This window comes from Wolbachia endosymbiont (group A) of Colletes cunicularius (assembly GCF_964264715.1).
Lineage (GTDB): Bacteria > Pseudomonadota > Alphaproteobacteria > Rickettsiales > Anaplasmataceae > Wolbachia.
Map to the genome: position 1 here is coordinate 801,962 of NZ_OZ183471.1, position 115,343 is coordinate 917,304.

Here is a 115,343-nt window from a genome sequence, read left to right on the forward strand (position 1 = left end):
ACGACCAAATTCCGATTACAAGCCGAGTGAATACAAGCAAAATGAAACAGAACAAAAAAATAAGCACGAAAGTTCTGACAACGATATAAAAGATGAACTAATCGACGATGAAATACCATTTTAACAATTTAAATTGAAATTTACATTTTTATGGACTGCTTGTGTTACTCCTTTTAATTGCAATGGGGATGGCATAGATTACCGCAGTTTGCAGCGTTTACTTACAATACAAGCTGAAGCTGAAAATGGCGTAGTGTTACTGGGTAGCACAGGTGAAGGCCTATCGCTTACTGATTCTGAAAAGCGTACATTAGTTGAATTTTTATGTAAGCTAAAATTAAATACGAAAATTATAATTGGTGTACCAGGAGTGAATCTGTATCAAACTCTTGAATGGCTTGATTTTTGCAAGGGTATGCCTATTCATGGCTATCTAATGACAACTCCCATTTATGCAAAGCCTGGAATCATGGGGCAAACTTTATGGTTTGAAAAGCTGCTTGAAAAAGCACATGTACCGGCTATGCTTTACAATATTCCATCAAGAGCGGGAATAAATCTTCATCCTGAAACTGTACATAACTTATCTGACCATGAAAAACTTTGGGCTATCAAAGATTCCAGTGGCACCGTTGGTACTTTAGCTCAGTATAAGAAAGTTGCACCAAATATTGAGGTCTTTTGTGGAGATGATAATATGATATCCGATATGGCCGCTTATGGTGCGGCTGGCCTGGTTTCTGTTGCTTCTAATGTTTGGCCACGCATAGCGCGTGAATACGTTAAGCAGTGCTTAAGTGGCAAGAACTTTCAGGCAGATAGTTGGCAACAAGCTTGCAAAGCTCTATTTATTGCCAGCAACCCAATACCCACTAAAGCACTTTTGCATGATATTGGTCTTATAGAACATCAAACTGTCCGCCTACCACTCAGCACAGAAGACTTGCCTTCTGTTGAAGTATTAAGGCAAGCTAATGAGATGGTTCTTGAGTGGGAAGAATTGGCTAATTACTAAGACAAGGACTACGTTTCGTAACACCATCAAATTTCAAACTTCTTATTTCTTCTAGATCGGATTTTGCCTTTTCTAATAACGTTTTTTCTCCTAAAAGGCTATGATAATCCTTTAAAACCTGTTCCCTATCTATAGACGCGAATTCTGGATTAAGGAAGGAAGAAAGTATAGGAAATAGAAGGCTTTGTGGATTTGATGGAATAGAAAAAATGAGAGTAGAAAAGATATGAACCAAAAAATTAACAGGGGATCTATGGCGAGTGTGTTCAATTTCTAGTCTATTTTTTAGGTAACCAAAAACAGTCTCAATGATAGACCTTTTTCTCAGTAAAATCTTCTCATTTAACGAAATCAATGTATTTTTCATACCTTTTTTCACCTTGGTAACAAGTTTCAAACCTCGGTCAAACAGCTTCTGAAAAAGCTCTTTTGCAATATAACCTTTGTCACCAAACAAAAGACCGATTAATTTTTCCGTCAGATTTGGCACAGGTATCCTATCATCAACATTGCCTTTTGTTAGCGTAAGTGCATGAATTTCAACATTTTCATTGATTACCATATGTAATTTGAAACCAAAAAACCAGCCGTAAGTGCTCTTGCTTAATTTTGCAATTCCAGCAAAAACTTTGTTTTTGGATATTCTTTTTGCATGACAAACTGCAATGGGAGTTGTGTCTATATATGAAATTCCAGTGTTTTCTGACTGTCCACAAAGCCAATGCAACAACATTGCTAAATGCCACAAAACCCTAGGCTTTAGAGCAACAAACCTGGTATATGAAGGTAACTTTGGAAACTCTGATTTGTAGAGCAACGTTAGGTAATGTAGATAGAAAGTTTTACACGGAGATTGTTGATATAGCAGGATTATTGTCATGATTTCGGAGTGCTCAATTTCCGTTGTTCTTGTGGGGTTTTTACCATTTGGCAGTAGTTTATCTGCAAAATTTTTCTCTATATCTCTGCAAAAATCATCGACCAAACAAAACAGTTTTGTTATATCTTCCATGGGTAACCTCATCTATTTTTTTATCACTGCTGAGTTTACCCTGTTTTCTTGCCTCTTCTATTCTCCTTTAATCCAGAATTCACGTTTGAAGTTTAGCTCCTTGGATTTCTCCCTTATCATCGTAACGACAGGTTCCCGTAGTTCTACACAATAGCCAAAAATAGATTCGCGCCACCTCTATGCCGGACACTACCTATCCAGTAAACAAGCTCCCGATAGATTTATCCTAAGTGTGTAGAAAGCACTTAGTTTTAATGTCGTTCATGGAAATTTCGACACTTCTTCAGTGGTTCATTTTCATTCGCCTTCCTATTTCATACATGACGCATAATTGCGCCTTTTCCATAACGCTCACTACCTTGACTCTTGACCAAAGCAGCTTATGGTAGTTTGAAGCCTGCTCTTGTAAACCGGCTCCGAGGGGCCCTCCCTCATCTATTGCGTAGCTTTTGCACTAGCTTGTTCTATACAAACATCCTTTGCATCTCTACGGCACACTTCCACACTATCAATTTCAATTTGTAAACTGTCCTTTATAAATTCATTAGCCTGTCCTATGTTCATTAAAACTCTACATTTATTGGAATTTGGCATAAACTTTTTATAACAGCTCTACTTTTCAATAAACTCCATTTGCATTTCTTGTATATTACTTTCTATTTGCTCTATTTGTTCTATCAACCTTTCCTCTAAGTCAAGATTACCGCTCAGCCTCGCTTCGGTTCTTTCTTTTCGTAACGCATTTAATTCTTTTAGTAACACTATATTATTCCACACAATTTCTGCAGATTTTCTCTCGTTCAGCTGGCTATTTAGTACACTAGTTTTTTCAAATACATACTTTATAACGTCAAACTGTTTCAATTCTTGTAACAAAGCCTCTTTACCAAGTTTGCTTTTGTTACTTATTACATCAATTACACGCTGTTGTAATCTTTTCATCTCATTAGTAAATTCAAAATGAGAAAATTGCTCAAAAAATATAGGACGGTTCAAGATTTCAGGAAATTCTACGGCTATACGCAAAATTATGGCCTGATTTTGCTCTGCCTCAATTAGCTCTGGAGATTTGTTATGAAGATACTCACCTTTTGTTGCTCTAGTTTTACTATTAAAAATCTGTTTTTTGAAGCTACTTCTTAGATCCTGTCTTCAAACTCAAGAATGAGCTAATTTGTGAAGCATAATAGTGATCATATTAAAGAAGATGTTGTTTTTTGAAGTGAGAGGAGAATGCTCATAATCCTTACTCATACGTCTATAGCCAACCGAAGTAAGATTTCCCCGAGAGCTGAAAGACAAAATCAATAGCCGAATTAATATTGGGCCAAAAGCTTGGCAGCACTTTTCTTATGGCATGCTTAATGGCAAACCAGAACTTCTCAATCGGATTTAAATCCGGTGAGTATGGCGGCGAGAACAAAATTTTACACCCAACATTTTCTATCAAATTTTTCGTTCTTGCAGATTTATGAAAGCTTGCATTATCGAGAACAATAGTCTGTCCAGGTTTTAATATAGGAACAAGTATATTTTCTACATAAGCATCAAAAATCTCGCTGTTGCAGTAGCCCTCAATTACCCAGGAAGCTTTAACTTTTCCCTCATTTAGTGCTCCTATTATGCTTACCCTCTTTCTTTTAAACCCTGGTTTATCGGCAAATAACCTCTTGCCTTTTTGAGACCACCCATATTCATAAAATCTGTTGTCTTCTACTCCAGAGTCATCTATGAATATCAAGTTTTCTTTTTCTATTCCTTCTATTTTTTTTATGAACTCCTTGCGTTTCTCTTCATTCCTTTCCTGATAAAGAAAAGTTTTTTTTATATGTATAGTTTACTTTTTTAAGATAATTGTAGACTGTGCCTTTGCACATGTTGCCAAATTTTTCAATTATTTTTTCAACCGTAATATCTCGGTTTTCATCCAGAAATTTGACAAAGCCATCTAAGTATTTAATTTTATGACTATGTCCCTTTTGGTAGCCTGAAGACGGTTTTATACTTCCTGTTTCTTCTCTTCTTTTCCTCCACCAGTATATAGTTTTTCTATCAATTTTGAACATCTTGCTTACTTCTTCCATAGTCATTTTTTTCTCGTCAACCACTTTTAAAACTCGTTCCCTCAGGTCCTCACTATATGGCTTTGCCATCATTCTACCTTAATTAAAGCAGTATTATACCTTTTTACACTCCTTTGAGGAAACCTTATTTCGGTTAGCTATAAAATTGGAGAGCCAAGCAAAGGTTCTCTCAACAATCCAACGTTTGGGAATAACCTGAAATCCTGTATCAACTATTTTCTTGGTAATCGTCAATAAACATCCAGTTTCCAATAAGCAGAGGTTTTGCAATTTACCTGTGTATCCTTGATCAGCAAAAAACTTATGTAATGTTGGAGCTTTGCATTTGGCTTGAACAAAAAGATTTAGTGCACCATCAAGATCCTGAATGCTTGCACTTTGTACTTCAGCAGCAATTACAAGACCTACAGTATCTACAACGATGTGGCGCTTTCTACCCTTTACTTTCTTGCCAGCATCATATCCTCTGGATCCCCTTTTTGAGTAGTTTTTACTGATTGGCTATCTATTATTCCCACTGATGGAGTTTCATTCTTACCAATTATCTCTCTTACTTTTTTAACTAGAAAATCATGAATCTCTTGCCATATTCCACTTTTTTTCAATCGCTAATTACAACTATACACTGTTTTCCATGGTGGAAAATCTTTAGGCAGTTGTCTCCATTGACATCCTGTTCTCATCACATAGCGAATTGCGTTAATAATTGTTCTAATACTATGTTTTCTTGGTCTACCGGTCTTTTTAGGTTCAAAATATAGCTCTATTATCTTCCATTCTTTGTCACTTATATCGCTTGGGTACATTTAAAATATATCTTATAACACACTTCTTAACTCCTTTCTACTTAGTTTGAAGACAGGCTCTTAGTATTGCTCACCGAAAAAGATGGGGTTTTTTCGTTATGAAATGGACAGAGCCCAACAAAACTATCTCCTCTTTTTATTAGCCTGACTTTTTTAACGTGAATTCTGGATTAAAGGAGAATAGAAGAGGCAAGAAAACAGGGTAAACTCAGCAGTGATAAAAAAATAGATGAGGTTACCCATGGAAGATATAACAAAACTGTTTTGTTTGGTCGATGATTTTTGCAGAGATATAGAGAAAAATTTTGCAGATAAACTACTGCCAAATGGTAAAAACCCCACAAGAACAACGGAAATTGAGCACTCCGAAATCATGACAATAATCCTGCTATATCAACAATCTCCGTGTAAAACTTTCTATCTACATTACCTAACGTTGCTCTACAAATCAGAGTTTCCAAAGTTACCTTCATATACCAGGTTTGTTGCTCTAAAGCCTAGGGTTTTGTGGCATTTAGCAATGTTGTTGCATTGGCTTTGTGGACAGTCAGAAAACACTGGAATTTCATATATAGACACAACTCCCATTGCAGTTTGTCATGCAAAAAGAATATCCAAAAACAAAGTTTTTGCTGGAATTGCAAAATTAAGCAAGAGCACTTACGGCTGGTTTTTTGGTTTCAAATTACATATGGTAATCAATGAAAATGTTGAAATTCATGCACTTACGCTAACAAAAGGCAATGTTGATGATAGGATACCTGTGCCAAATCTGACGGAAAAATTAATCGGTCTTTTGTTTGGTGACAAAGGTTATATTGCAAAAGAGCTTTTTCAGAAGCTGTTTGACCGAGGTTTGAAACTTGTTACCAAGGTGAAAAAAGGTATGAAAAATACATTGATTTCGCTAAATGAGAAGATTTTACTGAGAAAAAGGTCTATCATTGAGACTGTTTTTGGTTACCTAAAAAATAGACTAGAAATTGAACACACTCGCCATAGATCCCCTGTTAATTTTTTGGTTCATATCTTTTCTACTCTCATTTCCTACTCCATCAAATCCACAAAGCCTTCTATTTCCTATACTTTCTTCCTTCCTTAATCCAGAATTCGCGTTTATTGGAAACTGGATGTTTATTGACGATTACCAAGAAAATAGTTGATACAGGATTTCAGGTTATTCCCAAACGTTGGATTGTTGAGAGAACCTTTGCTTGGCTCTCCAATTTTAGACGTATGAGTAAGGATTATGAGCATTCTCCTCTCACTTCAAAAAACAACATCTTCTTTAATATGATCACTATTATGCTTCACAAATTAGCTCATTCTTGAGTTTGAAGACAGGCTCTTAGATATAGCAAAAAAACAAGGAAATAAAGAGTTTTTGGAGTTTATGTCATCTTTAGGCTATTCGGCAACTGTAGACTATATATCAAGCAATTTAAGCAAGAATAATACTGCTCCGCAAAATACAAAGGGGTATGTCATAGCTGCTTCTGCGCTAGCACTAGCTGGAGTTGCTTCGGGAGCGGCTATTGTAGTTTGCCTAGAGATGTTAGCAGTGGGGATAGCAGTTGGAGCTTGTTGTCTTATTGTAGCTATAGTTACCTACTGCTATAGGCCTAAAACCTTAATTGAAAACGATAAGGTCGAAAAGGTTGATGATATGCAAAAAAGTACACCTTGCTGTAGCTGACGATGAATAAATATAGTAGTCTATGTTTAATAATTTATTATAATTATGTTAATTATTAGCGAATAAAAACTTGGTAAACTACGAAGAAATATTCTTAAATAAAATCAAAGATATAAAAGAGGAGGGGCGCTACCGTGAATTTACGCACTTTGCGTCATTGCCAGGTAGGCTCCCCCACATTATGGACTATGAAAGAAATAGGGAAGTAATCGTCTGGTGCAGTAATAACTATTTGGGAATGTCACAGAATGAGAGTGTTATTGCTGCTATTCAAAATTCATCTGTTGGCGCTGGAGGAACAAGAAATATATCTGGTACAACAAAAGAGGTTGTCGAACTGGAAAAATCCCTAGCTTGTTTACATAAAAAAGAGGCTGCTTTAACTTTTGCTTGTGGCTACCTTGCTAACCAGACTACACTTAGCACTTTATCGTCTATTATCCCAAATGTAGTAATTTTTTCAGACGAGAAGAACCATTCTTCAATGATAGAAGGCATAAAATCAGGAAAAAGACCAAAACATATATTTAGACATAATGATGTTGATCACTTAGAGCAGTTGTTAAAGTCCGTAGACACAAAAACACCAAAGATAATAGCGCTTGAATCCGTATATTCAATGGATGGCGATATAGCGCCGCTTGAGGCGATATGCGATCTTGCAGATCAACATAATGCAATTACCTATTTGGATGAGGTGCACGCAGTTGGCATGTATGGTTCACATGGTGGCGGAATTGCAGAAAGAGAAGGCCTGATGGATAGAATAACCGTTATTCAAGGTACACTATCGAAGGCTTTTGGAGTGATGGGTGGGTATATAGCGTCTTCAAAGAGCTTGGTAGATGTAATAAGAAGTTCCGCTCCAGGATTTATTTTCACCACTGCTATGTCGCCTGTTTTAGCAGCGGCAGCAAAGGCAAGCGTTGAACACCTAAAATCGAGCAACATTGAAAGGGAAAAGCAAAAGCAAGTCGTTGAAAAAGTAAAAAACTCACTGAGAAATGCAGGAATTAATTTCATTCCAACAGAAACTCATATAATTCCAATAATAATTGGCGACCCAGAGTTATCCAAAAAAGCATCAAAATTATTATTTGATGAGTATGGAATATACGTTCAACATATAAATTATCCAACGGTGCCAAGAGGAACTGAGCGTTTCCGTATTACTCCTACACCTTATCATACAGATGAAATGATAAAGCATTTGACAGAATCTCTTGTAAAAATTTTCGAAAAGTTGTCTATCTCTGTAGCCTGTTTATCCTAATTTAATATCGCCAGCGATAATCAATCCGTTGTCTTCCGTTAGCCTTCCACCGCTTTCTTGTAGAAAAAGTCTACCGAGCAAGGTTTTATATTTGTTAACTCTAGAGTAAACTATTCCACTGTGCCTTCCTGCCGCAAAGTATGCAAAGCCTAAAATTATTGAACCGATGGAGCGTACATTACTATTACCAGGCAGCAATTTATTTAATAAATTACCACTTACATCTATCAGACCCCCTTCACGGCTTTTCACCCGCATTTTTATATGACGAGATCTAAAATCCTCAAGAAAAGCACCTTTCTTTTCTTCTGCCCAAAAAGTTTCTCTAAGAGCAGGAGCATCAATTACAGCTGCCACAACTTTATTTTTATGAATGAGACAGACTGATACTGCAAAATAAACCATGCAACTAGAAAAGTTCTCCCTTCCCTCTATAGGCATAATAAACCAAGTGTAACCGTTATCTTTTATTTCTTGGTCAGTATCATCTTCGGAAATAAACTCATAGTCTTGTTTGTAGTCGTGCAAGCAATCGTATATGGTTTGCTTGGATTTTGAATAAGTTTTATTAATAAAGTCTGCTGACTTAACATTAGAAATTTGCAATTCATTAAAATCGCGCATAAGCTGCCTGGAAGCACTACGCACAGAATCAAGCATCACATTAATTCGTGGTGATGAAATGGACATTCTTCCTTTTACTCTTTCACTCTTTCATAATAGCTGTCATCTGGAGTATATACTACAATTTTATCCTCTTCTTTTATAAACTGAGGCACGTTAACGCGCATTCCGTTTTCTAAAATTGCAGGCTTATAAGAAGCAGTAGCAGTTTGTCCTTTAATAACAGACTCTGTTTCTTTCACAGCAAGTGTAACATAATCAGGCACATGCGCAGAAATTATTTTGTCTTGATAAGTTACTATTTTAACTTTCATATTATCCTGTAGATAAATCTTTTTTTCTCCCAATAAGTCCAAATTTATAGTGATTTGCTCGTAATTACTTGGATGCATAAGATTTACAATGTTTCCTTCAGTGAAAAGGTAAACATACTCCTCTTCATCTAAAATTGCCCTTCTGATTGTTGCATCAGAGCGAAATCTTTCATAGTGTTTTGCTCCGGTTTTAATGTTTTTCATTTCGGCTTGTATGTATGCACCACCTTTACCAGGTTGAGTATGCATAATACCTACAACCAAAAATAATCCGCCGTTATGTTCCAACACCTGACCTGGTCTGATATCATTAGCTCTTTCTGCCATAATTACATTTTCAACTTGATCTTATAATTATAAATAGCTTTATATAAATATCAAAGTCTTTATTAGTCAATAAATTCTGGCATATTTAATACTATATACCTCCCCCTTATATTTATATGTGGAAATATCTCTTTAGTGAAAGATAGCATAATGCGTTTTTTTGTGCTGATAACCAAAATTTCTAATATATCCCCTGAGCCGAAATTATACACAGATTTTACATTGCCATATAATTCATTACTTTCCAGCCTTACTTCCATATCTACAAGGTCACTTTGATAAAATTCATTCTCATCATTTAGCTTCAGTAGCTTGCTTCTTTCTATATACAGCTTCTTATTCCTTAAAAGCTCTGCTTCATTACGGGAATTTACTCCGCTGATTGTAGCTATTACTAGATTATCACCTATGACGGATACTAAGTCTATTTTATAATTCTCATCACCACTTATTAGCTCACCATATAAGGAGATATTTTCAGGTTTTTCGGTAAAAGTTTTTAATTTAACAGCTCCTTTAATTCCGTGAGGAGAAGTAATCATTCCGAGGCATACCAGATTGTCGTTCATATTAAGATGATAACTAATGTTGGATTTTTTGTCTATAAGGCATAAAATACCTAAAAACGTGAATTATGGATTAAAGGAGAATAGAAGAGGCAAGAAAACAGGGTAAACTCAGCAGTGATAAAAAAATAGATGAGGTTACCCATGGAAGATATAACAAAACTGTTTTGTTTGGTCGATGATTTTTGCAGAGATATAGAGAAAAATTTTGCAGATAAACTACTGCCAAATGGTAAAAACCCCACAAGAACAACGGAAATTGAGCACTCCGAAATCATGACAATAATCCTGCTATATCAACAATCTCCGTGTAAAACTTTCTATCTACATTACCTAACGTTGCTCTACAAATCAGAGTTTCCAAAGTTACCTTCATATACCAGGTTTGTTGCTCTAAAGCCTAGGGTTTTGTGGCATTTAGCAATGTTGTTGCATTGGCTTTGTGGACAGTCAGAAAACACTGGAATTTCATATATAGACACAACTCCCATTGCAGTTTGTCATGCAAAAAGAATATCCAAAAACAAAGTTTTTGCTGGAATTGCAAAATTAAGCAAGAGCACTTACGGCTGGTTTTTTGGTTTCAAATTACATATGGTAATCAATGAAAATGTTGAAATTCATGCACTTACGCTAACAAAAGGCAATGTTGATGATAGGATACCTGTGCCAAATCTGACGGAAAAATTAATCGGTCTTTTGTTTGGTGACAAAGGTTATATTGCAAAAGAGCTTTTTCAGAAGCTGTATTAAATAGGACTTGATCTGACACTTTAAAAAAGTAAGTTAAGAATAATAAAAATAAGGAGTGTTAGAAATGAGTACAATACAAACAAAAATACTAAAACCAAAACTAGGATTACTAGAGCTAGCAAAACAATTAGGAAATGTGTCTCAAGCGTGCAAAGTGATGGGATACTCAAGAGATACATTTTATCGATTCAAGGAGTTATATGAAAATGGGGGAGAAGAAGCATTACATGAAATAAGTAAGAAAAAACCGCTATTAGCAAACAGAGTTTCGGAAGATATAGAAAGAGCAATAATTGGCATAGCTACAGAATTTCCTGCATATGGACAAGAAAGAGCTGCAAATGAGCTGAGAAAAAGAGGTATAATAATTTCCCAAGGAGGAGTAAGATCTGTATGGCTAAGAAATGACCTTGAAACTTTGAAAAAGAGACTTAAAGCACTGGAGGCAAAAGTAGCTCAAGACGGAATCATTTTAACTGAAGAACAACTTGCAGCTTTAGAAAAAGTGAAAGAACAAAGGGAAGCTCATGGTGAAATTGAGACGCAACATCCAGGTTATTTGGGTTCTCAAGATACCTATTATGTGGGCAATATCAAAGGCATAGGGCACATTTATCAGCAAACTTTTGTTGATACTTATTCCAGAGTTGCAATGGTTAAACTTTACACGGACAGAACAGCTATTACAGCTGCAGATCTTCTTAACGATAGAGTTATCCCATTTTTTGATGAGCAGAGAATTCCATTATTACGCATTCTAACTGATAGGGGTACGGAGTATTGTGGCAAGCCCGAAAATCACGCTTATCAGCTATATTTAGGAATCGAAAATATCGATCATTCTAGAACCAAAGCCAACTCTCCACAAACTGATGGCATATGTGAAAGATTCCATAGAACTATGCAAGATGAGTGTTACAATATTATCTTTAGAAAGAAAATCTACTATTCTTTGGAGGATCTACAGATCGATGTTGATCATTGGTTGCGTTCTTACAATGAGACAAGGCCTCACTCAGGCAAATACTGCTATGGCAAAACACCTATGCAAACGTTTTTTGACAGTAAACATATTGCTTTTCAGAAAAATATTAGTAGCATTAAACAACAGCCTGATATTAGTTTTGACTACGTCAATTCTTCTGTCAGTTAATTCTTGTCTGTCAGATTAAATCTTGTCTTTTACAAATCTATACTCACTGTACATTTTCCGTTTTCAGTTTCAAGTACTGCTGGCTAAAGAGATAATTTTACTATCTTTTTTAGCTTGCAGAAGGTACCAGTTAATCGTTATACATGACCTAAACGTGTTATCGAAGCTCAGTTATTTTTAATTGATTCAATAATTAGGTCAAGTTAAAATTCATAGTAGTCGATAAAAATTTGTATTGGAGTAGGCGTTATGGGTAGAAAAAATAAGCAAAGGAAAAATCTCACACCATTACCTTTGGCAAACAAGGTACAACCTGGTCCTCGAAGATCAGGTGGTGTTTGTGAACCTGATCAGATGAAAGGGAAAGATAAGAGTAAGAACAGGAGTTTGGAACAGGAATTTGGTATACCTAACACGGGTAGTCTTCATGAATTAGTTGGTACACCTGGTAGTACTCGTAGTTTTTGTATTTCAATTGGCACACCTGATGAAGTAAGGATGGATGAGCTTCAGTGGGATAATTACTCCCTAGGCTCTACTAATGTAAATCAAGATCTAAAGTTGGGTCAGAAAAATCAAAAAGAGATCTCAACAACTTTCTCCCAGATTAATGAGAGTACTGGCTTGAACATAGTGCAAGAGACATCGGCACCATTAGAGAGTAAAAAAGGTGCTACAATAAATGTACAGTTAGATGGACAAAACAACAATAAAATTTTAGTAGTATCAGATGAGTGGGTAAAAGATTACAAAGAGAACAGTAACAGTCCATTAGGTAGTAATAAAACACCATTATCAGAAGATAAAAGTGATACTTCTAGTAGTATTCAAGAAACCACGTTTGCTAGAGAAAATCATAATGCTACAATAACGCTAAGTAAAGAAGATCTAAACCTGAGTATCAGTAACAATTTTGATATTAATAACTTTAATTCCCTCCACCAGAACAAGAAAAGTGGTAATAATTCAGATACCGAATTTATTGATAGTGATGGTTCAGGTCAGAAAAAAGTTAATAATGGAGCTGAAATATTTTTAGTATCAAAAGAAAATGCATCAAGTCCTATTTTAAGCAAAGAAAGTTTTGTTACTGCTGAAGATGAAAGCGAAACATATAAAAGTTCTGATAATAGTATCTTAACAGATTCAGATGGTATTCGGTTTAATGCAAGTAAAGGTAGTATTTATACGCACGATGATCAGCAAGATGTTTCATTACAAAATGGACAGAGTAGTAGCAAAGAAGTTTCAACAGGAACTTTAGTAAAATTGGATGAAGAAAATAAAAGTATTGAAATAACTAACACAAATACCCCAGGAGCATCGCAGCACAATGAAGATGATAGTAATCAATTATTAAATAGCAGTGAACTACTGATTTCAGCGAGTAGCGTTCCAGGCAATTCACCAAAAGAGGTAAGTAGGGAGAGTATAGATAGTAAATCATCAAGAATTCTTCAAAAAATCTGTTTTAGTGCTATAGATACAAGTGAAGGTGAAGAATTAGTCTACAAAACTTCAAGCTATAATCAATCGCAGAAAAATTCTAAAGGAAAGAAGGTCTCTTTATGTCTTACAGCATTGTCATGTGCTGTTTTTTTTGGATCACTGACTTCTTCATTTTTAGGAAAGCCTCTTATCTCTGATCAGAAAGGTAATCTCATATTATTGGCAGTTTTGGGTGCCGCTTTTGTCATTTTAGGTTCTATTACCCTAGTTCTATATTGTTGTCCTCAAGCTAAAGAAAACAAGCCACTTGATACATTAGATCAAGTTAGCATAGATGATGCTAAAATCAAGATATTGTCATCATAAATTTGTGTAACCATTCACCGAAATACAAGGAGTATTTGTTGATTCATTCTTTGATGATGATATGCGTGATCAAGGAATTGTTCAGTTTGCAGCAATAGTAAACAAGGAACTGATATTGCCAATAAACGTGGAAATCATTGATGTTGAAAGAGGTAAAGAACCTTATTTGTTGCCATATGAACTTGAACCGGTATTGGAACAGCTTTTACAGACCAGTGAGGTAAGAATTAATCCTTATCAAGCTTTCGATCCAGTACCGGCAAAAGTTACAATCACCAAGAACATCGATCACTGGACGGAGGTTACCACGAATTGGAAAAGTCTAGTAACCAGAGTATTTAATACTAGAGAAACAATAGAGCTGCTGTCAAGTACCTCATACGAAGCTGAATTTATGAGAGAAGCAGTACAGAATTTTGAAATTGAAGGTTTTGAGCCAGGTAAAAAGCTTAAGGAAGTAAAATTTGATGGCCTTAGAGCCTGTCTTCAAACTAAGTAGAAAGGAGTTAAGAAGTGTGTTATAAGATATATTTTAAATGTACCCAAGCGATATAAGTGACAAAGAATGGAAGATAATAGAGCTATATTTTGAACCTAAAAAGACCGGCAGACCAAGAAAACATAGTATTAGAACAATTATTAACGCAATCCGCTATATGATGAGAACAGGATGTCAATGGAGACAACTGCCTAAAGATTTTCCACCATGGAAAACAGTGTATAGTTGTAATTAGCGATTGAAAAAAAGTGGAATATGGCAAGAGATTCATGATTTTCTAGTTAAAAAAGTAAGAGAGATAATTGGTAAGAATGAAACTCCATCAGTGGGAATAATAGATAGCCAATCAGTAAAAACTACTCAAAAAGGGGATCCAGAGGATATGATGCTGGCAAGAAAGTAAAGGGTAGAAAGCGCCACATCGTTGTAGATACTGTAGGTCTTGTAATTGCTGCTGAAGTACAAAGTGCAAGCATTCAGGATCGTGATGGTGCACCAAATCTTTTTGTTCAAGCCAAATGCAAAGCTCCAACATTACATAAGTTTTTTGCTGATCAAGGATACACAGGTAAATTGCAAAACCTCTGCTTATTGGAAACTGGATGTTTATTGACGATTACCAAGAAAATAGTTGATACAGGATTTCAGGTTATTCCCAAACGTTGGATTGTTGAGAGAACCTTTGCTTGGCTCTCCAATTTTAGACGTATGAGTAAGGATTATGAGCATTCTCCTCTCACTTCAAAAAACAACATCTTCTTTAATATGATCACTATTATGCTTCACAAATTAGCTCATTCTTGAGTTTGAAGACAGGCTCTAAGGTAGTCAAAACCCTTATTATAAATGGAGCGGATGTTAATGCAAAAATGGATAAAAATGCTACGCCTTTGCACTTAGGGGCACAAATTGGTAATTTAGATATAGTTAGTTCTCTGCTTATGAGCGGAGCATACTTTAATGCTAGAGCTGAAGGAGGTAGATATGTTTTACCATTACACTTTGCAGAAAGAAGAGGAAACCCAGAAGTCATAAAATTACTAAAATTGGTTGAGAAGTTATTTAAAGCTATAGAAGATAATAATTATTTAGAAATTGAGAGTTCCATTAGAGATGGAGCAATCATTGATTCAAAAAACGTGGATGGAAGAACACCATTACATTATGCTGTTAATAATGGGCACATAAAAGTTGTAAATATCTTGCTAGCAAATGGAGCTGATGCTACTAAAGTTACTAATAAAGGTAATACACCATTACACACTGCTGCTTCCAAAGGTCATAAAGAAATTATTGAAGCTTTGTTACAACGTGTAAGCCACAATGAATTGAGTGACTTTGTTAATGCTAAAACAGTAGTTAAAGGCACAACATCGTTGCATGTTGCTACTGAAAATAGCTTTTTTGAAGCTGTAAAATCTTTGTTGAAACATGGTGCAATTTATAACATCAAGAATAAGGAAGGTAAAACACCACTTGATTTTTCTCGAGACCAGAATATTACTAACCTATTGAAATTAGTAGAAGAGCTGTTTGAGAATGCAAAAAATGGTAATGTTGAAATTATCAGTAAGCTGAAAGCAATAAAACCTGATGAGCGCGTAGCTGTAACAAATGCTCGTGATGATCAAGGCAAGTCATTAGTCCAGGTTGCAGTAATCAATAAACACTCAAACCTTGCAAGTAGATTATTAGAAATATTAAAAAGTCCAGATCAGAGTTTACAAGATGTCAGCGTAAAAAATCGAGTAAAGAGTTTGAAGTTATAGCTCTCTTAAATGAAACTCTAATGAGGGTGCCAAGATCTAGATCATTTAGAAAATTACAGTGGGCTTTACATCTTACTAATTATGAATTAACTTACTACCTAATCAATTCCTGAGTCATGTATGAGTAACATTTTGATAATATTAGCAGCAGGAAAGAGCAGTAGAATGAATTCTGAATATTCAAAAGCGTTGCATCAAGTGGGAAATCTTACTCTTTTAGAGCATATAATTTCTAATGCAAAATCGCTGAGTCTAAAAATCTTATCAATTGTTGTTAACAACTCCCTTCTAAAAGATTTAGAAAGGTTTGATACCCTAAAAAGTATAATCGATCAATACAATATAAAACTAATAATTCAAGAAGATATTACAGGTACTGGCACTGCAGTTAAAATTGCTCTAGAAAATCTGGAGGAGTTATCTGATCAAGACATAGTTTTAATACAGTATGGAGACACTCCCTTTATATCTAGTGATACAATTATGAAAATGACTGATTGTTTAAAGTATAATAATTTAGTTCTTCTTGGATTCAATAGTCAAGATGAACAATATGGAAGATTAGTAATTGATAATTACGGCAATGTTCAAAAAATCCTAAAAAATGGAGATAAAATGCTTCTTGCAAACTCTGGAATAATGGTTTCATATGCTAAAGATCTTTTTACCTTAGTAAAAGAAATAAAATTTAATAATTCGACCAATGAGTATTGTCTTAATGATATCATACCCATTGCAGCAAACAATAACTTGAGTGTAGGTTATGTAGTTTCTGATGAAAGAGAAGCAATGGGAGTAAATAATAAAGAGGATTTGATTAAAGCCGAACACTATTTTCAAGAAAGAAGGCAGTCAACTCTTCTTTCATAACTACATTTTTTTATTCATTAATTTAAGTTGACATTTGTTTTATACTGGTTTTATAATACCTTTTGATTCTTACTTGTAAGATAATTGGTACGACAAATTTTCCTAGTTGTAGTGAGAGGGTATACATGGGGATATTAATAACAGGTGCTGCAGGTTTGATAGGGTCGACCTTGGTGGAAAGGTTAGAAAACCAGTGCCATGAAGTAATAAGCTGCGATATTAGGTTTCGCGGCAATCCACTCAGTTTTTTTTCAGAAGATATAGTACCACTACTTGCTAAGTGTACAGGAATTATTCATCTGGCTGCAATTTCTAGAGTTATACATGGTGAACTTTATCCTGCACTGTGTCAAAAAATTAATGTTGATGGTACAATGCAGTTTTTAGGGTTATGTAAGTCACTTCCAAATAAACCATGGTTTATATATGCAAGTAGTAGGGAAGTCTATGGAGAGCAGAAGGAACTGCCGGTTACAGAATCTGCTAGTATTGATCCAATAAATAATTATGCCAAAGGTAAAGCATTTATTGAGGAACAAATAACAAGTTTAAAAGATTTTAATGTAGCAATATTACGCTTTTCAAATGTATATGGTGGTTTACTAGATCATAACAGTAGAGTAATTCCTGCACTCTGTATTAATGCATTAAGAGGTGATCCAATTAAAATAGAAGGTAAAGAATGTGTTTTTGATTTTACCTATTTGGATGATGTTATAGAGGGTATATGCTTAACTGTTAAATATTTACAAAGCGAAAAATCTTCTCTTCCTGCCATTCATCTTACTACTAATAGCCCATGTACTTTAGAAAACTTAGCAAAAACAATATTAAAAGTCACGAAAAGTGATTCTAGAATTGATTTTTATCCTCCAAGAAATTTTGACGTAACTAAGTTCCATGGTGATTTTACTAGATCTAAAGAGCTACTTGGTTGGTCTCCAAAGCATTCATTAGAAGTAGGATTAAGTAAATTTATAAAAAGTCTACAAAACAATACACAAGAATATCCTAACAATATAGATATGGTAATATATGAAAATATTAAAAGTTATTCATGGTTACCCTCCTTATTATAGTGCTGGTTCAGAGGTTTATAGCCAAACTCTTGCTCATGAACTAGCAAATAACAATGAGGTACAAGTATTTACTAGGTATGAAAATAGCTTTTTACCTGATTTTTATTACACTACAGTCCTAGATCGTAGTGATTCCCGAATCTTACTGCATTTAATTAATATACCCACAGCTAAATATCGTTACAAATTTATTAATGAAGAAGTAGATATAAAATTTAAAAGAGTAATAGATAACTTTCAGCCAGATCTTATACATTTTGGTCATCTTAATCATCTATCAATTACTTTACCAGAAATTGCTTTTAAAGAAAATATACCTACAATTTTTACGCTACATGACTTTTGGTTAATGTGTCCAAGAGGAAGGTTTATTCAACGCAATTCTGAAGATTTGTTACGGCTTTGTGATGGACAAAAGGATCAAAAATGTGCAACCCAATGTTACAAGGGATATTTTACAGGAGATGAAGAATTCCTGAATTTAGACATAAATTATTGGGAACAATGGGTTGCAACTAGAATGAAGCACACAAGGAAAATAATAGACTATATAGATTACTTTATTGCTCCATCAAAGTTCTTGATAAATAAGTTTATTCAAGATTTTAATATTCCAGTCAACAAAATCTCTTATCTTGATTATGGTTTTGATCTAAATCGTCTTAAAGGTAGAAATAGAGTGCAAGAGAAAGAGTTCGTTTTTGGCTATATTGGTACCCATACTCCTGAAAAGGGTGTAGATCTTTTATTGAAAGCTTTCTCTAATTTATTGCCTAGAGCAAAACTTAGAATTTGGGGAACAGTAAGAGAAGAAACTCAAGCCCTAAGGGCAATTGCCGACCAATTTCCACATGTTGTTAAAGAAAGGATAGAATGGATGGGAGGTTATGATAATCAAGATATAGTTACTGATGTATTTAATAAAGTTGATGCAATAGTTGTTCCTTCAGTTTGGGGTGAAAATTCGCCATTAGTTATACATGAAGCACAGCAACTTAGAGTGCCAATTATAACCGCCGATTATGGTGGTATGGAAGAATATGTGAGAGATGGAATAAATGGGTTGTCTTTTAAGCACAGAGATGCAAGTAGCTTGTCAAAGAAAATGGAGGTTCTATCTACAGACCAAAAGTTATATAATAAACTGACACAGAGAGGTTACCTTTACACTGAAAATGGCAATGTACCTTCTATAAGTGAACACACCAAGCAACTTAACAAAATTTACTGTAATGTTATTGCAAGTAAGGGTAAATCAATACCTGTAAAGCCTGGTCCTTGGAGAATCACTTTTGACACTAATCCAGACTATTGTAATTTTTCCTGTATAATGTGCGAATGTTTTTCACCATACAGTAAAGTTAAAGAGGAGAAGAAAGTAAAAGGAATAAAGCCCAAGATACTGTCAATAGAAACTATCAGAAAAGTGATTAAAGAGGCAGCTGGAACACCTTTAAGGGAAATCATTCCTTCTACTATGGGTGAGCCTTTAATGTACAAAAGCTTTGATGAAATAATCAATTTGTGCCATGAGTTCGGCCTGAAGCTTAACCTCACGACCAATGGTTCTTTTCCTATTAAAGGAGCTAGAAAATGGGCTGAACTATTGGTACCAATTTTATCTGATGTTAAGATTTCCTGGAATGGGGCAACTAAAGAAACTCATGAAAGAATCATGAAAGGTTCAAAATGGGAAGTAGTGACAGAAAATTTAAAAACTTTCCTTGAAGTTAGAGATAAATACTTTAGCGATACAGGTGAAAGTTGTACCGTTACTTTACAATTAACATTTTTGGAAAGTAATTTACATGAACTCTATGACATAGTTAAGATGGCCATAAAAAATGGCATAGATAGAGTTAAAGGACATCATCTTTGGGCGCATTTTAAGGAAATTAAGGATCTATCTATGAGAAGAGATGAATTAGCAATTAGTAGATGGAATACAGAGGTGAGAAGGTTATATGAGCTTAGAGATAATATGCTATTGCCAAATGGTAAAAAGATAAAATTAGAAAATTTTACAATCCTTTCTCAAGAAGGTATTAAGGATTTGGCTCCAGGTGGTCAATGCCCATTTTTAGGTAAAGAAGCATGGATAAACAATGAAGGAAAGTTTAGTCCTTGCTGTGCTCCAGATGAACTCCGTAAGACATTAGGAAATTTTGGTAATGTTAATGAGGTTAAACTCGAGGAAATATGGCAGAGTAGTGAGTACCTAAGCTTACAAAAGAATTATTTAAATTATAAATTATGCAAAACATGCAACATGAGAAAACCTTTGATCAATTAATCAAAGATAATCTTAAATCTATTAAAATTTCACCGTGTGAGAGGTTTCACGAGTTGCTAGGAGATCCTTTGTATGAAAATAGGTTTATAAAGGTTGGTAAATTTCATGAGCCCGGTCTTGCACCGGTTTATGATCAGACAGGTGCTTATCATATCAATGTAAGAGGAGAAGCAGCTTATCATAATAGATTTCTAAAAACTTTTGGATTCTACTTCAATAGAGCAGCCGTAGAAGATGATACAGGGTGTTACCATATTGATCCATCTGGATGTAGAGTATACAAACAGTCGTATCAATGGATTGGAAATTATCAGGAAGATATTTGTGTAGTTAGAAGACATGATAAATGTTTTCATATTAATTTAAATGGCAACAGGATTTATCAGGAGGAATATGATTATGTTGGAGATTTTAAGGATGGTATCGCTGTAGTCTACGAAGATGGTAAAGCTACACATATTAATCATCATGGAAAGTTAGTACATAATAAATGGTATAAGAATCTTAATGTTTTTCATAAAGGGTATTCTATTGCAAAAGATCAACATGGTTGGTTTCATATAGATATTAATGGTAATCCTGTTTACCAGCAGAGATTTAAAATGGTAGAAGCATTCTATAATGGCATGGCAAAAGTTGAAACTTTTGAAGGTGTGTTAGGACAAATCGATATTACCGGAAATGTAAAGTTTAGTATTTTTGATTTAGGTAAAGAATCTCAAGTGCATAGGATTTCTGCAGAACTTTCAGCCTTTTGGAAAACTTACCTAACAAGCGTTGCTATTGAACTTGATTTGTTAAATATTTTACCTGCAACTATGCCGGTTTTATCTAAAAAGTTAAACATTATCGTACCAAATCTAGAAAGGCTGTTAAGGGCGTTGTGGGAAATAGGGTTTATTGATTACGATAAGAACAAGTACTTATGGCAACTATCATCAAAAGGTAAGTGTTTTAAGGAAATACCATTTCTGCCCAAAGCAGCAACAATGTGGGCAAGAGTTGCCGCTGAAAAGAATTGGTTAAAGATTGCCGATATACTAAAACAGAAGTCAATCTCTTCATTTGAATCTTTTAAGGAAAGAGAAGCATCAGAAGATAAGAAAATAGCGTTTTACCAAGCATTGCTAGGATATTCCATGTTTGACACTAAAGAGTTTAATTCTAGGATTAATATAGATGGTGCTAAAAATATATTGCTATTTGGTGTACACTCTTTATTTCTTGCTTATTCTGATATACACAATAAAGGTTCTATAGGCCTATATTATTATAACGAACATAAAGTGCCAAGACAGTTAGTAGAAAATTTAAAAGTCAAACTTACAACTCAGGAAGAACTATCAGCTACAAATTATGAATTAGGTGTCTTTTGCCGCTTTCTACAGCATTATGATGATGATAAAGTACTATCTTATTTAAAATTGGTCAAAGGAATATCTCGTATTTTATTGATAGAAACTATTTTAGATTACCGCTCTCCAGCTGGAGGCTCTGTAGATATTAATGTAATGGTTGAAACAGGAGGTAAACTAAGAACATTAAGCGATTGGGAAAAAATACTAAAACAAGTAAAAGGATTCAAAATTTTTGCTGTTGTACCTTTAACAGATTACTTATCAGTTATTGATGTCAGGTGTTAATCATATGGAAATACTACAAAAAAATGGTTTTTTTATTATCAAAAATCTGGTTCCTTTAGAGCTAATAACTCAGTCTTTAAGTGATATAACAAATAAGATATCAAAGCTATCCCAAGAACTAAGTGTTTCAACTTCTGACTACTTAAACTGTACCGGCAGATGGGGCACGTCATCTCAAGTAACTAGAATTATCTCTCAAGCATTAGATAAAATTATTAAAAATTACCTTGAAAAGTCACTTCAGTGTCAGATACTGCAGAAAAAATCAAATGTTATATGTAAAACTGCTGATTTAATAGATGCAGTTCCCTTCCATCAAGACATCTCCTATAGTTTCAATGATCCTTACCACTTTTCCGTTTGGTTAGCTTTGAATAATGTCAGTGAAACTTCAGGTGCACTGCAAATTATAGAAAACAGTCATAAATGGGAAATACAGCCTTTAGTTGATTTTTGGTACCCATATTTTTTTGATCAGTACTCAAATAACCGAGAAAATTACAAAATTAAGTCACTACCTATTTCATCAGGAGATGCGATAGTTTTTGATTCACGGTTATGGCATGGTAGTGATAAGAATACAGATGCTAAAGATAGATTTGCTTATGTAACAAGGTGGATTGTAAAAGATCAAGACCTTCCCTATGTGCCAAAACCTCAGCCTTCAGTTTTTGGTATACTCAATTGTGGTGAGTTAACAGAATCTATACTGAGAGAATGCTTGTCATTATTTGGCTACCAGGAAAGTATAAAAGCAAAAAACATGGAAGAACTTATCAAGAGCTGGTTAGCCTTTATTACAGACACAACTACAAATATTTCTGAGATCGACACTACTGAGGCTAAGCGAGATTTATATAAGCTACTTATTCTGAATCAAGCATCAGCACTACATGATGCTGGAGACATCTCAGGAAAAATATACAAAAATTTATGGTTTTCACTACTTGTATTTCTCAATAAAAAAGTCAACGTAGTGGAGCTAGCATTATAAATGAACAGAAGTAGAGTTGATAGCTTCAAATGTGTATTGATGTTCATCTTGAATATAGTATCTAAATTCAAGCTTAATGTACTTATAATGTCTTTAGTTGCCCTGGTGGTAGCTGTTGATTTGTCTTTTAGAAAGTATTTAGTAAAAAATATTCTAGATACAGCTGTAAAATATCAGGAAGGTAATGTAATTGAAAATCTTTTATTACCTGTAAGCGCTTATCTTGGTATGGCATTACTTATCACTACTGCTTTTAGATTCTATGGCTATTTTGTTGACATTCGAATGTTTACCTTAATGCGTCAAAAAATAGCTGATATGTCTTTTTGTAGGCTATTCCAACAAGACCATTCCTATTATCAGAACAATTTATCTGGAAGTTTAGTACATAAGGTCAGTAACTTAATGGATAGTGTGATAGAGTTAATAAGGTTGCTTATAGATTGTTTTTTCAGTTATAGTATAGCATTAGTCTTAGCTATTTATACCTTATCATTAGTAAACATAAAGTTTGCAATTGCTACATTCACTTGGGTAAGCATTTTTATTTTAGTCTCGATTTTCAGCTTTCGTGTACTTACTGAATTAGCTGATAATTACTCTAAACAAAATTCACAAGTAATAGCTAGTATAGCAGATAGTATTTTAAATGTTATATCAGTAAGGTTATTTTCTCAGCAAGCACATGAGAGACACAAATTTTTTCAAATATGCAAGAAAAGAACTATTGCAGAGAGAAAATTACAATGGGCATACTTTTGGCTTTGGTTTATATATGGCTATTCATTTGATATACTCCAAGCAGTAAACTTGTATTTTTTAATTCATGATTATCAATTGAACAAGATTGCAATAGGAGATATTGCTCTTGTACTTGGAATTAATATATCGATTATAGAGTTTCTTAACCATCTAACTAGGAATCTTACCCAATTTTCTACTCATTTCGGCAAAGTTTCAGATGCATTGCCAATCTTGACTACCGTACCAGAAATTCAAGATAAGGAAAATGCTAAAGAATTAAATTTATTAAGTGGAAGAATAACGTTTAATAATGTTTCTTTTTCTTATGAAGGTCAGGAGCCATTATTTCAAGATTTTTCAGTTACCATTAATCCTTGCGAAAAGGTAGGTCTAGTTGGTTATTCTGGAGGTGGTAAATCTACTTTTATAAACTTAATCCTAAGGTTATTTGATGTTAAAAAAGGTAATATACGGATTGATAATCAAATAGTATCAGAAGTTACACAGAGTTCTTTGAGGCAACAAATATCTGTAATACCTCAAGACCCATTGTTATTTCATGATACTATTTTAGCAAACATCATATATGGTAAACTTCAATCTACTATCGAAGAAATAATGAGAGCTACAAAGCTGGCTGGTATTCACGATTTCATTATGACTCTACCAGATCAATATGGAACTATAGTCGGAGAAAAAGGCATTAAGCTATCTGGAGGAGAAAGACAAAGAATAATAATAGCAAGGGCATTTTTAAAAAACGCTCCAATATTATTTCTCGATGAACCAACTAGTCAGTTAGATTCTATAACAGAAAAAACGATTCAAATGAGTTTATTTAAATTGATGAAAAATAAAACTACGATTACTATAGCACACCGTATTTCTACACTTTTACACATGGACCGAATTCTAGTATTTAACAAAGGAAAAATTGTCCAAGATGGTAAACACGCTGAACTAGTTTCTAAGCAAGGTCTTTACAAGGAACTTTGGAATGCTCAAATTGGTTGTTTGAATGGCAAAAAAGAAGATGGAAAAAATTATTGATCTGAGAAGTGACACTACAACTCTGCAGAGCTCCAACGTTATACATGCAATAAGTAATGCAACTGTTGGAGATTTTGCTTACGGTGAAGACAAAAGCTGTAATGACTTATCAGAATATTGCAAACAATTATTCAAAGTAGAAGAAGCATTATTTGTAACCAGCGGTATGCTTGCAAATAGATTAGCCATTGCCAGTCAAACAAGTCCTGGTGATGAACTAATAACTCATTATAATTATCACGTTAATTTTTTCGATAGTGCAGGCAATGCAAAAGTAAATAATATCGTATTTAATTGTATTAGAAATAATAGCGGAATCTTAGATGTTGATGAAGTAGAATATGCTATTAATTCTAAGCCAAGGTATAAAATTTTTGCTCAGGTGAGTCTTATTTCTATAGAAAATAGTATAAACGGTTTTAATGGTAAAATTTATCCTTTTGAAAGACAAGTCGAGTTATATCACTTTTTAAAAGCTCACAATGTAAATCTTCATTTAGACGGTGCAAGAATATTTAATGCTCATGTCGAAACAAATATTGCTTTAGCAGATTATGTTAAATATGTGGATACAATGAGCTTTTCTTTCACTAAAGGACTTGGAGCTCCTTTTGGTTCAATGCTTATGGGTAAAAGAGAGATAATTGAAAGGGCTAAAAAGCTACAGGTTTGGCTAGGTAGTGGTTATCATCAGATAGGGTACTGTGCTAATGCAGCAAAATATGTACTACAGAATAATATCTCTAGGCTCAAAGAAGATAATAAGCTCGCTAAATTATTTGCAGACAAGATTAAAGAAATTCCACATATAAATCTGATACTACCTTATCCAGAAACTAACATAGTAAGCTTTAGTATAAAAGAACTAAATGTGACTAATGAGTTTTTTTTGAGTAAATGCCAAGCCTATGGTTTATTGCTTTTTCCTTGGCTCGAGTCTCATATAAGAGCAGTTACCCACCTTGGCATAAAGGAAACAGATATCATGAAAGCTGCTGAAATTATAAAGGAGGTTGTGTTAAATTTAGTATGAGAATAAAAATAGATTTCTTTAGCGATTCAAACACTGACCCTTCAGCTAAAATGAGGGAAGCAATGGCTAGAGCAAAAGTCGGAAACGAAGCTGCATGTGAAGATCCAACTGTGAATGAGTTAGTAGCAACCACATGTGAAATATTAGGTAAACCTGCAGGAATCTTTTTGATTTCAGGAACGATGTCTAATGTAATTGCTTATAAAGTACACATTCAAAGACCTGGTGATTACTTGCTGCTTGATGAAACTTCACATCCGCTCATAGTACAATCTGGCTTGATCGCAGCCCAGGCACATGCCACTCCTTTGCCCATAAAAGGTACGAGAGGAATATTTACTGGAGAACAAATTGTTGAGTTTATTACTCGTCCTAGCTTAAGAAATATTCCGAGGGTTGGGCTTGTTTCTATCGAACAAACGACTAATTTTGGTGGTGGAGCTGTGTGGCCTTTAGAATATATTCAAGAGATCTCAAGTCTCTGCAAAGAGAATGACGTATTCACTCATTTAGATGGAGCAAGGTTGTTCAATGCTTGTGCTCATACTAAAATATCTCCAAAGGAGTATGCAAATTATTTTGATTCAGTGTTCATTGACTTTAGTAAAGGATTAGGTGCTCCAATGGGTGCAATATTGCTTGGAAGTGAAGAGTTTATTGAAAAAGCTTGGTACTATAAGTTTCAAATTGGCGGAGGTATGCACCAAGCTGGCATTATTTCAGCTGCATGTTTATATGCTCTACGTAATAATGTAAATTCTTTAGAAGAAGATCATAAAAAAATGCAGCACCTTATAGAAGGCCTAGGCTCTATAGATCAAGTTATAATTGATATCGACCTATACAAAACTAATATAGCGTATTTCTCATTACATAATAATTGTATATCTACTCAAGAATTAATAAATGTACTAGTTACAAATTATGGAATTAGAATGGCTAACATAAGAGGTAAAATCAGAGCTATAACACATAGAGATATAAGCTATGAAGATATTAATACTACTGTATCCGCTATAAGAAAGATACTAAGTAAGTAATTTTCTGCACTAATTGTTTGCAAACTTCTTGTCAAACAATATTATACCAATATAGTATTATTCTAGCATCTGCATAGAGCTGTTTGGGAATAGGTGTGAACTTTGTCTTCTTTCAATATTTACTATTCTTCTGTGGATATATGCTGCTTTATTTATCAAGACAAAGTATACCAATTGCTCTACCACTGTTAATAGATACTGACCATGTAAAATTAAGCTATTTTTTTGCCTGCTTTTCTTTTTTTTATGGAGTATCAAAATTCGTTAATGGAATAGTCATGGACTCCAAAAATAATCCATTATTTATGTTTGGGCTATGCAATATTGCAACTGGATTATTAACCATTGGTATAACTTTATCATATAATAATCTAACTTTATTACTGTTAACATTAATATTATTAGCTTGGGCACAAGGGTTAGGTTGGCCAGCTATTACCAAGTTTATGGTTACAAGCTCTAGCATCTCTTCAATTGCATCATCATGGGGAGTTATGAGCGCATCTCAGCAACTTGGTTCTTGTATTACTTTAATTGTATTACCAAGTATAATCAAAATATATGATGCAAAAAGTGCATTTTTGTACTCTGGTCTCTTATGCTTACTTTTTGGAATTTATATAATATTAAAAGCATATTACGAAGAAAGTGCCAACTTTACTACCTATTATAAGGTGCAGAAATCTCAGATAGGTATCAAAGTGAAAAGTTCCATATGGTTTCTATGTTGTGCTACTTTTTGTGCTTATATTATAAAAATGGGAATCTTCTTTTGGTTTCCTATAATTTTAAAGGATAAATTACAAATTTCTCTTGTACAATCCTCACTAATAACAGGTGTATATGATTTAGGTGGAATCTTTGGAACTTTAATCACAGGAAGAATTAGTGATATGTACTTCTTTCAAAATAGAAGCTTGCTGGCATTACTTTACATGTTGGGTATAGCACTCACTTTTATTGCAATGAACTTTGGTCAAAATATAATTCTTATGAACCTTGGCGCAATCTTATCAGGATTTTTTATATTTGGAGTACAAGTATTGACAGGTGTTATAGCTATAGAAATTGCTCCACAAAATAATGTATGTACAATTGTAAGCTTAACAGGATTATTTGGGTATATCGCAAGTTCAATATTCTCATGCGTGGTTTTAGGAGTGCTTGTTAAGCACTGTGGTAATGGCATTATGTTTTCATTTTTTTTTGCTTGCTCTGTTATTGCACTCGTTTGCTTTTCCATATTATCAAGCAAAAACCTCAGAGCCTGTCTTCAAACTCAAGAATGAGCTAATTTGTGAAGCATAATAGTGATCATATTAAAGAAGATGTTGTTTTTTGAAGTGAGAAGAGAATGCTCATAATCCTTACTCATACGTCTAAAATTGGAGAGCCAAGCAAAGGTTCTCTCAACAATCCAACGTTTGGGAATAACCTGAAATCCTGTATCAACTATTTTCTTGGTAATCGTCAATAAACATCCAGTTTCCAATAAGCAGAGGTTTTGCAATTTACCTGTGTATCCTTGATCAGCAAAAAACTTATGTAATGTTGGAGCTTTGCATTTGGCTTGAACAAAAAGATTTAGTGCACCATCACGATCCTGAATGCTTGCACTTTGTACTTCAGCAGCAATTACAAGACCTACAGTATCTACAACGATGTGGCGCTTTCTACCCTTTACTTTCTTGCCAGCATCATATCCTCTGGATCCCCTTTTTGAGTAGTTTTTACTGATTGGCTATCTATTATTCCCACTGATGGAGTTTCATTCTTACCAATTATCTCTCTTACTTTTTTAACTAGAAAATCATGAATCTCTTGCCATATTCCACTTTTTTTCAATCGCTAATTACAACTATACACTGTTTTCCATGGTGGAAAATCTTTAGGCAGTTGTCTCCATTGACATCCTGTTCTCATCATATAGCGGATTGCGTTAATAATTGTTCTAATACTATGTTTTCTTGGTCTACCGGTCTTTTTAGGTTCAAAATATAGCTCTATTATCTTCCATTCTTTGTCACTTATATCGCTTGGGTACATTTAAAATATATCTTATAACACACTTCTTAACTCCTTTCTACTTAGTTTGAAGACAGGCTCTTATAAGTATAATAAGATTATATTAAAATTTACTTACTTATTAATATGCTTGATTAGATATAGATAAAATTTCATACGGGATGGCTTTGTTAACTATTTTAGGTGGTAATAAATGGATAGTCAAGCAAAATTACATTTGTAACTTTGCTTGACTTATCCGTTTTTTTTATATCTTTATTACAATCATAACCTCTAGCTCTGAGTTATACCCCTTTGTTACATTGTTACCCCAGAAGGGATAAAAAGGTATAAAATGGCTTTAGATAAGGTAGAATGATGCCAAAGTGAGAATCTGAGGGGACGTGTTTTGAAAGTAGGTAGCTTGTGCTGTTTACCCAGTCTTACCAGTGTGGGGTTTAGCTATCCTTGGCGCTAATTCTCTCGTATGTTTTGCTGGTGGTTTAGCTTTTCATGTGAAGCATGAGAAAGAATCAGACAATATTGAGGAGGCTGAAGAAGCAGTTAGGAATTATGGACCACCTCCTCCTTACTCTCCTCCAAGCGCTCCTCCTTATAGTGAATTTAATAATTCTAATGCGGAACAGCAGTTTGGGAATTGTGAGGGGTTCTAAACCCACAACTATACGAACATTGCAATTTCAGATCCAGTGCCTTGACTACAAATGTTCGTATGGTTGTGAGCTTGACCATAAAATGATTCTTAAGAAAACAAATGCAATTTTTTGCAGGTTTCACGTATGATAAAAATTAACAGTTTTATTTTTAGCCAAATTAATTGAATCAAGCTACAAAACCTGCTAAAGTTAACTTTATGAAAGCACCCTTAGCTCAGTTGGATTAGAGCATTTGACTACGGATCAAAAGGTCGGGCGTTCAAGTCGCTCAGGGTGCACCACATTTTATAGGAAATAGAAGTCACACTTGAAATTAATATATGCAATACCTATCTTTAAAGGTTAAACACTAAACTATTATATATGAGCAAAAAAGACTACTATGATCTGCTGGAAGTAGAAAGAAATGCCAGTATTGATGAGATAAAAAAAGCGTATAAAAAATTAGCGTTAAAATATCATCCTGATAGAAATCCTGGCAATAAAGAAGCAGAGGAAAAATTTAAAGAAGTAACAGCTGCATATGAAGTTCTATCTGACTCTGAGAAAAGGGCAAGCTATGACCGTTATGGCCACGAAGGTGCTTCTGGTGGGTTTCAAGGCTTTAGCTCTGCAGGAGATTTTAGCGACATATTCAATGACTTCTTTGGTGGAGGATTCGGTGGTGGTGCAAGTAGATCAAGAGCAAAGAGGAGCACAACAGGAGTGTCTGGAGCAGACCTACGTTATGATCTTAAAATTACCTTAGAAGATGCATTTAAAGGAATACAAGCACCTATACATTATGTGACAAATGTAAAATGTGACACATGCCAAGGCACAGGTAGCGAAGGAGCAATTAAACCAGTTCAGTGCCCCACATGCCAGGGAAGCGGTAGGATTAGAACTCAACAAGGCTTTTTTACCATCGAAAGAACATGTACTACATGCTATGGGGAAGGAGAAATAATACAAAATAAATGTAAGAAATGTGGTGGAAGTGGACGTAGAAGAGGTGAAGTAAATATATCCGTTTCAATTCCAAAAGGCATAGAAGAAGGAGCTAAGGTAAGGATAAGTGGTAAAGGAGAAGCTGGAACAAGAGGTGGAAAAAGTGGAGATTTATACGTATACGTGAAAATAATTTCCCATAAAATCTTTGCTAGAAATAAAGCAGATTTACACTGTAAAGTGCCTATAAGAATGACACTAGCAGTGCTTGGTGGCGAAATCGATGTCCAATCAATTGATGGAGCTAAAATAAAAGTAAAGGTCCCTGAAGGCACTCAAACTGGTACCAAACTACGTTGTAGGGAAAAGGGTATGCCATATATGAACTCACATGTTCGTGGTGATTTATATGTACAGGTAATAGTTGAGACTTTAAATCCAAAAAATTTAACTAAAAAGCAAATTGAACTATTAAAAGCACTTGAAGAAGAGGAAAATGCAAGTGTACAACAGCAATCTGAAGGGTTTTTTAGTAAAGTAAAAAAAAAATAAGAAATCTGCTAAATGACATGAAGGAGTAACTGTTTACGGGTTTTCATTTAATCCTGCAATTCTTTGACCTTATTAATGGAAAACTTAACAATAGTGTTGATATCAACATTATTAGCCAACAGAAACTTCTTAGTTCCTTAAAACTATGTAAAAGCAATAAATTTCTTTATTTAAGGTCGAAGTTTTGCTATTCTCAGGTTTTAATAATTTAAATTTAATGAATATAAACAAAAATGAGTTTTTATTTCTTCCGCTTGGGGGAGTAGGAAGAATCGGGATGAATGTTAGCCTATATCATTATCAAGGTAAGTGGATTATGATCGACCTTGGTGTTGGTTTTGCAGATGAAACTATGCCAGGTGTTGAGCTGCTCATTGCTGATGTAGATTTTATTGCTCAAAGAAAAAAAGATTTGCTTGGAATAATAATTACACATGCACATGAGGACCACTGCGGTGCAGTGCCCCACTTGTGGGAAGAGTTGCAGTGCCCCATATATACAACAAAGTTTACGGTTAATTTTCTTAAGGAGAAACTAAAGGAGTTTCGATTAGAAGGTACAGTACCTGTGAAAGAGGTGGACATAAATGGCAGCACAAATTTGGGTCCTTTTACCGTCGAGTTTATAAATATAACTCATTCAATTCCTGAGGCAAATTCAATATTAATTAGCACTGAAATGGGTAGTGCACTCCATACCGGAGACTGGAAATTTGATCCAAAACCTGTTGTTGGATTAACTTCTAATATAGAGCGTCTAAAAGAAATTGGCGATAAAGGTGACCTGCTTGCAGCAATTTGCGATTCAACCAATATATTAAGCAAGCATCACCCTGAGTCAGAAAGTGAAATTTATAATAACATTTATAACATAATAAAGCGGTCTAAAGAATTAGTTGCTGTTTCGCTATTTGCTTCAAATGTGGCACGAATTGAAACGATAAGCCAAGCTGCAAAAGCACTAAATAGAAAAGTAGTTTTACTTGGTAGATCTTTATGGAGAATAGTGAAAGTTGCGCAAGATAGTGGTTATTTAACTGATTCTCCTCAGTTTCTTGAAGCAAAGGAAGCAGTAAATTTTCCAAGGGAAAAACTGGTGCTACTTTGCACAGGTTGTCAAGGTGAGCCACTGGCAGCAACTTCAAGGCTTGCTAATAAGAGTCATCAAGCATTTAAAATGCAGCAAGGTGATACCATGATCTTTTCGTCAAAAATCATTCCTGGAAATGAAACTCGTGCGCACAACATGCTCAATGCCTTTATTGAGATGGGGGTAGAAGTTGTTACTGAAAAAACAGAGCATGTTCATGCTTCTGGGCATCCAACAAGAGAAGAGTTAAAGGAAATGTATTCTTTAATAAAACCGAAGATGTCTATTCCAGTTCACGGCGAATATATTCACACGCATGCACATGTAAAATTTGCTAAAGAGTGCGGTGTGGCAAAAGCAATAATGATTGCACCAGGTGATATTGTTAATTTGGAGAACGGAGAAAAAGTTGATTCAATCAGTGTTGACTACTTTGGTATTGATGGTATGCTGCTACGTCATCCGGAGAGCAGTGTTATAAAAATGCGTAAAAGAATGAGAGATGCCGGAGTTATTTTGGTAACAGCAGTTGTAAACAAGAAAAATAAATTGCTTACTAAACCGAAAGTATTTGTACCTGGTGTTTTTGAAGTGCTAGAAGATGCAGCTATTATACAGAAAATTGTCAAGAAAGTTGAGTCGTTGTTTAGTTTGCAGCCAACAAAAAAAATTAAAAATAAGATCGAAAGTTCAATATTGAGTATCTTAAAGGAATATTTACTAAAAAGACCTATAATTGAAGTCCAGATAGAACAGGTATGAAATGAAAGAATGAAGTTATTCGTTCAATTAATATTGCTTGTTTCGTTATTTATTCCTTATTTTACAAAAGCTGCTTTATATGTTGATATAAAAAAAAGCAGTGTTGGTAACATTGGTCTTGTTGTATCTAAATGTACATGTAAAACAGCGCTGGAAAGCGAATTAAGCGAAAATATTGCAAAGGTAATAGAAACAAATTTATCTAATTGTGGCTTATTTAATGTAAAACGTGGCGCGGAAGCTGAATTTAAATCTTGGAAAAGCGATACTGTAGTCACAGTAAGTTTAAGCGAAGTATCTGGTAGTGCATTAGAGCTATCATTTCGTTTATTTGACACTTTTACAAAAAGAGAATTACTTACTCAGTCAGTTGTTTTTCCAGCAAAAGACTGGAGAAAAATTGGTCACCTCGTTTCGGATGTGATACATGATAGATTGATTGGTGAGAAAGGGCACTTCAACACAAGAATCACGTATATTGCTGAAGAAAAAGATAGCAATTATAAATCCGTACGTAAAATTGCTGTGATGAATCAAGATGGAAGTAATATAAAATACTTAACAAATGGCGATAGATTTGTGTCAACACCGAGATTCTCACCAAATGGAAAGGGTATTGTTTATATCTCATACGCAAATGGTAAAAGTTATATAGTATTAAAAAATTTAAAAGACCACACTGAATCAATAATCAGCGCATTTGAAGGAGTTATTTCTGCACCTAGATTTTCTCCTGATGGTAAATCTCTTTTAATTTCCCACTCATTGGGTGGTGAAACGAATATATTATCTTTGGATTTAAGTAGTAAACGGACAAAAAAAATTACTAAAGGTTCAGCTATAAGCACTTCTCCCTCTTTTTCTCCAGATCAAAAGTATATGGTTTTTAGTTCCGATATGAGTGGGAGTCAGCAGCTGTATGTTATCGATTTTACTAACAAAAGTAAAAAACCTAAAAGAATTAGTTTTGGAAGTGGAAGATATGCTACGCCTGTTTGGTCGCCAAAAGGAGATCTGATAGCTTTCACAAAGATTCAGTCAGGAAAATTTTACATAGGAGTTATGAAGCCAGATGGCAAAGAAGAACGTCTACTTTCAGAAGGGCATAAAATTGAATCTCCGGCATGGCTACCAAATGGTAGAGAAATCATTTTCACAAGAACAGAATCACCAAGCAACTCTAAACTATATTTAGTAGACTTAGTAAAGAAAAATCAAAAAATGGTTTCCACTCCCACAAATGCTTCTTTACCGGATTGGTCTTATTCTTGAACTACTGAGCTGCATGCTCCACAGCATTGATTTATTGCCACATTAACAAGATATCCCGCTACACCACCTACTATAGTACCAGCGATTCCTGACAACACAACAGTTGCAATTACTCCAATAGCAGCAATTTCAGGTATAATTCCCATTGTAGCCAGTGTGGCTCCTATAAACATGAATTCTGGATTAAAGGAGAATAGAAAAGGCAAGAAAACAGGGTAAACTCAGCAGTGATAAAAAAATAGATGAGGTTACCCATGGAAGATATAACAAAACTGTTTTGTTTGGTCGATGATTTTTGCAGAGATATAGAGAAAAATTTTGCAGATAAACTACTGCCAAATGGTAAAAACCCCACAAGAACAACGGAAATTGAGCACTCCGAAATCATGACAATAATCCTGCTATATCAACAATCTCCGTGTAAAACTTTCTATCTACATTACCTAACGTTGCTCTACAAATCAGAGTTTCCAAAGTTACCTTCATATACCAGGTTTGTTGCTCTAAAGCCTAGGGTTTTGTGGCATTTAGCAATGTTGTTGCATTGGCTTTGTGGACAGTCAGAAAACACTGGAATTTCATATATAGACACAACTCCCATTGCAGTTTGTCATGCAAAAAGAATATCCAAAAACAAAGTTTTTGCTGGAATTGCAAAATTAAGCAAGAGCACTTACGGCTGGTTTTTTGGTTTCAAATTACATATGGTAATCAATGAAAATGTTGAAATTCATGCACTTACGCTAACAAAAGGCAATGTTGATGATAGGATACCTGTGCCAAATCTGACGGAAAAATTAATCGGTCTTTTGTTTGGTGACAAAGGTTATATTGCAAAAGAGCTTTTTCAGAAGCTGTTTGACCGAGGTTTGAAACTTGTTACCAAGGTGAAAAAAGGTATGAAAAATACATTGATTTCGTTAAATGAGAAGATTTTACTGAGAAAAAGGTCTATCATTGAGACTGTTTTTGGTTACCTAAAAAATAGACTAGAAATTGAACACACTCGCCATAGATCCCCTGTTAATTTTTTGGTTCATATCTTTTCTACTCTCATTTCCTATTCCATCAAATCCACAAAGCCTTCTATTTCCTATACTTTCTTCCTTCCTTAATCCAGAATTCGCGTTTAGAGCATCGTACAGAAGCAAAGTTACATATGGAATAGGTAGTTTGCTTCAGAAAAAGAATTTGGTATTTTTTTCCTTGTTTTGCAGCAAGTCTAATGTTTTCACTACTTAATGGAATATCTCGCAGAAAGTGGAGATATAACGCTAAGGCAGAGGAGCTCAGACAGTTGCCTTAAAATAGTAAAGGAAAAAAGACATGATTGCGTAATTTGAAAGTTTTTTATAGGTTTGACTTCATCTGATTTACAAATAGAAATTGTTATGCTAGATGTTTGCTATTTATTTTTAAGCTCATTTAAATAGCGTTTTTCTTTTTTTACTATGTAGAGATTTCCTAGGAATTATCCTATTGAATTCTATGATATTATTTTTTGTAACATTGTTATACACATCATGATAAGGGGGCTGGCGAAACTTGTCAAGTAAGTTTTTTCGTTTCTGCGGGCTACTTCTCGACACCAGTGGTGTTAAGTATTCGTACAGTTATTGGTATTATTAAGATACTCCCTAATCTTCTTTAAATCCTCCCAGGCTAAACGTTTTTGCATTGGCTGACGCAGTAGGTAAGCTGGGTGAAATATAGCAGCTGTAGTGATTGAGTGAGATAAATATTGGTTAGTGTACGTATGAAATCTACCACGCAAATTCGATATAGTTTTTGTGCTGTCAAGAAGGCTATAACACGCAATTCCCCCGACCAAAATTAGAATTTGCGGTGAAACCAGTGCAACATGCTTCTCAACAAATGGTCTGCACATATCAAGCTCTAGGTCGGTTGGCTTTCTATTGCCAGGTGGGCGCCAAAATACGGCATTGCTTATGTATACCTTAGTGCGATCAAGATTGATTGCATTTAACATTTTATCGAGCAACATTCCACTTGCACCACAAAATGGTATGCCTTGAAGGTCTTCATTTGCTCCTGGAGCTTCACCAACGAGCATAATTTTTGCGTTTGGATTACCATCGGAAAAAACAGTATTAGTTGCAGTTTTTTTTATCTCACAACCTTCAAATGATTCAACTGCACTTCTTAGTTCATCCACACTACTACATTTACTTGCAAGTTTCCTTGCTTCAATTATCCAATCACTTGGAAACATGTCTTTTCCATCTTTAGTGTCACCCCAGCGCGTATCTGCATCTTTCTTCTGGGTCCCAGTTTGGATAACAGAGGGTTGCACACCCTCTTTGCTCTCCAACTTTTTTTCCTCTTCACCCTCTGTTAGTGTGTAATCAACGCCCACTTCATGGTAAAATTTTAATAATTCTAGGTCTTCATTGCTCATAATGCTTTTTAACCTTTTGTGCTTTTTTCATGGCCATATCATACTTTAATTTAGATAAATGTCTAATATATAATATGCCATTTAAGTGATCTAGCTCATGCTGAATACACCTTGCGAGCCAGCCGCAAGCTTTTAGCGTCTGTTCCTCATTATTTAAATCCTTATATTTCACAGTCAAATATTTTGGACGCTTAATTTCATAGCTTTGCTCTGGAATTGAAAGGCACCCTTCTTTGAGAATTACTTGTTCATCGGATAATTCCTTAACTTCAGGGTTAATCATGTAAAATTTGCCAGTCGATTCATACCCTACTGGCTCGTCTTCAGCTCGAGAGAGCTGAATGTCCATAACAAAAACTCTCCTCAGCACTCCAACTTGCACTGCAGCAAGGCCAAGACCTTCTGCATCGTACACAGTTTCGAACATGTCGTTTACTAATTCTTTAATTTTGTCGTTTATATCTGTTACTTCACTGGCACGTGTGATTAGTCTTTCATCAGGGGCAATTACAATTGGTAATATGGACATAAAATGGACATAAAAATTATAATTCTATGTCTTGCTTTTCCTTTTGTCCAGAATTTAGTGTATATTAAAATGTTGCTATATCTATAATAGAAATATAAATTATTAAAGAAAGCTACAATTTAAATGAAATTGCGTAATAAGGTTAACTAATGTACTCTGCAGTAATAGCAAAACCAAAGAGAAACGTTTTTGCTGTTTTAGACATAGGTACAACAAAGATTATTTGTCTAATCGTTAAGATAAATAGCAACTTCAGCTATAAAGTAACAGGAACGGGCTATAAGATTGCAGAAGGTGTAAACGGTGGGTCGATAACTAATGTAAAACACGCAAATTACTCCATCTCATCAACTATAGGTTTAGCTGAGCAAGTGTCAGAGGAAACTATAGACCAGATATATGTGAACATTGCTGGATGTGGCATCTCATCTTTTAATGTACATAATGAAATTATTGCAGCTAATCATGAAATTTCTGACCGGGATATAAAACGTGTAGTTTTTCAGACGTTTGAGAAATATATTGAAGAAAATGTTATCATTCACAATATACCACTGAAATATCACTTAGATGACATGACTGACATAAAAGAAGTTGGTGGATTGTACGGAAAAAGACTATCTGCTGATGTTAATGTTGTCACTGCTTCGCGTCCAGCGCTTACCAATATTGAAAACTGTATTACCAATAATGGTGGATTAAATATGGCAGGGTGTATTGCTTCTGCATATTCTGCAGGTCTTGCCTGTCTGAGTGAAGATGAAAAAGAGCTCGGGACTGCTATTGTTGATATAGGCGGTGGGTGCACTGCAATTGGAATTTTCAAAAGAGGGAAACTTGTGTATGCAAGCAGCGTTCCAATTGGTGGCGTTCATATCACTCGAGATATTGCTTACGGGCTATGCACAAGCATAGAACGTGCAGAGTATATAAAAATACTGTATGGTAGCACTATCGTAACTTCAATAGATGAGAACGAATATATTACAGTCCAAAATAGTGAAAATGATGAACCTACTCAAGTATTCAAATCTGAGCTTATTAACATCATAAGACCAAGAGTTGAAGAAATACTTGAGATGGTAAGAGAGCAATTTCAAGAGCAGAAAGATCCAATTAATAAAGTAGTGATCACAGGTGGAACTAGTCAACTCACAAGCATGAAGGAAATTGCAGGCTATATATTCAATAAGCAAGTTCGAATTGGGTGCCCTGAGTCTTGTAGCGGTCTTGATGGCGAATATGATAAAAATCCTGTATTTTCTGCTGCTATAGGTTCTATAAAGCTAATAGTTGACACTTTTTATAAGAATAACTCTGGAATGCTCGGTCAAGATGGTAAAATAAGTAAGTTGTACCATTGGGTTAAATCAAAAGTTACAGTTTAATTTTACTGAATGAAATTCTTATATCTATCAAAGGAAACATTATGAATAAAAAACATTGTTTCAAAATTAATAAACTTGTTCGTGATCATACAACTGAAATTATACGTTCCCATGGAATTATTGTTTATGAGAGGGTGATGGAAAAAGATGAATACATTGAACGTCTCAAAGATAAACTTTTAGAAGAAGCAAAGGAAGTTATTGCCTCTAAAACCTCAGATGAAACCCTTGAAGAGTTAGCTGATTTACTTGAGGTCATACATGCATTAGGCAAAGAAAGTGGCCTATCAATAGAACAAATTGAAGAAAAGCGTATCTCTAAGAGCCTGTCTTCAAACTAAGTAGAAAGGAGTTAAGAAGTGTGTTATAAGATATATTTTAAATGTACCCAAGCGATATAAGTGACAAAGAATGGAAGATAATAGAGCTATATTTTGAACCTAAAAAGACCGGCAGACCAAGAAAACATAGTATTAGAACAATTATTAACGCAATCCGCTATATGATGAGAACAGGATGTCAATGGAGACAACTGCCTAAAGATTTTCCACCATGGAAAACAGTGTATAGTTGTAATTCGCGATTGAAAAAAAGTGGAATATGGCAAGAGATTCATGATTTTCTAGTTAAAAAAGTAAGAGAGATAATTGGTAAGAATGAAACTCCATCAGTGGGAATAATAGATAGCCAATCAGTAAAAACTACTCAAAAAGGGGATCCAGAGGATATGATGCTGGCAAGAAAGTAAAGGGTAGAAAGCGCCACATCGTTGTAGATACTGTAGGTCTTGTAATTGCTGCTGAAGTACAAAGTGCAAGCATTCAGGATCGTGATGGTGCACCAAATCTTTTTGTTCAAGCCAAATGCAAAGCTCCAACATTACATAAGTTTTTTGCTGATCAAGGATACACAGGTAAATTGCAAAACCTCTGCTTATTGGAAACTGGATGTTTATTGACGATTACCAAGAAAATAGTTGATACAGGATTTCAGGTTATTCCCAAACGTTGGATTGTTGAGAGAACCTTTGCTTGGCTCTCCAATTTTAGACGTATGAGTAAGGATTATGAGCATTCTCCTCTCACTTCAAAAAATAACATCTTCTTTAATATGATCACTATTATGCTTCACAAATTAGCTCATTCTTGAGTTTGAAGACAGGCTCTAAAAAACAAGAGAGAGGTGGTTTTGAGAATCGTATCTACAATACTTACATTGAGGTGAATTCTAAGAGCATCGATTACTATCACAAAAAACCTTCAGATTATCCTGAGATAGTAGTTGTATAGTTCAGATTATTAAATAGACTTCTTGCTTGACCACCTTTCATACAAATGACTTGACACTAGGATCCATAGGGCTTATTTTCATAATACGTAAAGTTATTACATTTATGTACTTGCAAGTAAGCGTACCAATTACAATAAGACATGGAAAATATGAACATAACTATACACTCACAAGAAGATTTTGAATTTATGCGCAAGGCTGGCAGGCTTGCTGCTGAAACTCTTGATTTCATTGCACCGTACGTAAAGGTAGGGGTGACAACTAATGAGTTAAATGATCTGTGTCATGATTTTATAATTAATGCAGGTGCAATTTCAGCACCACTAAACTATAGGGGGTATCCAAAATCGATTTGCACTTCAAAAAATGCAGTTGTGTGTCATGGTGTTCCCGATGATAAACCGCTTAAAGATGGAGATATTTTAAATATTGATGTCACGGTGATTTTAAATGGTTGGCATGGTGATACAAGTCGCATGTTTTGGGTTGGCAAGCCATCAATAAAAGCAAAACGTTTGTGTGACGCTACTTATCATGCATTGATGGAAGCAATTAAACAAGTTAAACCCGGCAATAAGTTAAATGAAATAGGGCTTGCTATAGAGAAATATATTAGAGATTTTGGATACTCTATCGTACGCAGCTACTGCGGACATGGTATAGGAAAAGTCTTTCATGCTCCACCAAATGTAGTGCATTTCTATGATCAAGATGAAAATCTCATCTTGAAGGAAGGTATGTTTTTTACAATAGAGCCAATGATTAATGCTGGAAAACATGAGACTCTGCTCAGTAAACTCGATGACTGGACAGTGACAACACGCGATCTTTCACTTTCTGCTCAATTTGAACATACGCTCGGAGTAACTAAAGATGGTGCTGAAATATTCACATTATCACCTAAGAATTGGCATTTCCCACCTTATAATTAGATTTTTTTTAATTCTGCTATACTGCAACTATACTTGGTTTACTTTGGGTGATTTTGAAGAAAGCTAATCCTTAATTTGCGATATAGCAACTAGCCCAATTAATGCACAGAAAATCATGTAAAAACTAGCTGAAGTCTCTTGTCCTGTAACCTTGATAATTGTTGTGCATATAAATGGTGCAAGGCCACCAAAAAATCCAGCAGCTATATTTCTTGACAAGCCAAATCCGCTTTACCGAACCTTTGTTGGAAATAATTCACACATAAATGCACTGACAGGACCAAGCGATGCAGCTATTGGAATTATAAAAAGAATATGTGCCGTAAAAGTGAGTAAGTAATTGCCACTACATAACATTGAGAAAACTGGATAACTCACTATTACAAAAGCTATAAATGCAAATTTCATAACTTTTTCTCTTCCTACCTTATCAGAAAGTATAGCAAATAATATTGTCAATCCTCCGAGCGCAATTTGACTCAGTATTTCTACCATATTGTTAAAATGAGTATTTATTGTTGATGTAAGCACATTGAAAAATACCAGATATATGTAAAGAGATGAGTTTTCAACTATATCAACCCCAACTGATATCAGAAAAGATTTTTTATAGCTATTCAATAACTCTTTTAATGGCAGTTTAGATGGATTTTTCTGTCTTTTATACCCTGGGCTTTCATCAAGTATATATCTCATATATATGCTGATTAATCCCATTGCTAAACTGAAAATGAAAGGTAATCTCCACCCCCAAGATTCAAAATCAGATACTTTTTTGCATATGAGTACTGCTATCAGGCTTAATACTGAACCAAAAATTGCGCTTAATGCTTCAATGCTGCCAAAAAATCCTTTTTTGTTTTTAGGAGCGTGTTCTATTAAAAATGGTGCATTTCCTGCTTCTCCTCCAAGGGATATACCCTGCAATAATCTTAAACAAACTACCAGCATTGACGCTAGTATTCCAATGCTTTGATAACCTGGAACAAAAGCAATTAATACAGTTGATAAAGTCATTAATATAATCGAGAGCAATAAGGCAACTCTTCTGCCATGCTTATCACCAATGTGACCAAATATAGCAGCGCCGACTGGTCTCATTAAGAAACCCACTGCAAACACTCCAAAAGCCTTCAATACGCTGGTTAGTTGATCATCCGATGGAAAAAACACACCACCTATTATGTTTATTAAGTGGCCAAAAAGCATGTGGTCATACCACAATAAAGTGTTACAAATCAAACTTGAAAATATTACTTTTGTTATTTGCTGCATAATTTTCTATAGTTTGTTTAGTATTTAGTAATATACATTACTTTTTTTTATATAATAGAAAAATTTGAACATTATATTAATAATAGTATCTTATTAAATCTTAATATTTTTATATCATTGACTATATTCAAGTATTTTTATATTATTGCCTATATATTTCCATGAAATATCATGTTTTAGTGGGAAGCTATTTTTATTTGTATGCACAGAGTCTCTTGATGGAGCACTATGACACACACTCCAGTTTTGTTAAAAGAGATGCTATCACTACTATCACCGCAGGATGGTGGTATATACGTGGACGCCACATTTGGAGCTGGAGGGTATAGCAAAGCAATATTGGAGTCAGCTGATTGCAAGGTATATGCAATTGATAGAGATGAAACGGTAACTAAGTTTTATGATGATTTAAGCGTTAGATATCCCGATAGAATAAAACTATTCATTAAAAAGTTTAGTAATATTAAAGGTATACTAAGCAGCGTTGAGCCATCTCCTGTCATCCCAGTACTTGATACTGGAAAAAATAACTGGTCACGCGCTGGAATGACATCAAACGGAGTGGATGGGGTGGTTTTTGATATCGGAGTTTCATCTATGCAGCTTGATAACGGAGATAGAGGGTTCTCATTTTTACATGATGGTCCACTCGATATGAGCATGGATAACTCTTCTTATATAAACGCTTCAACGTTCGTTAACGCTTTACGCGAAGAAGAAATTGCAAATACTATATATAACTACGGAGGAGAGCATCATTCTCGCAAAATCGCAAGAGCAATAGTAAGTGCACGGAAGAAGAAAACTATCAAAACTACATTTGAGCTTGCGAACATTGTACGTTCTGTGGTGTTCCGTGGAAAAAGCAAAATTGATCCTGCAACCAGAACATTTCAGGCAATCAGAATATGGGTAAACGATGAGCTGGGAGAACTTGAGAGGGGCATTAAAGCTGCATCTGAAATTTTAAATGAGAATGGCAAATTAATTGTTGTCACCTTTCATTCTTTGGAAGATCGTATAGTCAAAACTTTTTTTAAAGATCTATGTGAGCCAAGATCTACTGATTGTAAGACATTCTCTCTTCTAAATAAAAAAGTGATCAAAGCAAGTATAGAAGAAGTAAGTGCAAATCCGCGTTCACGCTCAGCAAAACTAAGAGCTATACAGAAGTTGTCATGAGAACTTTCTGCATCATCTCAATAGTTATGTTTTTTCTTAGCATTGTAGGACTATTTAAGATAAAACTACATGTTCAGTCATTAAATAGAGAGCTAATAAAAATAAAAAGTGAAATTAGTTTAGTACAAAGTGATATAAAAGTTTTACAAGCAGAGTGGAGCTATTTGAATAATCCAAAAAGACTTGCAAGCCTTGTAAAGAAATACCTAAAAAATAACTCTTTAATACTGGCTAGCCAGGTTAAAAATCTTGACTCTTTAAATGACCGCAGTGTGTTAGCACAACTTAAAACCCAGAGTTAAATTGGTTATACTAAGCTTTATCTTTTACAGATAAGCACACCACAATAAACCTTACTTTAGTATGAAATTGCTTGCGTAAGATTTTGGCAGCCTCTTAACATTTTTTGGCATTTCAATTACGTATTTAACGTTGCGTTTTTTTGCGTAGAATACTGCTTTTTCAAGAGAATCAAACTTTAATACAATCTGTTTTTTTGGATCTTTTGAGCCAACCCACCCCATTAAAGGTTCAATGTAGTAAGAACCAGATTCAATTTTTAGGTGCCAGAGATTTGTATTACCTAAACCAGATTGTGTTGCAGTTTTTGTTGGTTTATAAATCCTAAAAACTACTTTATCATCAATGCCCATAGTTTTTGTTAAATAAGCTTAAATATATATCTAAATAAATCCTTTCACAAACAATTAGTATGAAAGAATGAAGTTTGAAATAAATATTTTTATGTTATATTATTATTAAATTATATTAAAAGGATTAGCTGAATAGGAGTAATCGATGACGCAACAAGAAATAGTAACAATTAATGCAGAGTTACGTGATATAACAAAAACAAAAGCGATGCATTCTCTAAGGAAGAAAGGAAACATCCCTGGAATCATATATGGAAAGGGTCATGATAATGTAAATTTAAAATTGTCTGCAAAGGAATTCACGAAGCAATATAAATCAGGCTCTCTTTCTGCACACTTGATAGAGCTGAATATTTCGGGCAAAAAGGAATATGCTCTTGTTCGCGATATCCAATTGCATGTAGTAAAGGATACTGTGCAACATGTTGATTTTCAATTTGTTGATAAAGGCAGCGAAATTAAAATAGACATACCTCTATCATTTGTGAATGAAAGTAAAGCTCCAGGGATCAAGTTAGGTGGAGTGCTTAATATTTTGTGTCGTTCTATTACTGTTAAATGCTCTCCTGATAAAATACCTCAGGTTATAGAAGTTGATTTATCTGGTAAAATGATTGGCCAATCTATACATATCAACGATGTAAAATTACCAGAAGGTGTTAAGTTTGTAGCTCATGAAGAAGAAAATTTTACTATTGTTACAATTTCTGCTGCCGATAGTGACGTTGAAGAACCTCAAGCAGAAACAGAGTAATAGTGCATCTGATAGTTGGACTTGGTAACCCTGGTGGTCAATATGAGTTAACTCATCATAATATCGGCTTCATCGTAGTTGATAAAATTTACAAATATTGGAATTTCCAGTCGTTTTCTAAAAAAGCCGATTATCTAATAACCTCTGGCATAATTAATGATAATAAAATCATGTTAATAAAGCCTTATTCATTTATGAATAATTCAGGCATCCCTGTTGCAAAAGTACGGAATTTTTACAAATTTCCGCTAGATAATATCATTGTCATACACGATGACGCTGATTTGGAAATTGGAAGAATAAAAATAAAGAAAGGTGGTAGCTCTGCTGGACATAATGGACTTAAATCCATAGATAGTTTTATTGGTAATGATTATTGGCGCTTGAGATTTGGAGTGGGTAGACCTGAAGGTGAAAAAAGCTTAGCAGATTATGTATTATCAAAATTTTCAAATTTTGATAACGTTACTCCCTTAGTGGAAAAAATAGCAAAAAATGTACACTTAATGCTGCAAGAAGATAATACAGCTTTTATCAATTTGATTGTATAATATTACGAAACACAAAACTAAATTTCACACAATTAAAATAACAGATTTCTTGCACTACCTCCCAAGCCACAACTGTCATTCAGTGGAAACAAAAAACTTCCTTGACAAACTCCGCCAGCCCCCCTATTATGGCAATAAGGGTGTTTGTGACTCAAAACTTGTTTTTGACCTGCAGGCTCAATGACAAAATTCAGTAAAAAACTTAGGGTATTTTTTGGCGGATTACATAAAATTATAGCGGCTGCATGTCTTTTAAATTTTTTCTCAGCCAAATCGCGCTTATTTTAAGCGTTGGCACATTATTACAGCGCCAGTTTAAATTATTATAGGGTCAAAACTCGCACCACGGGGGTTCTTTGCCTTTTTTTTCTACCTGGTAAATTTCTTAAATATTAAAGCTAAGGTTAGTTGCATTTAAAAGCAGCTAAATTGCAGCGTTTAGAGCCTGTCTTCAAACTAAGTAGAAAGGAGTTAAGAAGTGTGTTATAAGATATATTTTAAATGTACCCAAGCGATATAAGTGACAAAGAATGGAAGATAATAGAGCTATATTTTGAACCTAAAAAGACCGGTAGACCAAGAAAACATAGTATTAGAACAATTATTAACGCAATCCGCTATGTGATGAGAACAGGATGTCAATGGAGACAACTGCCTAAAGATTTTCCACCATGGAAAACAGTGTATAGTTGTAATTAGCGATTGAAAAAAAGTGGAATATGGCAAGAGATTCATGATTTTCTAGTTAAAAAAGTAAGAGAGATAATTGGTAAGAATGAAACTCCATCAGTGGGAATAATAGATAGCCAATCAGTAAAAACTACTCAAAAAGGGGATCCAGAGGATATGATGCTGGCAAAAAAGTAAAGGGTAGAAAGCGCCACATCGTTGTAGATACTGTAGGTCTTGTAATTGCTGCTGAAGTACAAAGTGCAAGCATTCAGGATCTTGATGGTGCACTAAATCTTTTTGTTCAAGCCAAATGCAAAGCTCCAACATTACATAAGTTTTTTGCTGATCAAGGATACACAGGTAAATTGCAAAACCTCTGCTTATTGGAAACTGGATGTTTATTGACGATTACCAAGAAAATAGTTGATACAGGATTTCAGGTTATTCCCAAACGTTGGATTGTTGAGAGAACCTTTGCTTGGCTCTCCAATTTTAGACGTATGAGTAAGGATTATGAGCATTCTCCTCTCACTTCAAAAAACAACATCTTCTTTAATATGATCACTATTATGCTTCACAAATTAGCTCATTCTTGAGTTTGAAGACAGGCTCTTAAGACTTAAAAAACGCCAATACTGAAAATAGACAATGACTAGGGCTTCTTTTGCTTTTTTTTATTTGGTAAATTTCTTAATATTTATAGCTTAGGTTAGTTACAAATTAAGAGCAATATTCACTAGGGATGATGTCATCCGAGTAGCTGACACTGGGATCCAGGAAAGTTTGCTTGTGAGCAAGCAAACTATAGCTAACCCAAGTAAGGTTTCCCCGAGTGCTAAAATCAATAGCCGAATTGATATCGGGCCAAAAGTTCTGCAGAGCTTTTCTTATGGCATGCTTGATGGCAAACCATAACTTTTCAATTGTATTTAAATCCGGCGAGTATCTTTGTCTTTGCACATATTGCCAAATTTTTCAATTATCTTTTCTCTTGCTTATCTTCTCCATAGTCATTTTTTTCTCGTCTACTACTTTCAAAACACGTTCCCTCAGATCCTCACTTTGGCATCATTCTACCTTATCTAAAGCCATTTTATACCTTTTTATCCCTTCTGGGGTAACCTTTTTTCAGTTAGCTATATAACCCTAATTATGAATTAACAGACAGTAGAATCGAAAGATTATTACAAGGAAAAGTCTACACAGATCGACCTTTTTGTGAATCTGCGTTTCTGCTTTCTTCAACTTGTTTTGCAAAAGATGTTTCCTGTTTGCTGATATGCTGAAGTGGCTTAGCAATTCCGCGCACAACGGCAGTAACTGCTGCTAAAAATGTTTTTAACAATGCACCTAAAGCTCCACCAACTGCTTCCCTGCCATATATATGAGCTTGCTTTTCGTTATCGTCAGCAGTTTCCCCTGCTCTCCTTCTTGGATCCATCCTATGAGCAATCACCGAAAACAACACTCCCCTGATAGAAGACTTCACTCGTTTTTTTGCTTCATCATCATGTGCTGTTTCATGTCCATGACTTAAGTGTTTAGCGTTCATTAGCTCCTTTTGTTGCTGGGCAAACATGCTACTTAATACTTCTTCTATTGCTTGCTTCCTTCTTTTCTCTCTAACCCTTTTCATAGATTCTGATTTATCGCGAGTATGCTTTGTGGTTTCAAATTCTGCATCAATATCTTCAGACGCAGCCTGACTATATAAAGTCTCTATGAGCCTGTCTATGCTTCGCTTTATTTGCATAGTCCTTTCGTAACTATCCGAATTATCAATTCCTTCGTCGATCTGATTTAAAATATCCTCAAAAGCTTTTAAATAGTCTTGAATATACTGTATCATGTATTGCTTATCTTCCTCTTTGTATTGTTCTTCTTGATTTTGCTGATTTTCATTTTCTAAACTTTTCTCTCTTTTATCATCGTTATTTTCTTCAATATTATCACCGTCTTCCTCGAAAAGGTCTTCGTCGTTCATGATTTTTTTAATTTAGTTAAAATTCTCACCAGTTACTATTGTATATGAAAAAATTAAATTAACATTAATGAAAAGCGTTTACAACTTCAGCACTCGCTAAAATTACAGTAAAACTGTCAAAAGCAGCGGGGTCATAATATCTCTCATACAGTTCAACTGAACACCGTAATCTGATCTTTTCCTTAGTGTTAAAATTAATTTCATAATCATTATTAGAGTTTAATATAGCAGAATTACGTAATAATTCATCAGCTAATACAGAGTCTAAAATTCCATTAATTTTTATCGTAATGTGTCTGCTTCCAGCACAATCGAGCACTTTTCTCCAGCCAAAAGAAGAAATATCTTTCACCTCTTCTCTGTTATTACGCAAAGTAAACCTTAGAGCCTGTCTTCAAACTAAGTAGAAAGGAGTTAAGAAGTGTGTTATAAGATATATTTTAAATGTACCCAAGCGATATAAGTAACAAAGAATGGAAGATAATAGAGCTATATTTTGAACCTAAAAAGACCGGTAGACCAAGAAAACATAGTATTAGAACAATTATTAACGCAATCCGCTATATGATGAGAACAGGATGTCAATGGAGACAACTGCCTAAAGATTTTCCACCATGGAAAACAGTGTATAGTTGTAATTAGCGATTGAAAAAAAGTGGAATATGGCAAGAGATTCATGATTTTCTAGTTAAAAAAGTAAGAGAGATAATTGGTAAGAATGAAACTCCATCAGTGGGAATAATAGATAGCCAATCAGTAAAAACTACTCAAAAAGGGGATCCAGAGGATATGATGCTGGCAAGAAAGTAAAGGGTAGAAAGCGCCACATCGTTGTAGATACTGTAGGTCTTGTAATTGCTGCTGAAGTACAAAGTGCAAGCATTCAGGATCTTGATGGTGCACTAAATCTTTTTGTTCAAGCCAAATGCAAAGCTCCAACATTACATAAGTTTTTTGCTGATCAAGGATACACAGGTAAATTGCAAAACCTCTGCTTATTGGAAACTGGATGTTTATTGACGATTACCAAGAAAATAGTTGATACAGGATTTCAGGTTATTCCCAAACGTTGGATTGTTGAGAGAACCTTTGCTTGGCTCTCCAATTTTAGACGTATGAGTAAGGATTATGAGCATTCTCCTCTCACTTCAAAAAATAACATCTTCTTTAATATGATCACTATTATGCTTCACAAATTAGCTCATTCTTGAGTTTGAAGACAGGCTCTAAGAGGTTCTCACGCAACTCCAGGAGAATTTCGCCGAGTGCAAAATTGGATTGGAAGCCCAGGATGTACGATAGACACAGCAAAATATGTGCCACCAATGCCAGGTGAATTGATGGGTTGCTTGGACTCTTTTGAAAAATTTTTACATGATAGAACATTACCCCCACTTATACATATAGCTCTATGTCATTATCAATTTGAAGCGATTCACCCATTCTTGGACGGTAATGGATGTATTGGACGTTTATTAATAACGTTACTTCTGATCGAAAGAAAATTATTATTATCACCTCTGGTATACTTAAGTGCATTTTTTGAAGCTACAAGAAGTGAGTATTATGACCAACTTTACAATATAAGCAACAGAGGCACGTGGCATGATTGGTTCTCTTATTTCTTAAATGGTGTGTAGTACTGCAATCATTGGATGCATTGTCAAGAGCAGAACGGATTAACATTTTGATTGCAAATTGGCAAACTGAAGTTAGTTCTAAAACTGAAGGAGTTGCGAGTGGTATTGTAAGGTATCTCGCTGTAAACCCTTACTTTACTATAAGGAAAGTGGTTGAAAACTTAGGTGTCGTATTTACAACGGCCCAAAGAGCAATCGTAAAGCTTGAAGATTTAGGCATCGTTTCACAAACTTCTCAAGGAAAGAGAGATCGGGTTTATTGTGCAACTGATCATTTTGAATATTCTAGAAGAACCAACTAAGATTACAGAGAACTTCGATAGCACATTATAGCTATAAAAGCACTTAAATCGGTGAAGAAAAAGGTAGAAAGACACAGAAATTGCTCAATTTGTTTTTGTATCATAAAAATACCCTCCACCTATTTAAATTTTATGTTATTCACATGTACAATATAATCTATAATAACATTGAGTTTATTACCAATACAATATATTAAAAAATATTATGAGCTTTGTGAAAGAAAGAAACACTCCTGTGATGAAGCAATATTTGAACCTGAAAGCTCAATACAAGGATCATCTGCTATTTTATAGGCTAGGAGATTTTTATGAGTTGTTTTTCGATGATGCTATTAAAGCTGCGAAATTGCTGAATATAGTGCTAACCAAGAGGGGCAATTCAAATGGGCAAGAAATACCAATGTGTGGAGTGCCAGCACACAGTAGCGAATCTTACCTACACAAGCTAATAGATTTAGGATTCAAAGTAGCAATCTGTGACCAATTAGAAACTGCTGATGAAGCAAAAAAGAGGGGCTATAAATCCATAGTAAAACGTGATGTAGTACGAGTTGTAACTCCAGGTACAATTATAGAAGATTCGCTACTGGAGGATAAAAGCAATAATTATCTCGCATCCATAGTTGAACAAAATGACGAATATGCTATTAGTTGGCTTGAATTATCAACGGGAAAATTTTTTCACACTTTAACGAATTTGAAAGCTCTAGATAGTGATTTATTGCGTATATCACCAAGAGAATTATTAATTTCTGAAAAATTCACTGAGGACGAAAAAATTAGATCGATTTTAAAAAATTATAAAATATCAATTACACAACACGCACAGAGTTTTTTTGAGTATAGTAAATCTCACAGAACGTTATGCGAGTTTTATAAAATCAGGGAACTTGGGAGTATAGGAAATTTCAGCAAAGTAGAAATCATGGCGTGCGGTGCACTGCTTGAATATGTCAGAGTAACACAAAGGGGCTCCATTCCAAGGCTTGAATTCCCAAAAACCTATAAGCAACAAAATTTCATGCTTATTGATGCTTCAGCAAGGAGAAATCTTGAGTTGTTTTCAACTCAATTTGGTGAAAAGAAAGGTTCACTAATTTCAGTTATTGATCACACAGTTACAGCCTCTGGTGGACGCCTGCTCAAACAAATGCTCGCTTCACCACTTGCTTGCTCTAAGGCAATCAATTTGAGGCTCAGCACCGCTCAATTTTTTGTAAATAATCATGAGCCACGCAGAAAAATACGAGAGATATTATCTAACATTCCGGATATTGAGAGGTCTTTATCGCGCTTAATACTAGGACGTGGTTCACCAAAGGATATGAACCTATTAAAAATAGGCCTAGGAAAAACTTTAGAGTTATCTGAGTTTCTGTCTACCTTGCATAATTATTGTTTAAGTGAAAAACCAGCAATTAACTCTCAGATGTCATTCCAGTGCTTGACTAGAGAAAAGGAACCAGTGTTTACTACTCAGGTGATAAGTAGTGACGAGAGTGAACTAAGCACAATACATAAAAGTCTTGATAATCATAAAGATCTATTCGAGCTTCTAAACAGCGCTACACTTGATAATAACCTCAGTTCCGTGAAAGAAGGGGGATTTATCAATCCAAAATACAACTCAGAATTATCTGAGTTATCTTATATATTGAACAATAGTAACAAGTTGGTAACTAAGCTCCGTGAGTCTTATCGCGACCTAACTGGCATTGCCGCACTCAAAATATTACACAACAATATACTTGGTTATTACGTTGAAGTGTCAGCAAATCACAAAATAACTTCGGACATATTTATTCATAGGCAAAGCTTAGCAAATAGCATGCGCTACACTACTAATGAATTGAAAGAACTAGAAAATAAAATTCTTACTGCACGTGATGCTGCAATCGGCTTAGAAGTGAAAATTTTTAGTGAACTGTGTAGTGAAGTCGCTAAAGAATCTGAAAAAATTGCTCTTGCTGCAAATGCTTTGGCAAAACTTGATATTAGAGCCACGTTTGCGGAGCTTGCAGTGCAAAATAATTACGTAAAACCCATTATCGATGACAGTAAAGAGTTCAATATTCGCAATGGAAGACATCCAGTGGTTGAAGTTAACGATAAATTCATTGCAAATAGCATCAATTTAGCTGGTATACATCTAATTACTGGTCCTAATATGGCTGGAAAAAGCACTTTCTTGAGGCAAAACGCTCTCATTGCAGTTTTAGCTCACATGGGGTCATTTGTGCCAGCAGAGAGTGCGCATATTGGAGTGATTGACAAGATATTTAGCAGGGTTGGTGCAACAGATAATATAACAGCTGGTTATTCTACCTTCATGGTAGAGATGATCGAAACAGCAACGATAGTAAATCAGGCAACAGATCGTTCCTTGGTGATACTTGATGAAATTGGTAGGGGCACAGGAGTGTATGATGGATTATCTATTGCACAGGCAGTGATTGAACATATTCACAATGTAAATAAGTGCCGCGCCATTTTTGCAACTCATTATCATGAATTAACTAAAGTAAGCAAATACTTGAAGAACGTGAAATGTTTTTGTGTAAAAATAAGAGAGTGGAACGGAGAGGTTATCTTTCTACATGAAGTAATTGAAGGCATTGCAGATGAGTCATATGGAATACATGTAGCAAAACTTGCTGGTTTTCCTGATTCTGTTTTAAATAGAGCAAGTGAAGTATTTGAGGAGCTAAAGGCTTAAGAGGAAATTCTGAACTTACCCAGAAAAAGTAGAGAGAACCCTATGATATTATTTTTTGTAACATTGTTATACACGTCATGAAACTGAAGCTATTTATTTATCTTCTCTGTACAGATTAAATGACAAAAAAACTCAACGTATCTGGCGTCTCATGTTTAATTTTTTGCACTATGTGCACTCTATGTCTTTATCAAATTTCTAGGTTTTTACCTATACAAGCTGAAATACGCTTATAACGCGAATTCTGGATTAAGGAAGGAAGAAAGTATAGGAAATAGAAGGCTTTGTGGATTTGATGGAATAGGAAATGAGAGTAGAAAAGATATGAACCAAAAAATTAACAGGGGATCTATGGCGAGTGTGTTCAATTTCTAGTCTATTTTTTAGGTAACCAAAAACAGTCTCAATGATAGACCTTTTTCTCAGTAAAATCTTCTCATTTAGCGAAATCAATGTATTTTTCATACCTTTTTTCACCTTGGTAACAAGTTTCAAACCTCGGTCAAACAGCTTCTGAAAAAGCTCTTTTGCAATATAACCTTTGTCACCAAACAAAAGACCGATTAATTTTTCCGTCAGATTTGGCACAGGTATCCTATCATCAACATTGCCTTTTGTTAGCGTAAGTGCATGAATTTCAACATTTTCATTGATTACCATATGTAATTTGAAACCAAAAAACCAGCCGTAAGTGCTCTTGCTTAATTTTGCAATTCCAGCAAAAACTTTGTTTTTGGATATTCTTTTTGCATGACAAACTGCAATGGGAGTTGTGTCTATATATGAAATTCCAGTGTTTTCTGACTGTCCACAAAGCCAATGCAACAACATTGCTAAATGCCACAAAACCCTAGGCTTTAGAGCAACAAACCTGGTATATGAAGGTAACTTTGGAAACTCTGATTTGTAGAGCAACGTTAGGTAATGTAGATAGAAAGTTTTACACGGAGATTGTTGATATAGCAGGATTATTGTCATGATTTCGGAGTGCTCAATTTCCGTTGTTCTTGTGGGGTTTTTACCATTTGGCAGTAGTTTATCTGCAAAATTTTTCTCTATATCTCTGCAAAAATCATCGACCAAACAAAACAGTTTTGTTATATCTTCCATGGGTAACCTCATCTATTTTTTTATCACTGCTGAGTTTACCCTGTTTTCTTGCCTTTTCTATTCTCCTTTAATCCAGAATTCACGTTTATAGTTCTTTTCATCATATATTCCATTTTTAGACCATAGATCTATTTATAATAGAAAGTTGAATTAGTAAGATAGCAGCTTTTTCTCCTTTTAGATTTATGGGTAATAGTAAGGTTCTGCGAGAGGCTGGCGGGGAAGGTCCGCTGGTCTACTCTCCTACTGAGCGGAAAAAAAGGCAAAGAAACCCCAGGGTAGCTAGTATTCAAATTCTCCCTTGTCTATTTGACGTCTTTTACTGTCTTAAACGCTTTATAAGCGCGTTTCGGCTTGTATAGGTAGAAACCTAAAAGTTTTATAAAGACATGAGGTGCACATAGTGCAAAAAATTAAGCATGATTTACGCCAAATACATTAAGTTTTTTTGTCATTAATCCACTGCAGAGATTGCGAAGATAAATAAATAGCTTCAGCGTTATGATAAGGGGGCTGGCGGAGTTTGTCAAGGAAGTTTTTCGTTTCTATGTTGTCAGCTACTTGCATGACGCCACTTGCCGCCTGTTAATTACAACGTTCGTACAGATGTATGCTTGACATAGGATCCAGAAAATTTAGTTATATATAGGAAAATCTGAGTTAACTACACCAACTCACATTCAGCAAAAAAGAAAGCTATTTCCTTACGAGCATTTTCTGGACTATCCGAGCCGTGAACTCTATTTTCACTAATATCATCAGCAAAATCACCTCTAATTGTGCCCTTATCTGCCTGTTTTGGATCTGTAGCACCCATGATTTGTCTGTATTTACTTACTGCATTTTCACCAACCAAAACTTGAACTATCACAGGACCAGAGGTCATAAATTCCACTAATTCCCCAAAAAAAGGCCTATCTTTATGAATTTCATAAAATAGCTCTGCTTGTTTTTTTGTCAGTAACATCATTTTTTGCGCTATTATCTTTAGCCCAGAGCTTTCAATGTATGAATTTATCTTGCCTGTAATATTATTTTTTACTGAATCAGGTTTTAATATCGAAAGTGTTTTCTCAATTACCATATTATTTCCTTATATAAGATTGTATATTTATAGATTTATTTTATTGTAAATTTTGATTTGATAAAAGTAGTTTTTTATTTATAGTTAAAGATAAACCATCAAGGAGGTATTGCATGGGTGACTGTTGTAAAAAAAATAATAGCACTATTGAACAAACTAAGCCTACCACTGAAAAACAAGCTGAATCTACTACTAAAAAATTAGTAAATAACCTTAAGTCATCAATTTTTTGTGGAACAAAGGGGTTTTTAACTTTTAATTTGGCATTTTTAAGCTATTTGGAATATAGCTTACATCATAATACAGAATTAAAAAAAGGTGCTGCCTTTGCAATGAAAAGGAATACTATTCCATTGCTTGAAATGGCTATCATAGTGCCATTTGTTTGTTTTGCGCTGCCAGTTATGGTAGGCAGTATGAGCCTCATGCAATGCGCACTTTTATGTGCTGCCTTAATGATTGCCACATGTTTTATTGTCAGAACTTTTCATCTGCGTGAGAAGTTAATGGAAAAAATCACTAACCATAGTAGAAAAGAAATAGATGCGGAATTTAAGAAAGATACTATAAAATTTCCTATCTTTGATCAAAATAGAAAACACACCGAGTATAATTCGCCTAACTCAGGGCGACTACTGGATGAAACAAGTAGCACCTCTCTTTTCGTTAAAGTTTTACTTTTTCCCCTCAAGGTTCTTCTGAATGTCCTGCAAAGTTGTATAATGCTATCTTTAGCTGCTGTTGAACTTCTTGAAACGGTACCAAGTCTTTTTGTCGATACATTTTTCGATTGGAACTTCACATCCACCAAGAGTAACCTGAAGAGATCAGGCCACTTATTGTATGCCAGTGTAAGAAATTTAGTGCCTATAACTAAATTTGATGAGTGTGTAGCTAATTTTATAGGCACCCCAGAAGTAACTTGTTGTAGTAGTGCGTAGGTGAAAAAGGCAGTTATCTTATTTAATCTTGGCGGGCCTGATTCACTAAATGCGGTCCGTCCTTTTTTATTCAACCTTTTTTATGACAGGAGAATAATCAATCTACCGAATCCCTTTCGGTTTCTTTTAGCAAAGTTTATATCTGCGAAACGAGAAAATACTGCACGAAAAATATACGAGGAAATTGGAGGTAAATCGCCAATTCTGGAGAATACAAAAATGCAAGCTAATGCTTTAGAACTAAAATTAAATGAAGATAGAAACCATGTACACAAGGTATTCATTTGCATGCGCTATTGGCATCCATTTGCTGACGAAGTTGTTAAAAGTGTAAAACAGTTTGATCCTGATGAAGTAATTTTGCTGCCACTATACCCTCAATATTCAACTACCACAACTTTGTCATCCATCGAAAATTGGCAAAAAAATGCTAAAAAGCACGGCCTAAAATGCAATACAAAAATAATTCATCATTATTATGACAATGAAGACTTTATTGAGGCTCATGCTAACTTGATAGCCAAGTACTACAAATTAGCCAGCAGAATCGATAAGCCAAGAGTCCTATTTTCAGCCCATAGCCTGCCTCTCAGTGTTATTAAAAAAGGCGACCCTTACGCCCTACAGGTAGAAGAAACAGTACAACTAATAGTAAAAAAATTAAATATCAAAGACCTTGATTGGTCAATATGCTATCAGAGCAAAATTGGTCCCGTAAAATGGCTAGAGCCAAGCACTGAAAGTGAGCTATTACGCGCAAAAGCTGATGGTGTACCTGTAGTTCTATCACCTATATCTTTTGTTTCTGAGCATTCAGAAACTCTAGTTGAACTTGATATAGAATATAAAGCAATTATCAAAGATGGATATTATTTTCGCGTACCAACTCTCAGTATTGATTCCTTGTTTATAAAATGCTTAGCCGATTTATGCACAAATCACCCTTAAAGTCCTGATTTATAGGGCTTTTCTTCAAGGCTTTTATGTGATAGAATAAAAGGGAGTTATTATTTTCTTAACTATTTCATGCCAAACAAGCTAAAAAAGAAATCTAACATACTCGCACAAAAGGTGCATGATATTTATGATCATGATTTCAGGAAGGTAATCTGCATCACAACAGGTTTAACAGCCCTATTGTGTAAGATTTCACTGCAATTTTGCTGCGAGTTCATTGACAATAATAGATCCAATATCTTTCTTATACGGAATGTTGCTCGACTAGTAAAGTTTCCGACATCTATTCTATATATTGCCCATTCTGCATTTACTCTACAGGATCTAATTAAGGATTACAGAAACCCTGAGAGTAAAAAAGAGCTGGCAAAAGTTGTGGGTAAATCGGCTAATCTTGCAAGCAGCATCATAGAAGCATTGATGATGTTGAAAGTCATCCATTTTTTTACTAGGGGTAATGCAGACGTAATAAGTCACATTCACTTAACATCAACGATCCTATTTCTGTTTATTTCGGAACCTATAAGCTACTATTATTCATGGAGAAAATACTTAGATAATAAGGATCCTGAAAAGTCTGCTAAGTGTAAGAAGGACCTTATTATCAGCACATTAACTTTGTCATTAGGTTTGTTAAACTTCATATTAAAAAGAATGGAGACTGCAACCATACCAATAAACTTAGGTAATGGTATAATCTATAATTTCAACTTAAGCGTAACAGTTAGCATAATATATAGTGCAGTATTTCTGGCAGTTCAGTTTGACAAATTGTTTCAACAACCTGTCAATGATGATCCTTCCACTGAACTTGATAATGCTGGCCATAACCATATTCAGCCCGGTAATGATGATAATGATCTGCCCGATGGCAACGCTGTGGGAATGTAAGGGTTAGAGGTGAAAAGATTTTATTTCTACTGCCAACGCTAGTACTGCTAATTTGCCAACAATACTCCAAAGTGACAGAATTTTACCTTCCACAACCTGGCTAACATCATGAAACTCACAGTCAGTGGCATTCAAGCTAGAATATACATCTTTCCTGCTATTACATCGGTATAAGTAACATGTTGGAGTATCTCCTATATAGTATATTAGCGGTTCTGCAGAACTGCTTTTAAATATGTCAATGGTTGGTACACCTTCTTGTATAATAACGCTATTGATTGCTATTCCTTCTTTTATCTTTTTCATTTTATGACGCTTTTTTTTATTGAGATTTAATATTTCCTCTCCACTTGTTGCTGTTATAATGCCCATCCCATATGTGCCATTGCTTGCTTTGATAAAAACGTAAGGTTGTGTTTTTATTTCATATTCCTCATATTTTTTTTGCACTAGAGATAATATTTGGTCAACTTTAGTCGCTACTGCTCCTAGTGATGAATCATCATTAAAGTCAACTCCATTACAGCTTTCTGTAAGCACAGAAATAAGCCATGGGTCCATTTTAAATTCGCTACAAAATTCGGACGCTAATTCTTGATAGATTTCAAAATACTTAAATTTCTGTCTGCTATGCCAACCGTATAGTGGGCTTGGTACCATATCTTGCTTTACGTCTTTTAGCGTGTCTGGAATGTGGCTCGTCATATCACGATTCAGTATAATAACATCAGGCACAAATCCTGAAGTTGTCTTTAGCAGAGAGTTTTCTTTCACGATAGTTTCATATGGTTCTATTAAATTATATGCTTCGTTGTGAAAGAGGCCAATTCTAGTTTCAAAACCTGCGAGCTGCAGTACTTTCTCTATAACAAATACGTTTTCTATATACATTTTATTTCGTGTGTAATTCTCCGGTATTATAAGAGTCTTTTTATATTGTTTTGTTTCAAAATAACTTTTTATTAGTTTTGCTGCTGTTGCTCTTGATGTCTCACTTAGATTGTTGAACCCTGCAGGAAATAAATTAGCGTCCACTGGGGCAATTTTGTAGCTGGAGTTTCTAAGATCTATAGAGCTATAAAATGGCAATGTAAGGCCGTTAAATTTTGCCTCAAACCAATTATTTATACTTTTTTCCAAATCTGGGTGAATTATGTTTTGCATCTACACTTTAAATGTTATAAGGAAGGTATTATATTATAAGCTATAATTAAACATATTTAGCAAATTTGACTAAAGATTAAAGTATAATGAGATTCTTATTTAAAATAATAGAAAAATGATTCAACACGATAACAGTAAAATGTATGGAACTACTATACTGTCAATTAGAAAAGATAAAAGCGTAGTAGTAATAGGTGATGGACAGGTTTCACTGGGCCACACTGTTATAAAATCCGGAGCAAAAAAAGTTAGGCGTCTTTCTAGTGATTCTGTAATTGCCGGTTTTGCTGGAGCAACAGCCGATGCATTTACTCTCTTTGAAAGACTAGAATCTAAACTTGACAAGCACCCAGGGCAATTAATGAGAGCATGTGTTGAACTTGCAAAAGACTGGAGGATGGATAAATATCTAAGAAAATTAGAGGCTATGATGATTGTTGCAGATAAATCTATTTCATTAGTAATTACGGGAACAGGTGATGTTCTTGAACCTGAAGATGGAATCGCAGCTATTGGCTCTGGGGGAAATTTTGCTCTATCTGCAGCAAGAGCTTTAATTGACATTAAAGGAATATCAATAGAAGAGATTGCAAAAAAGGCTATGAAGATAGCTGGCGATATATGTGTTTATACAAATCATAATGTAGTTATTGAAAAGATAGAGGAGTGATATGTCTTCCAAGCAAAAAACTTTGTGCACTAATTTTTCCAATCAGCCTATAACCCTTTCAGAAGGGCGGCCTTGTAGTAGTGACACCTATGATGAAAAAAATGACCTCTATAAAGATACTAAGAGTGGTTTTGATTCAAATGACAGCGATATTCAAGTTAATGACAGTACTCAAGTTTTGTTAGATGACCTGCCACCACAGAAGATAGTTAAAGAATTAGATAGATTCATAATCGGACAGGATGATGCAAAGCGTGCTGTTGCTATTGCGCTCAGAAATCGTTGGCGTCGCAATCAGGTTCCATTTCCATTGCGTGATGAAATCATACCTAAGAATATATTGATGATCGGTCATACAGGGGTTGGTAAAACTGAAATAGCTCGCCGCTTAGCAAAACTTGCCGGTGCACCGTTCATAAAAATTGAGGCAACGAAGTTTACTGAAATAGGATACGTTGGACGTGACGTTGATTCGATAATACGTGATTTAGTTGATGCAGCAATAGTTTTAGTTAAAGAGAAAGCCCGTAAAGCCTTAGCTAACAAGGCTTTAATTTTAGCTGAGAAAACAATAGTAAACTCTATGGTAGGCGAAAATGCAACCGAAGAGAGTAAAAAAATTTTTAGAGAAAGGTTGAGGAATAAAGAGTTTGAGGACGGAGAAGTTTCTATTAACGTCAGAGAGAGCAAGAGTATGTTACCTACTTTCGATATACCAGGCATGCCAGGTGGGCAAGTTGGTGTGATGAATGTAACAGAAATAGTGGGCAAGATGTTTAACGGGAACAAAAAAACAAAAACTATTACGGTGAAGGTAAAAGAAGCGCGTGAAATATTAATTAATAAAGAAAGTGAAAGGCTAATGGATGAAGATAAGATAATCAAAGAAGCCATTGATCTTGTTAGTAATGACGGTATAGTATTTTTGGATGAAATAGACAAAATTGCAGCGCGTACAGAAGTAAAAGGTGAAGTAAACAGAGAAGGAGTGCAACGCGATCTGTTACCACTACTTGAAGGAACAACTGTTACAACTAAGTATGGCCATGTAAAAACAGACTATATATTATTTATTGCATCTGGTGCTTTTCATCAGTCTAAACCATCTGACCTCTTACCGGAATTACAGGGCAGATTACCGATCAGGGTAGAACTTAAGGCACTTACTCAAGAGGACTTAATAAGAATATTAAAGGAACCAGAATCTAGTTTGTTAAAGCAGTACATAGCTTTAATGAAAACAGAAAATGTGACGCTTGAGTTCACTGATGATGGTATAAAAACCATAGCTGAAATAGCGTTTACAGTTAATAGGCAAGTGGAAAATATAGGCGCAAGAAGGCTTCACACTATCATGGAGAAGCTTTTAGATGAAATAAGTTTCATTGCTTCTGAGAAAAATAGCGAAAAGTTCATTATAGACAGCAAGTATGTAAAAGATAAACTTGAGTCAATTTCGAAGCAGCTTGATTTATCTAAGTTTATACTTTAGGAAAAACAAAAAGCCTACTTTAAGTAGTATAGAGAGTGTTCAGAAGGTCGTATCCTTTCAGCAGAGTGGTTTAAGAAACAATAGATAGGAGATTTTGGAAAGGGTTTAGCCCATTTTGTTTCCATGTTAAGTATAATGAAATTATCCGCTCAAGGAATGTGTTTCTCCGCTTTGATTGTGTAAAATATGAATTTTTGCGATGAACAACGTAGTGTCGTATCTGTTGCTCAGCACGGTTATTTGTCAGCGGAATATTTTCTGGGTCATCTAAAGGAGAGTAGACCAGCGGACCTTCCCCGCCAGCCTCTCGCAGAACCTTACTATTACCCATAAATCTATAGCTAACCGAAATAAGGTTTCCTCAAAGGAGTGTAAAAAGGTATAATACTGCTTTAATTAAGGTAGAATGATGGCAAAGCCATATAGTGAGGACCTGAGGGAACGAGTTTTAAAAGTGGTTGACGAGAAAAAAATGACTATGGAAGAAGTAAGCAAGATGTTCAAAATTGATAGAAAAACTATATACTGGTGGAGGAAAAGAAGAGAAGAAACAGGAAGTATAAAACCGTCTTCAGGCTACCAAAAGGGACATAGTCATAAAATTAAATACTTAGATGGCTTTGTCAAATTTCTGGATGAAAACCGAGATATTACGGTTGAAAAAATAATTGAAAAATTTGGCAACATGTGCAAAGACACAGTCTACAATTATCTTAAAAAAGTAAACTATACATATAAAAAAAACTTTTCTTTATCAGGAAAGGAATGAAGAGAAACGCAAGGAGTTCATAAAAAAAATAGAAGGAATAGAAAAAGAAAACTTGATATTCATAGATGACTCTGGAGTAGAAGACAACAGATTTTATGAATATGGGTGGTCTCAAAAAGGCAAGAGGTTATTTGCCGATAAACCAGGGTTTAAAAGAAAGAGGGTAAGCATAATAGGAGCACTAAATGAGGGAAAAGTTAAAGCTTCCTGGGTAATTGAGGGCTACTGCAACAGCGAGATTTTTGATGCTTATGTAGAAAATATACTTGTTCCTATATTAAAACCTGGACAGACTATTGTTCTCGATAATGCAAGCTTTCATAAATCTGCAAGAACGAAAAATTTGATAGAAAATGTTGGGTGTAAAATTTTGTTCTTGCCGCCATACTCACCGGATTTAAATCCGATTGAGAAGTTCTGGTTTGCCATTAAGCATGCCATAAGAAAAGTGCTGCCAAGCTTTTGGCCCAATATTAATTCGGCTATTGATTTTGTCTTTCAGCTCTCGGGGAAATCTTACTTCGGTTAGCTATAAAAGGAGAAAAAGCTGCTATCTTAGAGCCTGTCTTCAAACTCAAGAATGAGCTAATTTGTGAAGCATAATAGTGATCATATTAAAGAAGATGTTATTTTTTGAAGTGAGAGGAGAATGCTCATAATCCTTACTCATACGTCTAAAATTGGAGAGCCAAGCAAAGGTTCTCTCAACAATCCAACGTTTGGGAATAACCTGAAATCCTGTATCAACTATTTTCTTGGTAATCGTCAATAAACATCCAGTTTCCAATAAGCAGAGGTTTTGCAATTTACCTGTGTATCCTTGATCAGCAAAAAACTTATGTAATGTTGGAGCTTTGCATTTGGCTTGAACAAAAAGATTTAGTGCACCATCAAGATCCTGAATGCTTGCACTTTGTACTTCAGCAGCAATTACAAGACCTACAGTATCTACAACGATGTGGCGCTTTCTACCCTTTACTTTCTTGCCAGCATCATATCCTCTGGATCCCCTTTTTGAGTAGTTTTTACTGATTGGCTATCTATTATTCCCACTGATGGAGTTTCATTCTTACCAATTATCTCTCTTACTTTTTTAACTAGAAAATCATGAATCTCTTGCCATATTCCACTTTTTTTCAATCGCTAATTACAACTATACACTGTTTTCCATGGTGGAAAATCTTTAGGCAGTTGTCTCCATTGACATCCTGTTCTCATCATATAGCGGATTGCGTTAATAATTGTTCTAATACTATGTTTTCTTGGTCTGCCGGTCTTTTTAGGTTCAAAATATAGCTCTATTATCTTCCATTCTTTGTCACTTATATCGCTTGGGTACATTTAAAATATATCTTATAACACACTTCTTAACTCCTTTCTACTTAGTTTGAAGACAGGCTCTTAGATAAAAATAAATCATAGCAAACGCACGCCATACATTAAAGCTTTTAAGAGGTCTTAGTTTACTTACTTCTTTATTTTCTTTATTATCAGATATCACTTTTAAATAATATGGAGGAGCAAATTGTCAGCAATTGCCATTATTGATTTTGGTTCACAATTTACACAGCTTATCGCAAGACAAGTCAGGGAAATGGGTGTGTATTGCGAAATATTTCCAAGCAACATCAGTTTTGAAACAATATCAAAATTCAATGGGTTTATTCTCTCTGGAGGACCACAATCTGTAAATGATGATTGTTCTGAAACAAGTAGAGTAGTACATGAAATTATAAAACTTAATAAGGCAACAAACGTTCCTATACTTGGAATATGCTATGGGCAGCAACTCATTTGTCATTATTTTGGAGCAAAAGTAAAAGAGAGTTTCAAACAGGAGTTTGGCAGAACTAAAATCAAGATACTAAAAGAATCCCCCATTATAAAGGATACCTGGGATGTTAATTCTGAAGTGGATGTATTAATGAATCATGCGGACAGTGTTGATACTATACCACAGGGATTTACTGTTATCGCATCAGGTGTGATAAATCAAACAATTGCAATGATTGTTAACGAACAGCGGAAGATTTACTGTACTCAGTTCCATCCTGAAGTGAGGCCCACAACAAATGGCAGTAAATTGCTCTCTAACTTCTTGGATATTGCAAATTGCGAGAGAGACTGGACAATGAAATCGTTTATTGAAAAGCAGAAGGAAAAAATCAAAAATGTAGTAGGAGAGAAAAAAGTAATCGCTGCAGTAAGTGGTGGGGTTGATTCAAGTGTTGCAGCGGCTCTCACACATAAAGCTATAGGAAAACAATTGAACTGTATTTTTATCGATACTGGGTTGTTACGCAAGAACCAGACCATTACTATGTTAAAAGAGATTCCGATAAACTACGTTGATAAATCAAATTTATTTTTGAGTAGGTTGAAGGGGATAACTGATCCAGAAGAAAAGCGAAAAATTATCGGTAACGCTTTCATTGAAGTGTTTGAAGAAGAAGCAAAAAAAATAGGTGATGTGGATTTTTTGATGCAAGGTACCATCTACTCTGATGTAGTTGAGTCAGGGCATGCCTCAGACAACACTAGTACAATTAAGTCTCACCATAATGTTGGTGGGTTGCCAGAAAAGATGAACCTGGAGCTAGTAGAGCCTTTACGCTACCTCTTTAAAGATGAGGTAAGGCTACTTGGAAAAGAAATTGGGCTTTCAGACGAGATAATATTTCAACATCCATTTCCTGGACCCGGACTTGCAGTGAGGATTATAAGTGAAGTCGATGAAGAAAAGGTGCGAATATTGCAAGAAGTAGATGAAATATATATTAATACGATGAAAAATTACGATCTATACGATAAGATATGGCAAGCTTTTGCTGTATTATTACCAATAAAAACTGTAGGCGTCATGGGAGATGGTCGTACATACGGATATGTTTGTGCTTTAAGGGCTATAACATCGTCCGATGGTATGACGGCTGATGCATTTCCATTTGAAGATAAGGATCAGCATTCGCTAGTGTTTTGGGACTTTTTACAGAATGTTGGCAGTATAATTATTAATAACGTTTCCGGAGTAAATAGAGTTGTCTATGACTTAACTTCTAAACCACCAGCAACCATTGAGTGGGAGTAAATCAAAAAGTCTAGTCATCCCGCAGCGTGATCTAGAGATACTGCGGCGGTATGAAGGTTCGCGGCGGAATGACGAGTTTGTTGTTTTTCAAATTGTAGGTAAACCTAAAGCTATAGAAAAAAAGAAGAACCAGTTTCTTAGTTCTTCATTGACATAATCCACTTCATATGCCATAATAAAGTTTTATATCTTGGAGGAAAAAATGCAGGAATTAGTTAGAATACTAATGGCGGTCAATTTTAGCCAAGGTCTGAACAAGGAGAACATAGCCGATAAAATAAAAGCTGAAATAGAAGCTAAGCTCAATGAAGAAAATTTAGATAAGCAAACTAAGGAAGAATTAGAGAATTACCTTAAGAAGTGGGAAGGAAATAATTTTGATTTAAAGAAATTTTCGTATTGTAATTTGCTATATTTGGCAGTTAAGTTTGATTGTGAAAAGTTAACAGCGGTTCTTATAGAAAGTGGTTTTGATATTAATGATGGAAAGGACTCACCTTTGCATTGGGCTGCTAAATGGGGAAGTCTAAAAGTAGCAGAGCTTTTACTAGAAAAAGGAGTAAATGTTGACATATAGAATAGCTCAGGAGAAACACCTTTGCATTGAGCTATTAGACATGGGTCAAAAAATGAAGAGATAGTAAAATTTCTGATACAAAAAAGAGCAAATGTTAATGTGGAAGACCGAAAAGGATTTACTCTTTTACATTGTGCTGCTTACCACGAAGCTGTAGAAATAGTAAAATCTCTGTTATAGCTAACCGAAATAAGGTTTCCTCAAAGGAGTGTAAAAAGGTATAATACTGCTTTAATTAAGGTAGAATGATGGCAAAGCCATATAGTGAGGACCTGAGGGAACGAGTTTTAAAAGTGGTTGACGAGAAAAAAATGACTATGGAAGAAGTAAGCAAGATGTTCAAAATTGATAGAAAAACTATATACTGGTGGAGGAAAAGAAGAGAAGAAACAGGAAGTATAAAACCGTCTTCAGGCTACCAAAAGGGACATAGTCATAAAATTAAATACTTAGATGGCTTTGTCAAATTTCTGGATGAAAACCGAGATATTACGGTTGAAAAAATAATTGAAAAATTTGGCAACATGTGCAAAGGCACAGTCTACAATTATCTTAAAAAAGTAAACTATACATATAAAAAAAACTTTTCTTTATCAGGAAAGGAATGAAGAGAAACGCAAGGAGTTCATAAAAAAAATAGAAGGAATAGAAAAAGAAAACTTGATATTCATAGATGACTCTGGAGTAGAAGACAACAGATTTTATGAATATGGGTGGTCTCAAAAAGGCAAGAGGTTATTTGCCGATAAACCAGGGTTTAAAAGAAAGAGGGTAAGCATAATAGGAGCACTAAATGAGGGAAAAGTTAAAGCTTCCTGGGTAATTGAGGGCTACTGCAACAGCGAGATTTTTGATGCTTATGTAGAAAATATACTTGTTCCTATATTAAAACCTGGACAGACTATTGTTCTCGATAATGCAAGCTTTCATAAATCTGCAAGAACGAAAAATTTGATAGAAAATGTTGGGTGTAAAATTTTGTTCTCGCCGCCATACTCACCGGATTTAAATCCGATTGAGAAGTTCTGGTTTGCCATTAAGCATGCCATAAGAAAAGTGCTGCCAAGCTTTTGGCCCAATATTAATTCGGCTATTGATTTTGTCTTTCAGCTCTCGGGGAAATCTTACTTCGGTTAGCTATAGAACCTGTCTTGAAAAGAAAAAAAGGGTATGATGAGGTAAGTTAAAAATAGGAGGTAAGAATTGTATCCAAGCGATATAAGTGATAAGGAATGGGAAATTTTGGAGCCAAATGTTGCACAAGGAGCAATAGGGAGGCCAAGGAAGCACAACATCAGAGCAATTATTAATGCAATAAGGTATATAATGAGAGGTGGCTGCCAATGGCGAATGCTGCCAAAAGACTTTCCGCCGTGGAAGACTGTGTATGATCATTATTTTAGATGGCGTAATAACGGAAAATTGCAGGAAATACATGACACTTTGGTGAAAAAGGGAAGAGAAATGGTTGGTAAAAATGATACACCATCGGTTGGGATAATAGACAGCCAGTCAGTAAAAACGACTCAAAAAGGGGATCCAGAGGTTACGATGCTGGCAAGAAAATAAAAGGCCGTAAACGCCATATTATTGTAGATACATTAGGCCTAATCAATGTAGCTGACGTTCATAGTGCAAGCATTCAAGATCGTGACGGCGCTCTGAATCTTTTTTCTCAAGCTAAACAGAAAACTCCAACATTACAGAAGTTTTTTGCTGATCAAGGATATACAGGTGAGCTTCAAAATCGCTGTTTTCTGAAGACAGGATGTCTACTCACAATTGCCAAAAAAGCTAGTGATTCTGTAGGGTTTCAGGTCATTCCTAAACGATGGATTGTTGAACGCTTGGCTTTCGAATTTTAGGCGCATGAGTAAGGACTATGAACACTCGCCACTTACTTCAAAAACTAATATCTTCTTTGATATGATTACTATTATGCTTGCTAAATTACCCTTTCAAGACATGCTCTAAGCGAAAAGAGTGCTGATAGAGCACTCCGCGATGCAAAAATAGCATCAATACCTTTAGCTGGTAGATATTACCGTGCATAACTAGTTACCTAATACAGGCTGCTATAAATTTGTTTGATCTAGAATTAAAGATTACCAAACACCTAAAATAATGCAATAGAGTCTTTATGTGTTAATAGAAAGGCCTTCTAGGGTAGGAATTGCCTGGCAAACTCTTAATTCTTGATTTAAAAAATACTTTCCAAAGACTCCCCAAATCTAATATGTCATTGCTGTAGGCTGCATTTAGTAATATAATCTCATATTAAATAAGACGTTACTTAAGTTTATGCTAGATTCTCCGCTAATTTTGACAGCCATTCTTATATTTTTCATTTTTACGTTGTCATTCTTTTTTATAAGAAAGATATTTGGGTCAACAAACAAGAAGATAATAAAATCCTTTAGGAAAATTGTTCAGCAAATAAATACATTAGAAACAGAAATGCAGAGCTTATCTGATGAGGAGCTTGCTGGTAAAACTCAAGAATTCAAACGAGAATTGAAAAATGGAAAAACGTTAAATGATCTTCTCGTACCTGCATTTGCAGTTGTGCGTGAAGCCTCTCGAAGGTTTCTTAATATGAGACATTTTGATGTTCAGCTAATTGGTGGAATGGTGCTTCATAATGGCATGATATCAGAAATGAAAACAGGGGAGGGAAAGACACTTGTTGCAACTTTAGCAGCATATCTAAATTCCTTAGAAGGGAAAGGCGTGCACGTCGTAACTGTTAACGATTATCTTGCAAAACGAGACACAGAGTGGATGAGCAAATTATATAATTCTCTTGGGGTTTCTGTTGCGTTTATCACGAATAACTTGACAGACGAAGAGAGAAAAGAGGCTTACAGTGCAGATATCGTGTATTCCACAAATAACGAGCTTGCCTTTGATTACCTGCGAGACAATATGAAATTTTCTCAAGAAGACATGGTTCAGAGAGGCTTTCACTACGGAATAGTTGATGAAGTAGACTCAATACTCATTGATGAAGCTCGCACTCCGCTTATTATTTCTGGCCAGATTGAGGAAAACAATCAGATATATAAGCATATCAATAAAATAGTAACCAAATTAGTTGACTCTGATTATGAGGTGGATGAAAAGGGTAGGGCAGTGTTCCTTACTGAAGATGGTATTTCACGAGTGGAAGAACTACTCAGGTCATACAATCTCATTCCTGAAAATTCCTCGCTCTATGATACTGACAGCATGATAATGACTCATTATATAGACCAAGCATTACGTGCACATAAGCTGTTTACTGCTGATAAAGATTATATAGTAAAGGATGGCAAGGTAGTGATTATTGATGAATTTACTGGGCGTATGATGGAGGGCAGGAGATATTCCGATGGTCTTCATCAGGCACTTGAAGCGAAGGAGAATCTTGAAATTCAGCATGAAAACCAAACTTTAGCATCGGTCACATTTCAGAATTACTTTCGTATGTACAATAAACTTTCCGGAATGACTGGAACAGCAGCAACAGAGGCAGAAGAGTTTCGTGATATATACAGACTAAATGTAGTAAAAATTCCAACCAATGTACCTGTAAAAAGAGTTGATATTGATGATGAAATTTATGGCACAGGAAAAGAAAAATTTAATGCTGTGTTGAAGTTTATAGAAGAATGCCACAAACGCCTTCAACCGGTCCTTGTTGGCACGGTAAGCATCGAAAACTCTGAGAAGCTTTCTGCGCTTTTGCAAAGCCATTCTCTTAAGCATTCAGTATTGAATGCTCGTTATCATGAACAAGAGGCGTACATAATAGCACAAGCTGGAGTGCCAGGTAGTATCACTATAGCAACTAACATGGCAGGACGTGGAACTGATATTCAACTCGGTGGAAACGCTGAAATGATTGCAAAGGTAGAGCTAAAGAAGATAAAAAATGCTGATGAAAGAGAAAAAAAATACCAAGAAATAGTCGAAAGAGTAAAAAAAGATAAGGAAATTGCTATAAAAGCTGGTGGTTTATGCGTGGTTGGAACCGAAAGACATGAAAGCAGGAGAATAGATGATCAATTACGCGGCCGTTCTGGTCGTCAGGGGGATCCTGGACTTTCTAAGTTCTTTTTATCGCTTGAAGATGACCTAATGAGAATATTTGGTTCTGATAGAATGAGAAGCTTTTTACAAAAAGTAGGATTAAAGAATAACGAAGCTATTCATCATCCATGGATCAATAAGGCACTTGAGAAGGCGCAGAAGAAAGTTGAAGCTAGAAACTATGATGTGCGGAAGTCTTTGCTTAAGTTTGATGACGTAATCAACAACCAACGTAAAGTTATTTTTAAGCAGAGAAACAATATCTTAGGCAACGAAATTAATGATTTACTTGAAGTATATAGCGAAGTAAATGAGAGCATAGTAGAAGGTATAATCCAAAGTGGCTATTATGAGGATTATATTGAAGATATAGTCAAAGAATTCCATACAAGGTATGGAATAACGCTTGATAAAGAAGATTTAGCAAAGTTTTTAAACAAGCAAGAAGCTTTGAATTATATAAATGATAAGATACAAGAATTTTTTACTGAGAAAGAAAAATATTTCAACAGTCAGCACACTACAGATTTGTGGAATACGATCGTGAAGCAAGTAATGATCATGACACTCGATCATTTATGGAGGGAGCACCTTTCAACTTTAGAAAGCTTAAGACAAAGCATAAGCTTACGTGCCATGGGGCAGAAAGACCCACTGAATGAATTTAAACGCGAAGCTTTCTTAATGTTTGAGTCGATGCTTGAAAAGTGGAAAGAACTTACCATTCACCGCTTAGCGCACTTTAAGTTGGCAGATAACCAGGAAATAGGCAATAGGTTACATTCTGCGAGAAATAGCAGACTTCCAAAAGTCTCAAGAAACGACAAATGCCCTTGCAACTCAGGAAAAAAATACAAACACTGCCACGGCGCAGTTACTGTGGTGAACTAAAAATTATGGTTATACAGTTTGTTTATTTCCATCAACATTACTGCAGCTAACTTCACTTAGCTTACTGTTTAATGAATGCTCTGATGACTTATACGCAACACCATAAGCAATACCACCAACTATCAGTGCAGATGCTACAGTAATTCCAATTATTGCTAGTGCATGCAGTAGCACAAATAAGTACTAATGGAGCAACAATGGCAGCTAATGTACCCACAACAGTTCCCATTATGATATAGCTAACCGAAATAAGGTTTCCTCAAAGGAGTGTAAAAAGGTATAATACTGCTTTAATTAAGGTAGAATGATGGCAAAGCCATATAGTGAGGACCTGAGGGAACGAGTTTTAAAAGTGGTTGACGAGAAAAAAATGACTATGGAAGAAGTAAGCAAGATGTTCAAAATTGATAGAAAAACTATATACTGGTGGAGGAAAAGAAGAGAAGAAACAGGAAGTATAAAACCGTCTTCAGGCTACCAAAAGGGACATAGTCATAAAATTAAATACTTAGATGGCTTTGTCAAATTTCTGGATGAAAACCGAGATATTACGGTTGAAAAAATAATTGAAAAATTTGGCAACATGTGCAAAGACACAGTCTACAATTATCTTAAAAAAGTAAACTATACATATAAAAAAAACTTTTCTTTATCAGGAAAGGAATGAAGAGAAACGCAAGGAGTTCATAAAAAAAATAGAAGGAATAGAAAAAGAAAACTTGATATTCATAGATGACTCTGGAGTAGAAGACAACAGATTTTATGAATATGGGTGGTCTCAAAAAGGCAAGAGGTTATTTGCCGATAAACCAGGGTTTAAAAGAAAGAGGGTAAGCATAATAGGAGCACTAAATGAGGGAAAAGTTAAAGCTTCCTGGGTAATTGAGGGCTACTGCAACAGCGAGATTTTTGATGCTTATGTAGAAAATATACTTGTTCCTATATTAAAACCTGGACAGACTATTGTTCTCGATAATGCAAGCTTTCATAAATCTGCAAGAACGAAAAATTTGATAGAAAATGTTGGGTGTAAAATTTTGTTCTTGCCGCCATACTCACCGGATTTAAATCCGATTGAGAAGTTCTGGTTTGCCATTAAGCATGCCATAAGAACGCGAATTCTGGATTAAGGAAGGAAGAAAGTATAGGAAATAGAAGGCTTTGTGGATTTGATGGAATAGGAAATGAGAGTAGAAAAGATATGAACCAAAAAATTAACAGGGGATCTATGGCGAGTGTGTTCAATTTCTAGTCTATTTTTTAGGTAACCAAAAACAGTCTCAATGATAGACCTTTTTCTCAGTAAAATCTTCTCATTTAACGAAATCAATGTATTTTTCATACCTTTTTTCACCTTGGTAACAAGTTTCAAACCTCGGTCAAACAGCTTCTGAAAAAGCTCTTTTGCAATATAACCTTTGTCACCAAACAAAAGACCGATTAATTTTTCCGTCAGATTTGGCACAGGTATCCTATCATCAACATTGCCTTTTGTTAGCGTAAGTGCATGAATTTCAACATTTTCATTGATTACCATATGTAATTTGAAACCAAAAAACCAGCCGTAAGTGCTCTTGCTTAATTTTGCAATTCCAGCAAAAACTTTGTTTTTGGATATTCTTTTTGCATGACAAACTGCAATGGGAGTTGTGTCTATATATGAAATTCCAGTGTTTTCTGACTGTCCACAAAGCCAATGCAACAACATTGCTAAATGCCACAAAACCCTAGGCTTTAGAGCAACAAACCTGGTATATGAAGGTAACTTTGGAAACTCTGATTTGTAGAGCAACGTTAGGTAATGTAGATAGAAAGTTTTACACGGAGATTGTTGATATAGCAGGATTATTGTCATGATTTCGGAGTGCTCAATTTCCGTTGTTCTTGTGGGGTTTTTACCATTTGGCAGTAGTTTATCTGCAAAATTTTTCTCTATATCTCTGCAAAAATCATCGACCAAACAAAACAGTTTTGTTATATCTTCCATGGGTAACCTCATCTATTTTTTTATCACTGCTGAGTTTACCCTGTTTTCTTGCCTTTTCTATTCTCCTTTAATCCAGAATTCACGTCTATAGGATTATTGGATCAAAAAATTAGTACTAGACCTTCCTTAGCTGAAGACCTAAAGGAGTTGAAAAGAAGAAGCCATAATACTGCTCTTCCCATAGAAGAGAAAGAAAGCATACGGTGGATAGCATCACTTAAAGACTCTACTAAACATCCTGGATTAAAGGATGTTAAGGTAGTTACCGTTTGTGATAGAGAAGCAGATATTTATGATTTATTTGAAGTTGCTTCCACTAATCAATCTCTTTTTGTAGTAAGAGGAAATCAAAACAGAACAGTAAACAAGAAGTCGACTTATTCTGAAAAAGGTGGTGAAAGATTGTGGGATTTGATGAATCGCATGTCTTGCCAAGGAGAAATACAAGTGAGTATTCCTGCTTGCGATAACAAACCTCAAAGAACAACAGTTTTAGAAGTAAAGTTTAGTAACTTTGTGATGAATGCATCAAAAAACAACGCTAGACGTAAAACGCAAAAACTTCCTAATTTAAATTTAAATGCTGTCTATGTTATAGAAAAATATCCCCCATTTGGCGAAGAGCCCATGAACTGGATTTTGTTAACAAATATAAATATTAATAATTTTGAAGAAGCAGTAGAAAAAATACAATGGTATTGCTTAAGATGGAGAATAGAGGTTTTTCATAAAATTTTGAAATCCGGTCTTAAAGTTGAAGAATGTAGGCTCCAAACAGCAGATAGATTGATCCGCTTTCTTACAATTATGAGTATAATTGCATGGAGAATATTTTTTATCACATTGGTAGCTAGAACAAATCCGAATCTTTCTTGCACTGTCATACTGACTGATGACGAATGGAAGGTTTTATATACCAAAATGCTTAAGACAAAAAACTATCCTGAGACTCCACCACCTATAAGAGAAATTGTGAGGTGGGTGGCCAAGTTAGGAGGGTTTTTAGCTCGCAAAAATGACTTAGAACCAGGCCCTATAGCTTTGTGGAAGGGATGGAAACGTCTCTTTGATTTAGCAGAAGGATGGAGACTTGCTCATTCATTCTATACTTGTGGGTAATAGTAAGTCGTAGAACTGTGCATGAACCTCTCGACTCACACAGCTCCCATTATTCAGCCATCAGTCATATATTTGATGGCCTCGTTTTATTTGTCAGTTCCTCCCATTTCTGGTTGCCCAACTAATAAAACTGAATAACTCAGCCCCTTCGCTCCATTTCCATTACAGAAATTTCTTCACTACTACGCGCCCCTGTTTTTCGCATCGGTACTCTCATCCTTGAAGTTTAGCTTCTTGGATTTCTCCCTTGTCATCGAAACGACAGGTTCCCGTAGTTCCACACAATAGCCCAAAATAGATTCACGCCACCTTTATGCCGGACGCCACCTACCCAGTAAACAAGTTTCCGATAGGTTTATCCCAAGTTAGAAATTACCCCCTGGTTTTGACGTCACCTTTGATGTTTCGACACTTCATCAGTGGTTCACTTGCGTTCGTCTCTCTATTTAACACATGACACATAATTGTGCCTTTTCCGTAACTCTCACTACCTTGACTCTTTATCAAAGCAGCTTACGGTTGTTTAAAGCCTGCTCTTGTAAACCGGCTTTGAGGGGCTCACCCTCATCTATTATGTAGCTTTTGCACTTAGTTTGCTCTTTGTCTGAGCATCCTTTATGCTTCTACGGCACACCAATTCCACATCGTTCTTTCAGATTTCAAAATGTTTTTCGCAACTCGAGAAGCTCCAATTGCTTCAGGTAAGTGGCTTCAAGTAATACCGTGTACGTTTTCGCAATTTTCTGGCACGTCTGGCAAATCTAAAAACATCTATCTCATTTTTTAGTAAAGCTTTTTTTAGTGCAAACAACTCAACGGCAACATCTCTCAAATAACAGCCGAGAATTTTGACCTCAATGTTCCAACTATGGGCTAATCTTTCAAAATCTCTTGATAAATGTGCCCAGCAGATTTGCCTGTTTTTATCAGAAAAATAATTGTATGCTGCATATCTGTCAGTTACTACCAAGCTATTACGATTGCAGCATACACTATTTTTTAAAACTTTCATTCCCCTTGACTCTGTCAACTTCACAAAACTTGCCGTATTGCTTGCAAACATCCAACACCAAGCGAGTTTACCTTTGTTATAATGGCTCGTTTCATCAATATGTAGAACTTTACTCCTACTTATCTCTTGTTCGATCTGCTCATACATTTTTTTGCATTTTGAAGCAACTCTATGTTCACTATTTGATATGCTACCGACGCTTATGTTCAAATTGAAGATATCATTTACGACACTCGCTATTTCGCGTTTTGAATTTTTGTAAAACCCGCTGAATGCTGCAATTATTGACTTAACCCTTGGTCCAAATGTATCTGACGTAACACCTTCTGGTAACTTACTGCTTCTTCTTTTTCCGCATCTCCGACAACGACCATGCTCCATCTGATATTCCACTACATAAGGCTTGATTTCCGGAAGATCAACTTTTTGATGAATGTACGGTCCCTTGCATATTGCAATCCCTCCTCCGCATTCACAAGTAGATGACAACTTTACTTTTATCACCTCATCTGCATCCATTTTGGCGCGAAAACTTCCTTTATGACCAACCTGACCACCAACGTTTCTGTCGCTCTTTGGCTTGTCCTTTTTTATTTTGTACAACTCTCTAGAGCTTGGTAGAGATGAATTTTTCGAGTTTAAACCAAGCCTTTCCTTTAATTCAGCGTTCTCTATCTTTAAAGCCTTGTTCTCTGCTTTTAAACTTTCATTCTCTCTTTCCAGCCTTTCCATTTTTGCTTCTAACTTTTCTGTTCTTTGCTGTAAATTTTTGCAAAGTTCTAAAAGGTTTACCACATTTTTGCTCTATGATTATCTTTTTAGATCACCTTGTCTACCTTATTCTGCCACTCCGCTGAACGGATACGGTCAGAGTATATAGGTCAAGATAAAACTTTACTTTTAATAACCTCAACATCACTAAACTCAAAGGTTTGATTCCCTATGATTTGAAATCTTTCGTGCCCCTTTCCTGCAACTAGCAGAATCATACCCTCGTTATAGGCAATATCTACTCCTTTCTCTATAGCTTCTCTTCTATCTTCTATCTCTAGCGCATTAGGGCAATGTAGTAAAATACCACGACGAATTTCTGCAGGATTCTCATCACGCGGATTGTCATCCGTGATTATCACTTTGTCTGCATATATTTGTGCTACTTTACCCATTTCTGCGCGTTTTGTTTGATCACGATTGCCACCACAACCAAAAACTAGAATTATTTTTTTATTGAAGTGCCATTTTAAAGACAATAGGGCTTGTTTAAGCGCACTTGGAGTATGAGCGTAATCCACAAATGCAAAAGGTTTCACTTTTTCCATTCTTTCTGGTGGAGAAACGAGTTTTTCTACGCATATTTCTCTGTAATTCAGTCCAGACGAGGTAACTATACCCATTGCACACAACAGATTATATGCTTGGAATTGCCCCAGAACCGGAAAAAACATGTCATAAATTTCATCGCCAATTTTAATTGTAAGATATTGACCGTTTGGTGCTGGTATTTGCTTTAACAAAGTAATATCAGAGCCTTTTTTCCCATAGGTTATAACTTTATTACCACGTTCTTCAGCTATTTTAAGCAGCGCATCATATTCACTTATGTCTGCATTTAACACTGCTGTTTTCCCTTTTGGTAATACCTCATAAAATAACTTTTTTTTAACTTCAAAATACTTATTGATATCCTTATGATAATCTAAATGATCTTGCGAGAAATTAGTAAAAGCTGCAGCACTCAACTTTAATCCATGGATTCTATATTGATCAATTCCATGACTTGATGCTTCTAACACTAAGTGTTCTACATTTATACCACGCAATGTTGCGTAAAGGTCATCTGCATCTGGAGTGGTAAGACTGTTGCTATTACCTTTTCTACCATTATTGATGCATGTTCCAAGTGTTCCAATAGACGCAGCATTATAGCCAGAGTTTTGCCAGATCTGGCGGCAAAATTCTACTACTGAAGTTTTACCATTCGTACCCGTTACAGCAGCAACATATTTGGGCTGTTTGAATTGATAAAACCTGCTGACTATTTCGCTGTATATTTCTTGAGGATTTGGGTGGAAAATATGAATTCCAGCGTCACGCACTGGAATGACACCATTTGTTATGCAATCACTTGCAATTATCGCTTTAGCTCCACAAGATAATATCTGATCTATGTAAATCCTATCCCTTTCTGACACACAAACGAAAAGATAACCTTCCTTGACTCCCTTGGGATTACATGTAACGCCCTTGATTTCAACGTCAAAGTTAACATCAACAATATCATGCAGTAATTCTCTCAGTTTCATGTTCTACTTCATCGTTTTGAAAGTCTAAACATGGTAACCTTTTTAGTGCGTCATTAAGGTCAAAGATTAAATCTTCAGGATCTTCCAGTCCACAAAATATTCGCACGAAACTTCCACCACAATCTGAATTCATTACAGATCTTGACATAGATCTACGATCTACTGGTAATATCAAACTGTCACACCCTCCCCAAGAAGCACCAATACTAAAAATTTTCATATGATCAACCATGCAGCTTAGTTCTTCACATGAATATTCTCTATCCAGTGCTATACTGAATGTGCCGCTTGCTCCTTTGAAGTAACTTTTCCATAATTCGTGTTGAGGATGGGAGGGAAGTGCTGGATATAAAACCTTTCTAACTTTTTGCTGTGCTTCTAGCCACTTTGCCACTTCCATTGCTGTATTTTGGTGCCTTTTCATACGTGTGTGCAGTGTTCTTAGTCCCCTGTGTGCAAGGTAGCAGTCGTGTGATTGAATGGTTACTCCATAATTTTTATAGCTCTCATAAAGCAATTTAAAAATTTCACCTTCAGCAATAATAGCTCCCATAACTAAATCTGAGTGACCGGCTAGATACTTTGTCACTGCATATAGTGCAACATCAATTCCATAATCAAGCGGCTTAAATAACAAAGGAGTGGCCCATGAATTGTCGCAAACGGTTACGATTCCACGTTCTTTAGCAACTTTTACTATATGCTCTATATTCGAAATCTCAAACATTATAGAACCAGGAGTCTCGATCATTATCAATGAAGTATTACTCTGAATTAAATCAGTTATATCCTGCGTTGGATCATAAAAAGTTACTTCTGTTCCTCTTTTTGGTAGCTCATTTTCTGCAAACCTCCTAAGCCTATAATAACTATTATCTTGAATTAAAACGTGCGAGCCTGCTTTAGTGAAAGTCAAAATAGCAAAAGTAAGTGCAAATAGTCCGGAAGGATAAATAAGCGCCTGTCCACTCCCTTCAATTTCAGCCAGTGCATTTGAAAGATAATGGACAGTAGGAGTACCAACATTACTGTAGCTATAATCCCTTGCAACACCATCCTTGATTACATCGTATATACTTTCTCCATTTGCTGCATTTAAGTAGTCCTTGTAAGTAGGAAATAATATGGTAGAAGAATGATAAACTGGCGGGTTCATAGAACCTTTATAGTCATTAAATCTTCTTCCTGCTTTAACTAATATAGACTCTTCCTTCACATTTTTATTATTTATTTTTTAAATTGTACTCGTTTTGCGTATACAAGTGAAGAGAAATTGCATGTATTAGCTCTATCTCACCCTTCAATAACTCATAAATCAACTTATGTCTTTTTAGAATGCTCATTCCAATAAAGCCGTCAGATATTAATATTAATTTAATGTGCGAAGGTAATGTTGAAGATGAAGCAAAATAATGATCAGCATGCTTTGCTGATTCATCGATAATGTTGATATCAATTACATCTATCGAATCGCGTATCTTCTCTTCTATTGTTTTAATAATATCCATAATGGTTTCTTTAAGCAACAATATGCTCCTCTTGTCATCCAAGTAGCTGACACTGGGATGACAGGAAAAGTGATATAACAATACACCCTTATTTATTCTCTTCCTTATTATCTATGTCTTGATAATCAGAATCTACTACTTTTTCTTCTTTATCATTTGGATTCCCTTCTGATGAAAAGCCATTTCCAGCACTATTTTGTTGTGAGGCATTATACATAGCTTCTCCAAGTTTCATAGATAATTGAGAAAGATTAGTAACTTTCTGCTGGATTGAATCAGCGTCATCAATGTTATCAGATTTACTAACTTCTTTTAATTCGTTAACTGCATTTTCAATAGCAGATTTATCTTCTGGTGAAACTTTATCACCATACTCTGTCAGAGACTTTTCTGTAGAATGAACTAAACTATCCGCTTGATTCTTCACTTCAATAAACTTTTTGCGCTTTTCATCTTCTTGCGCTTTTTCTTCAGCTTCTTTTACCATGCGATTTATTTCATCATCAGATAGACCACCTGAAGATTGAATGCGTATTTTTTGCTCTTTTCCAGTAGCTTTATCTTTTGCAGAAACGTGTGCTATTCCATTTGCATCTATGTCAAATGTTACTTCGATCTGAGGAACTCCACGAGGAGCAGGAGGTATCCCTTCCAAACTAAACTGACCAAGTAGCTTGTTATCAACCGCCAATTTTCTTTCACCTTGATGTACCTTAATTGTAACGGCTGTTTGGTTATCTTCTGCAGTTGAAAACACCTGAGATTTTTTAGTGGGAATAGTAGTATTACGTTCAATAAGTGGAGTGAATACTCCTCCTAGAGTCTCAATACCAAGAGAAAGTGGAGTCACGTCAAGTAGTAACACATCTCTTACATCACCTTGAATGATTCCCGCCTGTATTGCAGCTCCAATTGCTACAACTTCATCAGGATTGACCCCTCTATGTGGGTCTTTACCGAAGAATTCTTTAACTTTCTCTATGACTTTTGGCATACGAGTCATGCCACCAACGAGAACCACTTCGCCAATTTGACCAGCAGACAAACCAGCATCCTCAAGAGCTTTTTTACAAGGAGCCATAGTTCTTTCGATTAAACCATTCACTAAGCTTTCAAGTTTTGCTCTCGTTAATTTCATATTTAAGTGTTTTGGACCACTTGCATCAGCTGTAATAAACGGTAGATTTATTTCCGTTTCCATTGCACTTGATAATTCAATTTTCGCTTTTTCAGCAGCTTCTTTGATTCTTTGCATAGCCATTGGATCATTTTTCAAATCAATACCATTACTTTTCTTGAATTCATCTAGTAAATAACTCACTATTGCGTTATCAAAGTCTTCACCTCCAAGATGAGTGTCACCATTTGTAGCCTTTACTTCAAAAACCCCTTCACCTATTTCAAGTATTGAGACATCAAATGTACCACCACCAAGGTCATATACCACTATTGTGTGCCCATGTTTCTTATCAAGACCATAAGCAAGCGCTGCAGCAGTCGGTTCATTTACTATTCTGAGCACATTTAATCCGGCGATTTTTCCTGCATCTTTTGTTGCTTGACGTTGAGAGTCGTTGAAGTATGCTGGCACTGTTATCACAGCATCTTTTACTTCCTCTCCAAGATAAGCTTCTGCTGCTTCTTTCATGTTTTGTAGTATGAATGCACCAATTTGGCTAGGAGAGTATTCTTTATTATCAGTGGTTTTAACCCATGCGTCACCATTTTTTGCTGCAAACACTTTATACGGCACGTTTAGATTTTTCATTTCAGAATCACCGTACTGACGGCCTATTAATCTCTTAGTAGCAAAAAAGGTATTACTTGCATTGGTGGTTGCTTGCCTTTTTGCTGGAGCGCCAATCAACCTTTCTCCTGACGAAGTAAATGCAACTATAGATGGAGTAGTTCTTGCCCCTTCTTTATTTTCTATTACCTTTGTATCCTTGCCCTGCATTATTGCAACACAAGAATTTGTTGTTCCGAGATCTATGCCTATTGCTCTTCCCATAATGAGTACCCCATTGTAAATATTATCTGATATAAGATATATAAGTATAGGACTTATTAATTACAAGCCCAATTTAGGGTTTCTAATTAGTTATTAGAACTTAAAAAGCGCGAAAGCCATTTAGTCAGCCAAAAATTGCCTCGTAGTTTATTTGAATTATCAACCTCTTCATTGCTGCTATCCTCAATTTGGTATCCAGAGTTCTGTAATGGCTTATAACCGTTTGAATTAACATCATCTCCTTGTTTTAAAACAAATGTATTTACATCTAAACTGTTATCAATACTAATGTTCAATGTAATATTAAACTCTTTTTCGATTGTAGAAACTGTATTCCGTTTATTATTAAAAATATGCGCTATAACCGCACTATGCGCTACTAAATCAAAAGACTTATTTTGGTTCCTATGAGCAATGTGTTGTAAATCCCTTAGTATCGATGCAACAATTACTTCGTTCGATTTTACTCTTCCAATACCCTTGCAGTGTAAACACTCTGTAGTATTAATTTCTTGTATGTTTGGTTTAATTCTTTGTCTTGAAAATACCATTAAACCAAAGTCATTTATATAGCTAAATTGAACTTTAGCTTTATCGTCTTTAAACGCTTGCTTTATAGCAGATTCAACAGCTCTGCAATACTGATATTTCAACATGTCAATAAAATCGACTACTATTAATCCTGATAGGCCCCTAAGATTCACCTGTCTTGATATTTCAGGTACTGCTTCCATATTGGTTCTATAAGCTGTTTCTTCTATGCTATCTTCTCCTGTCATCTTTCCTGAATTTACGTCTATTGAAACAAACGCCTCAGTTAAAGTTATTACCAAAGACCCACCAGATGGCAACTCTACCCTATTGCTATATAACTCAGAAATTTGACCTTCGATTCCATAGTAAGTAAAGATTGGGATAGAACCTCTATACAATCTGTAACGCAACTTACTACCTTTTAATGCATTTTTAGTATATTGTCTCACTGCTTCAAAAGCTTCCTTCCCAGATACTATGACTTCTATACCATCGCTACAAAAATCACGAACAGATCTCATAATTACATCTGCTTCGTTGTAAATTAATGATGGAGCATTTACAGAGAAGGCATTTTTTTGAATGCTCTGCCATAATGAGGATAAGTAATTGTAATCCTGCTCAATTTCTTTCTTATCTTTTCCTGAACCAACAGTTCTTACTATTAAACCTGATCTTTTTGGCAAGTTTATTGAACTCAGTATATCCTTTAACTGCTTTCTGACATTAGCATCTTCAATTCTGCGAGACACTCCACCTTTACTCATGGAATTTGGCATGAAAACACAGTATCTACCCACTAAAGTTATGTATGTTGTAAATGAAGCTCCTTTATTGCCTCGTTCCTCTTTAGTTAGCTGGACCAATACTTTTTGATTTACTGAAATAACATCTTGTAATTTGTATTTTTTATATAAAGGTACCTCTCTTACAAAACCACTACCTAACTCGTTGACATTCTTACTAGCTGCAGAATCTGAAGAAACATTTGCTGAAGCTTCTTCTGTACAATCGTCATTTGAGTAGCCCTCAAAGATAGTTTCCTTTTCTTTTTCCGGAATATTGAAGTAATCTAGAGATATCTCGGAAAAAGATAAAAAACCTTGCTTGTTTTTTCCATATTCAATAAATACGGCTTGCAAAGAAGGCTCTATACGCTTTACATAAGCAACGTATATATTACCTCTTAATTGTTTTTTTTCCTTGAATTCTTGTTCAAATTCTACAACCTTATTATTAACTGATAAGGCAACTCTTACCTCATTAGAACAGGCAGAATTTTCTATCAATAATAACCTTTTGCCACTATTTGCCACTTATTTACCGTTTGCTTTTCATTCTGAAGTTAACTTCATGCTACTTAATGCACTGTTGATTGTCAAGAATTTTACGATCTGCATTATTCGGTTGACTTTTAGTGTTTTGCGTAATAAACTCGCATAGAATTTATTATATCATTATAAGTATGGCGAAAAAAAATGCTTCTTTGCTCGTTAAGTTAGTCAGCACTGCAATCAAGATAACAAAAACTGGTGAAGAAAAATCAACTGGCTATTTTTATGTAAAAAAGCGTAATCCAAAAAAGCTCACCAGAAAACTGGAGTTTAGGAAGTATGACCCAGTAGTCAGAAGGCACGTATTATTTAAAGAAGAAAAATTAAAGTAGTTTTTTTATAAGGAATTTTATTATTATGCAAAATTTACAATTAAGTTATCCTATAATAGTAGAGTTGGGGGATGTAAAAGATACAAAACTGAAATTAATAAAGGTCATTGCACAACTAATAAGTAAGAGGTACAAAACACAGAAAAAAGCAGCAAAAGCTCTAAAGATTGATCAACCTAAAGTATCTCAAATCAATAGGTCAAAAATCGAAGGGTTTTCCTTAGAATACTTGCTTAACTTATTGGTTGCATTGGACCAAGACATAAACGTAAGAATAAAGCATAATTCTAAACCTGTATAATATGTAAAGGACAAATGGTGATTTAAATGCAGAACAATAAAACAGTAAGTCAGAGGCATTTTAAAAGGAACTTGTTACTCAACAAAACAAGATTTAAAATTTTGTGCAATGCTATTGATTATAGCTAGATATGCATCTTTTCCAGGCTCTATGTCTGATCCAATAGGATCAAGAACTACCATTTTTGCGTCATTAGAAAGAGCATTAGGCTTTATGCTATCTTCTTGTGAATGAGCAAATATACATTTAACGTTTTCTTCCTTCATTATCTTTTTTAGCTTCATTAAACTCTTCATACCTATGTACGAATCCTCTTCTATAGAAAGAATGGCGCTTGGGTGATTTAAACCAAAATATTTTTCAAAATATTGATAAGCATCGTGAGTGACGATGTATTTTTGATTTTTAAAATCATTCAGTTCTTTCACGATTTCTTTTACTTCTTGGTCTATTTTTTTTATGGCTTTTGTTGCATTAGAGTTGTATCGATGGAAATTTTCTTTATCTATGTTAGACAATGTTGCACTTATAAAAAGTACCATGCTCTTTGCATTTTTGGGACTCAGCCAAATGTGTAGGTCTTTTTCATCTTGAGTATTGGTAATTTTTCTAGAAAATGAATGTGGCCGAGCAGGAAGTAGGTTGATTACCTTTGACAATTGCACTAGTTCTTTATTATTTTTGGCGAAAGTTTGAACAAACGTCTCTAAGTTATCGTCAGTGTAAAATATGACATCACTTGATTCCAAATTACTCGCATCAGACGGCTTTAATATATAATTATGCGCAGATGCTGCATAGCCAAGCAATTCTGGTTCTAAAATCCCTTCTGTCACAGAAGCTACAAGTGAGTGGATAGGTTTGATTGTAGCTACAACTTTTAAATTGGATGAAAAGGCAATATTATAGTATAGTGTAAATGAAAGTAATAGAAAAAAAGCCAGTAAATGTCTCATATAAACGTTGAGAAGAAGTTAAATTTTGCCAAAAAGTTAAATAATGTCAATAATCGTGTTCTAAAAATAGAAAATCTTGCTCTCACATATGATGGTAAAAGAATCCTTGACAATATCAATATGTTCATGGAAAGAGGAGACGTAATTACAATACTTGGTCCAAATGGTGGAGGTAAAACCTCTTTAGTGAAAGCAATTGCTGGCATAAATAAAAGCTGTACCGGTAGTATCGTATTTGCTGACAACATAAAAATTGGCTATATGCCGCAAAATTTTAGTATTAGTAATTTGATGCCAATAACAGTTGAATATTTCCTTTTAAATAGCTCCTTGAAAAGACTAAAGAAAAATCAATCCATTATTACAGAAGCGATAGAGTTGGTTGGTATCGGTAACATTTTGAAGAATCAAGTGTTAGAAATTTCTGCAGGGCAAACACAACTACTACTGCTTGCACGTTGTTTAATTGCAGAGCCTGACTTGATCATTCTAGATGAACCAGTCAGTGCAATGGATATTAACGCGCGGGCTAAATTTTATGATATTATAAATAAAATAGCAAAAAAACGATTGGTATCGATTCTTATGACTTCTCATGATCTTAACTCTGCTCTACTATCCTCAGATTACGTAATTTGTATAAATAATACTATCTATTGCCAAGGCAAGCCTGATGAGATTATGAAAAATAGAACCCTAAATGAAATATTTAGCAGTTACGCAGCAAAATGATTCAAAATATTTTGCGTCTTCTGCACATAACTACAGTGCTGACACGTTACAATATATTACCTTATTTACTTCCACCATCAAAGAAATCAATAAATAAAATACAAGGCCATAAGCTAAAGTGTGCTCTTGAAAAATTAGGTCCGGTGTTCATTAAGTTTGGGCAGTCTATCTCATCACGTACTGATGTTTTAAATGAGGATATAACAAATAACTTGTTATTGATATGTGATAGATTGCCATCATTTTCACATAAAATAGCAGTTAAAACTATAGAAAGTGAGTTTAATTGTAAATTGAGCGACATTTTTTCAAGTTTTTCTGAAAAGCCAATTGCAGCAGCATCGATTTCTCAGGTGCATAGAGCGGTTACAACTGAGGGTAAGGAAGTTGCTGTGAAGGTTTTAAGGCCAAATATTGAGAAAACATTCTCAAGGGATATAAAAATGCTTTCTTGGCTCGCAGAAATTGCAGAAAAATTTAGCGAACAATCAAAAAGGCTGAGGCCAATTGAATTAGTCAAAACTTTTGCTGAAATTTGCCGATTAGAGTTAGATCTACGTTTTGAAGCTGCTCACTCTTCAGAACTAAAGGAAAACACAAAAAATGACAGAGGTTTTTATGTACCTGAAATAGATTGGAATAGAACTGCAAAAAAGGTTTTAACATTAGAATGGATAGAAGCAACACCAATATACGAAGTTGAAAAACTGAATAATCGTAAGCAAATAGCTATCAATCTTATAGAATCGTTTTGTAGTCAGGTATACAGGGATTGTTTTTTTCATGCTGATATGCATCCTGGAAATCTAATGGTTTATAGTAATAACAATATTATTGCCCTGGATTGTGGAATCATGGGTAGAATAGATCGTGAGACATGCTATTACGTTATAGAGATACTCAAAGGCTTTTTAAATCGGGATTATGACCACGTTGCAAAAATGCACTTTAAAGCTGGTTACGTTTCATCACAGCATAGAAATTTTGTCACAGCTTGCAGGGCAATAGGTGAACCCATTATTGGGCAGCCTATACAGAAGATTTCATTTGCTAGTTTACTTGCTCAGCTATTAAAAATAACTGGTGATTTTGATATGAAAGTTCAAACACAATTGTTATTGCTGCAGAAAACTATGATTTTACTGGAAGGGACATGTAGAAAGATCTACCCAGAAATCAATATGTGGAAAGTAGTTGAAGCGTGGATAAGCAGTCAACATGAAAGTAAAATAGGGTATAGGGAAAAAATTAGAAATTCTTATACTGTAAAAACAATCCAAGGGATATTTAGCCTTATAGAAAAATTAAACCTAATAGCTGATAAAAAATTAGAAAACATCCAAGTTAAAAATAAATCAAATGGAAAAGTCTATTTTTTACTGTGGTTTGTAATTATAATTCTAATCGTTAAATTTTTAATTTCTTGAACTATGGGAAAAAACTGCGTCAAACCCAATTTTTAATTCAACTTAATTTTTAATCTGCAGGAGTCGAGTTGAGAATGTCCAATTTTCCACTTTCTTTATAGCATAACATACTTCAGTCCTGATCCGCCTCTTGCTCCTCTTGAAGCCCAATGGCTCACCACTTATGTGTAAATTAATCGTTAATGTTGTACACGTTCTTTTCTTTTTCTACTCTCTCTTGCTCTTCAATACAATATATAGCAAGCGGATTAGCTTTAAGTCTTTCGACTCCTATTTCTTCTCCTGTTCCATCGCAGTAACCATAAGTGCCTAATTTTATTTTTTCTAACGCCTCCTTAATCTTTTCTTTTCTATCTTTTCTGCGCTTGATTAATTCCTCATTTCCACTATCTCCATCAGAATAGTATGTATCAATACTATTATCTTCTAGTTCTTGTTTCTCCAACTCAGCGAGTATTGATTGTAACTTTAAGCTGAAGTATTCCAGTTGTTTTACGCTCATATACTCTTCATCTTCTGAAGGAGTATAATCCTCTGGTGACTTTATTTTCGGTAACTTTTCCATAATTGCATTATCAAAAAAATAATAAAACCTATATAACTTATGAACAAAAAATTATACTACCCTCAAAGTAAACACTATAATTTATAATAAACATTTAAAAGCCTAGTATGATCAACTTAGTAAAAAAATTAGTAATAGATGGTAAGAACCTTACCTATATAGTATGTATTTTTATTATAATGTTAAGTTTATCTTCATTTACACTTGAAAACAACAATAAACAAGAAGTTATGTTAACATTAGCATGGATATGTGCTACATTTGTTTTGCAGATCTCTACAAATAATTTGTTTACATCTGATTATCATGATGGAATATTAGAGCAAATCTTTGTACAGCCACTCTCTTCTAGGCTTATAGTTGCTTATAAAATTTTCGCTCACTGGTTATTATTTGGGCTACCGATTTCAGTGGTTTCTTCCATATTCAGCTTTGCAGTTCTAGGCAATAGTATTGAACACTCAATAGCAGTTGGAGTGTCTTTATTATTTAATACGCTGATAATCATTAATATTTCAGCTACTGGAAATGCATTGATGATTGGTCGAAACAACTTAGCATCAGGAGTATCGCAAATTCTTGTTTTGCCAATGATAATGCCAACCTTTGTGTATTTTAAAATGCTAACTCAATTTGAAAATTTGTCCTTGAATATTTATACACTACTAATCACCATGTTAATTTTTGTCGTTTTGATTGTTAACAGCACTATAACTACTCACATGGCACTAAAATTTGCTGTGGAACAGGATTGAAAAATCTTACTGTTATTCAGTAGGTATCCGTTTAGCAGAGTGGCAAAATAGGTAGACAAGATAAACCAAAAAATCAAGAAAAAGTGAGTTTACAACAAATGGTGTCATGCAAGTAGCTGACAACATAGAAACGGAAAAAGTTGCTTGACAAGCTTTGCCAGCTCCCTTATTGTAGTATTAAGGGTATTTGTGACTCAAAACTTGTTTTTGATCTGCGCAGGTTCAATGACAAAATTCAGTAAAAAAACTTAGGGTATTTTTGGCGGGTTACATAAAATTGTAGCGGCTGCATGTCTTTTTTATTTTTTCTACATTCAGCCAAATCGCGCTTATTTTAAGCGTTAGCACATTATTACAGCGCCACTTACAGTAATATAGAGTCAAAACTCGCACCACGGGGTTTCTTTTGCCTTTTTTTCCGTTTGGTAAATTTCTTAATGTTTGTAGCTAAAGCAGTTTAAGAGCCTGTCTTCAAACTAAGTAGAAAGGAGTTAAGAAGTGTGTTATAAGATATATTTTAAATGTACCCAAGCGATATAAGTGACAAAGAATGGAAGATAATAGAGCTATATTTTGAACCTAAAAAGACCGGCAGACCAAGAAAACATAGTATTAGAACAATTATTAACGCAATTCGCTATGTGATGAGGACAGGATGTCAATGGAGACAACTGCCTAAAGATTTTCCACCATGGAAAACAGTGTATAGTTGTAATTAGCGATTGAAAAAAAGTGGAATATGGCAAGAGATTCATGATTTTCTAGTTAAAAAAGTAAGAGAGATAATTGGTAAGAATGAAACTCCATCAGTGGGAATAATAGATAGCCAATCAGTAAAAACTACTCAAAAAGGGGATCCAGAGGATATGATGCTGGCAAGAAAGTAAAGGGTAGAAAGCGCCACATCGTTGTAGATACTGTAGGTCTTGTAATTGCTGCTGAAGTACAAAGTGCAAGCATTCAGGATCTTGATGGTGCACTAAATCTTTTTGTTCAAGCCAAATGCAAAGCTCCAACATTACATAAGTTTTTTGCTGATCAAGGATACACAGGTAAATTGCAAAACCTCTGCTTATTGGAAACTGGATGTTTATTGACGATTACCAAGAAAATAGTTGATACAGGATTTCAGGTTATTCCCAAACGTTGGATTGTTGAGAGAACCTTTGCTTGGCTCTCCAATTTTAGACGTATGAGTAAGGATTATGAGCATTCTCCTCTCACTTCAAAAAATAACATCTTCTTTAATATGATCACTATTATGCTTCACAAATTAGCTCATTCTTGAGTTTGAAGACAGGCTCTAAGAGACCGAAAATGGTTTCATTCCAGCGCGTGAAGCTGAAATCTAGTCTTTATTATGCAGCCACTTATTTAAAGTTAAGTTTTCTGGATCCAAGTAGTCAAGCTACTCGGATAACACCTTGACAATCGTCATCCCGCTACGTGTTAGCGCCGCGGCGGTATGACCATACGCGTCAAGTTAAGAAAATAAAGGTATGAAGAAGATAGGATAAGAAGATATAAGTTCTCTCGGATATATTTTAGTGAGAGAACTAATGATGAATAAAATAACTTGCTTATCAAATTACCTAAACAAATTTTTCAATGAAAGAGCAAATGAAGTATCAATTGAAACAGGATTTATAAAAAGGAAGAGAAAATTGAGTGGTTCATCATTCATAAAAGCTATAATTTTGGGTAATATAGGAGTTGCAAACTGCAGCATAGATACAATGTGCCAATTATTAAACGAAGCATCTGTAATAATAACAAAACAGAGTCTAGATTTGAGGTTTACTGAAGAGGCAGTGGAATTTATGAAAAGGATGTATAATGAATCTATGGCTTTATTTAAAAATACCCTGCAAATTGATTGTAGAATCTTGCAGCAATTTAAAAGCGTTAAGTTATTGGATAGTAGCTATATTAGCCTGCCTAACAGTATGGAGAATATGTATAAAGGATATGGTACCAGCTACAGCGGCTATGAAAGTAATACCAAGTCCGGGATAAAGTTGCAATTAGTTTTCGACTACTTAAATCAGACATTTGATCAATTAAATATAACGGAGGGAATAAGGTCAGATCAAGGGTATAGGAAACATTTGAGTAATATATCAAGTAACGATTTGCTAATATCTGATCTTGGTTATTTTGTGCCAAGTTCTTTTAAACAGATTAAGGAAATAGGAGCTTATTTTATTAGTCGTTATAAATCTGATACCAATATATATGATATAGAAACAAATCAAAAAATGGAGTTACTGGAATGTTTAGAGGGTAAGCTATTTTTAGAAACTGAGGTATTATTGGGAAAAGAAGCAAAGATTAGAGTAAGAATTATATGTCAAAAGCTAACTGAAGAACAGTCTATAGCCAGGAGAAGGAAGGCTAATAGATTAGCAAAATCACATGGATATACATCTTCCAAAAGGAATCAAAAGTTATTGAATTGGTCAATATTTATAACTAATGTTCCAAAAAGTAAAATTAGTGCTGAACAAGTATTAACAATTTACCGAGTAAGATGGCAAATTGAATTATTATTTAAATTATATAAGAGCCATATAGGACTTGATAAACTAAAAGGAAAACCATATAGGGTATTATGTGAATTATATGCTAAATTGTGTGCAATTCTTATATTTCATGGAATAGTTGGTTGTACAGAACTAAAAAAGGGCACAGAACTTAGTTTAACAAAGGCATTTATTGAGCTTAAAAGGCGAGTTAGAGAGCTATTCTTAACATTAAATTGTGTAGTCAGTAAAGTACAAATTTTCCTCAAAAAACTCATCTCAACCTGGTCAAAATTCTCCTTAAAACGCGAATTCTGGATTAAGGAAGGAAGAAAGTATAGGAAATAGAAGGCTTTGTGGATTTGATGGAATAGGAAATGAGAGTAGAAAAGATATGAACCAAAAAATTAACAGGGGATCTATGGCGAGTGTGTTCAATTTCTAGTCTATTTTTTAGGTAACCAAAAACAGTCTCAATGATAGACCTTTTTCTCAGTAAAATCTTCTCATTTAACGAAATCAATGTATTTTTCATACCTTTTTTCACCTTGGTAACAAGTTTCAAACCTCGGTCAAACAGCTTCTGAAAAAGCTCTTTTGCAATATAACCTTTGTCACCAAACAAAAGACCGATTAATTTTTCCGTCAGATTTGGCACAGGTATCCTATCATCAACATTGCCTTTTGTTAGCGTAAGTGCATGAATTTCAACATTTTCATTGATTACCATATGTAATTTGAAACCAAAAAACCAGCCGTAAGTGCTCTTGCTTAATTTTGCAATTCCAGCAAAAACTTTGTTTTTGGATATTCTTTTTGCATGACAAACTGCAATGGGAGTTGTGTCTATATATGAAATTCCAGTGTTTTCTGACTGTCCACAAAGCCAATGCAACAACATTGCTAAATGCCACAAAACCCTAGGCTTTAGAGCAACAAACCTGGTATATGAAGGTAACTTTGGAAACTCTGATTTGTAGAGCAACGTTAGGTAATGTAGATAGAAAGTTTTACACGGAGATTGTTGATATAGCAGGATTATTGTCATGATTTCGGAGTGCTCAATTTCCGTTGTTCTTGTGGGGTTTTTACCATTTGGCAGTAGTTTATCTGCAAAATTTTTCTCTATATCTCTGCAAAAATCATCGACCAAACAAAACAGTTTTGTTATATCTTCCATGGGTAACCTCATCTATTTTTTTATCACTGCTGAGTTTACCCTGTTTTCTTGCCTCTTCTATTCTCCTTTAATCCAGAATTCACGTTCTAAACATTCCAGTAACTCCATTTTTTGATTTGTTTCTATATCATATATATTGGTATCAGATTTATAACGACTAATAAAATAAGCTCCTATTTCCTTAATCTGTTTAAAAGAACTTGGCACAAAATAACCAAGATCAGATATTAGCAAATCGTTACTTGATATATTACTCAAATGTTTCCTATACCCTTGATCTGACCTTATTCCCTCCGTTATATTTAATTGATCAAATGTCTGATTTAAGTAGTCGAAAACTAATTGCAACTTTATCCCGGACTTGGTATTACTTTCATAGCCGCTGTAGCTGGTACCATATCCTTTATACATATTCTCCATACTGTTAGGCAGGCTAATATAGCTACTATCCAATAACTTAACGCTTTTAAATTGCTGCAAGATTCTACAATCAATTTGCAGGGTATTTTTAAATAAAGCCATAGATTCATTATACATCCTTTTCATAAATTCCACTGCCTCTTCAGTAAACCTCAAATCTAGACTCTGTTTTGTTATTATTACAGATGCTTCGTTTAATAATTGGCACATTGTATCTATGCTGCAGTTTGCAACTCCTATATTACCCAAAATTATAGCTTTTATGAATGATGAACCACTCAATTTTCTCTTCCTTTTTATAAATCCTGTTTCAATTGATACTTCATTTGCTCTTTCATTGAAAAATTTGTTTAGGTAATTTGATAAGCAAGTTATTTTATTCATCATTAGTTCTCTCACTAAAATATATCCGAGAGAACTTATATCTTCTTATCCTATCTTCTTCATACCTTTATTTTCTTAACTTGACGCGTATGGTCAGAAAACACTGGAATTTCATATATAGACACAACTCCCATTGCAGTTTGTCATGCAAAAAGAATATCCAAAAACAAAGTTTTTGCTGGAATTGCAAAATTAAGCAAGAGCACTTACGGCTGGTTTTTTGGTTTCAAATTACATATGGTAATCAATGAAAATGTTGAAATTCATGCACTTACGCTAACAAAAGGCAATGTTGATGATAGGATACCTGTGCCAAATCTGACGGAAAAATTAATCGGTCTTTTGTTTGGTGACAAAGGTTATATTGCAAAAGAGCTTTTTCAGAAGCTGTTTGACCGAGGTTTGAAACTTGTTACCAAGGTGAAAAAAGGTATGAAAAATACATTGATTTCGTTAAATGAGAAGATTTTACTGAGAAAAAGGTCTATCATTGAGACTGTTTTTGGTTACCTAAAAAATAGACTAGAAATTGAACACACTCGCCATAGATCCCCTGTTAATTTTTTGGTTCATATCTTTTCTACTCTCATTTCCTATTCCATCAAATCCACAAAGCCTTCTATTTCCTATACTTTCTTCCTTCCTTAATCCAGAATTCGCGTTGTTGGGGTTGTTAATGAAATATGTTGCTAAGTTAATACTAATTCATTTGATAATAAAAAGAAAAATTGAGGTAATTTACAGCAAAAACAAAATTTAAAGATAGAACGAAGCTCTTCTACAAGCTCAGCTCAAAAACTTAAATAAAACAGCCTGAAGGTAAAATATCAAAATATCTATAAAAGCTACTTGTATTGCCAATTTTATCTACTATAACATAAGATATAGCATTTCTCATAATAGTCCGAATAGGGTAAGATATGTGCTTATGGCTATTGTAGGACAGTAGCATATTATGCTCTGTTCGGATTATTGTGAAAAGAGCTATATTACAATAGTCCGAGGAAACTATAATAATAGTTATTGCACGGTTAAATAAATTAAATAGAATGTAAAATTTAGAAAAACTGTGCATAATAAGCTTTATAATGGGGGGGTTAAATGGTAACTAAATTTAGAACGTCTGATAGGTTTTCTTATTTCTCTGAGGAAACAGAATCTTTACAAGATTGCTCGCCAACTTTTAAAGTTGGTGCAAAGGTTTCTCCCTTTTTTAGTTATGATCCAGAAAAGGATTTAGTCTATAATTTACCAAATAATCCAATTGACGGAAATTCAGAAATAGAAGAGGACTCAAGCTCAGATTGTAATATCTTTGAACAAGAGTCACTCTTAAGAAAGTTAGAAGTGTCATCAGATGCAGAAAGAAAGTTGATTGATGAGTTTTGTAACAAGGTTAAAAATGTAGACGAAATAACTGAGATGTCAGACGCCTTAATGTATATTAAAAATATAACAGATGAGTACATAGAAAAAGGAATCAGGCTCAATCTCATTTATGGGGAAGAGGAAATAACTGTGACAGAGTTAATATTTCAAGTTTTGATAGCTACGATTAATAACGAGGGTCTTGGTCCTGGTGGTAAGACAATTGCATTAAGAAATCACTTGATTCCATATAATAATGGGAAAAGTAATACAGCTGTCAAAGAAATTCCATATTACAGTAGGTATTCTCACGATGACCTTGATCGTAGTGAAAATGATGAAGATGACGGCAGGAATGGAATATTAGAAGGTGAAAATCAAGATGTTGTAAAACATATTATTAATAGTTTATTTTTAACAGGTGGGAAAATACAGACTTTCTACTTGAATTCTGGTGAAATCACACATATAACTCTTCAGCAAGATTATTTGAGTAATGGTACTATCGATCGTACATGTCGGAGAACTAAAAGTAAGATAAGGAGTTTAGCATGTCAAAGTATTGCAGGCAATAGTGACAAGAGCTTGCAGAATAAGTTAAAAGTAGAGCTAGACAATCGATGTCTTTATGTAAAGTACATAGAAGGTAGCATTGTTAAACCTGCAAAGCTTATGTGCAATAAGGAAAAGATGGACCTGGGATTAAAGGCTTGTATATTGGATATTGAAGGAAGTCTAATAAGAATTGAAAATGTAAAAGGAAAAAGAAATTATGTGGATATATTGAAAGGTAGAATTCAAATGTCTTTTACCACTGAGGTAGGAGAGATTAGTATTGATCTAAGTCCTAGTAAGGAAGGTGGTAATAAAATAGAAGTAGAAATTGATGATGAGGGCAAAGCAAGGCTTAACAAGTTAAAAGCTGAGAAGAAAAGTTTAGGAGAAAACTGTCTTTTGGGAGGAAAAAGTGTTCTGGAAGCTATAGAAGATAAAGGTTTTAAGAAAAATGGCAATGTACCTACAGAGTCAATCGAGACTATTAAGGATGTTCCATTTACTGATTTTACGCAAGCTTGTTCGCAGCAAATTAACACAAGTGTTAAAGGCAGATAGTGATTATTGAAATTGTGCCACACAATAATAAGCTCGGGAATGTTCAAAAAAGCATACGCGTCAAGTTAAGGGAAAGTAGCATAAGGAAAAAGAAAAGTGGTAAAGATTATTTTAGATATTAAGTAATAAAGCTAGTAATTTGTAGACTCTTCTAAAAGAATTATCTTATTTTAGATCAAAATTTCCCAAAAAATAAATGTAACAAACAAGATACCCACTTTAAATGGTGCTATATTGGGCCTTAACTTGACGCGTATGGTTCAAAAAAGTGTGTCAAACCGAAAAAAAAGTAATAAATTGATATAAAAAAATGGAGGTTTGACAATGAGTCAGAAAGTAGTAAACAGAACTAACGGATTGGTAGATTATAAAGAGTTGGAAACAAATATCCTGTCGTCTATACGAGAAGGAAGACCGTTGACAGGAAGGGAGGGAGCATTAACACCATTTATAAAAAAGCTGCTGGAGGCAAGTTTGGAAGGTGAAATAGAAAACCACTTATTAGCTGAAAGTGAAGAGAATAATCGAAGAAATGGGAGAAATGGAAAGACTTTACGGACAAGTGCCGGTTCATTTGAACTTTTGACGCCAAGGGATAGAGAAGGAAGTTTTGAGCCGCAAATAGTCAAAAAAAGGCAAACAAGCTTACATCCAGAGCTTGAAACGAAGATTTTGAGCACATTTGCCAGTGGTATGAGCTATAGAGATATAGCGTCACACGTTGAGGAAATTTATGATCACAAAATATCGGCGGCAGAGATATAAAGTATTACCGACAAATTACTGCCTATAATCAATGAATGGCGTAGTCGTCCACTGCAATCAGTATACCCGATAGTATTTATGGATGGGATGTTCTTTAAGGTCAAAGAGAATGGACATTGCGTAAGTAAATGTATGTACAATATATTGGGCATAGACCAAAATGGCAGAAAAGAAGTCCTGGGCTTTTATTTGGCTGAAAGTGAAGGAGCTAACTTTTGGTTGGGAGTGCTAAATGACCTCAAAGAAAGAGGAGTAGAAGATATTCTGATTGCATGTGTAGATGGGCTAAAAAGCTTTCCTGCAGCTATAAATAGTGCGTTTCCTAAAGCAGAAGTACAGCTATGTATAGTGCATCAGATAAGAAATTCACTAAAATATGTATCCAGCAAAGATGTGAAAGTTTTCATGAATGATTTGAAAAAAATATATCGTGCTACAAGTAAAGAAATTGCTGAAAATTACTTACTTGAGCTGGAAGAAAAATGGGGAGAAAAGTATCCTTTAGTTATAAAATCGTGGCAGAACAATTGGGAAAATTTATCTGGTTATTTCAAGTATTCTAGCCCAGTTAGAAGGCTAATTTACACCACAAATCCAATTGAGGGGCTGCACAGACAGATCAGAAAATTCACTAAAACCAAGGGCTCATTTACCAGCACAAATGCCTTGTATAAACAGGTATATTGTGCTATAAAGAAGGTAGAGCAAAAATGGACTATGGCTCTGCCTAATTGGGCTTTAACTATGTCTCAACTTGATATTTTCTTTCCAGATAGATTGAAAATTGAGTTGAACTAAAAATGCGGTTTGACACACTTTTTTGAACATTCCCCAAAAAATCCCAATTACAGTAATTATCACTATGGTAATACAGACCGTAGCAACAATTTGGTGGCTCGCCAAGCTAGATTTACGGGTTCACATGCATGATAAATTTATAGAGCAGAACAACGGATTGACCGTTACGGTATATCGTCTGGAAGAGCGGGTAAAAAATCTTTCTGAGGAACTTGACGAATTCAAAGCCAGCTCAAAGTAGTTATTCTGGTTCATAAGGCTTAGATTGCGATTGACGATTTTTCCAATTTTCCACGTATTGCTCAACTAATAGAAGATCTCCCGTTATAATCAGTAGGTTTTCAGCATTTCTTTTCTGCGCAGAGTCAGAGAAATTAAATGACCCGGTTATGATTTTTTGCTCATCAATAATCATAATTTTACTGTGTGAAATTGCAGGTTTATAGTCTATGTATACCGGTATCTTTTGATAAAACAATTCATTGATGACACTGTATTTTGAGCTGATCTGTGATTCATCTAGAATAACCTTAATATCAACACCACGTTTTTTTGCTCTAATGAAAGATTGTGCAATTGGCTTTGAAGTAAACGTGTATGCCTGAACTAATATGGATTTTTGAGCTTGATCTATAGCATTGGTTATTTGTTCGGCACAATTTCCTCTAGGTGTGAAGCAAACTGTAGTTTTTGGGCAAGTAACACACCCCGATAAAAATGAGCAAATTAATAGAACTAATAAATATCTAACCATGACCAAATACATCCTTTCAGTAGACGGTGGAGGCATAAGGGGTATCATACCAGCCATTATTCTAGCAGAAATAGAAAAGAGAGCAAGGAAGTCTATTTCTCAAATCTTTGATCTAATGGCTGGTACTTCAACCGGTGGGATTGTTGTGGTTGGGTTATGCAAGAAAGATGAACGGGGAAATTCCCAATACTCAGCCAATGACTTAGTTGAGCTTTACCAAGAGTACGGAGCATATATTTTCAAGTCTTCATTCTTCAGGCGATCAATATTATCTTGGTTTAACTGTGCACAATACCCATACGAGAACATCGAGTCAATACTGGACAAATATTTTGGTGAGGATATTCTGAAAAATACCTTAAGTAAGGTACTGATAACAAGTTATGACATACACAATAACTGTCCATTTTTCTTTAAAAGCTGGAGAGAAGACAGGAATTTCATCAAGCTGAAAGATGCGCTCAGAGCGACAACGGCAGCACCAACATATTTTGCCCCTAAGTATTTAGAAGTCAGCCAAAAGGAAAGAGTATTAGTGGATGGAGGAGTATTTGCCAATAATCCAGCAGCATGTGCATATGCGAATAGTAAAAAACTTTTTCCTAATGAAGAAATCGTTCTGGTGTCAATTGGTACAGGTCGGCTATCTAATCGAATCAAGTACAGGAAATTAGGAAAGATAGCATGGATAAAGCCTCTGTTAAATGTGATGTTTGCTTCGAGCCTTGATGTGGTGAATTATCAACTAGGTAATGTAATGGACGACAGATACATCAGGATACAATCACAACTTACAATAGCGTCGGCTTAGATGGATAATGTAACCCTGAAAAACATCAAGTGCTTACAGCAAGAGGCAAATGCAATGATAGAGGACAACCAGGAATTAATAGATAAATTTTTGAAATGCCAAGCAAACTAAAGAAATTATACCACAAAGCAAAGAAAGGTTTAAAAAACATAGTTTCGCCCAAAAAACATACTAAGGGTCAAGAAGCTAACGATAAGCCAAAACCGCTCTCCGAAATTGTGGTGAAACCTAACCTATGCTCGAAAGTAACCTCTAAAGCAAAAAAAGATAAAAAAGGAATAAAAGAAAAAATAAAAAGCTTAAAAACGAAACCCGTAGAAAAAGAGCTGAAAAGAGGCAACGTGTTCAAAAAAGGCTTCAAAAAGCTAAAAGGGAAAATAAAAAAATTAAACCCCATAAAGTCCAAGAAAAACAAGATAATCGGGAGCAAGAAGTTAGCATTTTTACTGACTTCTGGTACGATTGTGGCAATTTTGCCGATGTTCAATTTGGCCCCTTTTCCAGCCTTAGCCATAACTTCGGCATGTGTTTTCAGTATTAACTTCATCGCAGTCAAAACATTGAAGAAAGTTATCAAACAACGCAAATTAGCAGCAGAATCTGAAGAAGAGTCAACTCTACTGGCTAAGCCGGAAGAAGAAATTCAAGATGTATCGGTTGAACCTGTAAAAGAAAAAGCCGCAAGCAAAACTTCAGAGAAATCTTAAATAGATTAACTATTTTCATCTATATCATAATATATTATATAAATTATCATAGTTTTAATTCCGTTGGGAGCGTAAGTTGCGCAATTTCCTCAGCAGTCAAGCTAGTTATTTGAGAAATATTATCAATGGAAATACCTAGTATAAGTAGATTATTCACAACCTTGATTGACTCTACTTTATCAATCTTTTCTTTGTAAATTTGCTTTCTTTGCAATAAAAATTCTACCCATATATTCAGTTCATCTAGTGATTCTTGATTGTCAATTTTTCTATATTCTCTTGCCCAACTTAATAATTCATTTTCTCCTTCACCATCTTCGCAATAATTTTCTTTGTATTCCTTTATCAGATCTTCAGCATCTACTGATAATTCTCTTGCTATCTCCCACAACCTTTCACTGAAAATGGTGACACTCCCTTGTTCATAGTGATGTATCTGTGAGGGCCCTACATTAAGCTTTTTTGCTAATTCTTCTTGCGTATATCCTCTTATTATCCTCCACTTCTTGATCTCTTGTCCTCCGTTTTGGCTTGTACAACCGATACTCTCTCTATCAGCATATTCTTCAATTGATAAGCCCGTTGCTCGATAGATAATCTCAGTATCAAACCCCGCCTTAACTAGATTCTTTGCAATTCTTATTCTTGCTGCTTTTACATTACTTTCTTCCTCAGCTCGGATAGATTTGGTTAATGCGTAAATTGCTTTGCGTCCTCCTGTTTTTTCTATGAAATTATACATTTCCTGGCTCCTAGCTTCATCAAAACAACTGTTTTCTTTTAGTACTTTTCGTCTTGGAAAAAGATTTCTAATAGGGATTGATAACGACTCTGCTATGATTTTTAACTTTTCAACTGGAATACCACATGTTCCTTGCTCATATCTTAGCAGCGTGTGGTAGTTTATGCTTGTTTTGTCTACTAAGTCTTTCAGAGTATATTTTTGTTTTAACCTCCAGCTCCTTACTTTTTGCGCTATTTGGTACCTTATTGAAATATTTGCCATAAATATGGTATAGGTTAATACTACCAAATAAAGATATACAAAATGTTCGCATTTTAGTTGAATATTTTTTCACAATTGTGTATAATTTTTAATGCTTTTTAAGTCGATTTCCTATGGCTCTTTCGAAGTTTCTCGATCCAAAAAATGATATATCGTTCAAGCGCATCTTTGGCACTGAAAAAAATAAGGACATTCTTATTCACTTCCTTAATGATATCCTTGGCTTCACTGGCAAAAGTACAATAAAGGATATAGAGTTCTTAAGTACTATTCAAGACCCTGATATTGCTTCTAAAAAACAAAGCATTGTTGATGTTCTTTGTAGAGATGAAAATGGGCTGCAAGTCATAGTCGAAATGCAGGTCGCTAAAACTAAAGGCTTTGAAAAACGTGCACAATACTATGCTGCTAAAGCTTACTCAAGACAAGCTGATAAAGGTGATCAATATCATGACCTTAAGGAAATTATTTTTATTGCTATAGCAGATTGTATTTTATTTCCTGATAAGTCTGAGTATAAATCAAAGCACACTATTCGCGATGAAGACACTAATGAACATGATCTAAAAGATTTTTACTTTATATTTATTGAGTTGCCTAAATTTATAAAAACCAAAGAAGATCAGCTTTCAAGTATAGTTGAAAAATGGGTCTACTTCTTTAGATATGCAGATGAAACTAGTGAAGAAGAGCTAGAGAGAATAATAGGTAGTGATCTAATAATTAAAAGGGCCTATGAAGAGCTAAATAGATTCAACTGGTCAGAAAAAGAATTTATTGCCTATGAACAAGAGATCAAGCGTATTCGTGATGAACAGGCTGTCCTTGCTCAAAAACTCGATGATGCCACTCAAAAAGGTAGACTAGAAGGTAGACTAGAAGAAAAAATTGAAGTAGCAAAAAACTCACTCAAGGCCGGTGTCTCTATAGATGTTATAGCTCAAATTACCGGTCTCTCTCATTCTGAAATTTTACAACTCAAGGAAAAAACATAATATTCCTACTTATTCACTTCAACATTTATGAAAACCTTCTCTAAGTTAGACATATCCCCTAATTAAGAATCTAGTGAACTGTCTAAAATGGCTATAAAGATTGCACATAGAATTATATAAATTACTATCATAACGTTACCCAAACTTCTATATCAAAGCTACGTGCTGTAAGTTCAATATGGAAAACACATTAACCACTTAGCATTTAATGTCTACTTCATCCATTTTAGTATTAAGACTATCAAACTTGGTCTGGTATCCCTAATTATTTTGGCTAATTTTGCTACCTTCACTTTAAATTTTCCACTACTTGGCATATTATACCTCCACCACTTATATTATAACTTACCTATTGAGATTACCTCTAAGCTTGGCTACTCCTATCTCAGAAAGACAAGTTGATACTTTTGAATGGCTGTGAACTGAAGCATTACTTAAATAACTTTGAGGCTCTAAACTCATTTGCTTTGCATCATCAACTTCTAATCTACCATCTCTGTTGTGTAATATCTGCTCTATTGATTGATTTAGCAGACCCTTATTAAATTGAGCTATAAACTTTTCAAATTTCTTCGGACTTAATTTACCAGCTTCTTCACCAGGACATGCTTTCTCTACATACGATTTTAAAATCCCTGAAATTTCATTAAATTTACCACTCATGACTTTTCTAGTAATCTCTTTCTGCATTCCCATATAATCAATATTTAATCGATGCATTGATAAACCACTTTTTAATCCAGCTTGCTCTACTACTTTCTCAAATCCCTTTGTAATATTGAGTGCATAGCCCTGTGCTTCTAGTGGAGATATAGACTGACCTACTGTAGAAATATACTTTTGACCTGTAACCTTTCTAACGAGCACGTCAATGAACATTATTGTACCATTTACATCGATTGGTGCACTAATTTGTGAGATTGAACTTTGAGTGAATGTTTTCTCAGGTAAAGCAGCTCTAGAACCTAATAACCCACCTATAGAGCTCTTTACCCAACCAAACAAATCATTTATCCATGAAGATGGTCTTGTGCCACTACTTGCTGCTACCTCAGGTTGATTACTTAAATCCATAGCAAGTGGTTTTCTTGACATATGATGATGAGCATGATCCCCATGGTGATGACGGCGTCTGCGTTGTACAGGTTTTTCTCTCTCTTTATTGAGCTCTTCCTCTAAATAATTTACAATATTATTATATCCTTTATCTCTAGCAATATCTAGCGGTGTTCTACCGTCAGCAGTTGAGGCATTAACATCAGCACCTCTCTCAACAAGATGCTCAACGATGTCTAATGAACCCAATGATACAGCCCAATGAAGAGGTGTCCAACCTTCATTATCTTTGACCTTAATATTAGCACTGTTATCTAAAAGAAGTTCAATTATATTAAAATTATTCTTTTGAATGGCCCAAAATAAAGGAGTCCAACCCTGCCTATCTTGAATATTAACATTAGCACCTCGTCTGATACTTTCTCTCACTTTTTCAAGATCTCCTTTTTCTGCAGCAATTAATAATTCTTTATCTAGATTTAATTGTTTTTGTTTCAAAACTTCTACTATATCTTCGTAACCCTTTTGAATAGCTAGGTCTAAAGATGTCTTGCCGTACATGTCTGTAGCCTTTAAATTAGCACCCCTGTCAAGAAGTAGATTTACTACATTCAACCTGTTTGCGTCAACAGCAATATGCAAAGGTTTCCTATTGTATGCATCTTGAGCCTCAATATTAGCACCTTTATCAAGAAGAAATTGAACCATATTTGAATTACCTTCTTGAGCCGCAAAGTGCAAGGGTGTTCCTTGATATGTGATCTCATTATTAAACTTGGCACCCTGAGCTATAAGGAACTTGACCGCATCCCATTTACTTCCCCGAGCGGCATAGATTATAGGTGTCCAACCATTATTACTATCTTGAGTATCTAAGCTAGCACCTCGAACTACAAAATCCTTAACTTCATTAAGATTACCACCTTGTACTGCAGTTAACAACTGCCTATCTAGATCTAATTGTGTTTGTTGTAAGTATTCTACAACATTATTATGTCCTTTATCTCTAGCAAGATTTAGCGGTGTTTTACCATTCCTATCTTTAGTATTGATATTGGCTCCCTTACCCACGAGGTATTCTATTATATTAAGATGGCCATTCCAAGAAGCCCAGTGCAGAGGCATCCAGCCGTCTTTGTCAACCTCATTAACACTTACTCCTTTATTAAGAAGAAATTCTATAATATTTTTATTATCGTGCTCAGCAGCAATGTGTATAGGCTCTCTGCCATAAACGTTTTGAGGATTAATATTAGCCCCTTTGTCAACGAGAAACTTTGCAACTTCTAAACAGCCTTTCGACGCTGTATAATGTAGCGGTGCCCAACCATAGTTACTGGTATCATCAACGCTTACCCCCTTACCGAGAAGGAACTCTATAATATCTTTGTAATTTTTTTCAGCAGCAATGTGTATAGGTTTCCTACCAAAAATGCCCACATCTATAACATTAACATTAGCACCCTGACCAACAAATTTTTTGACTTCAGAGAGATCTCCATTTTCTGTAGCAGTCAATAATTTTTTGTCTAATTCTGTTTGTTTTAAAAATCCTACTATATCTGTATAATTCCCTTGAATAGCCAAGTCTAAAGGTGTTTTTCCATCGCTAGTTTTAGCTTCAATATTAGCCCCTCGACTTGAAAGTACTCTAACTATATCAAGCCTGTCTTTGAAAATTGCATGATGTAAAGGTGTCCAGTCATTTTTCGTTTTAGCTTCAATATTAACACCTTTATTAAGAAGAAACTCAATTATTTTAGGTGTAGTATTATTATGCTGAATAGCCACATGCAAAGGCGTTAAACCATCATTAGTTTTAGCTTCAAGGCTAGCCCCTTTATCTACAAGAAGCTCAATTATTTTCAATTGACCATAAGCATTTGCTATATGTAAAGGTGTTTCCCCAATGTTAGTTCTAGCCTCAATATCAGCATTTCGATTTAAAATTGCCCTAGATATATCAAGCTTATTATCATTGTCAGCAGCACAGTGCAAAGGCGCCCAACTACGTTTATCTCTAATATTAACATCTGCACCCATACTGAGAAGATTCTCAACTTCACTAAGATTATTTCGTCTCACAGCATCAAACAGTTGCTCTGTCGATAGAATTGCTTTTTCCTTATTAAATTCCACTATAACATCTTCTGAGTTACAAATAGAAGCTATACACTTTGAGTTAGAAACTATTGCATCATTAAAAGCAAACATCATTTCTCTTGCCGGTTGATAAGTATTCCAGTTCTCTACTTTTACAAGAGTGTTATTTTTATGTGATAGCAATAAGGTATCATTTATAACTCTCATATTGAAATCTAATATAGACTTATCTTTCAAATCAACTAAACCAATATCATTCTTGTTAACAGGTTGATTATGATAAATCTGTAACCCTTGCTCATCTGGCTTATAATATCTGAAAGAACTAAATTCATCAGCTCTTTCTCCAAATTCTTCTGGTTCCATAATTTTGTCGCTCAACTCTATGGATAAATCCCAGTTTTTATGAACAGAAGAATAGTAATCCGATATTGATAATGCTCCTCTATCTGATAACAATAGCAAATCATTATTTAGCTTCAAAAAAAGAACTTTTTCTGAGTCAAATGTGAAACAATTATGATGATTTAAAAGGTTAGTACCATTAACACTAAATCTTCCATCTACTTTTAAGCTATGAGAGCAATAATCTCGCTCTAATTCTCCATTCTGAAGTTTGTAATATTCTTCCCCATTAAATGTAACTGTAACATCTTTATAATTTGATAGCAGGGTTATATTTAGGCCATTTTTGTTAATCTTTATTTCTCCTTTATTATCTTCTATAAATGGCATATCATTTAACGTACTATTTAGTAGACTAAAATCTAATATACCATTTGCTTGAGCAATCATAATATTAGCGTTTCTGTTATCGAAAAGATAAAGATGGCTTATATTACTTGGAGCTTTCCAGTAAAAATTATGGTGATCCTCATCAGGGTAAAAAATATGATTACTAGAACTACCTACAACACCATGATAATTAGTGTTTAATAATTGCTTTGTAATATTAAAGTTTGAATTGTCCATTTTTTGCAGATTATCCAACTTATTATCTAATTTTGTTATGTGCACATTTGTTACTTTATCAGTATTAATGTCTACTTTTGTTGGAGTTACAAACAAACCATCTGCTGTTTTTACTGATGTTTGTTTATCTACACTTATAAAAGCTCCACTTTTATTGTAGATATTTGTTATATTATTAGCATGAGTCATACTACCTATATCACTAAAATTTATCGGCAATAATACTAAGCCTTTCCCATAAATAGAATCACCAAAATAACCCTTTATTGCAGTAAAGTTTTTTGCTGTTATTACATCGTTGCCACCCTTACCATCAACGTAACCTGCATGAGAAACTTCTATATGATTAGCTTTATCACTGCCAATAATAGAATGTATATTCTCTGAATCTGTAAAATTACCTTGCGTTACAACTATGTTCTTTTGTCCTTCTATTCCTAAATTACATACAAAATTATCCTTTGCTATGTAGAAGAAATTTGTTCCTTGTTTATGAATATCACAATTACTTAACTGATTTGTAAAATAATACCTATTCTGTACACTAGACCCTTGATTATTGATTCCATAACTATTAAGTAATATATTTTTACCATTGAAAATCACATCAACGGTATAATTAGAAGTCACATTTATAAAAGCATTGTTATTAGACATATAAAATAACATCTTTACAGACCCAGAAGGATTATTTCTGTTATATGAAACTGCATTATAGCAATCGGTCATATGTTCTTGTAGAAACCACCTTTCTACTGTTCTACTTAATTTCATATTATTGTACTTCGATGCACTACTGCATGATGCGCCACTTGGTAGACTCGCCAAGGTTTCTTTGCTTACAATTTGTACTGCAATATTGTCGTCATGTGGTCCACAAACAACATTATAGTTTCCAACAGCACTAGGAATTATTCTAGAATTGTGAGCAATGCTACTAGTATAAAATGGGTGTGTAATATTTGTTCTTGATTCAAAATCAAATGTATCATCAACTATCCTTGTTTTAGCACGGCACTCATTCGATACACCATGCAAAGCTTGACCAAATGCTAGACCGTATCCTTCCCATTGTCTTTTATCTCGAGAACGAGCGCTAGTAGCATATTCTTCTTTTGTAACCAGTATAGAAGGCAGTGAAATAGCTATTGTATCATAGTTATTCTTAAATTGATCTAAGATCTTTGATATATACTGTTTATATATTTCTTCTGCTTCCATATCATGTTCTATATAATCTGGTACTTTTTTACCAAGAAAGAAATCCCAATAAAGATCATGTTTTTCCTGATCTGTAAGGTTCATTTGTTCTTCTAATTTTTCTACCTCAAGCCCTGCTTCTACAAACTGTGATATGACAATAACAGCAACTGAGACAGCAGCACCAACTGGACCAGCAAATTCTCCTACTACTCCAGTTTCTAAGCCTGCTACTGACATTGTTTCAGTAACAACCGCAGGGACATCTGCGGCGATAAAGATAGAATTAGTTGCGATGTTTAGGTCAGCAATCTTTATATCTGCAGGATCTGTCGCACTTTGCCTTGCTTTTATTGACTCCGCTAACCCTAAAAATGCCGCAAAATTACCTATAGCACGTCCCATAACTGGAGCAAATCCCTTTAGCATCTGAGAATCAAGCTTTGTTCCTAACTCTAACATTTTTCCAGAGATTTTTTCACCAATCTTTGGCATTACCCAAAGATTTAATGCATCATAACCTAGCCCTTCTACATCTCCATTTGCTATATGTTTACCAACTAAAAATACCGTAAAGGCAAGACCTGCACCTTCTGCTACTTTCCCTATTTTTTCTGCTACTCCAGACCTTCTCAGGATATTTTTCATTTCTTCTTTATTTTCTATGTTGTCCTTCATCTCCTTCACAATATCCCTAATCTCTGGATCTATTGAACTTAGATCTATATTTTTAACTTTTGCGATAAATGCTTCTTCAACATTTTGGTCTATAGTTTCACCTCTAGATATTCGCTCAGAAACCTTGAAAAGCTGATCATAAAACTCAATATTCTTTACTCTTTCTGCTACCTTGTCAGCATTAAACAACTCTTTGATACGTTGTTCTTTTTCCTCTTCTGTAATCTCTTCTTCATCAAACGAATCCTTGCAGGCCATATTTACACTTCTTTCTCTTCTTGGTTTTTTACTTGGTGGATACTCTGGTGATGAAGGTTCTCTTTTTTCTCCTTTAGAACACTGCCCTACAGTAGGTAACATATGAACTGAACTATGAACTACACCAACAGGAATAAATCCTTCCTTAGCTGTCCTACTTGTTAAAATAAGTTTATTTGGATTATTAGATCCTTTATCGAAAACAACACCGATAAATTTCACCTCATCACCATCTGTGAGTGTTTTATAGGTAACGCCCTCTTTATACTCTTCATTTATTTGATCATTTGCTTCCCTCAATAAAGCTTGAGCTCCTTTGCCCTGCCTTGATGTCTTAAGTTCTAATCCTATTGGAGTGTACTCCTCAGCATTTCCACCTTGAGCTACAAACTTAATACCATGAACTAGCATATCAGTGCGTTCCCCTCTACCAGTTTGAAACTCAGTTAAAACTAATGCTCTAGTTTCTGGTGATTCTTGTAATTTTAGGTCGCTATAATAACTAAATACTCCATTCAATATTCCCTGGAAATGAGCTTCTTTATTAACGAGACTCTTAAAAGGAAAGATCCCTTCTCCAATTTTTTCTAACAATTTATTATATTCGTTTGTTGATAAAGACTGAGTATCCAATGCTTGATCAAATGTTTCTTTTAATTCATTAGGATAAGGAACTTCTTTGAAAGCACCTTGAAATCTCTCAGCTCCGTTGTTGTACTCTTGTAAAGAATTGTATTTTTCAGCCCAAATAGTAAGATATCTTTTAAAATCTGACTTGTATCTAGTATCAAAATTAAGACTTAATTCAACTATTTCCCTATTCCTTATTTCTCTATCTAATCTATTAAGAGGGAGCACTTTATCTAGACTGTTCAGAACATCTTTTCTGTTAGCTTCAACAATATTTATCACATAAACCAACTTCTCTGTACTTTCTGGAATAAGTACCATTGTTACAACTGCATGGCTTGCATCAAGGTTAGTTGATAGTCTTTCCCTGGCTCTTTCAGCTGCTGGACGTCCAAGTCTACGAAGATTAGGATGCACTTCGGTAGGTATATTATCTCCATAGATAAAAATGTATTTTTTAAAACCAGTTTTTAAATCTTCAACTCTATTTAGCAATAGTGATTGTCCTAGTAAAAACCTGCTAAAATAATGATTATCCCCCTTCTCTGGTGTACCAGGAAACGTATGATAAATACGTTCTAGATTATCTTTCACCTGTCCTTTTAATTCTATTGTTCCAATCCTTTGCGTATCCCAATCATCAGCAGATTTTAGCATATCTTGAAAAAGAGGAATTATTTCTTCTCCACGATTCGATACTTTAATATCAGAGATAGGAGATGAACTATCAAGATTGACACCAACACATAAAATGTCATCTGCAGTAGTTAGAACTCGCTGAACATTTGGTTGGAAACCTTGTGCATACTTTTCTCCTTGTTGCAAAGCCCTATCTGGAGTAGCATAAGGACCTGTCCCTGCTTTTAACTCAATAATAATCGGAATAGAATCCAGTGCACGATCAGGACCACGAGCCAGCAAGATAATATCTGCATAACCCCTTCCTGCAAATTGCTCTGGGTAGACTCTAAGATTATACCTGTAGTGGAAATTCATGAAAACGCCTACCATAAATCCATGATGTGCTGCTTCACGTGCACTATTATCATAGACTACTGATCCTACATACTCAGAATGAACGTTATTAATTTTTTCAAGAACTTTTTTTAAAGACCTGCTAACTGTTTGCGCATCAGAATCAGATAGCTTCGCTATATCACCTTCCGGATTATTCCATATTCCTTTTTCTATTTCATGAAATTCCTTGCTAGTAGCAGAATCAAGTATCTCTTTAGCTTCCATATTAACAAAAATATCACCCTTTCCTTTATAGATCTGTACTAATCTAGATTTTATTCTATCTTGAATTTCATTCTTAATATTTAGGATCTCATTCTCAACATCCCGATCTCTAATCTTACCCCTATCTATATTCTTTCTTAATATGTTCTCCAACTCATTAACGGTAAACTGATGGCCACGCTTACCTTCTGAAATGGAAAATAAATCTATATTATTAATAGCATCTTCAGCATTTCCAATTTGACCATTTTTAACAATAGCTACTTTTAAAGTTTTTGAAGTATCAAAACTAAAATAAATCTTTTTAATATTTAAATTTTCTGCAATTTTTGTATCTAGCAAAGTAGAAAAGCTCCCTAGGAAGAAGTGTGTAAAAAATCCTGTTTTTTCTACAGAGTGTAAATAAGATGGAATCTGATCCACAAATGATTGAAATCTCGTTTCAAAAGATTTAAAATCCTCACCTTGCCAGCTTATACCAACTTTTTTACCTGCTTCCTCTATTAATAACTGTATTAATTCAAAATCTTGTGGCCTTCCTTTGCCCATGACTTTTTTTAAACCTTTCGCAAGGTCTACATCATTATCAACAGCACCTCTCTCAAGACCAAAATTATAATGGTTTCGGTCGCCTGGAGCACCAACATGAAATAACTGTATTTGAATATTTCCATCACCATATTGAGTTTCAACCTCACCAGAAACACTGATTGTTGCGCTAAGTATTCCACTCATTGCTCTTATTTCAGGTTCGCCTCCCCAAGTATTAGGGTTCCTCATGTTCTCTAAGTAATTCTCAAAATTGCCTTCAACAAAATCTCTGAACTCATTTTCATGATCACGTATATAATCAACTACTCGGTTGCGAAATACATTTCTTACTAAATTTGCAAATGTATCATCATAATTGGCAGCACCTAAATTCCGAACTAAACCTCTCACATAATCTAAATTTTGGGTTATAGCTTCTCCATTTCCAAACAAAGCTGCATACCTTTGTCGAAATAGAGCATCATCGTTTCTGACAGGTATTAAGTAAGCCATAGTAACAGACCAAAATAAGCAACTATTTTCCCCTGGAACATCGACTTTTATAAATCGACTTCTATTATCTTCAGAATCTTGAGAAATAGTATCAAATGATGGATTTTTATAGATTAGCTCTACTTCATCTTCAGTATCATCATCAGATCTACGATAACGTTTAAATTGAGGAAATTTCTTAACTTGCTCTACATATTGAATTTCATCTGATAGCTCAGTAATTTTTGAACTAACGCCTTCTTTTTTTAGATGATCTGTTGGATATTGTATCTTAAACATAAAACCCTCTTCATTACATTATACTGAGCCCACTATTTATTATCAGAGATATCAACAATATAAGCTGTTTTTACCTACATGCTAACTTATATATATAACATTTGTATTACAATGCAACATCTTTTTGACAGAAGCTAGAGTAGTAACAAGAAACCACCACCTGCTTTATAGAATTGCCCTATAATACCTCTTAATTACCCAACTCTAATTGCTCACATGCCTTGCTTAATTCAACCTCAGTTAAGCTAGCAGGCTCTTCAGATCTAGACTTTCCATATGCTAGAAATTTATTTAACGAATTAATATCTCTTTTCTCTAACACAGATCGTATATACTCTGCTTGTCTAGAATCCATAAACTCCTTGATTTGATCAGAATTAGCCTTATCTAATATTGCCCATACCGGTTCCATGTAATTTTGATTTACCCAAGGTACTAATAAACTTGTAACAAGAAAGCAAGATCTATTACAAACTTCTTCCTTCAGCACATAAGTACGATGGCTATCAAACCCCTCCTTTCTCCACATATGCATAAAAAGCTTTGCACCTTCACCAGCATAATATGAGCTGTTCTCTGTTTTTATATGGTGTAGCCAGACAAGATATTTATCTTCTGAAACATTACTTGGCTTCAAATAGTCAAACAATGCTTGAAATTGATCAAAGCGAAGTGCACCCTGTAGCGTGTTTAGACTACCATAATAACCATTTTCAGCTAAGTCTCTTTTTAGAAGTTCTGGATATTTATCAGGACTTATTTGACTAAAACAAAACTCGAATATCTCAGGATAACTATTACAACGACTACCTGCTGCATATACCGCTGTTTTCATCAAGATCTCATCCTTTTTCTGTGCACCCATCTCACTTTCAGGTAATAACTTTATTTTATTCCAGAAAAATTCAACTGCCTGTACTTGTTTAAAATCTATAGCACATTTAAGTCCATATTCGTATAGATGACGACCATCTAAATTTAGCTTAGAGACATAACCACTAACAAAATGTGACCAAAACTGCGCTAAAAGACCAGACCCGCAACACCTAACTAAGTGCTCATACTCCAACAGACTGCTCTTACCTTGAGCCGATAGGCTTTTTTTTCTTTCCTCAAATAAAGCAATAATATCTTCTTCTAAACAGCACCGACAGGCAATGTCATACTTATCAAAGAGATTACCTGAATCTGGCGCAATCAACTTTTTGCCTACCACTTGCCTATCAAGCTTAACTCCGTGTAAATTGTCTACTTTTTTCCAACAATCCTTACTAGACAGCACTTGTGCAAGAAAATTACGTCCTTTCTTGCCGCTTTTTTGATGTAAACGCCAATTTGCATAGCACCAGCGTTCAATTTGAAAAAGCTTAGATGCTCTATAGGGATCATCCTCTTTAATAGACGAAAACAAAACTTTTGGAATATCTGAACGCAGCATGATCACCTCTCTATGAATGGAAAAAAAATGGAAACTGTTACGTTTAACATACACTACAGTAACTTGGTACCATTTCTAGTAAGATATCCCGTTTCTAAGTTTTGTCAATCATCAACTTGAAAAATTTTTTAGACTTGAATAACTCTCAACAAAAGCCTCTTAATATGAGAGATACATGACGTTTTGTTTATTTTAAATTCTGTTTTTTATAAGTTTATCTTAATTATTATTCTAAAATAAACTAATATTAATTTAGTAAAATATATTATTAAGATCTCAAGTAAGATAGCCATTTTCAGCACTCAAAATCAAGAGACGTGAGAAGAGTTTGTTTTGGGATGGATTGGTCTACCGCTGGATTCGTGCGAACTTTTATTTATAATAATTCCACTATACCTTGAAATTAGCTATACTAGCCTGTTTTTACCAAATTTATATACGAACCAATTTGCCTAACTTTGTTGCAAAAATTTCAAGCTTCTATTTTCACAACCGTATTTTTACGCGGCTTGTTCTCACGAATATATGTACTTTTTACGATTTTGGAAAGAGTAAATAAACAAATCTTTTGTGACTCTAAAATCAGGTATTTCTTCTCAACTTATTTTATTCACAGAAGATATTCTATTCTTGTGTTTTCCATCTACCTCATATCTTTAAAAGACTATACAAATAAGCATAAGACTCATACCTTATTGGTTGATTCGAATTTTAGCGATATCTTTATAATTAAAATTATTACATCCAATTGAATCATTCTCTTCTTTAGCACTATAGTAGTTTCTAATCCCATGGCTTAACTGCTTGGAATAATCAAAATTAAATGCTCCTTCATCAAATGATTCTTCCTTTAAATTTCTAAACCAGTGCTTTATTTCTGCTTCTGTTGCTTGTTTGGGTGGTACTGATGTAGATTTTTCGGGATACTGTGCTGTACTATGACATGACAAACACGAAGATTTTTTATTATCTATTGGACCATTAAGCCTACCTAAATATCCTAAAGAACCTTTTATTACATCAGGATTTATCCAACACTCCAATAACCTTTTCCCAATTATGTAATCTGATGTAAAATAATTAGAATCATTACCCCATGCAACTCCTAATAATTTCATATTAAACCATGGATTCTTATTGTTCATCTTATAATCATAAATAAACGTACCTGCAACCCATCCTGTTTCTTCTGACCTCTTATCTTTAACTAAAAAATCAATTTGAAATAACCTCAGTTCCTTAAATACTTTTGGAGTTCCTTTTTCAGATTGATTAATATACCCAGCCCAAGTGATGCTATTTTTAAGAGTTGGAATATTCTCCTCCGTTGCTTCTGTAAATACTAATTTTGTGCTTACTGTACCATCTAAGAATTTCCCTTTAGTAATATCAGGATTGTTTATATCTTTCCATACCTGTCCATATGTATATGCTCCTTGCTCATTAATAATAGAAATTGCCCAATTTTGTATCATGGATTTTTGATCATTATGTAATTCACCTGGCTTAAAGGATCTTTCTCTCGTTAAACCATTAACAAATTCTCTACCATTTACTCCATAATGCATCCATGGTGCATGATACCAATCAGCAATCTTATTACAATGTAAATCAAAATCACAATCGATATTCCCATCATATATATACTTTAAAATTGTATAGGCGTATTCCTGTGGTTTATCTTTAAATGATATGTATTCCCACTGCCTTTCTTTATTACTTGGTTCAGCAGGATAATCAGTCTTAATTTTAAAAATTTTGCCCCTATAACCTGAAGGTATTTCATCACACGAAGATATTACTGTTCTATTGGCATATACAAAACTATTACTTAATATTAGAAACGATAAGATTAACAAGCTCCAAGTTCGCATTTTAAATTCTATATAATGTCTCTAATTTTTGCTAAATTATACCTTCATATCCTGTTATCCTTTTACAAACTGTACTCTTATCCTAACTTTATAAATCCCTTGTATTTCGGTGAATGGTTACACAAATTTATGATGACAATATCTTGATTTTAGCATCATCTATGCTAACTTGATCTAATGTATCAAGTGGCTTGTTTTCTTTAGCTTGAGGACAACAATATAGAACTAGGGTAATAGAACCTAAAATGACAAAAGCGGCACCCAAAACTGCCAATAATATGAGATTACCTTTCTGATCAGAGATAAGAGGCTTTCCTAAAAATGAAGAAGTCAGTGATCCAAAAAAAACAGCACATGACAATGCTGTAAGACATAAAGAGACCTTCTTTCCTTTAGAATTTTTCTGCGATTGATTATAGCTTGAAGTTTTGTAGACTAATTCTTCACCTTCACTTGTATCTATAGCACTAAAACAGATTTTTTGAAGAATTCTTGATGATTTACTATCTATACTCTCCCTACTTACCTCTTTTGGTGAATTGCCTGGAACGCTACTCGCTGAAATCAGTAGTTCACTGCTATTTAATAATTGATTACTATCATCTTCATTGTGCTGCGATGCTCCTGGGGTATTTGTGTTAGTTATTTCAATACTTTTATTTTCTTCATCCAATTTTACTAAAGTTCCTGTTGAAACTTCTTTGCTACTACTCTGTCCATTTTGTAATGAAACATCTTGCTGATCATCGTGCGTATAAATACTACCTTTACTTGCATTAAACCGAATACCATCTGAATCTGTTAAGATACTATTATCAGAACTTTTATATGTTTCGCTTTCATCTTCAGCAGTAACAAAACTTTCTTTGCTTAAAATAGGACTTGATGCATTTTCTTTTGATACTAAAAATATTTCAGCTCCATTATTAACTTTTTTCTGACCTGAACCATCACTATCAATAAATTCGGTATCTGAATTATTACCACTTTTCTTGTTCTGGTGGAGGGAATTAAAGTTATTAATATCAAAATTGTTACTGATACTCAGGTTTAGATCTTCTTTACTTAGCGTTATTGTAGCATTATGATTTTCTCTAGCAAACGTGGTTTCTTGAATACTACTAGAAGTATCACTTTTATCTTCTGATAATGGTGTTTTATTACTACCTAATGGACTGTTACTGTTCTCTTTGTAATCTTTTACCCACTCATCTGATACTACTAAAATTTTATTGTTGTTTTGTCCATCTAACTGTACATTTATTGTAGCACCTTTTTTACTCTCTAATGGTGCCGATGTCTCTTGCACTATGTTCAAGCCAGTACTCTCATTAATCTGGGAGAAAGTTGTTGAGATCTCTTTTTGATTTTTCTGACCCAACTTTAGATCTTGATTTACATTAGTAGAGCCTAGGGAGTAATTATCCCACTGAAGCTCATCCATCCTTACTTCATCAGGTGTGCCAATTGAAATACAAAAACTACGAGTACTACCAGGTGTACCAACTAATTCATGAAGACTACCCGTGTTAGGTATACCAAATTCCTGTTCCAAACTCCTGTTCTTACTCTTATCTTTCCCTTTCATCTGATCAGGTTCACAAACACCACCTGATCTTCGAGGACCAGGTTGTACCTTGTTTGCCAAAGGTAATGGTGTGAGATTTTTCCTTTGCTTATTTTTTCTACCCATAACGCCTACTCCAATACAAATTTTTATCGACTACTATGAATTTTAACTTGACCTAATTATTGAATCAATTAAAAATAACTGAGCTTCGATAACACGTTTAGGTCATGTATAACGATTAACTGGTACCTTCTGCAAGCTAAAAAAGATAGTAAAATTATCTCTTTAGCCAGCAGTACTTGAAACTGAAAACGGAAAATGTACAGTGAGTATAGATTTATGTTAATTTTTTATGGCTTACCTTCTTTCGATGCTTATAATAATATGATTGCCATTTTACTTGTGAGAAAGAGGTAATGAGGAGTTTACGCAATGAAACCAATAATACACCTTATATTATAGCTAGTGCTTTTGCCACTCTTACATTACTTACATCTGTAGCACTTGCTGCATCCTCTTATTTTGACTTTTTGCCTTCAGTTGAGTTTTTGAACATAGCTTTCACTGTTGCAACGGTTTTATCTATACTATCTGTTTTGGTAGTTGTACTTTCATATAAAATAGTTAGTAATAATAAGGAACTGGGGACTTGGAAAAATAAACTTGCTAAAAGAGAGCTAGAGCTAGAAAACGAGCCAATTCTAGAGCAAGAAGCTAAAGAAACTGCGAATAATCAAATGGAAGAATTAAAGAATCAATTACAGCAGGAAGATAAAGAGCTAATTGATGTAAAACAACAACTTGGTTATAAACATAAGAACGTTTCTAAACTAACAACAGAAAAAGAAAAATTAGAAGTGGAATTAAAAAGCCAAGAAGGAATACAAAGATTAAGCACAGAATTAAAAAACAGAGTTGATTTTAATCAGAAAAAAGAGTTAAATCATCAAGACAGTAAAACCCTGGAATTTAAGGAAAAGCTGTGTAGTAAAGACACTACTATTCTGAATTTGCGTGAGAAAATACTCAAGTTAGAAAAGGAACGAGATTATATTAAAACAAAACTTTCAGATTCGATGGAAAAATTTAGTTACGCGCAGAATAATTATGAAAGACTAGAGTATCTGATGAGGAAAATACAAGAAGAAGATCAAGCTTCCCGAGAAGAATATTATGTTAAACCATTAAAAGAGAAAATACAAGATCAAGTTAAAGAATTATTAAAAAAACAAAAAGTTATAGAAGAAATGAATAATAAAATAGAAGAATTAAAGGAAAAAGTTAACTTGCTTGATCAAAAGAACAAGAATCTTTACGATAAAACCGTCACTCATTCTAATGAGAAGCAAAAGCTGATCGGCTTCATGCATAAGATAATGTCTGATATAGGAGAGCAGATAAAAGATTTAGCACTCTTTTTGGATAAAGAGGAAGAAGAAGGAGGATGTATAAATTCAGAAACAGTGAAATATTTCTTAGACAACTTGAAAAGTTTTTACTCGAGCACAATAAATAGTGTAGAAGTATTAAGTATTCCAGTAGAGCAAAAAGATGAGTTAACTCAACAAC

110 protein-coding genes, 1 tRNA gene and 15 pseudogenes (2 of these 126 running past the window's edge) are annotated in these 115,343 nt (G+C 34.7%); 80 read left to right on the forward strand and 46 right to left on the reverse strand.

Annotation, left to right across the window (positions count from 1 at the left end):
• Both ssb and dapA read left to right on the forward strand, forming a co-directional pair.
• On the forward strand, positions 1-124 hold the final stretch of the coding sequence (ssb, locus tag ACFELZ_RS04710; RefSeq protein ID WP_375315793.1) for a single-stranded DNA-binding protein. It extends 350 nt beyond the left edge of the window; only the last 124 of its 474 coding nucleotides appear in the window; its start codon lies off the left edge, out of view; the stop codon is at positions 122-124.
• 9 nt (positions 125-133) lie between these two features.
• Complete coding sequence (gene dapA / locus ACFELZ_RS04715) at positions 134-1,015, forward strand: 4-hydroxy-tetrahydrodipicolinate synthase (protein ID WP_375315794.1); 882 nt, start codon at positions 134-136, stop codon at positions 1,013-1,015.
• A 149-nt stretch (positions 1,016-1,164) separates the two neighbouring features.
• On the opposite strand, the pseudogene ACFELZ_RS04720 reads toward dapA, so the two are convergent.
• The 9 genes and pseudogenes from ACFELZ_RS04720 to ACFELZ_RS04760 form a co-directional block, all read right to left on the reverse strand.
• A pseudogene (locus ACFELZ_RS04720) lies at positions 1,165-2,027 on the reverse strand (IS982 family transposase).
• Between the two features lie 435 nt (positions 2,028-2,462).
• On the reverse strand, positions 2,463-2,621 hold the full coding sequence (locus ACFELZ_RS04725) for a hypothetical protein (RefSeq protein ID WP_375315795.1): 159 nt from the start codon (positions 2,619-2,621) through the stop codon (positions 2,463-2,465).
• 18 nt (positions 2,622-2,639) lie between these two features.
• Positions 2,640-3,173: pseudogene (locus ACFELZ_RS04730) on the reverse strand (DNA primase); the annotation flags it as partial.
• A gap of 112 nt (positions 3,174-3,285) precedes the next feature.
• A complete protein-coding gene (locus tag ACFELZ_RS04735) occupies positions 3,286-3,861 on the reverse strand; it encodes an IS630 family transposase (protein ID WP_375316663.1) in 576 nt (191 codons plus the stop codon).
• Entirely contained in the window at positions 3,821-4,183 is a 363-nt protein-coding gene (locus tag ACFELZ_RS04740; RefSeq protein WP_375315796.1) for a helix-turn-helix domain-containing protein, read from the reverse strand. The genes ACFELZ_RS04735 and ACFELZ_RS04740 overlap by 41 nt, the downstream gene beginning before the upstream one ends.
• Before the next feature lie 21 nt (positions 4,184-4,204).
• Positions 4,205-4,609 carry a transposase gene (locus ACFELZ_RS04745; RefSeq protein ID WP_375316664.1) on the reverse strand — a complete coding sequence of 135 codons (405 nt, stop codon included), beginning with the start codon at positions 4,607-4,609 and terminating at the stop codon, positions 4,205-4,207.
• A complete protein-coding gene (locus ACFELZ_RS04750) occupies positions 4,552-4,716 on the reverse strand; it encodes a hypothetical protein (RefSeq protein WP_375315781.1) in 165 nt (54 codons plus the stop codon). The genes ACFELZ_RS04745 and ACFELZ_RS04750 overlap by 58 nt, the downstream gene beginning before the upstream one ends.
• Positions 4,717-4,719: 3 nt before the next feature.
• Positions 4,720-4,917: a transposase gene (locus ACFELZ_RS04755; RefSeq protein WP_375315797.1), complete on the reverse strand. Its 198-nt coding sequence runs from the start codon at positions 4,915-4,917 to the stop codon at positions 4,720-4,722.
• Between the two features lie 53 nt (positions 4,918-4,970).
• Positions 4,971-5,081 (reverse strand): annotated as a pseudogene (locus ACFELZ_RS04760) (CHC2 zinc finger domain-containing protein); the annotation flags it as partial.
• Between the two features lie 77 nt (positions 5,082-5,158).
• Between ACFELZ_RS04760 and ACFELZ_RS04765 the strand changes: the two are divergent.
• The 4 genes from ACFELZ_RS04765 (at position 5,159) to hemA (ending at position 7,886) form a co-directional block, all read left to right on the forward strand.
• Positions 5,159-6,019: an IS982 family transposase gene (locus ACFELZ_RS04765; protein WP_375315786.1), complete on the forward strand. Its 861-nt coding sequence runs from the start codon at positions 5,159-5,161 to the stop codon at positions 6,017-6,019.
• A 35-nt stretch (positions 6,020-6,054) separates the two neighbouring features.
• The gene (locus ACFELZ_RS04770) at positions 6,055-6,249 is read left to right on the forward strand and encodes a transposase (protein ID WP_375315798.1); all 195 of its coding nucleotides are present in this window, start codon (positions 6,055-6,057) and stop codon (positions 6,247-6,249) included.
• Between the two features lie 52 nt (positions 6,250-6,301).
• Complete coding sequence (locus ACFELZ_RS04775) at positions 6,302-6,613, forward strand: hypothetical protein (RefSeq protein WP_375315799.1); 312 nt, start codon at positions 6,302-6,304, stop codon at positions 6,611-6,613.
• A gap of 70 nt (positions 6,614-6,683) precedes the next feature.
• Positions 6,684-7,886, forward strand: a complete 1,203-nt coding sequence (gene hemA / locus ACFELZ_RS04780) for a 5-aminolevulinate synthase (RefSeq protein WP_375315800.1) — start codon at positions 6,684-6,686, stop codon at positions 7,884-7,886.
• Here hemA and ACFELZ_RS04785 read toward each other — a convergent pair.
• The 3 genes from ACFELZ_RS04785 to rimM all read right to left on the reverse strand — a co-directional run bounded on the left by ACFELZ_RS04785 (position 7,878) and on the right by rimM (position 9,720).
• Positions 7,878-8,576 (reverse strand): inositol monophosphatase family protein, encoded by a 699-nt coding sequence (locus tag ACFELZ_RS04785; protein WP_375315801.1) that lies wholly within the window; start codon positions 8,574-8,576, stop codon positions 7,878-7,880. The two genes, hemA and ACFELZ_RS04785, sit on opposite strands and share 9 nt — an antisense overlap.
• Before the next feature lie 8 nt (positions 8,577-8,584).
• Positions 8,585-9,151 (reverse strand): elongation factor P, encoded by a 567-nt coding sequence (gene efp / locus ACFELZ_RS04790; protein ID WP_187297399.1) that lies wholly within the window; start codon positions 9,149-9,151, stop codon positions 8,585-8,587.
• Positions 9,152-9,213: 62 nt separating this feature from the next.
• The gene (gene rimM / locus ACFELZ_RS04795) at positions 9,214-9,720 is read right to left on the reverse strand and encodes a ribosome maturation factor RimM (protein ID WP_375315802.1); all 507 of its coding nucleotides are present in this window, start codon (positions 9,718-9,720) and stop codon (positions 9,214-9,216) included.
• 141 nt (positions 9,721-9,861) lie between these two features.
• Between rimM and ACFELZ_RS04800 the strand changes: the two are divergent.
• The 17 genes and pseudogenes from ACFELZ_RS04800 to ACFELZ_RS04880 all read left to right on the forward strand — a co-directional run.
• A pseudogene (locus ACFELZ_RS04800) lies at positions 9,862-10,467 on the forward strand (IS982 family transposase); the annotation flags it as partial.
• Between the two features lie 67 nt (positions 10,468-10,534).
• Positions 10,535-11,623: an IS481 family transposase gene (locus tag ACFELZ_RS04805; RefSeq protein WP_375315803.1), complete on the forward strand. Its 1,089-nt coding sequence runs from the start codon at positions 10,535-10,537 to the stop codon at positions 11,621-11,623.
• 249 nt (positions 11,624-11,872) lie between these two features.
• The gene (locus ACFELZ_RS04810; RefSeq protein ID WP_375315804.1) at positions 11,873-13,438 is read left to right on the forward strand and encodes a hypothetical protein; all 1,566 of its coding nucleotides are present in this window, start codon (positions 11,873-11,875) and stop codon (positions 13,436-13,438) included.
• Between the two features lie 16 nt (positions 13,439-13,454).
• Positions 13,455-13,937: pseudogene (locus tag ACFELZ_RS04815) on the forward strand (DUF4815 domain-containing protein); the annotation flags it as partial.
• A gap of 37 nt (positions 13,938-13,974) precedes the next feature.
• The gene (locus tag ACFELZ_RS04820; protein WP_375315805.1) at positions 13,975-14,172 is read left to right on the forward strand and encodes a transposase; all 198 of its coding nucleotides are present in this window, start codon (positions 13,975-13,977) and stop codon (positions 14,170-14,172) included.
• A 3-nt stretch (positions 14,173-14,175) separates the two neighbouring features.
• Positions 14,176-14,340, forward strand: coding sequence for a hypothetical protein (locus tag ACFELZ_RS04825; RefSeq protein ID WP_375315781.1), 165 nt, complete (start codon positions 14,176-14,178; stop codon positions 14,338-14,340).
• A gap of 17 nt (positions 14,341-14,357) precedes the next feature.
• Positions 14,358-14,741: a transposase gene (locus ACFELZ_RS04830; protein WP_375316665.1), complete on the forward strand. Its 384-nt coding sequence runs from the start codon at positions 14,358-14,360 to the stop codon at positions 14,739-14,741.
• Between the two features lie 2 nt (positions 14,742-14,743).
• The gene (locus ACFELZ_RS04835) at positions 14,744-15,706 is read left to right on the forward strand and encodes an ankyrin repeat domain-containing protein (RefSeq protein WP_375315806.1); all 963 of its coding nucleotides are present in this window, start codon (positions 14,744-14,746) and stop codon (positions 15,704-15,706) included.
• A gap of 132 nt (positions 15,707-15,838) precedes the next feature.
• Positions 15,839-16,576, forward strand: coding sequence for an NTP transferase domain-containing protein (locus tag ACFELZ_RS04840; RefSeq protein WP_375315807.1), 738 nt, complete (start codon positions 15,839-15,841; stop codon positions 16,574-16,576).
• 125 nt (positions 16,577-16,701) lie between these two features.
• Positions 16,702-17,655: an NAD-dependent epimerase/dehydratase family protein gene (locus tag ACFELZ_RS04845; protein ID WP_375315808.1), complete on the forward strand. Its 954-nt coding sequence runs from the start codon at positions 16,702-16,704 to the stop codon at positions 17,653-17,655.
• Positions 17,612-19,948, forward strand: a complete 2,337-nt coding sequence (locus ACFELZ_RS04850; RefSeq protein ID WP_375315809.1) for a glycosyltransferase — start codon at positions 17,612-17,614, stop codon at positions 19,946-19,948. The genes ACFELZ_RS04845 and ACFELZ_RS04850 overlap by 44 nt, the downstream gene beginning before the upstream one ends.
• Positions 19,909-21,591 (forward strand): WG repeat-containing protein, encoded by a 1,683-nt coding sequence (locus tag ACFELZ_RS04855; protein WP_375315810.1) that lies wholly within the window; start codon positions 19,909-19,911, stop codon positions 21,589-21,591. Before ACFELZ_RS04850 ends, ACFELZ_RS04855 begins: the two co-directional genes overlap by 40 nt.
• Before the next feature lie 4 nt (positions 21,592-21,595).
• Entirely contained in the window at positions 21,596-22,585 is a 990-nt protein-coding gene (locus ACFELZ_RS04860) for a phytanoyl-CoA dioxygenase family protein (RefSeq protein WP_375315811.1), read from the forward strand.
• Positions 22,586-24,379 carry an ABC transporter ATP-binding protein gene (locus tag ACFELZ_RS04865; RefSeq protein ID WP_375315812.1) on the forward strand — a complete coding sequence of 598 codons (1,794 nt, stop codon included), beginning with the start codon at positions 22,586-22,588 and terminating at the stop codon, positions 24,377-24,379.
• On the forward strand, positions 24,363-25,412 hold the full coding sequence (locus tag ACFELZ_RS04870; RefSeq protein WP_375316666.1) for a threonine aldolase family protein: 1,050 nt from the start codon (positions 24,363-24,365) through the stop codon (positions 25,410-25,412). The genes ACFELZ_RS04865 and ACFELZ_RS04870 overlap by 17 nt, the downstream gene beginning before the upstream one ends.
• Positions 25,409-26,452, forward strand: coding sequence for a threonine aldolase family protein (locus ACFELZ_RS04875; protein ID WP_375315813.1), 1,044 nt, complete (start codon positions 25,409-25,411; stop codon positions 26,450-26,452). The genes ACFELZ_RS04870 and ACFELZ_RS04875 overlap by 4 nt, the downstream gene beginning before the upstream one ends.
• An 83-nt stretch (positions 26,453-26,535) precedes the next feature.
• Positions 26,536-27,741, forward strand: a complete 1,206-nt coding sequence (locus ACFELZ_RS04880; RefSeq protein ID WP_375315814.1) for an MFS transporter — start codon at positions 26,536-26,538, stop codon at positions 27,739-27,741.
• On the opposite strand, the gene ACFELZ_RS04885 is transcribed toward ACFELZ_RS04880, so the two are convergent.
• From ACFELZ_RS04885 to ACFELZ_RS04895, 3 genes are read right to left on the reverse strand one after another with little or no spacing between them, the layout of a single operon-like run.
• Positions 27,732-28,190: a transposase gene (locus ACFELZ_RS04885; protein WP_375316651.1), complete on the reverse strand. Its 459-nt coding sequence runs from the start codon at positions 28,188-28,190 to the stop codon at positions 27,732-27,734. The two genes, ACFELZ_RS04880 and ACFELZ_RS04885, sit on opposite strands and share 10 nt — an antisense overlap.
• Entirely contained in the window at positions 28,133-28,297 is a 165-nt protein-coding gene (locus ACFELZ_RS04890; protein WP_375315781.1) for a hypothetical protein, read from the reverse strand. The genes ACFELZ_RS04885 and ACFELZ_RS04890 overlap by 58 nt, the downstream gene beginning before the upstream one ends.
• Positions 28,298-28,300: 3 nt before the next feature.
• Positions 28,301-28,498 carry a transposase gene (locus ACFELZ_RS04895; protein ID WP_375315805.1) on the reverse strand — a complete coding sequence of 66 codons (198 nt, stop codon included), beginning with the start codon at positions 28,496-28,498 and terminating at the stop codon, positions 28,301-28,303.
• An 838-nt stretch (positions 28,499-29,336) separates the two neighbouring features.
• On the opposite strand from ACFELZ_RS04895, the gene ACFELZ_RS04900 reads away from it, so the two are divergent.
• The 4 genes from ACFELZ_RS04900 (at position 29,337) to ACFELZ_RS04915 (ending at position 33,739) form a co-directional block, all read left to right on the forward strand.
• A tRNA-Arg gene (locus tag ACFELZ_RS04900) sits at positions 29,337-29,414 on the forward strand.
• Between the two features lie 82 nt (positions 29,415-29,496).
• On the forward strand, positions 29,497-30,615 hold the full coding sequence (gene dnaJ, locus ACFELZ_RS04905; protein WP_375315815.1) for a molecular chaperone DnaJ: 1,119 nt from the start codon (positions 29,497-29,499) through the stop codon (positions 30,613-30,615).
• A 217-nt stretch (positions 30,616-30,832) separates the two neighbouring features.
• On the forward strand, positions 30,833-32,467 hold the full coding sequence (locus ACFELZ_RS04910; RefSeq protein ID WP_375316667.1) for a ribonuclease J: 1,635 nt from the start codon (positions 30,833-30,835) through the stop codon (positions 32,465-32,467).
• Positions 32,468-32,476: 9 nt separating this feature from the next.
• A complete protein-coding gene (locus ACFELZ_RS04915; RefSeq protein ID WP_375315816.1) occupies positions 32,477-33,739 on the forward strand; it encodes a protein TolB in 1,263 nt (420 codons plus the stop codon).
• Here the strand turns inward: ACFELZ_RS04915 and ACFELZ_RS04920 are convergent.
• Entirely contained in the window at positions 33,730-33,945 is a 216-nt protein-coding gene (locus ACFELZ_RS04920; RefSeq protein WP_375315817.1) for a hypothetical protein, read from the reverse strand. The two genes, ACFELZ_RS04915 and ACFELZ_RS04920, sit on opposite strands and share 10 nt — an antisense overlap.
• 48 nt (positions 33,946-33,993) lie before the next feature.
• On the opposite strand from ACFELZ_RS04920, the gene ACFELZ_RS04925 reads away from it, so the two are divergent.
• Complete coding sequence (locus ACFELZ_RS04925; protein WP_375315786.1) at positions 33,994-34,854, forward strand: IS982 family transposase; 861 nt, start codon at positions 33,994-33,996, stop codon at positions 34,852-34,854.
• 482 nt (positions 34,855-35,336) lie between these two features.
• Here ACFELZ_RS04925 and ACFELZ_RS04930 read toward each other — a convergent pair whose 3' ends face one another.
• Together ACFELZ_RS04930 and def are read right to left on the reverse strand one after the other, a co-directional pair.
• Positions 35,337-36,158, reverse strand: coding sequence for a uracil-DNA glycosylase family protein (locus ACFELZ_RS04930; RefSeq protein WP_375315818.1), 822 nt, complete (start codon positions 36,156-36,158; stop codon positions 35,337-35,339).
• Positions 36,148-36,687 carry a peptide deformylase gene (gene def, locus ACFELZ_RS04935; RefSeq protein ID WP_375315819.1) on the reverse strand — a complete coding sequence of 180 codons (540 nt, stop codon included), beginning with the start codon at positions 36,685-36,687 and terminating at the stop codon, positions 36,148-36,150. The genes ACFELZ_RS04930 and def overlap by 11 nt, the downstream gene beginning before the upstream one ends.
• Before the next feature lie 149 nt (positions 36,688-36,836).
• On the opposite strand from def, the gene ftsA reads away from it, so the two are divergent.
• The 6 genes from ftsA (at position 36,837) to map (ending at position 40,297) form a co-directional block, all read left to right on the forward strand.
• On the forward strand, positions 36,837-38,075 hold the full coding sequence (gene ftsA, locus ACFELZ_RS04940) for a cell division protein FtsA (protein WP_341822566.1): 1,239 nt from the start codon (positions 36,837-36,839) through the stop codon (positions 38,073-38,075).
• A gap of 41 nt (positions 38,076-38,116) precedes the next feature.
• Positions 38,117-38,416 (forward strand): nucleoside triphosphate pyrophosphohydrolase, encoded by a 300-nt coding sequence (locus ACFELZ_RS04945; RefSeq protein ID WP_375315820.1) that lies wholly within the window; start codon positions 38,117-38,119, stop codon positions 38,414-38,416.
• Between the two features lie 41 nt (positions 38,417-38,457).
• Entirely contained in the window at positions 38,458-38,823 is a 366-nt protein-coding gene (locus tag ACFELZ_RS04950; RefSeq protein ID WP_375315821.1) for a transposase, read from the forward strand.
• 17 nt (positions 38,824-38,840) lie between these two features.
• Positions 38,841-39,224 (forward strand): transposase, encoded by a 384-nt coding sequence (locus ACFELZ_RS04955; RefSeq protein WP_375316665.1) that lies wholly within the window; start codon positions 38,841-38,843, stop codon positions 39,222-39,224.
• A 2-nt stretch (positions 39,225-39,226) separates the two neighbouring features.
• A complete protein-coding gene (locus tag ACFELZ_RS04960; RefSeq protein ID WP_375315822.1) occupies positions 39,227-39,364 on the forward strand; it encodes a hypothetical protein in 138 nt (45 codons plus the stop codon).
• A 150-nt stretch (positions 39,365-39,514) separates the two neighbouring features.
• Positions 39,515-40,297 carry a type I methionyl aminopeptidase gene (gene map / locus ACFELZ_RS04965; RefSeq protein ID WP_375316668.1) on the forward strand — a complete coding sequence of 261 codons (783 nt, stop codon included), beginning with the start codon at positions 39,515-39,517 and terminating at the stop codon, positions 40,295-40,297.
• Between the two features lie 63 nt (positions 40,298-40,360).
• On the opposite strand, the pseudogene ACFELZ_RS04970 reads toward map, so the two are convergent.
• Positions 40,361-41,572: pseudogene (locus ACFELZ_RS04970) on the reverse strand (MFS transporter).
• Between the two features lie 228 nt (positions 41,573-41,800).
• Here ACFELZ_RS04970 and rsmH point away from each other — a divergent pair.
• Together rsmH and ACFELZ_RS04980 are read left to right on the forward strand one after the other, a co-directional pair.
• Positions 41,801-42,754, forward strand: coding sequence for a 16S rRNA (cytosine(1402)-N(4))-methyltransferase RsmH (gene rsmH, locus ACFELZ_RS04975; protein ID WP_375315823.1), 954 nt, complete (start codon positions 41,801-41,803; stop codon positions 42,752-42,754).
• A 26-nt stretch (positions 42,755-42,780) separates the two neighbouring features.
• The gene (locus tag ACFELZ_RS04980) at positions 42,781-43,056 is read left to right on the forward strand and encodes a hypothetical protein (RefSeq protein WP_375315824.1); all 276 of its coding nucleotides are present in this window, start codon (positions 42,781-42,783) and stop codon (positions 43,054-43,056) included.
• Positions 43,057-43,107: 51 nt separating this feature from the next.
• Here ACFELZ_RS04980 and ACFELZ_RS04985 read toward each other — a convergent pair whose 3' ends face one another.
• Complete coding sequence (locus ACFELZ_RS04985; RefSeq protein ID WP_253309377.1) at positions 43,108-43,407, reverse strand: ETC complex I subunit; 300 nt, start codon at positions 43,405-43,407, stop codon at positions 43,108-43,110.
• A gap of 145 nt (positions 43,408-43,552) precedes the next feature.
• On the opposite strand from ACFELZ_RS04985, the gene ACFELZ_RS04990 reads away from it, so the two are divergent.
• The 5 genes from ACFELZ_RS04990 (at position 43,553) to ACFELZ_RS05010 (ending at position 45,980) form a co-directional block, all read left to right on the forward strand.
• Entirely contained in the window at positions 43,553-44,161 is a 609-nt protein-coding gene (locus tag ACFELZ_RS04990; RefSeq protein ID WP_375315825.1) for a 50S ribosomal protein L25/general stress protein Ctc, read from the forward strand.
• A gap of 2 nt (positions 44,162-44,163) precedes the next feature.
• Positions 44,164-44,712 (forward strand): aminoacyl-tRNA hydrolase, encoded by a 549-nt coding sequence (pth, locus tag ACFELZ_RS04995; protein ID WP_375315826.1) that lies wholly within the window; start codon positions 44,164-44,166, stop codon positions 44,710-44,712.
• 501 nt (positions 44,713-45,213) lie between these two features.
• Positions 45,214-45,411 (forward strand): transposase, encoded by a 198-nt coding sequence (locus ACFELZ_RS05000; protein WP_375315797.1) that lies wholly within the window; start codon positions 45,214-45,216, stop codon positions 45,409-45,411.
• A gap of 3 nt (positions 45,412-45,414) precedes the next feature.
• Complete coding sequence (locus tag ACFELZ_RS05005) at positions 45,415-45,579, forward strand: hypothetical protein (RefSeq protein WP_375315827.1); 165 nt, start codon at positions 45,415-45,417, stop codon at positions 45,577-45,579.
• Between the two features lie 17 nt (positions 45,580-45,596).
• On the forward strand, positions 45,597-45,980 hold the full coding sequence (locus ACFELZ_RS05010) for a transposase (protein ID WP_375316621.1): 384 nt from the start codon (positions 45,597-45,599) through the stop codon (positions 45,978-45,980).
• Positions 45,981-46,582: 602 nt separating this feature from the next.
• On the opposite strand, the gene ACFELZ_RS05015 is transcribed toward ACFELZ_RS05010, so the two are convergent.
• Positions 46,583-47,368, reverse strand: a complete 786-nt coding sequence (locus ACFELZ_RS05015) for a hypothetical protein (protein WP_375315828.1) — start codon at positions 47,366-47,368, stop codon at positions 46,583-46,585.
• 64 nt (positions 47,369-47,432) lie between these two features.
• Positions 47,433-47,753 (reverse strand): annotated as a pseudogene (locus ACFELZ_RS05020) (hypothetical protein); the annotation flags it as partial.
• A 59-nt stretch (positions 47,754-47,812) separates the two neighbouring features.
• Between ACFELZ_RS05020 and ACFELZ_RS05025 the strand changes: the two are divergent.
• From ACFELZ_RS05025 to mutS, 6 genes are all read left to right on the forward strand, one after another.
• Positions 47,813-48,010, forward strand: a complete 198-nt coding sequence (locus ACFELZ_RS05025; RefSeq protein ID WP_375315780.1) for a transposase — start codon at positions 47,813-47,815, stop codon at positions 48,008-48,010.
• A 3-nt stretch (positions 48,011-48,013) separates the two neighbouring features.
• Positions 48,014-48,178 (forward strand): hypothetical protein, encoded by a 165-nt coding sequence (locus ACFELZ_RS05030; RefSeq protein WP_375315781.1) that lies wholly within the window; start codon positions 48,014-48,016, stop codon positions 48,176-48,178.
• Positions 48,179-48,195: 17 nt separating this feature from the next.
• Positions 48,196-48,579, forward strand: coding sequence for a transposase (locus ACFELZ_RS05035; protein ID WP_375316621.1), 384 nt, complete (start codon positions 48,196-48,198; stop codon positions 48,577-48,579).
• A gap of 54 nt (positions 48,580-48,633) precedes the next feature.
• Positions 48,634-49,008 carry a Fic family protein gene (locus ACFELZ_RS05040; protein ID WP_375315829.1) on the forward strand — a complete coding sequence of 125 codons (375 nt, stop codon included), beginning with the start codon at positions 48,634-48,636 and terminating at the stop codon, positions 49,006-49,008.
• Between the two features lie 20 nt (positions 49,009-49,028).
• On the forward strand, positions 49,029-49,310 hold the full coding sequence (locus ACFELZ_RS05045) for a hypothetical protein (RefSeq protein WP_375315830.1): 282 nt from the start codon (positions 49,029-49,031) through the stop codon (positions 49,308-49,310).
• Between the two features lie 205 nt (positions 49,311-49,515).
• The gene (mutS, locus tag ACFELZ_RS05050; RefSeq protein WP_375315831.1) at positions 49,516-52,026 is read left to right on the forward strand and encodes a DNA mismatch repair protein MutS; all 2,511 of its coding nucleotides are present in this window, start codon (positions 49,516-49,518) and stop codon (positions 52,024-52,026) included.
• A gap of 249 nt (positions 52,027-52,275) precedes the next feature.
• On the opposite strand, the gene ACFELZ_RS05055 is transcribed toward mutS, so the two are convergent.
• Together ACFELZ_RS05055 and ndk are read right to left on the reverse strand one after the other, a co-directional pair.
• Positions 52,276-53,136 (reverse strand): IS982 family transposase, encoded by an 861-nt coding sequence (locus ACFELZ_RS05055; protein WP_375315786.1) that lies wholly within the window; start codon positions 53,134-53,136, stop codon positions 52,276-52,278.
• Between the two features lie 664 nt (positions 53,137-53,800).
• Positions 53,801-54,220: a nucleoside-diphosphate kinase gene (ndk, locus tag ACFELZ_RS05060; protein WP_375315832.1), complete on the reverse strand. Its 420-nt coding sequence runs from the start codon at positions 54,218-54,220 to the stop codon at positions 53,801-53,803.
• Positions 54,221-54,333: 113 nt separating this feature from the next.
• Here ndk and ACFELZ_RS05065 point away from each other — a divergent pair, with 113 nt between their 5' ends.
• The 3 genes from ACFELZ_RS05065 to ACFELZ_RS05075 all read left to right on the forward strand — a co-directional run bounded on the left by ACFELZ_RS05065 (position 54,334) and on the right by ACFELZ_RS05075 (position 57,009).
• Entirely contained in the window at positions 54,334-55,161 is an 828-nt protein-coding gene (locus ACFELZ_RS05065; RefSeq protein ID WP_375315833.1) for a hypothetical protein, read from the forward strand.
• Positions 55,162-56,109 carry a ferrochelatase gene (gene hemH / locus ACFELZ_RS05070; RefSeq protein WP_375315834.1) on the forward strand — a complete coding sequence of 316 codons (948 nt, stop codon included), beginning with the start codon at positions 55,162-55,164 and terminating at the stop codon, positions 56,107-56,109.
• 78 nt (positions 56,110-56,187) lie between these two features.
• The gene (locus ACFELZ_RS05075) at positions 56,188-57,009 is read left to right on the forward strand and encodes a hypothetical protein (RefSeq protein WP_375315835.1); all 822 of its coding nucleotides are present in this window, start codon (positions 56,188-56,190) and stop codon (positions 57,007-57,009) included.
• Between the two features lie 3 nt (positions 57,010-57,012).
• Here the strand turns inward: ACFELZ_RS05075 and gshA are convergent, their stop codons facing one another.
• On the reverse strand, positions 57,013-58,173 hold the full coding sequence (gene gshA, locus ACFELZ_RS05080) for a glutamate--cysteine ligase (protein ID WP_375315836.1): 1,161 nt from the start codon (positions 58,171-58,173) through the stop codon (positions 57,013-57,015).
• Between the two features lie 115 nt (positions 58,174-58,288).
• Here gshA and hslV point away from each other — a divergent pair, with 115 nt between their 5' ends.
• Both hslV and hslU read left to right on the forward strand, forming a co-directional pair.
• Positions 58,289-58,843 carry an ATP-dependent protease subunit HslV gene (gene hslV, locus ACFELZ_RS05085; protein WP_375315837.1) on the forward strand — a complete coding sequence of 185 codons (555 nt, stop codon included), beginning with the start codon at positions 58,289-58,291 and terminating at the stop codon, positions 58,841-58,843.
• A gap of 1 nt (position 58,844) precedes the next feature.
• Positions 58,845-60,335, forward strand: coding sequence for an ATP-dependent protease ATPase subunit HslU (gene hslU, locus ACFELZ_RS05090; protein WP_375315838.1), 1,491 nt, complete (start codon positions 58,845-58,847; stop codon positions 60,333-60,335).
• Positions 60,336-60,405: 70 nt separating this feature from the next.
• Here the strand turns inward: hslU and ACFELZ_RS05095 are convergent.
• Positions 60,406-60,609, reverse strand: a pseudogene (locus tag ACFELZ_RS05095) (IS66 family transposase); the annotation flags it as partial.
• 132 nt (positions 60,610-60,741) lie between these two features.
• On the opposite strand from ACFELZ_RS05095, the gene ACFELZ_RS05100 reads away from it, so the two are divergent.
• Both ACFELZ_RS05100 and ACFELZ_RS05105 read left to right on the forward strand, forming a co-directional pair.
• Entirely contained in the window at positions 60,742-61,104 is a 363-nt protein-coding gene (locus ACFELZ_RS05100) for a helix-turn-helix domain-containing protein (RefSeq protein ID WP_375315839.1), read from the forward strand.
• 19 nt (positions 61,105-61,123) lie between these two features.
• Positions 61,124-61,633, forward strand: a complete 510-nt coding sequence (locus tag ACFELZ_RS05105) for an IS630 family transposase (RefSeq protein ID WP_375316654.1) — start codon at positions 61,124-61,126, stop codon at positions 61,631-61,633.
• A 45-nt stretch (positions 61,634-61,678) separates the two neighbouring features.
• Here the strand turns inward: ACFELZ_RS05105 and ACFELZ_RS05110 are convergent, their stop codons facing one another.
• Genes ACFELZ_RS05110 through ACFELZ_RS05120 form a run of 3 tightly spaced genes read right to left on the reverse strand, consistent with a single transcriptional unit; the run spans position 61,679 to position 62,445 of the window.
• Complete coding sequence (locus ACFELZ_RS05110) at positions 61,679-62,137, reverse strand: transposase (RefSeq protein WP_375316627.1); 459 nt, start codon at positions 62,135-62,137, stop codon at positions 61,679-61,681.
• Positions 62,080-62,244, reverse strand: coding sequence for a hypothetical protein (locus tag ACFELZ_RS05115; RefSeq protein ID WP_375315781.1), 165 nt, complete (start codon positions 62,242-62,244; stop codon positions 62,080-62,082). Before ACFELZ_RS05115 ends, ACFELZ_RS05110 begins: the two co-directional genes overlap by 58 nt.
• A 3-nt stretch (positions 62,245-62,247) precedes the next feature.
• Entirely contained in the window at positions 62,248-62,445 is a 198-nt protein-coding gene (locus tag ACFELZ_RS05120) for a transposase (protein WP_375315805.1), read from the reverse strand.
• Between the two features lie 184 nt (positions 62,446-62,629).
• On the opposite strand from ACFELZ_RS05120, the gene guaA reads away from it, so the two are divergent.
• The 9 genes and pseudogenes from guaA to ACFELZ_RS05165 all read left to right on the forward strand — a co-directional run bounded on the left by guaA (position 62,630) and on the right by ACFELZ_RS05165 (position 70,861).
• Positions 62,630-64,192: a glutamine-hydrolyzing GMP synthase gene (gene guaA / locus ACFELZ_RS05125; protein ID WP_375315840.1), complete on the forward strand. Its 1,563-nt coding sequence runs from the start codon at positions 62,630-62,632 to the stop codon at positions 64,190-64,192.
• A 202-nt stretch (positions 64,193-64,394) separates the two neighbouring features.
• Positions 64,395-64,769, forward strand: a complete 375-nt coding sequence (locus ACFELZ_RS05130; RefSeq protein ID WP_375315841.1) for an ankyrin repeat domain-containing protein — start codon at positions 64,395-64,397, stop codon at positions 64,767-64,769.
• 33 nt (positions 64,770-64,802) lie between these two features.
• On the forward strand, positions 64,803-64,949 hold the full coding sequence (locus ACFELZ_RS05135; protein ID WP_375316669.1) for an ankyrin repeat domain-containing protein: 147 nt from the start codon (positions 64,803-64,805) through the stop codon (positions 64,947-64,949).
• Between the two features lie 65 nt (positions 64,950-65,014).
• The gene (locus tag ACFELZ_RS05140) at positions 65,015-65,377 is read left to right on the forward strand and encodes a helix-turn-helix domain-containing protein (RefSeq protein WP_375315796.1); all 363 of its coding nucleotides are present in this window, start codon (positions 65,015-65,017) and stop codon (positions 65,375-65,377) included.
• Between the two features lie 19 nt (positions 65,378-65,396).
• Entirely contained in the window at positions 65,397-65,906 is a 510-nt protein-coding gene (locus tag ACFELZ_RS05145; RefSeq protein ID WP_375316670.1) for an IS630 family transposase, read from the forward strand.
• 66 nt (positions 65,907-65,972) lie between these two features.
• Positions 65,973-66,743 (forward strand): annotated as a pseudogene (locus tag ACFELZ_RS05150) (IS5 family transposase).
• 327 nt (positions 66,744-67,070) lie between these two features.
• A complete protein-coding gene (secA, locus tag ACFELZ_RS05155; protein ID WP_375315842.1) occupies positions 67,071-69,731 on the forward strand; it encodes a preprotein translocase subunit SecA in 2,661 nt (886 codons plus the stop codon).
• 304 nt (positions 69,732-70,035) lie between these two features.
• Positions 70,036-70,398, forward strand: a complete 363-nt coding sequence (locus ACFELZ_RS05160) for a helix-turn-helix domain-containing protein (protein WP_375315839.1) — start codon at positions 70,036-70,038, stop codon at positions 70,396-70,398.
• 19 nt (positions 70,399-70,417) lie between these two features.
• Positions 70,418-70,861: an IS630 family transposase gene (locus ACFELZ_RS05165; protein WP_375316671.1), complete on the forward strand. Its 444-nt coding sequence runs from the start codon at positions 70,418-70,420 to the stop codon at positions 70,859-70,861.
• Here the strand turns inward: ACFELZ_RS05165 and ACFELZ_RS05170 are convergent.
• Positions 70,858-71,718: an IS982 family transposase gene (locus ACFELZ_RS05170; protein WP_375315786.1), complete on the reverse strand. Its 861-nt coding sequence runs from the start codon at positions 71,716-71,718 to the stop codon at positions 70,858-70,860. The genes ACFELZ_RS05165 and ACFELZ_RS05170 overlap by 4 nt on opposite strands.
• Positions 71,719-71,799: 81 nt before the next feature.
• Between ACFELZ_RS05170 and ACFELZ_RS05175 the strand changes: the two are divergent.
• Positions 71,800-72,837 (forward strand): annotated as a pseudogene (locus ACFELZ_RS05175) (IS4 family transposase); the annotation flags it as partial.
• Between the two features lie 633 nt (positions 72,838-73,470).
• On the opposite strand, the pseudogene tnpC reads toward ACFELZ_RS05175, so the two are convergent.
• The 6 genes and pseudogenes from tnpC to ACFELZ_RS05205 all read right to left on the reverse strand — a co-directional run.
• Positions 73,471-74,644, reverse strand: a pseudogene (gene tnpC / locus ACFELZ_RS05180) (IS66 family transposase); the annotation flags it as partial.
• An 86-nt stretch (positions 74,645-74,730) separates the two neighbouring features.
• Complete coding sequence (locus tag ACFELZ_RS05185; protein ID WP_375315843.1) at positions 74,731-76,152, reverse strand: Mur ligase family protein; 1,422 nt, start codon at positions 76,150-76,152, stop codon at positions 74,731-74,733.
• Positions 76,127-77,368 carry a cystathionine beta-lyase gene (metC, locus tag ACFELZ_RS05190; protein WP_375315844.1) on the reverse strand — a complete coding sequence of 414 codons (1,242 nt, stop codon included), beginning with the start codon at positions 77,366-77,368 and terminating at the stop codon, positions 76,127-76,129. The genes ACFELZ_RS05185 and metC overlap by 26 nt, the downstream gene beginning before the upstream one ends.
• A 7-nt stretch (positions 77,369-77,375) precedes the next feature.
• On the reverse strand, positions 77,376-77,660 hold the full coding sequence (locus tag ACFELZ_RS05195) for a BolA family protein (RefSeq protein ID WP_375316672.1): 285 nt from the start codon (positions 77,658-77,660) through the stop codon (positions 77,376-77,378).
• 88 nt (positions 77,661-77,748) lie between these two features.
• Positions 77,749-79,671, reverse strand: a complete 1,923-nt coding sequence (gene dnaK, locus ACFELZ_RS05200) for a molecular chaperone DnaK (RefSeq protein ID WP_375315845.1) — start codon at positions 79,669-79,671, stop codon at positions 77,749-77,751.
• Positions 79,672-79,757: 86 nt separating this feature from the next.
• Positions 79,758-81,521, reverse strand: a complete 1,764-nt coding sequence (locus ACFELZ_RS05205; RefSeq protein WP_375315846.1) for a ribonuclease E/G — start codon at positions 81,519-81,521, stop codon at positions 79,758-79,760.
• Between the two features lie 149 nt (positions 81,522-81,670).
• On the opposite strand from ACFELZ_RS05205, the gene rpmG reads away from it, so the two are divergent.
• A complete protein-coding gene (rpmG, locus tag ACFELZ_RS05210) occupies positions 81,671-81,871 on the forward strand; it encodes a 50S ribosomal protein L33 (RefSeq protein ID WP_064124823.1) in 201 nt (66 codons plus the stop codon).
• A gap of 25 nt (positions 81,872-81,896) precedes the next feature.
• Complete coding sequence (locus ACFELZ_RS05215) at positions 81,897-82,172, forward strand: helix-turn-helix domain-containing protein (RefSeq protein ID WP_375315847.1); 276 nt, start codon at positions 81,897-81,899, stop codon at positions 82,170-82,172.
• Between the two features lie 74 nt (positions 82,173-82,246).
• Here ACFELZ_RS05215 and ACFELZ_RS05220 read toward each other — a convergent pair whose 3' ends face one another.
• On the reverse strand, positions 82,247-83,128 hold the full coding sequence (locus tag ACFELZ_RS05220) for a zinc ABC transporter substrate-binding protein (protein ID WP_375315848.1): 882 nt from the start codon (positions 83,126-83,128) through the stop codon (positions 82,247-82,249).
• Between ACFELZ_RS05220 and ACFELZ_RS05225 the strand changes: the two genes are divergently transcribed.
• Positions 83,120-83,860, forward strand: coding sequence for a metal ABC transporter ATP-binding protein (locus ACFELZ_RS05225; protein ID WP_375315849.1), 741 nt, complete (start codon positions 83,120-83,122; stop codon positions 83,858-83,860). The genes ACFELZ_RS05220 and ACFELZ_RS05225 overlap by 9 nt on opposite strands.
• Positions 83,857-85,287 (forward strand): 2-polyprenylphenol 6-hydroxylase, encoded by a 1,431-nt coding sequence (gene ubiB, locus ACFELZ_RS05230; RefSeq protein WP_375315850.1) that lies wholly within the window; start codon positions 83,857-83,859, stop codon positions 85,285-85,287. Before ACFELZ_RS05225 ends, ubiB begins: the two co-directional genes overlap by 4 nt.
• A gap of 172 nt (positions 85,288-85,459) precedes the next feature.
• On the opposite strand, the gene ACFELZ_RS05235 is transcribed toward ubiB, so the two are convergent.
• Complete coding sequence (locus ACFELZ_RS05235) at positions 85,460-85,852, reverse strand: TraR/DksA family transcriptional regulator (protein WP_253302608.1); 393 nt, start codon at positions 85,850-85,852, stop codon at positions 85,460-85,462.
• Positions 85,853-85,959: 107 nt separating this feature from the next.
• Here ACFELZ_RS05235 and ACFELZ_RS05240 point away from each other — a divergent pair, with 107 nt between their 5' ends.
• From ACFELZ_RS05240 to ACFELZ_RS05260, 5 genes are all read left to right on the forward strand, one after another.
• Positions 85,960-86,607, forward strand: a complete 648-nt coding sequence (locus tag ACFELZ_RS05240; protein ID WP_375315851.1) for a heme exporter protein CcmB — start codon at positions 85,960-85,962, stop codon at positions 86,605-86,607.
• A gap of 521 nt (positions 86,608-87,128) precedes the next feature.
• Positions 87,129-87,326, forward strand: a complete 198-nt coding sequence (locus tag ACFELZ_RS05245) for a transposase (RefSeq protein WP_375315797.1) — start codon at positions 87,129-87,131, stop codon at positions 87,324-87,326.
• Between the two features lie 3 nt (positions 87,327-87,329).
• On the forward strand, positions 87,330-87,494 hold the full coding sequence (locus ACFELZ_RS05250; RefSeq protein WP_375315781.1) for a hypothetical protein: 165 nt from the start codon (positions 87,330-87,332) through the stop codon (positions 87,492-87,494).
• A gap of 17 nt (positions 87,495-87,511) precedes the next feature.
• Positions 87,512-87,895: a transposase gene (locus ACFELZ_RS05255; protein WP_375316621.1), complete on the forward strand. Its 384-nt coding sequence runs from the start codon at positions 87,512-87,514 to the stop codon at positions 87,893-87,895.
• Positions 87,896-88,169: 274 nt separating this feature from the next.
• Positions 88,170-89,477: an IS4 family transposase gene (locus ACFELZ_RS05260; protein ID WP_375315852.1), complete on the forward strand. Its 1,308-nt coding sequence runs from the start codon at positions 88,170-88,172 to the stop codon at positions 89,475-89,477.
• Here ACFELZ_RS05260 and ACFELZ_RS05265 read toward each other — a convergent pair.
• A complete protein-coding gene (locus ACFELZ_RS05265; protein WP_375315786.1) occupies positions 89,449-90,309 on the reverse strand; it encodes an IS982 family transposase in 861 nt (286 codons plus the stop codon). The genes ACFELZ_RS05260 and ACFELZ_RS05265 overlap by 29 nt on opposite strands.
• 60 nt (positions 90,310-90,369) lie before the next feature.
• A pseudogene (locus tag ACFELZ_RS05270) lies at positions 90,370-91,113 on the reverse strand (IS4 family transposase); the annotation flags it as partial.
• Between the two features lie 102 nt (positions 91,114-91,215).
• Here ACFELZ_RS05270 and ACFELZ_RS05275 point away from each other — a divergent pair.
• The 3 genes and pseudogenes from ACFELZ_RS05275 to ACFELZ_RS05285 all read left to right on the forward strand — a co-directional run.
• Positions 91,216-91,761: pseudogene (locus ACFELZ_RS05275) on the forward strand (IS982 family transposase); the annotation flags it as partial.
• Between the two features lie 453 nt (positions 91,762-92,214).
• The gene (locus ACFELZ_RS05280; protein WP_375315853.1) at positions 92,215-93,594 is read left to right on the forward strand and encodes a hypothetical protein; all 1,380 of its coding nucleotides are present in this window, start codon (positions 92,215-92,217) and stop codon (positions 93,592-93,594) included.
• Positions 93,595-93,918: 324 nt separating this feature from the next.
• Positions 93,919-95,157 (forward strand): annotated as a pseudogene (locus tag ACFELZ_RS05285) (IS256 family transposase).
• A 241-nt stretch (positions 95,158-95,398) separates the two neighbouring features.
• On the opposite strand, the gene ACFELZ_RS05290 reads toward ACFELZ_RS05285, so the two are convergent.
• Positions 95,399-95,911 carry a phospholipase D family protein gene (locus tag ACFELZ_RS05290; protein WP_353269631.1) on the reverse strand — a complete coding sequence of 171 codons (513 nt, stop codon included), beginning with the start codon at positions 95,909-95,911 and terminating at the stop codon, positions 95,399-95,401.
• Between ACFELZ_RS05290 and ACFELZ_RS05295 the strand changes: the two are divergent.
• Positions 95,910-96,833 (forward strand): annotated as a pseudogene (locus ACFELZ_RS05295) (patatin-like phospholipase family protein). The gene ACFELZ_RS05290 and the pseudogene ACFELZ_RS05295 overlap by 2 nt on opposite strands.
• Positions 96,818-97,429, forward strand: coding sequence for a hypothetical protein (locus ACFELZ_RS05300; RefSeq protein WP_375315854.1), 612 nt, complete (start codon positions 96,818-96,820; stop codon positions 97,427-97,429). Before ACFELZ_RS05295 ends, ACFELZ_RS05300 begins: the two are co-directional and overlap by 16 nt.
• A 46-nt stretch (positions 97,430-97,475) precedes the next feature.
• On the opposite strand, the gene ACFELZ_RS05305 is transcribed toward ACFELZ_RS05300, so the two are convergent.
• Positions 97,476-98,435, reverse strand: a complete 960-nt coding sequence (locus ACFELZ_RS05305) for a helix-turn-helix domain-containing protein (protein WP_265045216.1) — start codon at positions 98,433-98,435, stop codon at positions 97,476-97,478.
• Positions 98,436-98,548: 113 nt separating this feature from the next.
• On the opposite strand from ACFELZ_RS05305, the gene ACFELZ_RS05310 reads away from it, so the two are divergent.
• The gene (locus tag ACFELZ_RS05310; RefSeq protein ID WP_265026763.1) at positions 98,549-99,430 is read left to right on the forward strand and encodes an Rpn family recombination-promoting nuclease/putative transposase; all 882 of its coding nucleotides are present in this window, start codon (positions 98,549-98,551) and stop codon (positions 99,428-99,430) included.
• A gap of 345 nt (positions 99,431-99,775) precedes the next feature.
• On the opposite strand, the gene ACFELZ_RS05315 is transcribed toward ACFELZ_RS05310, so the two are convergent.
• The 4 genes from ACFELZ_RS05315 to ACFELZ_RS05330 form a co-directional block, all read right to left on the reverse strand.
• A complete protein-coding gene (locus ACFELZ_RS05315) occupies positions 99,776-108,892 on the reverse strand; it encodes an ankyrin repeat domain-containing protein (protein WP_265026762.1) in 9,117 nt (3,038 codons plus the stop codon).
• 190 nt (positions 108,893-109,082) lie between these two features.
• On the reverse strand, positions 109,083-110,330 hold the full coding sequence (locus tag ACFELZ_RS05320; protein WP_265026761.1) for a hypothetical protein: 1,248 nt from the start codon (positions 110,328-110,330) through the stop codon (positions 109,083-109,085).
• 692 nt (positions 110,331-111,022) lie between these two features.
• Positions 111,023-112,189, reverse strand: coding sequence for a hypothetical protein (locus ACFELZ_RS05325; protein ID WP_375315855.1), 1,167 nt, complete (start codon positions 112,187-112,189; stop codon positions 111,023-111,025).
• A gap of 142 nt (positions 112,190-112,331) precedes the next feature.
• On the reverse strand, positions 112,332-113,897 hold the full coding sequence (locus ACFELZ_RS05330; RefSeq protein ID WP_375315804.1) for a hypothetical protein: 1,566 nt from the start codon (positions 113,895-113,897) through the stop codon (positions 112,332-112,334).
• A gap of 425 nt (positions 113,898-114,322) precedes the next feature.
• Between ACFELZ_RS05330 and ACFELZ_RS05335 the strand changes: the two genes are divergently transcribed.
• Positions 114,323-115,343 carry the 5' portion of a hypothetical protein gene (locus ACFELZ_RS05335; protein ID WP_375315856.1) on the forward strand. 17 nt of this gene lie beyond the right edge of the window, so only the first 1,021 of its 1,038 coding nucleotides appear in the window; the start codon lies at positions 114,323-114,325; the stop codon falls past the right edge of the window.

Excerpts from the sequence above, each read along its gene's own strand:
- dnaJ (WP_375315815.1), top strand. The coding sequence starts at position 29,497 with ATGAGCAAAAAAGACTACTATGATCTGCTGGAAGTAGAAAGAAATGCC.
- ACFELZ_RS04820 (WP_375315805.1), top strand. The coding sequence starts at position 13,975 with ATGTACCCAAGCGATATAAGTGACAAAGAATGGAAGATAATAGAGCTA.
- ACFELZ_RS05170 (WP_375315786.1), bottom strand. The coding sequence starts at position 71,718 with ATGGAAGATATAACAAAACTGTTTTGTTTGGTCGATGATTTTTGCAGA.
- rpmG (WP_064124823.1), top strand. The coding sequence starts at position 81,671 with ATGGCGAAAAAAAATGCTTCTTTGCTCGTTAAGTTAGTCAGCACTGCA.
- ACFELZ_RS05215 (WP_375315847.1), top strand. The coding sequence starts at position 81,897 with ATGCAAAATTTACAATTAAGTTATCCTATAATAGTAGAGTTGGGGGAT.
- ACFELZ_RS05220 (WP_375315848.1), bottom strand. The coding sequence starts at position 83,128 with ATGAGACATTTACTGGCTTTTTTTCTATTACTTTCATTTACACTATAC.
- ACFELZ_RS04945 (WP_375315820.1), top strand. The coding sequence starts at position 38,117 with ATGAATAAAAAACATTGTTTCAAAATTAATAAACTTGTTCGTGATCAT.
- ACFELZ_RS04875 (WP_375315813.1), top strand. The coding sequence starts at position 25,409 with ATGAGAATAAAAATAGATTTCTTTAGCGATTCAAACACTGACCCTTCA.
- ACFELZ_RS05075 (WP_375315835.1), top strand. The coding sequence starts at position 56,188 with ATGCCAAACAAGCTAAAAAAGAAATCTAACATACTCGCACAAAAGGTG.
- ACFELZ_RS04725 (WP_375315795.1), bottom strand. The coding sequence starts at position 2,621 with ATGCCAAATTCCAATAAATGTAGAGTTTTAATGAACATAGGACAGGCT.
- ACFELZ_RS04865 (WP_375315812.1), top strand. The coding sequence starts at position 22,586 with ATGAACAGAAGTAGAGTTGATAGCTTCAAATGTGTATTGATGTTCATC.
- ACFELZ_RS04785 (WP_375315801.1), bottom strand. The coding sequence starts at position 8,576 with ATGTCCATTTCATCACCACGAATTAATGTGATGCTTGATTCTGTGCGT.
- ACFELZ_RS05245 (WP_375315797.1), top strand. The coding sequence starts at position 87,129 with ATGTACCCAAGCGATATAAGTGACAAAGAATGGAAGATAATAGAGCTA.
- ACFELZ_RS04765 (WP_375315786.1), top strand. The coding sequence starts at position 5,159 with ATGGAAGATATAACAAAACTGTTTTGTTTGGTCGATGATTTTTGCAGA.
- ACFELZ_RS05305 (WP_265045216.1), bottom strand. The coding sequence starts at position 98,435 with ATGGCAAATATTTCAATAAGGTACCAAATAGCGCAAAAAGTAAGGAGC.
- ACFELZ_RS05320 (WP_265026761.1), bottom strand. The coding sequence starts at position 110,330 with ATGCTGCGTTCAGATATTCCAAAAGTTTTGTTTTCGTCTATTAAAGAG.
- ACFELZ_RS04810 (WP_375315804.1), top strand. The coding sequence starts at position 11,873 with ATGGGTAGAAAAAATAAGCAAAGGAAAAATCTCACACCATTACCTTTG.
- ACFELZ_RS05000 (WP_375315797.1), top strand. The coding sequence starts at position 45,214 with ATGTACCCAAGCGATATAAGTGACAAAGAATGGAAGATAATAGAGCTA.
- ndk (WP_375315832.1), bottom strand. The coding sequence starts at position 54,220 with ATGGTAATTGAGAAAACACTTTCGATATTAAAACCTGATTCAGTAAAA.
- map (WP_375316668.1), top strand. The coding sequence starts at position 39,515 with ATGAACATAACTATACACTCACAAGAAGATTTTGAATTTATGCGCAAG.
- ACFELZ_RS04805 (WP_375315803.1), top strand. The coding sequence starts at position 10,535 with ATGAGTACAATACAAACAAAAATACTAAAACCAAAACTAGGATTACTA.
- ACFELZ_RS05315 (WP_265026762.1), bottom strand. The coding sequence starts at position 108,892 with ATGTTTAAGATACAATATCCAACAGATCATCTAAAAAAAGAAGGCGTT.
- ACFELZ_RS05160 (WP_375315839.1), top strand. The coding sequence starts at position 70,036 with ATGATGGCAAAGCCATATAGTGAGGACCTGAGGGAACGAGTTTTAAAA.
- ACFELZ_RS04985 (WP_253309377.1), bottom strand. The coding sequence starts at position 43,407 with ATGGGCATTGATGATAAAGTAGTTTTTAGGATTTATAAACCAACAAAA.
- ACFELZ_RS05065 (WP_375315833.1), top strand. The coding sequence starts at position 54,334 with ATGGGTGACTGTTGTAAAAAAAATAATAGCACTATTGAACAAACTAAG.
- ACFELZ_RS04870 (WP_375316666.1), top strand. The coding sequence starts at position 24,363 with ATGGAAAAAATTATTGATCTGAGAAGTGACACTACAACTCTGCAGAGC.
- hslV (WP_375315837.1), top strand. The coding sequence starts at position 58,289 with ATGATTCAACACGATAACAGTAAAATGTATGGAACTACTATACTGTCA.
- gshA (WP_375315836.1), bottom strand. The coding sequence starts at position 58,173 with ATGCAAAACATAATTCACCCAGATTTGGAAAAAAGTATAAATAATTGG.
- ACFELZ_RS05235 (WP_253302608.1), bottom strand. The coding sequence starts at position 85,852 with ATGGAAAAGTTACCGAAAATAAAGTCACCAGAGGATTATACTCCTTCA.
- ubiB (WP_375315850.1), top strand. The coding sequence starts at position 83,857 with ATGATTCAAAATATTTTGCGTCTTCTGCACATAACTACAGTGCTGACA.
- ACFELZ_RS05330 (WP_375315804.1), bottom strand. The coding sequence starts at position 113,897 with ATGGGTAGAAAAAATAAGCAAAGGAAAAATCTCACACCATTACCTTTG.
- ACFELZ_RS04860 (WP_375315811.1), top strand. The coding sequence starts at position 21,596 with ATGGAAATACTACAAAAAAATGGTTTTTTTATTATCAAAAATCTGGTT.
- ACFELZ_RS05025 (WP_375315780.1), top strand. The coding sequence starts at position 47,813 with ATGTACCCAAGCGATATAAGTAACAAAGAATGGAAGATAATAGAGCTA.
- ACFELZ_RS05300 (WP_375315854.1), top strand. The coding sequence starts at position 96,818 with ATGCCAAGCAAACTAAAGAAATTATACCACAAAGCAAAGAAAGGTTTA.
- hslU (WP_375315838.1), top strand. The coding sequence starts at position 58,845 with ATGTCTTCCAAGCAAAAAACTTTGTGCACTAATTTTTCCAATCAGCCT.
- ACFELZ_RS05240 (WP_375315851.1), top strand. The coding sequence starts at position 85,960 with ATGATCAACTTAGTAAAAAAATTAGTAATAGATGGTAAGAACCTTACC.
- ACFELZ_RS05265 (WP_375315786.1), bottom strand. The coding sequence starts at position 90,309 with ATGGAAGATATAACAAAACTGTTTTGTTTGGTCGATGATTTTTGCAGA.
- ACFELZ_RS04845 (WP_375315808.1), top strand. The coding sequence starts at position 16,702 with ATGGGGATATTAATAACAGGTGCTGCAGGTTTGATAGGGTCGACCTTG.
- ACFELZ_RS04915 (WP_375315816.1), top strand. The coding sequence starts at position 32,477 with ATGAAGTTATTCGTTCAATTAATATTGCTTGTTTCGTTATTTATTCCT.
- ACFELZ_RS04925 (WP_375315786.1), top strand. The coding sequence starts at position 33,994 with ATGGAAGATATAACAAAACTGTTTTGTTTGGTCGATGATTTTTGCAGA.
- ACFELZ_RS05290 (WP_353269631.1), bottom strand. The coding sequence starts at position 95,911 with ATGGTTAGATATTTATTAGTTCTATTAATTTGCTCATTTTTATCGGGG.
- ACFELZ_RS04990 (WP_375315825.1), top strand. The coding sequence starts at position 43,553 with ATGACGCAACAAGAAATAGTAACAATTAATGCAGAGTTACGTGATATA.
- ftsA (WP_341822566.1), top strand. The coding sequence starts at position 36,837 with ATGTACTCTGCAGTAATAGCAAAACCAAAGAGAAACGTTTTTGCTGTT.
- secA (WP_375315842.1), top strand. The coding sequence starts at position 67,071 with ATGCTAGATTCTCCGCTAATTTTGACAGCCATTCTTATATTTTTCATT.
- ACFELZ_RS04740 (WP_375315796.1), bottom strand. The coding sequence starts at position 4,183 with ATGATGGCAAAGCCATATAGTGAGGACCTGAGGGAACGAGTTTTAAAA.
- def (WP_375315819.1), bottom strand. The coding sequence starts at position 36,687 with ATGTCCATATTACCAATTGTAATTGCCCCTGATGAAAGACTAATCACA.
- ACFELZ_RS05225 (WP_375315849.1), top strand. The coding sequence starts at position 83,120 with ATGTCTCATATAAACGTTGAGAAGAAGTTAAATTTTGCCAAAAAGTTA.
- efp (WP_187297399.1), bottom strand. The coding sequence starts at position 9,151 with ATGGCAGAAAGAGCTAATGATATCAGACCAGGTCAGGTGTTGGAACAT.
- ACFELZ_RS05015 (WP_375315828.1), bottom strand. The coding sequence starts at position 47,368 with ATGAACGACGAAGACCTTTTCGAGGAAGACGGTGATAATATTGAAGAA.
- ACFELZ_RS04895 (WP_375315805.1), bottom strand. The coding sequence starts at position 28,498 with ATGTACCCAAGCGATATAAGTGACAAAGAATGGAAGATAATAGAGCTA.
- ACFELZ_RS04930 (WP_375315818.1), bottom strand. The coding sequence starts at position 36,158 with ATGAGCAATGAAGACCTAGAATTATTAAAATTTTACCATGAAGTGGGC.
- ACFELZ_RS05140 (WP_375315796.1), top strand. The coding sequence starts at position 65,015 with ATGATGGCAAAGCCATATAGTGAGGACCTGAGGGAACGAGTTTTAAAA.
- ACFELZ_RS05185 (WP_375315843.1), bottom strand. The coding sequence starts at position 76,152 with ATGAAACTGAGAGAATTACTGCATGATATTGTTGATGTTAACTTTGAC.
- ACFELZ_RS05310 (WP_265026763.1), top strand. The coding sequence starts at position 98,549 with ATGGCTCTTTCGAAGTTTCTCGATCCAAAAAATGATATATCGTTCAAG.
- ACFELZ_RS04980 (WP_375315824.1), top strand. The coding sequence starts at position 42,781 with ATGTTTTTTCTTAGCATTGTAGGACTATTTAAGATAAAACTACATGTT.
- ACFELZ_RS04850 (WP_375315809.1), top strand. The coding sequence starts at position 17,612 with ATGAAAATATTAAAAGTTATTCATGGTTACCCTCCTTATTATAGTGCT.
- ACFELZ_RS05120 (WP_375315805.1), bottom strand. The coding sequence starts at position 62,445 with ATGTACCCAAGCGATATAAGTGACAAAGAATGGAAGATAATAGAGCTA.
- ACFELZ_RS05280 (WP_375315853.1), top strand. The coding sequence starts at position 92,215 with ATGGTAACTAAATTTAGAACGTCTGATAGGTTTTCTTATTTCTCTGAG.
- ACFELZ_RS04950 (WP_375315821.1), top strand. The coding sequence starts at position 38,458 with ATGTACCCAAGCGATATAAGTGACAAAGAATGGAAGATAATAGAGCTA.
- ACFELZ_RS05260 (WP_375315852.1), top strand. The coding sequence starts at position 88,170 with ATGAATAAAATAACTTGCTTATCAAATTACCTAAACAAATTTTTCAAT.
- dnaK (WP_375315845.1), bottom strand. The coding sequence starts at position 79,671 with ATGGGAAGAGCAATAGGCATAGATCTCGGAACAACAAATTCTTGTGTT.
- ACFELZ_RS05130 (WP_375315841.1), top strand. The coding sequence starts at position 64,395 with ATGCAGGAATTAGTTAGAATACTAATGGCGGTCAATTTTAGCCAAGGT.
- ACFELZ_RS04755 (WP_375315797.1), bottom strand. The coding sequence starts at position 4,917 with ATGTACCCAAGCGATATAAGTGACAAAGAATGGAAGATAATAGAGCTA.
- ACFELZ_RS05055 (WP_375315786.1), bottom strand. The coding sequence starts at position 53,136 with ATGGAAGATATAACAAAACTGTTTTGTTTGGTCGATGATTTTTGCAGA.
- rimM (WP_375315802.1), bottom strand. The coding sequence starts at position 9,720 with ATGAACGACAATCTGGTATGCCTCGGAATGATTACTTCTCCTCACGGA.
- rsmH (WP_375315823.1), top strand. The coding sequence starts at position 41,801 with ATGACACACACTCCAGTTTTGTTAAAAGAGATGCTATCACTACTATCA.
- ACFELZ_RS04855 (WP_375315810.1), top strand. The coding sequence starts at position 19,909 with ATGCAAAACATGCAACATGAGAAAACCTTTGATCAATTAATCAAAGAT.
- ACFELZ_RS05100 (WP_375315839.1), top strand. The coding sequence starts at position 60,742 with ATGATGGCAAAGCCATATAGTGAGGACCTGAGGGAACGAGTTTTAAAA.
- ACFELZ_RS05195 (WP_375316672.1), bottom strand. The coding sequence starts at position 77,660 with ATGGATATTATTAAAACAATAGAAGAGAAGATACGCGATTCGATAGAT.
- mutS (WP_375315831.1), top strand. The coding sequence starts at position 49,516 with ATGAGCTTTGTGAAAGAAAGAAACACTCCTGTGATGAAGCAATATTTG.
- ACFELZ_RS04910 (WP_375316667.1), top strand. The coding sequence starts at position 30,833 with ATGAATATAAACAAAAATGAGTTTTTATTTCTTCCGCTTGGGGGAGTA.